Source organism: Mesorhizobium sp. Cs1299R1N1, from assembly GCF_037179655.1.
GTDB classification, from domain to species: domain Bacteria; phylum Pseudomonadota; class Alphaproteobacteria; order Rhizobiales; family Rhizobiaceae; genus Mesorhizobium; species Mesorhizobium salmacidum.
On the sequence record NZ_JAPYKR010000005.1, the window covers coordinates 109,345 to 220,143 of the forward strand.

Consider the following 110,799-nt stretch of genomic DNA (forward strand, 5'->3'; position numbering starts at 1 on the left):
CCCGGCAAACTTCTTGTCTAAGAGAGCTTGCCTTTCGTCTAGCCACGCCTTGATTTCCTCGACCGAAATGGCCGATGCGTTCAGCCGACCAGCCGCCTTGTGCGAAGAGGCGGTGATCTTGGGTATAGGTTTCACGGTGGGAAGTTCAAAAATGTTGCCCGCTTCCTGATCAGCGGCACGTTCCTCTCCATATTGCAGGACGAGTTGCCCCGACGGAATACCGGCCGTTTCAGCCGTGGCTAGGCGCAATTTGCTCATCGAACATGTCTCCTACGGCCAATGTCTCGAAATAGGCCAACGCGCCCTTTGTAGTCGACGCCACCTCGCGCTTTAAGGCATCACGCATTAGCGGGGTCGGAGCTGTTGCATACCGCTGATAATCGAATTGTAGCGTTATGAGTTCGTCGGTCTCGTCCTCCGCAGCGCGACTTATGTTATGAATGCAGCGATCCGCATACGCTGACGTTTCCAAAATATCGGCGGTCATTCTTGCGGTATACCCGGACAAGCCCTTCGGCCAAGGTCTTCCAAGGTATTCTATCAGACGTTTGATCCCCGGTGGTAAATCTTCGTCGTTCACTTGCGTTGTGGACACGACGCCTATTTGCGTGACGCTTCGCTTTTTCGGCCCGCTCGGCAACAAAAGTGCCATTTCGATTATGGATTCGGCTGCTTCCTCTAGCAGTTCTGTGAAGGGATGCGGATGAGATATGAATTCAGCAACAGGGAGAGCGCCACTTGTAGGACGCAGCCGCAATCTGTGCTGGAATTGCAGCGAGAGCTTGGTGGGTTCCACGCGGTAAATGAAGCCGTTTTCATGTTGGATATCAACACGGAACGTTTCTTGGTGGGTGACATTGAATTCGACTTTTCGCCCGTTGATCCATCGATCCAACATCGGAGTAAGCGCGTTGACAATCACGTCGCTTGGGGCGAAATGCGGTTCAAGAAAAAACCCTATCGTCGGAGTCGACGCAAGTTTGTCGCACCAGCTCACGATGTTCCCCCCCGTTGGTGAATGGTGGGCAATTAAGCACTTTCTCCAAGAATTTCCAACGCCTGTCCGTGGGGCACCGAATTTTGCCCCATATCGCTACCCCTGCTGATACCCCTGCCCCGCACTCTCGGACGGTTCGCTTCATTTATCGTTGAATTCGTTGCACTTGGGCGCTGGATTATTCGAAGCCAGCGCCTGTTTGAATGTTTGCTGCTCATGCGGCACGAGAGTTGGAGTCACTTTCGGTCGCAGGTGTTCAGGGTCAGTGTCATGACCTTAAGATGCTCGTCGATGCGTTTTAGAACTATTGCCGGGAGTATCTCCCGCTCCGGCAAATGCCACCAATGTTGGTTGACCAGTGCGACTGTCTCTGTCACCGCTTCTCGCACAGCTTGCTCGGACAGCCTGGAGCGGTTTGCGAATGCTTTCCACCGCGACGCGGTGAGTGCCTTGAACGACCGCTCCCGGCCCAGGGAGAGTGCCATAGCGTCGGTTGGAATGTACGGAACGGTCGATAGCACATCGTAAATCGGGGCAAGAGCCGGTCCATCGCCATCTCCGGGATAGATGAGCGACCAATTCTTCAAATGCATGTCGCCATTCCCGGTCAAAGCTGCCAAGGCCAACCGACGGACGAATTCGAGTGCTGCCTCAGGTGACACAGCCTCGTTCAAGGTAGCCGCGATGTGGTGAAAGGCAGCGCCCTCATATTTGCGGGAGGGTTGGACGCCGAACACCTGAGCGAAATCCTCGATATGGATTCTCTGGCCGCCAACGCCTCGATCAAAGCGCTTGACCAAAAGAACCGGCCCCACGGATTGGGCGTCGAGCTCCTCGGGAATGTTTTCCAGGGCGGACCTCTCGACCAACTCATGGTCAGGAACATTCATTCCTATGGCAGCCGCAAGAGCTAGATTGGCGTATTCATTCTCAGACACCCCCGGGAACGTCGCGGGCGGGAATTTTGCGATGTAAAGGCCCGGTTCGCCGTCAATCGGTAGCGTCAAGCCACCGCCTCCCTCCTTGATAACAGAGAGCTTCATCTGCACGCCAGCCAGCGAGAAGCGAGCTTTGGGCTTTTCGTTCGAGAGGGTGCCACCGCTAGGCAAGACTTGCACCGCCCCCGACATATCGGCACCAAGCACTGCCAAGAGATCGAAGTCGTTGTGTCGGCGTACGCTTTCTTGGTGATATCTTTCCATCGCCTCCCGCAGCTTGCCCTCCGGCAGAAGATTGGCAAAGAACGCAGGGAGGATGCCCGCGAGGGGCTTCGGGTCACGCCTGAGTTCACCACCAGCCGACCGAAATGAAAGGCTGAGAATTGGGGACCCGCCTCTTGCGCGATAGTCCTGTTCAAAGATCAGCGCATGGGCTGGGCTGCGGACAATGTTGCCAATCTTGCGCCCGCCTAGGAGTACGTCGAGCGAATGTATCCTCGTGCTGGTCATTGACGTATCCCGCGCCCCCTTTTAACGCCGCGAAGCAGCCCTTTTCTGCGCTGCCGAGATGGCTTCCCGTTTGGTGGTCGGGAAACCTGCCAACCCATAAGCTCTGATCATCGAGCCAAATCGCTCGGTGAACATCTGGTGTGTGGGAAGGTCTGGGTCTGCCTCGATCAGCGCAAGGGTGACGTAACCGAACGTAGCGTGTAACCGCCGGATGCCATCCAGGAGCTGATCATCGGAGTAGTTGCGCCTGCGCTTAGGCACACGACAGCGGCACTCATATCCGACTGTCGCATACGCACCCCGAAGACCACCAAAATGCTCGGCATACGTTCTGCAACAAGGCGTGTACTGACAGTAATCAATGATGGCCGACGACAGCTTCCCCTTTTCTCTTAAGAGCCGTTCAAGCCGATCGATCATGTCTTGTTTGGAGAAGGCGTAGCCGGCTCGGCGTGCCATCTGCTGTTGGGCTTTTGCGAACTGCCTTGTCCCGACTATTGGTTCCATTACTCGTGTTCTGATCCATAAGCTTGGAGGATTTCGCTTAACCGGCCCTTTCATTCGCTGTGTTTTTCTGTTGTAGACGTAGTACCCGACCATCAACTCGCTTGTGAGAACAGTTCTGACGCGTGCCAACGTCCAAGTCTCACCGTTCGTGGAAGGGATGTCCTTGTCGTTTAATTCTCGGGCGATGTTTGACATGCTTTGGTTTTGCCCAACGAACATGCGGAAAATTTGCCGGACGGTTTGGATTTCATCGATTGGGCCGGGCACGAAGACAACACGATCGGTGCTCAGGCCCTTTTGTTCGCCCCAACCCAGGATAAATCGGGGCTGTCCATCTTTGCTGACCAATAGTCGTCTTATGCCGTAGGGTATCTGGCCGCCTTGCTTGAACCCTAAGCGAGCTTGCTGTTTCTGGGCCCTGGAAACTTTCTCCGACAGTTCGCGGCTGTACTCGCCAGCCATCACCCGCTTGAGATTCTTGACGATAGCCGAAACCATGCTGCCGTCATTCTCGAACGGCTCGCCGCAATATTCCACGGCAACCCCGGCCTCTCGGCAAAGAAACTCATAGTGGGCTGATTGGTCTGTATCCTGAAACCGACCCCAGCGGCTTACGTCCAGAACCAAAATCGCCGAGTAGATGCGTTGGCCAGTCACCACATCGCTCAGCAACTGCTTGAGGCCATCCCTGCCTTTCAAACTCAAGCCACTTCTACCGGCGTCGGTATAGGTCTCGACAACGGCGAACCCCCGTATTTCGGCAAATTCTGCAATGGCAGCCGTTTGGCTTTCGAGAGAATAACGCTGATGACCAGTTGACATCCGAATGTATTGCGCGGCTGGAATGCGAAGCTCTGTCGTAACATTGGTCACTATAGTGCCTCCTCCCTGTAGCGTTTCGAGGGTGGATATTATATCGGCGGCCCGGTCGATCCAATGAAACTAGAGTGGATATGTTCCCTGCCTACCGATGGCCGGCTGATGCAGGCCTCTGATTGCCTTTCCAGGGGCGACTATTCCAGCTTTCGATAGCGGCGGCCCGATCAATGCATATCGGCCCCGACGCTCCGCATTCGTCGCAGATAATGACCACGCGCATCTCCCGCGTGACATGGGGCCTAACTTCTGTGCTGGTGCAGAACGGGCAAGCGTTGGGGGTCATCTTTCCTCCGGCTACGGAGCAGCGCAAATCAGCGGTGGCCATGTGTGAATCGGACCCCACCTTGTGCAGTATTTTAGAGAGCTTGGCGGGTGGTGGCGACAGGAAGGGCCACAATGATGCTGATGTTGGAAGCGTAACGGCAAGGCAACGGGTGAAATTCTGGGTCCGAATAAAACCCCTGCCCTTACCCCCACTCACGCTGGTGAATGTCGAGCCACCCTTGACTATTGAATTCGTTCTGAATTTAGCGCGGGTCGATTGGGCTAGCTTCTGTTCGGGTATTTGCTGCTCACCGCGCCGCGCTATTTGACTGATGGCATCGTTACCCACGTGCCATCAGGCTGGCATTCGTTCTTGGTGGATTTGTCTTGCTCCGCCGCGACAACACCAGTGCCGGATAGCTCTCCCCTCACAATGCATCCAGCTGCCGCTGAGGTGCTCTTTTCCCACGCGAAAGTTGCCGAGCATACCATCACCCCGTCTCCTGCCCGTACGGTAGCGCCTGGAGAGAAAGCCTTGCCGTTTAACCAGCAGCTTGGTTGAAACTGCTGCAATGGGGAGTCCTCTGCGAAAGCTGCACCCGAAAGACACAGGAAAAGTGCTATAGCCTCGCATATGCAGCTTATTTGTTTCACGTAGATTTCTCCAACACAGCCCAGTTTTCCCGGAACGGCTCTAGCGCACCGAGCCCCGCGCGGCGATCGCCATGCCGTTGTTGCTGGCAATATTGCGGATTGCGAAATGTTCGTGGGATCACAGCCGGCTATTTCGACTCGTCTAGCTGAATGGCTTGGGCTGAGGGTATTAGGCTAACCTTGGCGACCCCATCCCGATCGAAACCAACCACTCCATATGCAGGCCCGCAGTCCTTCAATTGATCAGCGGCGTCCACTGTGGCAGCCACCTGCTTCGGATCGGCTATCATCGCCGCCATTACCATTTCGCCTGGCTTCTTGGTGTAGGTTTTCCCGATAGGACCATCGTCGTGAAGCGCATCGGAAAGCAGTCTAACGTCCCATCGCTTCACTGCGCTGTTGCAATTCGCAACGAAGGGATTTTCATTGGGCGATGGGCTGTTGGCGCAATCATTTTTGGTCGAAACCAACTGCTTGCGGTTGAGCATCATTGAATCGCCGGTACATGGTTTGAACCGCACCATGTCCCCGGAACTGGCAACGACGAACCCTATTACACCACTTTCACCCTTGATCTCGTACGGACCAGCGCTTTTAACCAGCGACACCTGCCAATTGTCGTTTAGATCTTGCCCTCGTGCCACAGATCCCATGCTCGAAAAAAGAGCAATACTAAGTAGTGCAAATCGTCCCTTCATCATCGATGTCCTCCCTGATTTTGTCTGCGATATAGATAATGCGCCCCTCGTTGTTCACTACAAAGAGAGTGCCGCGATTGCATGGGTCAACATTACTACGACACAGAAGAAACAGTTGGTTGGGCAAGCCAATGATCTGGCGCAGTCGTCTTTCATGTCGACATGCATCGTAAAGCGCTACCGCGTCGGCATTGACCTTTGCATCACCGAGCATCGCAACGCTCTGTGATTTAAAACCTTTCCAAACGTCGTGAGCCATTTCCTTAGCCGCCCCACCAGCCGCACTTTTGATTGCAAAAAGCAAAATTACCACCGCGACCGCTGCAAGTGATTCCAATGCTGACGCAGTCGTTTTTCGTCCCTTGTGTTGGTCGTCGGAATGAAGCTCGAAAAGCAGAGCAGCCAAAACGAGAGCCACTATCACCAACAGCATCAATAAAATGTACCAGGCTTTCAATGGCACAAACGCATACACGAGCACCGTTGTGAAACTGACATCAATTTGAGTGGCGTCGATGCCAAACTCACCGAGGTATGATGTCAGATACGCCCAACCGCTGAAGTAAACCAAGGCGACCGGCAAGGCTGCAACAATCGCTTCACCTAGCGCGCCTCGCATTCCCCCCACTTCGAAATCTCCAGCCTAGAGCTGCCATTAATTGGACACTACACGAGACGCAGCATTGGACAACTCACGCTATTTGCAATGCGGTTTTTCTTATCACCGACCCGCATCTCGGCATCGTTCCCACTTTCTTTGCATCTCTTCAAGGGTGTCGCTTTCGCAGATGGCGAATTCGTCGCCGTAGAGAATGTCGTGGATATCGCGCCTTAGCTCCGGTCCCTCGCCTTGAAGCATAGCGGCGTACAAACCCGCAGGCTCATCGTTGAAGCTTCTCACGAATTTTCTCCACTGCTGCCGATAGTCGTCCAGGACCGAGCGCTGCGAAGTGTGAAGGCGGGCCAAAATGTCCCTACCGTATATGCGAGTTATTTCGACAGCGACCGAATTGAGACGCTTAAGCAGTGCGCGATGTTTCATCGGCCGCGATCCTTTCAAGCTCCGCGATCCTTGATCGGAGTTGCTCCAATTCGCCGATCTCGTTGAGTTTAGCGATCGTCGCGGTTATTGCGGCGCCTTCCTCTGGCGTCACCTCTCCACTAGCCAAACTGCTTGCGATCGTGGTCGCATCAATTGCGTCCAGCTCGATCGCCCTGCCTTTTGGCAATATGCGGTTGAGGACAAAAACGATCGCGTCCCAATCGCCTTTGTTTAGTTTTTCACGAAGCTGGTGAATTGCTGTGTCTGACATGCTTTTGATTGCTGCAATGGCCGCAGCGCTTACAATGTTGCGACTTCCTTTGGCGCGCCCGCCACCAGTGCCAGGAAGAAATTTCCCATCTGGTTGGCGATCCGGGAGGCGGACCACGCTAAAATTGGCGGTATCTGGCGCATGAGTGGTCATTATAGCCACCTCACCGAAATTCCTCTGGAATAGGCCCAAGCGGCGATTTCAGCGGTTAAATTTGAACGTGGGAACGAATGTCGCGCTTTCCAGTAGTTTCGTCGCTGGCGTGACGCGCCATTGAACGCTGACGCTATGGCTGCGGTGGTAATTCTAGGCGTGGTCGGCAAAAATATCGTGGGGGGCAGATTTAGGCGGTTGCTCATGCCGCTTTGCCGTCCATCACAAGGTCGTAAGCGGCGGCTGGCGTCATGTCCGTCATTACGGCGATTGTGCTGACTATCGATGAGATCGCCGTCCGCGTATCGTCGACGATTGTAGAGCGAGCCTCATGCGCCTCCAATGCTTTCTCTGCCGCTGCAAGTGCCGCCTCGCGATTTGGCCCGATCGCAATCGGGTCCGAAAGATCCGGCTTTCGCTGAAAATCCGATTGAAGCCCTGTCCGTTCGATGTGGCCGGTTATAGCGAGCTGATGCTGAACCATGTTCCACAAATTGTCGTCTCTCACATTGGATAGATCGCGACCACCACGCGACAGCGCGCTCAACTCGAAATGGTTCAGATTGGGAATACGCATCGCTTGCTCTGCAGTAGTCAACGAAGCAAACTTCTGCCGTTGTTCACTTTCGAGAGGCGCATTGGTCAGCGGTGCCGGTTCGTAAATTCTAGCGTTTGCGGTCGCGATTGCGCGAGCTTCGGCAGTCCCGGCAACGGCGAGGTTGCGAAGGTCCGGCGCAACCCGAACCGCGACCTCGCGAAGGTGATCGGCGCGTGCATTTGGCGTGAAGCGGTTGTTGGCCATGGTGACATGCTCGACGATACTTTCAAGCGCTGCGGCAAGGCGGCTCGCCTGGACAGCTACCGGGCTAGTCGAAGCCGTGAGCGAGGTCGGCAGCACGGCGGGTGCGATCTGTCCGCCCTCATGATTGATGGTCAGGACGAGCGCACGCGGGTTGCGATTCAATAGTGCCTGCATTGTGATTTCTCCAAGAGATTGTCTAGCTTGCGCAGACAATCCCCTTGCTTTTTCAAGGTGTCAATATGTATTTTTCACTTTTTACACATATATCTTGCCAACATCCCACAACTTTACTTAGATAACTCGCAACCAACTTGAAAATCTCGCCGGATTTAATTCGCAAATGCTTTGACTTCGATCGCACGATCATTGGGATCGCCATCGCAATCCCACACACCGTTGAGCAGCAAACACCACAACAGATGGTTGTTCGTTGATCATCGCAATGAATTCAACGCGTTATGCGACGACAAGCCATCCAATCGGACGCGCGGGTGTTCACAGGGGTAAATTGGCTGGAAAATTGGGCTGGCGCTATGACGCTATGAAAAATCTATGATCGAAACGCTTTCATAGCGTCTATTTTCCCTTGTTTTTCAAGTGGTTGTAGGTCTGCCGCTATGATAACTATGATCTTTCTATAAAGAGAGAGAGAATAAAGAGAGATAGAGAGGGGTATAAACAGGGAGTATATACGCGTCCTAGGAGCCGATCGGGAAAATCATAGTAGATCATAGCGGATACCCTACAAGTCCTTGAAAACGGTTGAAAAAATGGCGTTGCTATGATGCCGCTATGATGGTTTCATTCATAGCCTTGCGCCGGGCCATAATTTTCAACGTTTGATTTGGCGTCCAAATTCCACAAAACGCCGCGTTTATTAGGATCATCCTGAAAATAAGCCCGTCCAGCTTGGGCGATCCGCGAATATTTGAGAGCGGCAATTGCGGTGCCGAGCGTCTTGGCTGGCACCGGCTTGATGCCTCGCTGCCCTAGCAGCCTGCCAACGGCAGCGGTGCTGATCCAGCCGCCACGAAAGCCCGGCAAGCTATCCTCGACCGCTTCGGCTAAGAATTGCTCCAGCCAGCCCCGGCTTTCGATCAACGCTTCTGCGGTGCTGTTGGTGGCCGGCGCTCGCTTGGGGATCGCGCCGCGCTCGATTGGATAGTTGAGCAGATAATGCGCGACTATCCTCAATCCCATCTTGTGGCCGCCGTTCTGATGGTCGCCCAACCAATTGTACAAATTGTTGAAGTAAGTATCGTCCATCCCGCGCAAGCGAAGATCGTCAACCGTTTGGATTGGGCTGTAGAAGATTGCGAAGCGCCGCCCGTTTGCGGTGATAGGAATTGCGTCTTTGTAGTTGCTGAAAAACAGCCAATTGGATGGCGTATCGGCCATCTTTTGATTGACGCCCTTCCCTTCTATCTCAAGTTCTGTTTCGGTCACGAATGGCTTTAGCGTTTCAACCATATCGCGCCTTTCGTCGGTCTTGATTTCATCGACCAAGAAAAACAATTTGCCATCCATCCAGCCGTTAAATTTGCTGCCGCTGTCGTTTAGCTGCTTCGCCTTTGGCTGATAAAAATACTGCTTGTCGATTGCGTTCCTCATCACCTGTTTGAAGACGTTCTTTCCGACTCCTTCGGCGGATTGGATGACCGGAGCCCATGGGATTTTGAAGCCCGGAAAGCGGGCGTTGTGAGCCATGAATGCAAGTAAGATGTTGCGATCACTCTCAACCGGCAGCACCAATTCCAAGTGGCGCAAGAATGGCGATGGATCGCCCGCAAGGGTTTCGATTTTGGCTGGAACGTAGGTGTTGACGTATGATCGCCCTAATCCATCGTGGATGAACGCACCTGTGGGCAAATCGGGACGGAAGCAAGTGCCATCGACTTTCGGCACCGTCCAGACTGTCGAGCGCGTTGCAGCCTTCCACGGTTCATCTGTGACCTTGCCTTGCGTGTCGATGATAAACCGTTTGCCGCCGTATGAAGCGTTGAAGCTGCCGACATCGTACCTAATGCCGCGCGGTCCAATTATTCGGTTTTCAGGACCGATCAGCACGCAACTTTGAAACCATTGCTGTTGTTCCTGCGGTGTCAGCAACTCGCCAAATTGCGGTGCTGCATTTGGTGTCTGCGGTACGTTTGGCGATGGTTGCGGTTGTGCCGGCACATTGCCAACGCTACCTAGTGTCAACTGCGCATGAAGGCCGGGAACGCGCCTAACGATGGATTGCCAGCCCAATTCGGTGTTTCTGATCGATCCCCATTGCTTATGATCTTCGCTAACGTCGTCGCGTTCGTATTTCACGCACCACGCCGACCAAAGATCAAATAGCGCCTGCTCACTCGCCAACGTCCAGCCGGCTTGCTTGAAGGCTGCGGTGAACGCAATCCACTCGCCACGGTTCAATCTGTTCGGATCGGTCAAGTCCAGTGCACGTTGCAATTCTTCGAGCGACGGCGCGGCTAATTCAGGATCGCCAAGCTCATGGCGTTGGCCGTTACCGCCTTCGATGACGTTGACGGATGCCAGGGCTTGATCAAGCTGGTCTGCGGTTGTGACGTAGCCAGTGCCGGATAGCGCGAAGCACGTCACAAGATGCGGCTGCTCCGGGTTCTTACGATGGAACGTACCGGCGAGACGAAGCACCCGCGTCGGATCGCAAATTTTAGGATCGCCGTCGAATAGCTGCCTCAACTTCCGCTGTGTCGCTGTAAAGCGGTCGAGATCACGATGCGGCAGGATTTTCCAGTACACATGAAAGCGTCCCGGCGATGTTTGAACACCAAATGCCGGTTTGGGAAACCAACCGTTTGCTAATTCAAAGCTTGATTGGGCGCTCACGTTGTCTAGGTCAATCGCTTGGACGCGAACGGATTTGACGTTTGCAATTGTCAATCCCATCCCGTCCATGTCGGAAATGTTGATGAAAACGCCGTATCCTTGCTTGTTAAATGAGCATATTTCATTCCAAAGCTGTTGAAGCAGTCCACGCCTAACGATTGATGGTCTTCCCTTGTCCAATTCATGGATTATTCGAACATCAATGATGCATGTATCTGGATTGTCTCCCGTGAGTGCAGACACGTGCGCATATGCTTGCGCATAATCTAGCACAAGCGGCTTGCCTGCCGGCATTTCTACGGCTATAGAGGTAATCATATGCTTGATCCTTTAGCCCGGCTCGCTTGCACATTGCGCGCCGGGTTTTTCTTTGCCGATTTGGAGCATCAAATCTGTGATTTGGCGCTCATATGTCCGGAATTGTTGTTAAATCAGATGGTTAGCGGCGATTACGCGCCGATCAAGCGCCACGGGTAGCGCTTGGGGTTATCAACTGCCCGTCCGGCTCTGCATAAATTGCTCGATATCGGCGCGCCTCCAGTACCGGCGACCGTTGATCACAGAAGGCCGGGGGAAGTTGGTGACGGGCGGCGTATAGCGGCCAGATCGCCGGTCAAAGCTGCCGTGTAGCCAACGATGGAGCGACATCGCCGTGATACCGATTTCAGCGCAAACGGCAGGCGCGGGAATATAGACGTTCTTGTCAGACGACATGGTGGATGCCTCGAAATAGGGATTGCCGCGTAACCTGCGGGTTCGGGCAAGCATCCACTTGCGAGCACCGGTCCAACCGGCTTGCGGCATCCACCGCTTGCACCGCATGTCGTCGCGGCGACGGCCTGCAAATCAGGCATGAACTGATGTGAGCCTAACAGCTAAAAACAGTCAAGGCCGAAACATAACATTCCCGCACTATGTTATAGAATAGGCTCTCCTACGCCGACTTTTTAAAGATCGTTACATTGTCTGCGGTGATTGCTTGGACGCGCTTCGCCCATTGTTCCAAAGCATCGCGCTTTTCATCTTGATAATCGTAGCGGTTATAGATTGCGGCAACGCCGCTCACTTTGCCCGTCTTGTGATTTAGAATTGCTTCGGTCACTTCCTGCTTAATTCCAAGCTTTGCGAGTTCTGTTGCACATGTGCGGCGCAAATCATGCAGGTGCCAATCAGCCAATGCCGGTTCGCCACAGTGCTTATCGAGCGCATTCTTGCCATTGGAGAAGCCGCTGAAAGGCGTCTTGGCTGTTGTGGTGAACACATATTCAGATGGGTTGCCGTCCGCGTCTGCGATCCTTGGCAATCCTTCGATGATCGCTTTTGCCAGCGGTGCTAGCGGCACGACGTGCAGCCGCGAATTCTTGGTGCGTGATGCTTCAAGCGTGATTGCGTCCTGATCGTCTGAAAGTTCGTGCCACTTCAAGTTGGCGATCTCGTCGCGGCGTTGGCCGGTCAACAATAGCAGTTGCACCATCGGCCCAAATGGATAGCCGCATTTCTCTGCCGCCTTCCAAACGGTTTTGATTTCCTCATGGGATAGCACGCGGTCGCGGCTGGCCGCCTTAGCCGGCGCTTCCGCAAGTTCGATGATGTTGCGGCCAATGGCGCGTGCAACTGGTTTCCAGCGGAAGAATGCAGACAGAACCGCAAACGCGTTCCGACGTGCGCCGGGCGTGAGCTTCGCCAACAGCTTTTCAATGTCCCGGTAATCGAGCGTGCGAATGTCGGTGACGTGCTTCCAATGAGGCTTGATGTTGGTGGCTATGATGCGATCGTATTCGTCTGCGGTCGATGCCTTGACCGCCCTGCCCTTGAAGCCGGTTGCGCGGGCGGTTTTGATGAATTCATCAAACCACGCGTTGACGCTGGTGCGGTCAATCTTCTGTTGCCGGGGATCGTTGCCGCGCTTCGCGTCCGCAATTACCTTTTCGGCAGCAGCGCGAGCTTGGGTTACGCTAAGCGCTTGCGTTGAGGATACGATGTTGCCGGCGCGATCGTTGGAGCCGATTTCATCATAGCGTCCGATGGTCACTTTCGCGGCTTTGCCGTCGATCTTCGTTCGCACGGCCCATGACAAAGCACCACTTGGTTGCATCACCAGATAGAGCCCGGCTTGGGCGCTGTCTGGTATCTCTTGCCGTGTCGTTTCTGGCTTCAATGCGGTGATGAAGGCGGCGGCTTTTTTGAACTGGCCGGGGATCGGTCCAAGCATCGGTTTCGGCTCCGGGGTAACGTCAGGGGTAAACTGGGGTACGTTATTCCACGTTATGGAGCGATATGCAAACCGATGCTCTGCCGGCCAACAACGGCAATAAATTGTGGTAAATCAACATGTTGATTGATGGCCGCGTTATCAACTGTTACCCATTGGGGTGTGCTGGCACAAAATTTGTAAACCGAAGGTCGGCGGTTCGATTCCGTCCGGGGGCACCACCATTCGCTCTTCGAGCTCCGGGTGGCGGGCCACCCCAAGCCCTTAGACGCAGGTCCTCCGAAACCCCGGTGTAGAGCGATTACGAGCGCCGCCACTCTCTATGAGGCGCTCGCGATTTGGGCCGACACGTTCGTCCTGGTGAACGTATTCCTCACCCTCACAGATTTGTAGACATAAGCAGCCCAGATGCCGACCCCCACAAAAGACGCCAGGGGTGCCACCAGCGCATCGCCTGCGAGCACCTGGTTCACCGGAACGCCCAGAACTGACGAAGTCCAGATCGTATCCAGGACAAAAACGACAGGGATCGCAAGGCACTGAAGCAGAAACAATTGCGGGAACCGGCGGCTTCGCCGCAGCATCGAAACCAGCACAACCAGTTGAAGCGCCAGAAATGCGAGATTGAGGGCAACCTCCCCATACACCGCCAGCGGCCCATTTGGGAGAGTCATGAGTTGCCGGTAGCCGTCGGCCGAATTGGCGAAGTCGGCGAGCGTGCGCAGCGGTGACAATGTCTGACCGATCGCCAGCAGCATCAGCCAGCCACCGAAGCCCACAAGAGCCTCAGGATTCTGTGACGGCTTCGCGGCTGATCGAACAGCAAAGAAAACAGGCACGCCGATCAGCAGCAGCACGATCGCCCAATGCCAGATGGAAAACGTCCCCATTTATTCCCCCCTTTTTTTACCCTTTTAAGTTGTATCAGATTTCAAATTCAACTCAAGAGCTGAATTTTTCGTAGACAACGATACCGAAGCGACGATTTCTCCTGCCTGCTCCCTCACACCCCGATCGCCACCACCAATATCTGTTCTGTCCCGGAAGCGGCCGGCTGCCATCCGCGGGAACACTCCTGAGAAACGGCTAGCGGACTGCCCCTCCCTGGCACTTTCGGCTCGCGTGAAAAGCGAAGAACGCGGGCGGGAGCCTTCAGCCGTTCTGTCGGCAGGAACACAAACTCGATGTGCACCAGGCGATCGGCGCTCCCTCAACCCAGAAATCTGCCGGTCAATGCGGCGCAGCGCTCGTTTCCCAGGGCAAGGGAAACGGGATCCATTTCAGATCCGAAGCCTTTCCATCGGTGCTTTTATCGACGCCGCGGCTGCAACGATCGACCTTGTCCTGCCTCAAACCATCGGATGAGCGGCAAGCGCCGCCGGGCGTCGGCGAGACTCGGTTGGTGCGGATCGATGAGCCTATTTTGGCGGCCTACAGCGCTCTTTGCGGGCAAGGCATCCCGGCGGCATCACCGCAGCGTGAGGCCGTGGGGACCGGCCTGGCGCTCATTTGTTCCGACTGGCGCACCAGTTCGGCGAAGACAAGCGCGAAACTTCCCAACATGACAAAGACAATGATCAGGCGTGCTACCGGCAATATGTCGGCCTCGTCTGGCTGGCGCATGTCCCCTGGCATCAGGATCCGCGGGATCACGCGCACAAATCTAACGTGCCGCAGCGTCCTTTGCGTCCCGAAGGATAAGGTAGATGCTGCGGGCGCCCCACGCCACCCATGCCGGCTAACATGATCGGTCCGGCTTTACGAGACCTTAAGCCTGGCCTTAACCATCACATTCGGTCGCGCCACGACATCAACCGCGACCGCCCCGTGCGGCGGCACCGCCGCACCGTCGCTTCGTGAACCGGCAGAGGCTCTCTTTGCAGACCCGCCCGCCTCATGCTACCCCGGCGCTGGCGCGGCCGAAACCTGCCGGCGCCAATCGGTCGCGATCGGGAAGCCATGAGCACAGCCGCCAACAGCATCGCTTTCGTCTCGTCCGAGACAACAGACGCCAAGGCGGCGCTGGAGAGCCTGTCGGCGCGCTATGGCCAATGTTCGGTCGCCGAGGCGACTGTTGTGGTGGCGCTGGGTGGCGACGGCTTCCTGTTGCAGACCTTGCGCGACACGATGGGTACGGGAAAAAAAGTCTACGGCATGAACCGTGGCACAATAGGCTTCCTGATGAATGAATACCGGTCCGGAGGACTCACCGAGCGCATCGCGGCCGCGGTCGCCGAAACGATCCGCCCGCTGGAGATGCTGGCAACCACCTCGAATGGCGAACAAGTCACGGCGCTGGCGATCAACGAAGTTGCGCTGTGGCGTCAATCCTATCAGACGGCCAAGATCCGCATCAGCGTCGATGACCAGATACGGCTCGAGGAACTGAACTGCGACGGCGTCATGATCGCGACGCCGGCCGGATCGACCGCATATAATCTTTCCGCGCACGGCCCTATCCTTCCGCTCGACGCGCCCCTTCTGGCTCTCACGCCGGTCAGCCCGTTTCGTCCGCGACGCTGGCGCGGCGCATTGCTTTCCAACAAGGCGACCGTGCGCTTCGACATTCTGGAGTCGGAAAAGCGGCCGGTGAACGCAGCCGCCGACCACACGGAGGTCAAGGCGGTGACCTCGGTCACGGTACGGGAATCGCCGACTGCCACCGCGACTTTGCTATTCGATCCCAACCACTCCTGGAACGAACGCATCCTGGCCGAACAGTTCCGTTACTGAGCCGGCACAGAGACAAGCGGCCGGATTAAGCATCGCGATTAAGGTTACAACTTCACAATCGCGCCAATCCTGCCCGTTTCTGTTGACAAATCGTGGGCTTGCGCCTAATCGCAATACCAATCTTGCAGGCGCGTGGCGCTTGCCGCGACGAATGACGTTGCGCTTCCCCGAACCAGCCAAAGACAGCAACACTTGTCCTCAGACACGACGATCGCTCAAGAAGCGTTGACCTTTTCAGACCTCGGCCTATCGCCGAAGGTGCTTTCCGCAGTCACCGATGCCGGCTACACCCAGCCGACCCCGATCCAGGCTGGCGCGATCCCGCACGCCTTGCTCGGCAAGGACGTGCTGGGCATTGCCCAGACCGGCACCGGCAAGACCGCCTCCTTCGTGCTGCCGATGCTGACCCGGCTCGAAAAGGGCCGCGCCCGCGCCCGCATGCCGCGCACGCTGATCCTGGAGCCGACGCGTGAGCTTGCCGCGCAGGTCGAAGAAAACTTCGTCAAATACGGCAAGAACCACAAGCTCAACATCGCGCTGCTGATCGGCGGCGTGTCGTTCGACGAGCAGGACAAGAAGCTGGAGCGCGGCGCCGACGTGCTGATCGCTACGCCAGGCCGTCTGCTCGACCACCGCGAGCGCGGCAAGCTGCTCCTCAACGGTGTCGAGATCCTGGTCATCGACGAGGCCGACCGCATGCTCGACATGGGTTTCATTCCCGACATCGAGCGCATCTGCGAGATGATCCCGTTCACCCGGCAGACGCTGTTCTTCTCGGCGACCATGCCGCCAGAGATCACCAAGCTGACGGAAAAATTCCTGCATGCGCCGGTGCGCGTCGAGGTCTCCAAGGCCGCGTCGGCGGCCACCAACATCATCCAGCGGCTGGTCAAATCGGGTTCGAAGCCTTGGGACAAGCGCGAAACGCTGCGCAACCTGATCAAGGCCGAGGACGCGGAGCTGAAGAACGCGATCATCTTCTGCAATCGCAAGATCGAGGTTTCGGAGCTGTTCCGCTCGCTGCTGAAATATGATTTCGACGCCGGTGCGCTGCATGGCGACATGGACCAGCGCGCGCGCATGCAGATGCTGGCCAATTTCCGCGACGGCAAGCTGCGCTATCTCGTCGCCTCGGATGTCGCCGCGCGCGGCCTCGACATTCCCGATGTCAGCCATGTCTTCAACTACGACGTGCCGATCCATGCCGAGGACTATGTCCACCGCATCGGCCGCACAGGCCGCGCCGGGCGCTCGGGCAAGTCCTTCACCATCGCCACCAAGTCCGACACCAAATATATCGACGCCATCGAACGGCTGATCGGCACCAAGATCGAGTGGCATGACGGCGACCTGTCGACGGTGGTTGCCAGCGAAGGCGAGGACGATGCTCCGCGCCGCGGCAAAGGCGCGCCGCGCCGCGCCGGCCGCAAGGACGAGGACCGCAGCGACAGGGGCGGACGCAAGAAGGGCGGCGAGCGTCGCGGCGGACACAGCGAGGAAGATGCCGCGACCGCGGTTGCTCAACCGCAGCCCGATGTGGCCGAGACGGCCGATATTGTCGAACGGCGCACGCGCAAGGATGCAATCCGTTCGGAAAACACCGAACGCAAATCATCCGACCGCAATGAGCCGCGCGCACCCGAGCGTGGTGACACCAGGCCGCAGCGCAGTAACAACCGCCCTGCCCGCCACCATCAGGAAGACAACGACACCACCGTCGGCTTCGGCGACGACATGCCGGCCTTCATGCGCATCGTCGCCAAGGTCTGATTCCAGCCAGCAAGCCGGCTACCCGGCTTGCCTCCTTTTTTGCCCTGCCGCCAAGAGCAATTCGAGGAAAAGCCGCCTGGCGCTTTTCCGTCCGGAATTGCGTGGAAACGAAGCATTGGCGCGGTTCAGCAATTCTATTGGACGCTGGTCCGCTCCAGGTCACATCGGTCCGGGCATCATCTTGGTCGGTTTCTCCAGCATCGGAAACTCGGCCTTGTCGCATTTCACCTTCGGATTCGTCGGACTGAACATGCCGTTCGGATTGTCATCGAGCCAGGCGTGAAGATCGTAGTGGACGAACTCCTTCGGGATCAGGGGGTAGTGCCCCTCCATCGGGCCCATGAAGGTTTGACCAAACAGCTTTGGTGGCTCCTTGACGTCCGGGGTCAGCGGCACCAGCCACTCCACCCCAACCAAATGCAGGCCTTTTTTCGTTGGTTCGTAGATCAATACATTGGGATGCATCGGATCTAGTTTCTGGCCGACACTTGGAACGTTGACGAAATGGATGCCCATGGCGCCCTTCGGATAATCCATGGAGCCGGGTATCTTTTCTCCACTGTAATAGACGCAGCCGACTGTCGACAGGTAGAGATCGCGGACGGCGGCGGTGTAGTCCTGATATTTGGCGAGCGATTTCTTCAACGCGTCGATGTCGGCCTTGTTGGCGTCCTCGGCATGAGCCGTGGCGAGGCCTAACCATGCACTTACAATGCTTGTCAAAGCGAGGACGCCGCAGCGCCCAAGACTGGCTGTTCTTGTCATGCATTCCTCCCAGATTTCATGATCTGGCCGTGCAAGACCGAGGCGGCAAAGATGTTGATTGCGCGGCCGATTAAACCGCCCCATCCCCTCTGGAACAGCGTCGATGCTAATCCTTTCCACGGCTGCGGAAAAGCACTTATTAGATATTGCTAATTTTATTTGACCGCCGTCATGAAACCGGGCGCCAAAATACGCCTGGATAAAAAAACGGCCCCCGATGGGGGCCGTTTTTCGCATGAGACGCGATTCCGCTCAGGTGAGCGGCGACAGCTGGATCTCGACGCGTCGGTTCTGGGCCCGGCCCTCGGCCGTGGCATTGGAGGCGACGGGCCGCGTCTTGCCAAATCCGGTGACGGCGAAGCGGCGCTGATCGACGCCCTGGCCGGACAGATAATTCGCGACCGCCAGCGCACGGCGCTGCGACAGATCGAAATTGTGCTGGTCGCCACCGGTCGAATCGGTATGGCCGAAAACGTCGACCGTGGTCTGCTTGAACCTCTTCAGCACCAGCGCCACCGAATTCAGCACCTGGTAGAAGCCGGGCTTCACCGCGTCCTGGTCGGTGTTGAAGGTGATGTCGGACGGCATGTTGAGGATGATCTGGTCGCCGCTACGGGTGACACTGACGCCGGTGCCCTCGAGCTGCCGGCGCAATTCAGCCTCGTTCTGGTCCATGGTGGCGCCGATGGCGCCGCCTGCCAGCGCGCCGATGCCGGCGCCGATCAGCGCATTGCGGCGGTCATTGCCGCCGGCAAGCAGACCAAGGCTGGCGCCTGCCAGAGCGCCAAGACCCGCCCCCGCGGCCGTGTTGGAAATCTTCTGGTCGCCCGTATACGGATCGGTGGTGGTGCACGCGGTCACGAGCAGAGCCGTCGCCATAACGACGAGCACGGTCTTCTTCATAGGATGGTCCCTCTCCAAGTCACGCCTTACGATGGCGCCAAATCAGCCCTTGTCGCGACTTGTACCATGAAATGCGGCGAAAAACGGAACGGGAAAAGTGGCCGTCGCGGCTTTTCCCCCGGGTCCGTTGCGCATCGAAGCACCTTGGCGGGCTACCAGAGATTCTTGCCGTCAATGACCACCACTTCGACCCTGTCGAGGTCGAAGTCATCGAACAGCCGCGAGTTGACGCTGATCTTCGGATTGTCAAAATCCGGCTCGCCGGTCGACCAGTCCGGCGTTTCGGTGAAGGTGCCGCAGCCGCAGGTTGCGCAAAAACCATGCTTTACGGTCTTCGAGCCCCATTGGTAGAAGGAAACGTTCTTCAGCGGCGTGATGAGCTTGAACTGCGACGGGGTGTAATAGGCCCAGAGCGAGCCGCGTTTCGAGCAGAACGAACAGGTGCATTGTGTCACCGTCCGCGGCGCCTCCGACACCTCGAATATCGTCGCCTTGCAGTGGCAGCTTCCCTTGATGGCCATGAACATCACCTCTCCATTGTCCGTCGCCCAAGCGGCAAGGCACCATAAAGAAGCGATCCTGACAACCGTCCGTCAGCAGACGCGTCTGCCGAATGGCGTTGGCCGCCGGCGCAGCATCAAAAAGAGCGCGGCGGCACGAACAGGCATATTGTCTTGCCGGCATCGAGACCGGCCTGATGAGCGCACCAGTGAAACTCGCCGTCAGGGCTGTCCTTGATGCGCTTGTCCGTCATGGGAACCACCTCGCCGGTGCCGGCGATCACGTAGCCCTCGGGTTTCTCCAGCACCTCGCCGGTATGCGTGGCACGACAGTCATAGTTGGCGCAGCAGGCGAATGGATAGCTCCAACCCTGCGGCTTTGCCGCCGTGGGCTTGGCGTCATGAGCAAAGGCAGCTGGCGCGAACATCGCGATCACGCCGACGGCGAACAGGGAAAACATGAGTCGGCCGACCGGTTGAACGGCTCGGGCCGATCTGGGCGTGGCAGCGGACATAGGACGTTCCTTTCGAGCGTCAAGCATTTCGCCTGCCCGTTCCCGGAACGTTTCTTCCCAGTGGCCGGATCGTCAGTCGCAGATATGCCGCGTCCGGCCATAAATGCTTTTTGTCTCCCAGCGCTTGGATGCTGGGCTGATTCCTTGGTCGGCGCAAGAAGCCGCAGCGCCCGGATATGGGCGCACGCGCATGACATACTGCTACCGCTGACGAGATTCAGGCCAGGTTTGTTCCCGGCAGGCGGGGCATGCAAACAACGGGATTGATCCGGAGTGGTTCCAGCCGGCCGATCGTCAGATGCGCACAATCACATGCTCTTGATTGCCGATGACATTGCCGCAGATCGTCCGCGATGGAGAACCAGCCGCCCCGCAGCCCGGAAGATGTGGGCAGCCGGATGAACGGCAAACATGCGACGCGCCCGTTTTGGGGACAGGAAAAGACCCTCTTCCCGTACGAGAGCAATACGCCGAATCAGAAACCTTGCGATGGCCGGCGCGCTTGTTGCTGGCACCGGCGGGAGCGTGTGGTCAACCGCTCACCGCACGGCGATACGTCCGCTTTTGCGACGAGCTCGCGGTCCTCGCCCGCATGAGCAGCCTAATCCAGGTCGGCTACCACTTCGCCCGCGCCGCCCTCGATGCGTTGCGACAGCGAGGCTTCCATGAAGTCGTCGAGGTCGCCATCGAGCACGCTGGACGGGTTGGTGCTTTCGACGCCGGTGCGCAGATCCTTCACCAACTGATAGGGCTGCAGCACGTAGGAACGGATCTGGTGGCCCCAGCCGATATCGCTCTTCGACGCCTCGGTCGCGTTGGCGACCGCTTCGCGCTTCTTAAGCTCTTCCTCGTAGAGTCGCGAGCGCAGCATTTCCCAAGCCTTGGCCTTGTTCTTGTGCTGCGAGCGTTCGGCCTGGCAGGCGACCGCGATGCCGGTGGCGATATGGGTGATGCGCACGGCCGAATCGGTGGTGTTGACGTGCTGGCCGCCCGAGCCAGACGAACGATAGGTATCGATGCGCACGTCGGATTCGGAGACATCGATCTCTATCCTGTCGTCGACGACAGGATAGACCCACACGCTGGAGAAGGACGTATGACGGCGCGCATTGCTGTCATAGGGTGAGATGCGCACCAGGCGGTGGACGCCGGATTCGGTCTTCATCCAGCCATAGGCATTGTGACCCTTGATCAGCAAGGTGGCGGACTTGATGCCGGCCTCTTCGCCGTCATGCACTTCCAGCACCTCGACCTTGAAGCGGCGGCGCTCGGCCCAGCGCGTGTACATGCGCAACAGCATCGAGGCCCAGTCCTGGCTTTCGGTACCGCCGGCGCCGGCATGGATTTCGAGATAGGTGTCGTTGGCGTCGGCCTCGCCCGAGAGCAACGTCTCGACCTGGCGGGCCTTTGCCTCGCCCTGCATCGAGCGGATCGCGGCCTCGGCCTCGGCGATGACGCCTTCGTCGCCCTCTTCCTCGCCAAGCTCGATCAGGCCGATATTGTCTTCCAGCGCCTGGGTCAGGCCCTTGACCGCCGCGATGCCTTCCTCGAGGCCCTGGCGTTCGCGCATCAGCTTCTGCGCTTCCAGCGGTTCGTTCCAGAGGCTTGCGTCCTCGGCGCGCACGTTCAGGTATTCAAGCCGCTTTATGGCCTGATCCCAGTCAAAGATGCCTCCTCAGCAGGGTAATCGCCTGCCTGATCTCATCGACAATATTCTGCGTTTCCGCGCGCATGGCCTGATATTTTGTCCTGTTGCTGAATGACGCTTCGGTCGGCGCGATACATAGGGACGGTGCCGCCATGTGTAAAGCGAAATGGGCCAGCCTCAGGCTGGCCCATTCGGACGTTTGAATTCGTCAGTAAAGGCCGCCGCCGCCGTCCTGGATGGCCTGGTTGGCCTGCGGCGACAGTGCGCCGCCGGAAGCGTTGGAGCCATCGGCGCCCATGCCGATCACCCAGTAGCTGTCGGCGGGGCCGGTGCCAGGCTTGAAGGCCTCGATGATGGTGCCGGGATCGCCCGAGGAGGCGCGCATGCCGGTCTTGCGGTTGATGGCGATCAGATTCATGCCGTCGGGCACCTTGAAGTCGACATTGGGCGTGCCGTCCAGCGCCACGCGCATGAAATCCTTGAAGATCGGGGCGGCAAGGCCGCCGCCGGTGGCGCCATGGCCAAGGCCGCGCGGCGTGTCGTAGCCCATGTAGAGACCAACCACGAGGTTCGGCGTATAGCCGATGAACCAGGCGTCCTTCTCGTCGTTGGTGGTGCCGGTCTTGCCGGCGATGTGGCGGCCAAGCTCGCCGATGGTGGCGCCGGTGCCGCGCTGGACGACACCTTCCATCATCGAGGTGATCTGGTAGGCGGTCATCGGATCGAGCACCTGCTCGGAATTGTCGACCAGTTCCGGCTCCGGCTGGTTTTTCCATTCAGGCGCGTTGCAGCCTTCGCAGCCACGCTCATCCTGCTTGAACACCGTCTTGCCGTAGCGGTCCTGGATGCGGTCGATCAGCGTCGGTTTGATCGACTTGCCGCCATTGGCCATGATCGAATAGGCCGAAACCATGCGCATGACGGTCGTCTCGCCCGAACCCAGCGCCATCGGCAGGTATGGCGCCAGATGATCATAGACGCCGAAGCGCTCGGCATATTCGACGACCAGCTTCATGCCCATGTCATTGGCAAGCCGCACCGTCATAAGGTTGCGCGACTTCTCGATGCCGGAACGCAGCGTTGCCGGGCCGGCGACCGTGCCGTCATAGTTCTTCGGCGTCCAGGTGGTGTTGCCGCTCTGGATGGTGATCGGACCATCCATGATCACCGAGGCCGGGGTATAGCCATTGTCGAGCGCGGCCGAATAGACGATCGGCTTGAACGAAGAGCCTGGCTGGCGCATCGCCTGGGTGGCGCGGTTGAATTCCGACTGCGAATAAGAGAAACCGCCGACCATGGCCAGCACGCGGCCGGTGTGCGGATCCATCGCGATCAGGCCGCCTGCCACCTCGGGAACCTGGCGCAAGCTGTAGGCATTGTCGGAACCATCGTTCTTCTGGACGAAGATGACGTCGCCCGGCTTCAGCACGTCGGCCGGCGACCTGGCCTTGACTGTCTTGCCGTCGACCACATGGCGCATGGCAAAGCCCATGTCTTCCTTGCTGACGGTGCCTTCGACGCGTTCCTTCACGATATCGCCCGACGCCTGGCGTGCGGGCTGCAGGCCGATCGACAGCCCGGACGCCGAACTGTCGAGCACGACGGCCAGCGACCACTCGGGAACGTCTTCCAGTCCCTTGACGGCACCCAATGGCACACCCCAGTCGCCGGAGACGTCGATCGTCTTCACCGGCCCGCGATAGCCGCGCAAAGTATCGTATTTCATCAATCCATTCTGCATCGCCTTGCGGGCAATGAGCTGGACCTTCGGGTCAAGGGTGGTGCGAATCGACAGCCCGCCCTCATAGAGGGCGTTCTCGCCGTAGCGGGCGATGATCTGCCGACGAACCTCTTCCGTGAAATACTCGCCGGCGAAAAGGTAGGAGCCGGTGCGGCGCGGAGCAACGCCAAGCGGCTCGGCCTTCGCCTTCGCCCCCTCTTCGGGCGTCACGTAACCGTTTTCGACCATCTGGCCGATCACCCAGTTTCGCCGTTCAATTGCCCGGTCGGCGTGTTTGAAGGGATTGTAGTTGGCCGGACCTTTCGGGAGCGATGCCAGATAAGCGGCCTCGGCCACGGTCAGTTCGTTCACCGATTTATCGAAGTAGGTCAGTGCGGCACCGGCAACGCCATAGGCATTGAAGCCGAAGAAGATCTCATTGAGATAGAGCTCGAGGATACGATCCTTGGAATAGGCCTGCTCGATGCGGAACGAAAGGATGGCTTCCTTGACCTTGCGTTCCAGGGAGCGCTCGTTCGTCAGCAGGAAGTTCTTGGCAACCTGTTGGGTGATCGTCGAGCCGCCCTGCATGGGGCCACCCGAAACGTAAGTCATCACCGCTCTGCCCAACCCCGTTATGTCGACACCAGGGTGGCTGTAGAAGTTCTTGTCCTCCGCGGACAGGAAGGCCGCCTTGACGCGATCCGGGATGGCCTGGATCGGCAAATACAAGCGCCGTTCCCGTGCATACTCCGCCATCAGCGCGCCATCCGAGGCGTGGATACGGGTGGTCACCGGAGGCTCGTACTTGGCCAGCACTTCGTAGTCTGGCAGATCCTTTGCCACATGGCCGATGTAAAGGGCAACGCCCGCCGCGGCCAGGAGGGCCAGCGTCGTGCCGATGCCGAAGAAATAGCCAATGAGACGAATCATACCCGCTCCAGTCCTTGGTTCGGGAATTTCCTAAACGAAGCCGCCTTCCACGCAAGCTTTCGAGCCGGTCCCAACCCGCAATCGAAAACCCATGTCGCCATCATGTGGACAAAATACGGCAGGGCCGCGTTTCGCGGCCGCAAGCCGGAAATAAAAGCAGCGGGTGTTGTCATCTCGCAACGCCGCCTCTGGTTGCAGGCGCTGCCGGGCATTGTCAACCTCCGGTTCCAGCCCCGGCACGGGCGGAAGCGAACAACGCGACGGCGTTGGTGATGCTTTGCGCTGCCTTGCCGCGCCACTCGGTGTCGAGCAGTTGCGCCTCGTCCTTGGCGTTGGAGAGATAGCCGAGCTCGACCAGCACGGAGGGCACGTCCGGGGCCTTCAGGACCTTGAAGCCGGCCGAACGCTGCGGATTGTTGATAAGGCCGACGCTGGTCGAGAGCTGACCGACCAAGGTGTGGGCAAAACTCATGGAGAAATTGTGCGTCTCCCGGCGGATCAGGTCGATCAGGATGTCGGTCACTTCCTTGTTGTCGTCCTTGATGACCATGCCGGCGAACTGGTCCGACAGGTTTTCACGGTCGGCAAGCGCCTGTGCTTGAGGGTCGGAAGCCTTGTCGGAGACCGTATAGACAGTGGCGCCGCGGATGCCCTTGACGCTGATCGTGTCGGCATGGATCGAAATAAGCAGATCGGCCTCATGCTGGCGGGCAATGCGGACGCGGTCGTCCAGGCGCAGATATTCATCGGTATCACGGGTCATGAAGACATCGTATTTGCCGACGGCCGCGAGCTTGTCGCGCAGCTCGGTGGCAAAGGCGAGCGTGACGTTCTTCTCGATGGTGCCGTTCAGGCCTTCGGCGCCGCCGTCCACGCCGCCATGGCCGGGGTCGATGACGACGGTGAACCTGTGGCCGGGATTGGAGACAGGTCCCGTGCCGACCCGGCCGCCTTTATCGGTCGAAACCGTGGAGCCGGTGGTCAGCGCCTGATTGGCAAGGGCGGCGTCAAACTCACGTTCGGAGGCCGCCGACATGTCGATGGCAATGCGGTAGCCGGTTCCGTCCTCGTTCCTGAGCACATCGAGCTTGTCGACGGCGAACGGTCCCTTGCCTGTCAGGATCAGTCGCGAAACGCCCTCGCCGAGTTCGCCGAGCCGCACGCCCTTGACCAGGCCACGCGGCTTCAAATCCTTGGCATCGATGGCAAATCGGGTGTTCGCAAGATCGATGACAAGGCGGTTGGGTCCGCGCAGCAGGAACCATTTGATGTCAGGCTCGCGATCGAAATCCATGACGATGCGCATCTTGGTGGCATCGCCGGCCATTTTGTAGCCCTTCGCCACAAGCGGCGCGTCGGCGGCACTGGCAATCGTGGAAAAGGCGGACGAAAACACCACCAGCAACACGAGACAGAAGGCACGGAGAATCTGGCCGCCAACACGACATCCCTTGTCTGTGAAGTCCGCCAGTCCCATCTCTCTTCTAGTCGCTCCCGCTTTGGCGCCAGGCGCTGGCTCGTTTCGTCAAAGTGCCGGTTAGGCCGCGAACTCGATTAACGATTGGTATCCAGAGAAGGTTAACCAAGCCTTTTCACGCAAGGATCGGAACCAGGCTTACGCAACGGAACTGCTTTTTGCCGGCATCGGAAATCGGGGTTGCCTTCCAACCCGCCAAATCATAAAAGCGATGGTGGATCACTGCAATCCTGGAACCGCCCTCCTCCGCAGCTTCCTGCTACAGGGTCAGATGAAAGGCGGCTCCTTTCGCTTCACGCGAAAAGGCTTCAGGTGATTGCGACGAATTTCGCAGGTGTGCTCCCGTGGCGGGGGAATCGCCTGCGTGAGGAAAACGGCCGGGTTTGTTCCCGCGCCGGCTCTGTATGAGCAAACAAGCTGGTCCGGTTTCCGGGCTTTGGTTCAAAAGGTTCTGCTGGTGACGATGGCTTCAAGCGCAATCATGGAAAGGTCCGCATCAAACCGCGCCAATATGGCTGCGGGCGGCACCGCCATGACACGCAGGCAGCGTCCGGCGGACGTTCAATTATCCGGCACCCACTCTCATCCAGACACACAGCAGCGGGCTTTGCCCCGCCAGCTGCGGCTGACGGCTGCCGGGGGGAAACGAAATAATGCCCAACAAAATGCTGATAGACGCCTCCCACCCGGAGGAAACACGCGTAGTCGTCGTACGCGGTAACCGTATCGAAGAATTCGACTTTGAATCCCAGGACAAGAAGCAGCTCAAAGGAAACATTTACCTCGCCCGCGTAACGCGCGTCGAACCCTCCCTTCAGGCAGCCTTTGTCGAATATGGCGGCAACCGTCACGGTTTTCTCGCCTTCAGTGAAATACACCCCGATTACTACCAGATTCCGGTCGCCGACCGTCAGGCACTGCTGCGCGCGGAAGCGCAGGAGGCCGAGGACGAGGAGAACGAGGACGGCGAAGGCGACGATCGCCAGAGCCGGGATCGTGGACGGCGCGGTCGCCGGCGCGGCGGCAAGACCCGCGACCGTGGTGAAAACAGACGCGATGCCGGCACGGCCGATTCCGGCGAGGCAAACGAAGCCGCCGGCGAAACAGACGAAAACAACGACAATGGCCCGGATGCCGTAACCGAGGACATGTCCGACGTTTCAGGGACCGCGGAATACGTGTCAGATGCCTCGGAAGACGCCGGCGCATCCGAACATGACGGTGCACCCGAACATGACGGGGGTTCTTCCGAACAGGATGAAAGCGAGGCCAGCGAGGGCGGCCCCAAGTCGATCGCCGCCTCCGTCGAAGGCGATGTGATTTCCGAGCCCGTGCCGCAGGCGGAACAGGGCAGCGAAGCCACTTCCTCCGACAATGATCGTGGGATGCTCGAGGAGGTATCCTCTTCCCATCCAGACGATCATGAGATCGAATCGGTCGGCGCCGAGGACGCGCTCGAGGAAGTGCGCAATCGCCGCAAGCCGGTGCGCCGCCAGTACAAGATCCAGGAAGTGATCAAGCGCCGGCAGATCCTGCTGGTGCAGGTCGTCAAGGAGGAGCGTGGCAACAAGGGCGCGGCGCTCACCACCTACCTGTCGCTTGCCGGCCGCTATTCGGTGTTGATGCCGAACACAGCGCGCGGCGGCGGAATTTCGCGCAAGATCACCAGCGCGGTCGACCGCAAGCGCCTCAAGGAAGTCGTTGCCGATCTCGAAGTGCCGCAAGGCATGGGCGTCATCCTGCGCACCGCCGGCGAGAGCCGCACCAAGGCCGAGATCAAGCGCGACTATGAATATCTGATGCGGCTGTGGGAGAACGTGCGCAGTCTCACGCTCCAGTCCACGGCCCCTGCCCTCGTCTATGAGGAAGGCAGCCTGATCAAGCGCTCGGTGCGCGATCTCTACAACAAGGATATCGATGAGATCCTGGTTTCCGGCGAAGAGGGCTATCGCGAAGCCAAGGACTTCATGCGCATGCTAATGCCGAGCCACGCCAAGGTGGTTCAGCCGTTCCGCGACACGACGCCTATCTTCGTGCGCAACGGTATCGAGGCGCAGCTCGACCGCATGCTGCAGCCGCAAGTGACGCTGAAGAGCGGCGGCTACATCATCATCAACCAGACCGAAGCGCTGGTCGCCATCGACGTCAATTCGGGACGCTCCACCAAGGAGCACTCGATCGAGGACACCGCGCTCCACACCAATCTGGAAGCGGCCGAGGAAGTCGCCCGCCAGCTCCGGCTGCGCGATCTTGCCGGCCTGATCGTCATCGACTTCATCGATATGGAGGAGAACCGCAACAACCGCTCCGTCGAAAAGCGGCTGAAGGATCACCTCAAGAACGACCGCGCCCGCATCCAGGTCGGCCGCATCTCGCATTTCGGCTTGATGGAGATGTCGCGTCAGCGCATCCGCGCCAGCGTGCTGGAATCGACCATGAAGCCGTGCCCGCATTGCGGCGGCACCGGCCATGTGCGCTCCGATTCGTCGGTGGCGCTGATGGTGGTACGGGCGATCGAGGAGTTCCTGCTCAAGGATTCGCGCAGCCACATCACGGTGCGCACGCCGGCCGCGACCGCGCTCTACGTGCTTAACCACAAGCGCGGCACGCTGGTGGAACTGGAAAGCCGCTTCGGCCTGACCGTCACCATCGAGGCCGACGATGCGGTCGGTGCCCAGCACTACGCGATCTTCCGCGGCGCGCTGGCCGAAAAGCCGGAAGGCTTCGTCGAGGCGCGCAGCCTGCCGGCCTATGTCGAGCCGGAAGAGCCAGAGGACGAGATTGTCGTTGTCGAGGAAGATGACGAAGCACCGGTACAGGCCGAGCAACCACGGCACGCCCAGCCGTCGCAGCATCAGCAGCCAAGATCCGGCGAGGAAGGCGAAGGCCGCGACCGCAAGCGCCGCAAGCGTCGCAGGCGGCGCGGCGGCAAGGATCGCGAACGCGAGCATGGCGCCCCGACGGACGGCGCGTCCCTCTCCACGTCGGATGACGGCTTCACCGCGTCGGAAGGCGCGGCGGACCATGACGATGCCGAGGCAGACGACGAGGCTGCGGTCGCCGCAAGCGAGACCGTCGAAACGGCGGAGGCATCCGACGATGGCCAAGGCAAGAAGCGCCGGCGCGGCAAACGCGGCGGCAAGCGCAATCGTCGCGAAGACGGTGAAGGCGAGACCGAGGCGGCGGCAGGCGAAACGACTGAGTCTGCCGAAGCTGACGCTTCCCTGAGCGAGCCCGTGTCGATCGAGCCGGTGGCTGCCGCTGCCGTCGAAGAACTGGCGGCTCCAGTCAGCGACGAGGTGCCAAGCACCGAGAAGCCCAAGAAGCCACGCCGCGCAGCCAAGCCGAAGAAGGCAGCAGCCGAGGCCGTCGCCGAGGAGCCGACCGCGGAAGTGGCCGTCCAGGCACTCTCCGAAACGCCAGCCACGGCATCGGACGAGGCGGCGGTCGCCGGAGAGACACCGAAAGCCCGGCCATCACGCCGCAAGGCGGCAGCCGCCGATACGCCTGTCGTGCCGGTGGTTTCCTCGACCGTCGCCGATGAGCCGGAAGCCAAGACCGAAGAAAAGCCGAAGCGTGCCGGCTGGTGGCAGCGGAAAGGCTTTTTCTAAGCTTTTCAAATGTTTGAATTGATTTTCTAACAAAAGAATCTCGCGCCGATCGAAACGAACGGCGCGGGATTTTTCATATCCGGCAGAGTCGTGATCCTTATGGCGCGAAGATCGACCAGTTCATCATCCTGGCGAGCTTTTCCAGCGCGAGCGAACCCAGCTTGGAATTGCCGTTGGCGTTGAGGCCGGGCGACCAGACCGCGAGCGAAGCGACACCCGGCACAATACCCAATATGCCGCCGCCGACGCCGCTCTTGCCGGGAATACCGACGCGGAAGGCGAAATCGCCGGAGCCGTCATAGTGGCCGCAGGTCAGCATCATGGCGCCGATGCGCCGCGCCCGCTCCGCCGACACCACGGAATGACCGGTTGCCGGGTTCTTGCCGCCATTGGCGAGGAAGCGGCCGGCCATCGCCAGTTGCCGGCAGCTCATGGCGATGGCGCAATGGTGGAAATAGACACCCAGCGCCAGTTCCGGCGCATGATGGAGATTGCCGAAAGATTTCATGTAGTTGGCGAGTGCAAAGTTGCGGTAGCCGGTGGCGCGTTCCGACGCCGCGACCTCGCGGTCGATGATGATTGTCTCGTCGTCGCAGAGGAATTGGATGAAGCGCAGGATCTCGCCGATCGCCTCGCGCGGCTGGTGGCCTGCAAGCAGGATGTCGGAAATGACGATGGCGCCTGCATTGATGAACGGGTTGCGCGGAATGCCGTTCTCGTGCTCGAGCTGGACAATCGAGTTGAACGGGTTGCCGGAGGGCTCGCGCCCCACCCGCTTCCACAGCGCGTCGCCGACATTGCCGAGCGCCAGCGTCAGGGTGAACACCTTCGAGATGCTCTGGATCGAAAAAGCCTGGTCGGCATCGCCGGCCACCAGCGTGCGGCCGTCATTGGTGACGGCCGCGATGCCGAATTTCTTCGGATCGACCTTGCCCAGTTGGGGAATATAGGTCGCGACATCGCCGCGATCGGTGCGTTCAGCCATTTCCGCCGCGACTTCCGCCAACGCCTGTTCGAGCGGCATGGCGCTACCTCAACCAGCGTTCGATGCGCGCCATCGCCTCGACCATGTCGTCGTGGCTGCCGGCATAGGAAAACCGCATCGTGCGGTGCCCCGCCCGGGTGTCGAAGTCGCGGCCGGGCGTCGCCGCCACATGCGCCTCGGCCAGCATCTTGCGGGCAAAGGCCATGCTGTCATTGCTGTGCCGGGTGACATCGCAAAAGGCATAGAAGGCGCCATCCATGGGCGCCGCCAGGGGAAACCCCAGCTCCGGGAGACGCTTCATCAAGAGCTCGCGATTCCAGGCATAGCGCCGTTTTACCGCCTCCAATTCCTCGGTTGCGGCAAAGGCCTCGATCGCCGCGATCTGCGACAGCTCCGGCGGCGAGATGTAGAGGCTCTGGCCGATGCGCTCGACGGGGCGCACGAGTTCGTCCGGCAACACCATCCAGCCGATGCGCCAGCCAGTCATGCAGTAGTATTTCGAGAAAGAGTTGATCACCGTCACGCTGTTGCTAAAGGCGAGTGCGGTGGTGTCGGGGGCGCCATAGGCCAGCCGATGATAGATCTCATCGGAAATGACGGCGATGCCGAGCGACTCCGCCGTGGTGACCAGGGTCGCCAGTTCGTCCGCCGGTATGACGGCGCCGGTCGGATTGGCCGGACTTGCAAACAGCACGCCCTTCAGCGGCTTCTCGCGATGCGCGGCCTCCAGATGGCCGGCATGCAGATAAGCCGCGTCACCGAGCTCGATTTCGACCACGTCGATGCCGAGGGCTGCCATGATGTTGCGATAGGCGGGGTAGCCGGGAGCGGCGATGGCGACCCGATCGCCTGGATCGAACATCGCCAGGAAGGCGAGATTGAAGGCCGCCGACGATCCGGTGGTCACCGCTATCCGGCCGGGTTCGACATCGAGGCCATAATGATCCGCGTAGTGCCCGGCGATCGCCTTGCGCAGCGAGGCCAGACCCAAGGTGTCGGTATAGCCTATGCGTCCCTCCTCCAGCGCCTTGGCCGCGGCGGCGCGAACCCGTACAGGGGCTGGATCGGATGGCTGGCCAACCGCCATGGAAATTACCGTTATGCCCAGGGCCTTCAGCCGGTTCGCTTCGGCCAGTATATCCATGGCATGGAACGGCTCGACATTGCCGCGATGGGAGAGCGAAACGACCATTTTTACCCCTGTCCCGAGGATTGAGCGCGCCAGGTCCTGACGCATGCGCCGCACAAATGCCCGATTGATGTGAGGATCACAAGTTGAGGAAGTTTTGACAGTGCTCAGTTTGAATTTTTTTTCCATCGGAGGAGTTGCCGATGAATAATGGAGCAAGTCGCAAGCTGGTACGCGATCCTCAGGATCTGGCGCGGCTGTTGGTTTCTCGAGAGCAAGCTGGAGATGCCGAGGGAATGGCTGCTCTTTACGAACCCGATGCCGTCCTTGATGTCGGAGGCGGACAGCTAGCCTGCGGTAGAGAAGCTATCCGCAGCTTTTACGCCACGCTGGTAGCCGCAGGACGAAAGTTTGATCTCGGAGATCAGCGCCCCGCCATCGTCAATGGGGATTTGGCGCTCACTTCAACGCACCTTCCCAATGGCACGGTGACTGCGGAAATTGCACGCCGGCAAGGTGACGGGACTTGGCTTTGGGTGATCGATCAACCGTCCATAGTCCCTTGCCGATAGTCAGCCGCTGCCTACTTTTTCCGGTGCCGACTTTTCATTTTTCGCCCGCTCGTCTACCAGTGGACACATTATGTTGAGCCGACCCAGATCATGTTGAGCCGACCCAGATTGACGATTGCCAACGCGGCGCGTGTCTTCGCGACGATTTCGCTTGCCGTCGCAGTTGCCGTGGCCGGTTCGGTGGCCGCCTTCGCTCAGGGCGTGCCAGTCGTACGCGACGCCGAGATCGAAGCTCTGGTGCGCGATTATGCACGGCCGATCTTCAAGGCGGCCGGGCTCGCGAATGACGGCATCGACATCGTGCTGGTCAACGATTCCAGCTTCAACGCCTTCGTCACCGGGCGCCGGCTGTTCATCAACACCGGCGCGCTGATGACGGCTGAGACGCCGAACGAAATCATCGGCGTCATCGCGCACGAAGCAGGCCATATCGCCGGCGGCCACCAGCAGAAACTGCGCGAACAGCTCGAACGCGCCAAGACCATGGCCATCATCGCCACCTTGCTCGGTGCCGGCGCCATGGTTGCCGGTGCGACCACCAACAGCCGCGGCCTTGCCGGCGCCGGCATGGGAGTGGCGGCTGGCGGCGGCGAGATGGCGCAGCGCAGCATCCTCGCCTATCAGCGCACCGAGGAAATCACGGCCGACCGCTCGGCCATCACCTATCTCAACGCCACCGGCCAGTCCGGCATGGGCATGCTGAAGACCTTCCACCGCTTCCAGACAGCGCTGTCGCTGTCGGGCGCGCAGGTCGATCCCTACCGGATCAGCCATCCCATGCCGCAGGACCGCATCGCCAACCTCGAAGTGCTGGTCAAGCAGCCCAATGTCGACAAGCTCGACCCGCCGACGCTGCAGCAGCGCCACGACATGATGCGGGTGAAGATTGCCGTCTACATGGAAGGCCAGGCCGCCGCGGCGCGGCTGATGCAAAAGATGCGGGGCAGCATGGCGGCGCTCTATGGCGATGCCCAGTCGACCTATCTCTACGGCAATCTCGCCGAGGCGCTTACCAAGACCAACGCCCTGATCAAGGCGCAGCCCAAGAATGCCTACTTCCAGGAGCTGCGCGGCGATATATTGATGAAAGCGAACAAGCCCAAGGATGCGGCCGACGCCTACGCCAAGGCGGTCAGCCTCGATCCGGCACGGTCCGGCCTGCTGCCTGTCTCGCTTGGCCAGGCGCTGATGGCGGTCGGCACGCCCGACTCGCTCAAGAAAGCTGTCGTGCAGATCAACAATGGCCTGGGGCGCGACAAGGAAAATTCCACCGGCTATCGTTATCTGGCACAGGCTTACGGCGAGCTGGGAGACATACCGGGCGCCGAGCTTGCCACCGCCGAAGGCCATTTCTATTCCGGCGACTACAAGGATGCGAAGATCTTCGCCATGCGGGCGCAACAGCAGATGAAGCGCGGCGAGCCACGCTGGATACGCGCCCAGGACATCATAAACTACAAATCATCAGGCAAGAGCCAGTAATCTCATGAACCCTCCGGCCGCGTGCTGCGACAGACCGGAAAACAGGCAGAAGGAACGAGAACGATGAAAAAGGCACTGCTGCTGGGCACCACGGGGGTTGCGGTCGCCCTTGCCATGCTGGCTTTCGGTTTCGTGGCCGGCAGTCCGCAAATTGCGAAGGCCGGAACGGCTCAGCCTGTCCAGACGGCACAGCCTGTCCAGACGGCCGGGGCCGATACCAAAATCGACCGCACCGAGGTCGAGGCAATCATCCGCGACTATCTCCTGAAGAATCCGGAAGTGCTGCTCGAAGTGCAGGACGCACTCGAGGCCAAGCAGAAGGAGGAACAGCGGCTCGCGGCGCTCGGCGTCATCAAGAACGCCAAGGACCAGATCTTCAACTCCACCTTCGACGGCGTCGTCGGCAACCCGAACGGCAAGGCCACGATCGTGGAGTTCTACGACTACAATTGCGGCTTCTGCAAACGCGCCATCGAGGACATGCGGGCCCTGACCAAGTCCGATCCGGATCTGCGTTTCGTGCTCAAGGAATTCCCGATCCTCGGCCCGGATTCGCAGAAGGCCAGCGTCGTTTCGATGGCGTTCCACCTGATGATGCCGGAGAAGTACGGCGAGTTCCACAATGCGCTGCTCGGCGGCCAGGGGCGCGCAACCGAGGCAACAGCGATCAAGATCGCGCTTTCGCTCGGCGCCGACGAGGCGACGCTGCGCGAGAAGATGAAGGACGCGTCGATCCCCGAGGCCTTCTCCAAGACCTACGATCTTGCCAACAAGCTGCAGATCACCGGAACCCCTTCCTACGTCGTCGGCAACGAGGTCGTGTTCGGGGCGCTCGGGCAGGAAGTGCTCGCCGAAAAGATCAAGGCGGCGAAAGCCGCGCTTTGACCGGCGAGCGGTTTTCTTCACGGGCGCATTTCGGCCTGTTGTGGACAGTGAAAGAACGCACTTGCGCTCTTTCCGCGGGCGACTATGCCCGGTATAGAGGCCCAGCGCGCCGGCTTGACGCCGGCGCCGGAAAAGGTCGGCTTTCTTGAAAACGGTTTTCGTCCTGAACGGTCCCAATCTCAACGCGCTCGGCAAGCGCGAGCCGGGCATCTATGGCGGCAAAACGCTCGCGGCCATCGCGGACGACTGCAAGCAGGCAGGCAAATCGCTTGGGATCGAGGTCGATTTCCGCCAGTCGAACCATGAAGGGGATCTTGTCGACTGGATCCAGGAAGCCGGCGACAAGGCCGCCGGCATCGTCATCAACCCAGGCGCCTATAGCCATACCTCGATTGCCATCCACGACGCCATCCGCTCGATCGCGCCGCTGCCGGTCGCCGAAGTTCACCTTTCCAACATCCACGCGCGGGAACCGTTCCGCCACGTCTCCATGGTCGCGCCGGTCGCTGTCGGCATGATCTGTGGCTTTGGGCCGCTCGGCTACACGCTGGCGCTGCAAGCGCTGGCCGCACGCCTATGACCGGCCAACAAACAGAAGGCTCGAAAATGTCGATAAAGAAGACCGGTGTTGACCAGCAACTGATCCGCGATCTGGCGGGCATACTGAACGACACCAACCTGACCGAGATCGAGGTTGAACTCGGTGACCTGAAGGTTCGGGTGTCACGGCAGGCGCCCACCGTCCATGCGATCGCCGCACCACAACCGGCCTATGCGCCGGCAGCGGCCGCCCAATCTGCAACGGCGGCTGCCCCGGCGACTGTCGACGTGTCGAAGAACGCCGTCCCTTCGCCCATGGTCGGCACCGCCTACCTGGCGCCGTCGCCGGACGCAAAGCCGTTCATCGAGATCGGCCAGAAGGTCAAGGAAGGCCAGACGCTGCTGATCATCGAGGCGATGAAGACAATGAACCAGATCCCCTCGCCACGCGCCGGCACTGTCACGGCGATCCTGTTCGAGGACGCGGCGCCGGTCGAATACGGCATGCCGCTCGTCGTGATCGAATAGAGCGGACCTGATGTTCCAGAAGATCCTCATCGCCAATCGCGGCGAAATCGCGCTCCGGGTGCTGCGCGCCTGCAAGGAACTCGGCATACAGACCGTGGTGGTGCATTCAACCGCCGACGCTGACGCCATGCATGTCAGGCTCGCCGACGAAAGCGTGTGCATCGGTCCGCCGCCGTCGCGCGACAGCTATCTCAACATTCACCAGATCGTCGCGGCGTGCGAGATCACCGGCGCCGACGCCGTGCATCCGGGCTACGGCTTCCTGTCGGAGAACGCCAAGTTCGCCGACATCCTGGCGGCGCACAACATCACCTTCATCGGCCCGTCCGGCGACCATATCCGCATCATGGGCGACAAGATCGAGGCCAAGCGCACGGCAAAGCGCCTCGGCATTCCGGTGGTGCCCGGCTCCGATGGCGCGGTGACCGAAGAAAAGGAAGCCAGGCGCATCGCCGCCGAGATCGGCTATCCCGTCATCATCAAGGCGTCGGCCGGCGGCGGCGGACGCGGCATGAAGGTGGCGCATACCGAGGCAGACCTCGAAATCGCCCTGCAGACGGCGCGCTCGGAAGCGGGCGCGGCCTTCGGCGACGACGCGGTCTACATCGAGAAATATCTGGAGAAACCGCGCCACATCGAGGTGCAGGTGTTCGGCGACGGGTTTGGCGGCGGCGTGCATTTCGGCGAGCGCGACTGTTCGTTGCAACGGCGCCACCAGAAAGTCTGGGAGGAGGCCAATTCGCCGGCGCTCAACGCCGAGGAACGGTCGCGCATCGGCGGCATCTGCGCCAAGGCGATTGCCGATCTCGGCTATTCGGGCGCCGGCACCATCGAGTTCCTGTACGAGAATGGCGAGTTCTATTTCATCGAAATGAATACGCGCCTCCAGGTCGAGCATCCGGTGACGGAAGCGATCACCGGCATCGATCTGGTCCACGAACAGATCCGCGTCGCTTCCGGCGGCGGCCTTTCGGTCAAGCAGGAAGACATCAAGTTCAACGGCCACGCCATCGAATGCCGTATCAACGCCGAGGATCCTCGCACCTTCACCCCCTCGCCCGGCACGATCACCCATTTCCACACGCCCGGCGGCCTCGGCATCCGCGTCGATTCCGGTGTCTATTCCGGCTACAAGATCCCGCCCTACTATGACAGCCTGATCGGCAAGCTGATCGTGCATGGACGCAACCGCGTCGAATGCATGATGCGGCTGCGGCGGGCGCTCGATGAATTCGTCGTCGACGGGATCAAAACGACATTGCCGCTGTTTCGCGATCTCGTCGGTAATGCCGACATTGCCAATGGCGACTACGACATCCATTGGCTGGAAAAATATCTGGCCAAGGGCGAATAGCCCCAACTTAGCGCTATGATGACGCGATGACCCGACCGTACGCGCCAGGCTATCGCATTCCCACCGACCTTCTGCTCAAGGCATACGCCTCGGGCGTCTTTCCGATGGCCGAGAGTGCTGGTGATCCGGAGGTCTTCTGGGTGCGGCCGGAGACGCGCGGCATCATCCCGCTCGCAGATTTTCACACACCCAGAAGCCTGAAGAAGACCATCCGCAAGCACGCATTCGAAATTCGTTTCGACTTCGATTTCGAGGCGACGATCGACGGTTGTGCCGAGAAGCGCGAAGAGCGCCGCTCGACCTGGATCAATGCGCCGATCCGCGAGGCCTACGTGCAGTTGCACCGTATGGGGCACTGCCATTCGGTCGAGGCCTGGCGCGAGGGGCGTCTGGTTGGCGGGCTCTATGGAGTCTCGCTGGGGCGGGTGTTTTTCGGCGAAAGCATGTTTTCCAAGGAGACGGACGCGTCGAAGACCTGCCTGGTGCATCTCGTCGAGCGCCTGAAGGCTCGGGGCTTCGCACTGCTCGATACGCAGTTCACCACCGAACACCTCAAGCGCTTCGGCGCCGTCGACGTGCCGCGCGGCAAATACGAAAAGATGCTGGCCGACGCGCTGAAAGGTGAAGCGGTCTTTTTTCCGTAGTGATCACGGCCTACTTGGGCGAAGCCGCGAGCGGCGTCTGCGCATGGAACATCATCTTCCAGCCGTTGGCGCGATGGACGTAGCCGGTGCTGACCAGCGCTGCATAGGGCTCGCCATTTTCCCTCGTCGCGTGCGCTTCGTAAGTCAGCATGACGATATCGCTACCGGGTTCGATTATTCCCTTGAGCTCGATGTCGAGGTCGCGCCAGCGGTTGGGTCTGGTTGCGGTCTTGGCCAGATCGGCATTGTCCATCGCCTGTGCCATCTGCGGAAACGCCACAAGGCATTCGGTGTCGACATTCGCAGCATAATAGGCAGCGTCACCGGTCCAGAACCCTTTTTCGAGTTCCAGCAACTCGGCCTTGTTGGCCATGATCCGCTTGCTGTCCGACATTGGCGTGTCCTCCACGCGCGTGGTGATTGTCCAACGCGCGTCAGCCATGGCGGTTCCAAGAGATCAGTTGGTGTCCGTCGTCTCCGGTTCCGCGGCGTCGTCGGGCTGTGCCGCGTCCGGACTGACCGTGGGCTTTGGCTTGGCCGAGGCAGACTGGGTTGCGGCTGGCTTCGAAGCGTCGGTTTTAGCCCCGTCGGCCTTGGTCGCACCACTCTTGCCAGCGTCAGGCGCCGGCACATCCGACTTCTGCTTGCACGCCTTCAACCAGACGTCATAAACGGCATGTTCGACGGCATTGAGACCCGGGCTTTCGGCGAACATCCAGCCAGTGAAGATGCGGCGGATCTTGCGGTCGAGCGTGATCTCGTCCACCTCGACGAAGGAGTCGGTCTTCGGCTCTTCGTTCTCCGGCCGGGAATAGCAGACGCGTGGCGTAACCTGCAGGGCGCCGAACTGCACAGTCTCGTCGATATAGACATCGAAAGTAATGATGCGGCCGGTGATCTTGTCGATGCCAGCGAACTCGGCGACCGGGTTGGTGATGCGATCCGATCCCGCGGGCGCCGTCGGCGCCGGAGCGGCGGGTGCAGGTGCGGGTGAAGCCGAAAAGGCGACGGTGCTGACGGCGAGGCTGGCGGCTAGCGCCAGACCGCCTGTCGATATCAGGTTGAAAAAGCTCATGCAGGGGTACCGGTGGTTCGCGCCCAGGTGATTCCGTCGATCGCCAAGGCTAGTCGCCGTTTTCTGATCAGCAAGCAGCTAAACACCAATTGTGGCGATAAAGGACCGGCCTGCACCTTACCGTTACAACCCGCGCCGTTACGACCCCGGCGTCCATGCGTCGTAATCGCCGGTGACCTGCGGGCGATGTTGATTGGTCAGCAGCGAGCCCTTCGGACGATAGGCCGCTGGCGTGCCGGTCAGATTGGGTAAATGCGGCTTTTGCCAGTCGCGCGGCCGGTAGTCATCGCTGGGGGGAGCGACATCGACCCGATGGTGAATCCAGCCGTGCCAGCCGGGCGGGATGGCCGAGGCTTCCGAATAGTTGCGGTAGATGACCCAGCGACGCGTGCGGCCTTCCGAATCGATGCCGCCTTCGTAATAGACATTGCCGGCCTCGTCCTGGCCGACTTCCTTGCCGTGCCGCCAGGTGTGCAGGCGCGTTCCCAGCGTCTGGCTGTTCCACCAGGTGAAAAACTGCGTCAGGAAAGTCTTCATCTCAGAACCCTCGCGCTGGCGGCGCCCGTTTCCTGCTTATGGCGTCAGGCCTTCGGGAAGGCAAGGGTTTTGCCACGGGGAGCGCGCAAATGGCGCGCCAGGGCCCGACACAAGCCTGTGATCCCAAGGGATGGCCGGATGCGCGCTTGCCAAGCCTTGCCGCTCTTTCTAAAGCTCTGCGCGCCCATGCGGAAATCCTATCCGGCCGGGGGCAGAAGGAGGCGACGATTGGCCACGCAATTGCCGACCACCGATATCCGCATCGGCGCCGACCTGATTCGCCGCCGCAAGGGCGGCACGCCGATCGTCTGCCTCACCGCCTACACCTACCCGATCGCCCGCCTGCTCGATCCCTATGTCGACCTGCTCCTGGTCGGCGACAGCGTCGCCATGGTCCTGCATGGCCATAAGACGACGCTGGGCGCCTCGCTGGAGATGATGATCGCGCACGGCCAAGCCGTGATGCGGGGCTCGGCCAAGGCCTGCGTCGTCGTCGACATGCCGGCCGGCACTTATGAGGATTCAGCCGCGCAGGCCGTGGCCTCGGCGCGGCGCATCGTCGGCGAGAGCGGCTGCCAGGCAGTGAAACTCGAGGGAGGCGTCGACATGGCCGCTCAGATCGCGGCGATCGTGGCCGCCGATATCCCGGTCATGGGCCATATCGGCCTCCAGCCGCAATCGGTGGAAAAGGATGGCGGCTACAAGATCAAGGGTCGCACGGACGAGAATGTGGCCGCCCTGATCGCCGACGCGAGCGCGGTCGAGAAGGCCGGTGCGTTTTCCCTGGTCATCGAAGGAACGATAGAGACGGTCGCCGCGGACATTACCCGCCGCATCGCCATTCCAACGATTGGCATCGGCGCCAGCGGCGAGTGCGACGGCCAGATCCTGGTCATCGACGACATGGTCGGGCTAACAGTCGATCGCGTGCCTAAATTCGTCAAGCAATACGCCGACCTGCGCAGTGTGATCCAGCATGCCGCCGAGCGCTACGCATCGGAGGTGCGGGACCGCGATTTCCCCGGCCCCACCCACGTCTTCTCGAGAACAAATGGCGGGGATGAATCATGAGCCGGCCCGACGTGGTCGACAGCGTTGCCGCACTTCGCGCGCGAATTAGCGACTGGCGCCGCGATGGGCTGCGCATCGCCTTGGTGCCGACCATGGGCGCATTGCATGACGGGCATCTTTCGCTGATCAAGATCGCGCTCGAAAGAGCGGATCGCTGCGTGGTGTCGATCTTCGTCAATCCGACGCAGTTCGCGCCGAGCGAGGATCTCGACAAGTACCCGCGCCAGTTGGCGCGCGACCTCGACGTGCTGGCGACGGCCAAGGCAGATCTTGCCTTCACGCCTGATGTCAGCGAGATGTATCCCGCCGGTTTTGCCACGAGAATCTCGGTCGGCGGCCCGTCGGCCGGGCTCGAAACGGACTTTCGCCCCACCTTTTTCGACGGCGTCGCCACCGTGGTGGCCAAGCTTCTCCTGCAGGCTGCACCCGACGTCGCCATCTTTGGCGAAAAGGACTATCAGCAGCTTTGCGTCGTCAGGCAGCTTTGCCGCGACCTCGACCTGCCTGTCGAAGTCATCGGCGCACCGACCATACGCGATGCGCATGGCCTCGCCATGTCGTCGCGCAACGCCTATCTCGATGAAGCCGAACTCCGGATCGCGCGGCAGCTCAACCTTATCCTGCGCAAGGCGGCGGCGGCGCTGGCGGCGGGCGCCGGTCAAGAGGAAACGATCGCCAACGCAAGCCGCGCCCTAATCGCGGCCGGCTTCCAGAAGGTCGATTATGTCAAGGCCCGCGAAAGCCTGACACTTACGCCATGGCGGCACGACCGAGCGGGCCGCGTTCTCGCTGCCGCCTGGCTGGGAAAAACCAGGCTGATCGACAATGTGGAAGTTCCCACCGCCTGATCGGCGCGCGCTGAAAGCTCCGGCCTGAGCCGCTGCCTGGCAGGATCCGTCTACTTTGCCTTCTTGTATTTTTCGAGAAGTTTATCGAGGTCGTTGACGTCCAGAGGCGGATGTCCCGCCGCCGGATCGTCTGCCGGGTTGAATGTGACGACGATGTCGCGCCACAAATCATAGTGGGCGGCGTAGGATGCCAGCCCGGGGAACGGCGCGCAGCGCGCGATTGCCCGAATGGCGGCTTCGGCAACCTTATCCCGTGGTGGTGTCACAGGACCGACGATTTTTGGCGGGCCGGCGAGCGATCCGTCCTTGTTCAGGCTGATCTGAACGCGTGCAATGCTTGTGGTATTTGCAGGCATGTTCCAACAGGCTTGGATAGCCTTCATGAGATAGTCGCCGATATCGCGCTGGACCGCTGGTTCCGCCCCGCTCGAGCCACTGCTCGACACAAGTGACGCGGCAAGAATGCCGGCGAACATGAGGTTATTGCATAAGTGATCGGCCGTGCCCTGGCGGGACCCGCCCGCCGTCGTAAGGTCAAAGCCCACGCTCAGGCCGCTTCGTCGGCGGCTTCTTTTCGATCTGCCCGATGGCGTCGACCACGGCGTCGAAGGTCAGCATGGTTGACGCATGGCGCGCCTTGTAGTCGCGCACCGGCTCCAAATAGCCGAGGTCGGCGAAGCGTCCTTCGGGTGGCGCGCCGTTCTCCTTCAGCATCTTCAGCATGGTCTCGCGCACCGCGCGCAATTCCTCGGCACTGGCGCCGACGACATGTTGCGCCATGATCGAGGACGATGCCTGTCCGAGCGCGCAGGCTTTCACGTCGTGGGCGAAGTCGGTGACCACGCCGTCCTCCATCTTGAGGTCGACGGTAACGGTCGACCCGCACAGCTTGGAATGCGCCTTCGCGGTCGCGTCGGGATGATCGAGCCGGCCGATGCGGGCGATGTTTCCGGCAAAACCGAGAATTTTCGCGTTGTAGACGTCGTTGATCATTATTTTCCAATCCGTCGCCGCCAAGCAAACAGCGATTGCCGTTGTTGCGTCTTTCATTCGCCCGGCACGACCATATATAATGCTGGCAGTCCGGTATCGACAAGGCGGCGAGAGCCACTGTCCTTGCCGGGAAGTTCACGCCGCTTACGGGGCTGGAAACGGGGCGAGTTTCCGACACCGAAAGGTCGTGGTCCGTTCAACTCGTTCCTCCTGAGAGAGGGACTACGGGAGACGCCTTTTATGGATGCCGTCATCAAGAAACTCATGCCCCAGTCGGCCTATATGGAAAAGCCGGTCACCGACCGCCCGAGCGAGGCCGAAGTCGAGGCCGCCGTGCGCACATTGTTGCGCTGGACCGGCGACAACCCGGACCGCGAGGGTTTGATCGATACCCCCAAGCGGGTGGCCAAGGCGTTCCGTGAAATGTTCGGCGGCTACGATATGTGCCCAGCCGAGGAGCTTGGCCGTACTTTCGAGGAGATCGCCGGCTACGACGATCTCGTGATCGTCAAGGACATCCAGTTCCATTCGCATTGCGAGCACCACATGGTGCCGATCATCGGCAAGGCGCATGTCGGCTATCTGCCCGACGGCAAGGTCGTCGGCCTTTCCAAGATCGCGCGCGTCGTCGATATCTTCGCCCATCGCCTGCAGACGCAGGAAGCCTTGACCGCGCAGATTGCCGGGGTCATCCAGGACGTGCTCAACCCGCGCGGCGTTGCCGTCATGATCGAGGCCGAGCACATGTGCATGGCCATGCGCGGCATCCGCAAGCAGGGCTCAACCACGCTGACCTCCACCTTCACCGGCGTTTTCAAGGATACGCCCGAAGAGCAGGTTCGTTTTGTCACCATGGTGCGCGGCGGCAGGGCGTAAGCCCCTTGCCGACGTCACGGTCAACAGGAAAATGGACCGGCAATGTCGGCACTGGAATTTCCGAAAGCTCCCTCGGACAAGAAGATCCTGGAAGAAGGCACGGTGTTCTCGCCGCGCTTCGATGCCGCCGGTCTTGTCACCGTCGTCGTAACCGATGCCGCCGACGGCATGCTGCTGATGGTCGCGCATATGAATGCGCAGGCGCTGGCGCTGACGCTGGAGACACGCATTGCCCATTACTGGTCGCGCTCGCGCAACGCACTCTGGAAGAAGGGCGAAACCTCGGGCAATTTCCAGCATGTCGTCGAGATGCTCACGGATTGTGACCAGGACGCCATATGGTTGCGCGTCAAAGTGTTGGGCCACGACGCAACTTGTCACACTGGCCGGCGTTCATGCTTTTATCGGACGGTGGGGCTGATCGACGGCAAGGGGACGCTTGCCGGCGACGGCAGCAAGCCGCTGTTCGATGCGGAAAACACCTATCGAAAGCCATCAGCTTGAACCTTCTGCCTCACACCGATCACATAGATTCATCATTTCGATACGGCCCGTCCGTATAGTAGCCTGGGACAAGGGAGATCATGATGCTCGAATGGGCGTCATTGCCTAACAGACCAGATGTCAGGGAGGCCAACGGCCTGTCCTCGGCCGGCGGCGCATCGGCGACAAAATCTCCAAAGAAAACCGGCATTTCGCTCGCGCTCGGCGGCGGTTGCGCCAGAGGCTGGGCTCATATCGGCGTGCTGCGGGCGCTCGATGAAGCCGGCATCGAGGTTTCCATGATCGCCGGCACCTCTATTGGTGCCCTGGTCGGCGGCTGTTATCTCGCCGGCAAACTGAATGAGCTGGAAGAGTTCGCCCGGAGCCTCACAAGGCGGCGCATCTTCGGCCTGCTCGATCTCAACCTGCGCGGCAGCGGCCTCTTCGGCGGCATGAAGCTTGACGCGCGCCTGCGCGAGCACGTGGCTGGTATCCGCTTCGACGATCTGCCCAAGCCATTTGTCTGCGTCGCGTCGGAAATCCGCACCGGCCACGAGATCTGGCTGTCGAGCGGCTCGCTGATCACGGCCATGCGCGCGTCCTACGCGCTGCCGGGCGTGTTCGAGCCGGTCGATTGCAACGGCCGCGTGCTGGTCGACGGAGCGCTGGTCAATCCGGTGCCCGTTTCGGTCTGCCGCGCCTACGAGCAGCCGCTCGTCGTGGCGGTCAACCTCCACTACGACCTGTTCGGCCGCGCCGCCGTGATCAAACACAGTGCCGGCGAGCTGGTTATCGAAAAGGATGCGCCAAGGCCCGGCCAGGTCAACTCCCAGCACCAATCGCACCAGACGCGCCTGGGCATCACCGGCGTGATGGTGGAAGCCTTCAACATCATCCAGGACCGCATTTCACGGGCGAGGCTTGCCGGCGATCCACCCGACATGTCGCTGCAGCCCAAGCTCAGCCATATCGGCCTCACCGAGTTCCACCGGGCCGACGAGGCGATCCAGCTCGGCTATCAGGCCACGATGGCGCAGATCGGCGAACTGACGCGGCTGCAGACGGTTCTCGCCTAGATCACCTCATCAAGCTCTATTCGCTTCGGCATACACTGATTGCAAAATGCAATTGGTTATGGTGATCTGGGCCGACAGAAGCGGAGGTGCCGATGGCCCGGATTATCTATTCCATGCTGACGTCGTTGGACGGCTATATCGCCCGATCGGACGAGGACATCGGCTTGCCGGTGCCCGAAGCGGAGCTGCACCAGCATTTCAACGACATGATGAGACAGGCCTCCGCAGTGCTCGCGGGACGGCGCATGTACGAGACGATGCGCTTCTGGGACAGTCCTGAGCGCGAGACCGGCGCCGACGAGGTCGAGCGGGATTTTGCCCAGGCATGGCGCGAAACGCCGAAGATCGTGTTCTCGACCACGCTTCGGCAAGTCGGGTTCAATGCCCGCCTGGTGGATGACGATGCCGAGAACACGGTACGATCCCTCAAGGCGCAGGCCGATGGCCTCGTCATCCTCGGCGGTGCCGACCTTGCGGCCTCTCTGGCACGAGCCGGTCTCATCGACGAATACCGGCTCTATATGCATCCTGTGGTGCTGGGTGGCGGCAAGCCTTATTTCCAATCCGGCCTGTCGCTGGCGCTGAAACCGCTCGGTACGGAAAGTCTTACCCAGGGCGTGACGTTGCTGCGTTATGCGCCGGCCGGCTGAATTGCCCGGTTTCCGCCGCGCGCCTACGCCCGTGCGGCATCGACAATGCGAAATTGCACCGTACGGTTGCCGTTCCAGTGATTGCCCGACAGCGAGCCGGCGACATGCATCGTCTTGCCCCGGTTCTTGAACAGGAATTCGCCAAGCACCGTGTCGACGGCGCGAAAGGCGATCGCCTGGATACGGCCGCCGCTCTCCGACTGTAAATCGGCGCGAATATGGTTGGTGCCGACCGGCCTGATATCGACCAGCCGATGGCGCGGCAAAGCGAAAACCGGCGCGACATGCCCGGCGCCGAAGGGGCCCGCCTTCTCCAGGGCGTCGAGCAGACCTAGCGTCGCGCCTTCCGCGGCAAGCGCGCCGTCGATGGCCAGGGTTTCCTCATCCTGCAACCGGAAAACGTCGGCGGCCGCCCGCTCCTCGAAGAAGGCCCTGAGCTCGCCCAGCCTCGCGCGCTCGACGGTGATGCCAGCGGCCATACCATGGCCGCCGCCCTTGACGATGAGCCCGGCATTGGCGGCTTCGCGCACCAGCCGGCCAAGGTCGAAACCCGACACCGAACGGCCCGAGCCGGTGCCGGTGCCGTTGGCGTTGAAGGCGATGGCGAAGGCCGGCCGCCGAGCGTGATCCTTCAGTCGTGAGGCAAGCAGGCCGACGATGCCGGGGTGCCAGTTGTTGCTGGCGGTGACGACGATTGCCGGACCGCTGCCGCCCGCGAGCTCGGCATCGGCCTCGGCGCGCGCGGCGGCGAGCATCTCCTGCTCCATCAGCTGCCGTTCCTGGTTCAGCCGGTCGAGCGTCTCGGCGATGGTCTGCGCCTCGACCGGATCGTCCGTTGCAAGCAGCCGGCTGCCGAGCGCCGCATCGCCGATGCGCCCGCCCGCATTGATGCGCGGGCCGATCAGATAGGCGAGATGGAAGGTGCTGATCGGCTCGCCAATGCGTGACACCCGCGCAAGGGCAGCCATCCCTTCATTCTTCTGCTGCCGCGCCACTTGCAGGCCCTTGACGACGAAGGCGCGATTGACGCCCGTGAGCGGCACCACGTCGCAGACGGTGGCAAGTGCGACGAGATCGAGCAGCGAAAGCAGATCCGGCGGCGTGGCGTCGGTCATCGCGCGCAGCACCTTCGCGGTTTGCACCAGAGCGAGAAAGACCACGCCGGCGGCACAGAGATGACCCTGTCCGGAAAGGTCGTCGTCGCGGTTTGGATTGACGACGGCATGCGCCGCCGGCAGCGCGCCGCCAACCTGATGGTGGTCCAGCACCACCACATCGGCGCCCGCCTCCTTGGCGGCCTCGACGGAGGCGGCGCTGTTGGTGCCGCAATCGACAGTGATGATCAGCGTCGCGCCGCGCGAAACCAGTTCGCGCATGGCATCGGGATTGGGACCGTAGCCCTCGAAAATACGATCCGGGATATAGATTTCCGACGGCACCGAGAAATGCGTGAGAAACCGCTTCAGTAAGGCCGACGAGGCCGCGCCATCGACGTCGTAATCGCCGAAGATCGCTATTTTCTCCCGGGCAACGACGGCGGCGGCAATGCGGATGGCGGCCTTGTCCATGTCGGTCAGCGAGGCCGGATTCGGCAACAGGTCACGGATCGTCGGGTCGAGAAACCGCTCGGTCTCATCGACGGCAACGCCGCGTCCGGCAAGAACGCGCGCGACGATGTCGGGCACGCCATGACCCTGCGCGATGGCAAGCGCGATCATGTCCTGCCGTTCGGTCAGCCGGTGCTCCCAGGAGAGACCGGTCGCCGACTGCCTGACATCGAGGAAGAGGCGCCTGTCGCCCATCATGCGCTTTGCCAACTCATGGTTGGCGGCAAGATAATGCATGTCGCCCAAAAATGTGCAGCGGTTTTGGGATAACGACATGCAGGCGTCGCGGAAGAATTCAAGAAAAACTACGCTTTCCGCTTTTCAGCCTGGCGCCGGACCCACTCGTCGGCTGCATCTCCCATCGTCTTTTCCCGACCGTCCTTGAGCCATGCCATGAAGGATCGATCGAACCTGAACGTGTCGCCGCATTCGCGGGTAAGAAAGCGGCGCACGTTCTGGGTGTTGCGGTGGGATTTCGTGACAGGAGTGGCACGCGAAATCGGATCCGCGTGCCAGTCGAACACCTTCATCGTTAGTCCTTGCGCGGCCAGGTTCAGATGCAGCCAATGGCTAACAACTGCGGCCCGGCTTCGCAAGCAGGTCTAGAACTTATCCAGATCCTGGTGCCGGGCCTTGATCTCCCGCACGGTACGCGACGATGAGCGCAGCACGATCGTATGCGTGGTGATGTAGGTTCGGCCGAACTTGACGCCGGCCAGCATATTGCCGTCGGTGACGCCGGTGGCCGCGAACAGCACGTCGCCGCGCGCCATGTCCTCGGCCCGATAAACCCGCTTCGGATCGGCAATGCCCATCTTTGCCGCGCGGGCGACCTTCTCAGGCGTGTCGAGGATCAGCCGGCCTAGCATCTGGCCGCCGGTGCAGCGCAGGGCGGCCGCGGCCAGAACGCCTTCCGGTGCGCCTCCGGTGCCGAGATAGATGTCGATGCCGGTTTCTTCCGGGTCGGTGGTGTGGATGACGCCGGCGACGTCGCCGTCACCGATCAGCCGGATCGCGGCGCCGGTGGCACGCACGGCGTCGATCAGCTTGGCGTGGCGCGGCCGGTCGAGGATGCAGGCCGTGATATCGGACACAGCGACGCCCTTCGCCCGGGCGAGGCTGGCGATGTTCTCGGCCGGCGTGGCATCGATGTCGATGACGCCTTCGGCGTAACCCGGACCGACCGCGATCTTGTCCATGTAGACGTCGGGCGCGAACAGCAGGCTGCCCTTCTCGGCGATCGCGATCACCGCAAGCGCGTTCGGCAGGTTCTTGGCGCAGATTGTCGTGCCTTCGAGCGGATCGAGCGCGATATCGACCGCCGGGCCTTTGCCGGTCCCGACCTCCTCGCCGATATAGAGCATCGGCGCCTCGTCTCGCTCGCCCTCGCCGATCACCACCGTGCCCTTGATGGCGAGGCGGTTGAGTTCCTCGCGCATGGCGTCGACGGCGACCTGGTCGGCAGCCTTTTCGTCGCCGCGGCCGCGCAGCCGGGCGGCCGCGACTGCGGCCCGTTCGGTGACGCGCACCAGTTCCATGGTGAGTATCCGGTCAAGGCCGGCGACGATGTTCTGGGCCACATTCATTTCGGCAAATCCTCGTTTGATGCCGCCTCCCGCCGGAGGCGCGCCTGTTTTGTCAAACGAGCATGACAACGGCAAGACCTGCCGGCAGCTTTATCGAAAGGACAGCAATATCAATCGATTGAACCGCATTCCTGAAACAATGCCCACCGGTTCGAGACGACCCGGGCCAATACGAAACGGGAAATCCCCGTACCTCGCAGCCTAGAAAACCGCGAGGTATTTGAGCAGCGAAACAATGCCGATGATGATGACGATGATCTGCACGATCTGTCTCATCCTGGCGTCGAGCGGCAGTCGCTGGACGAGATACAGAACCAGGATAATGACCAGGAATGTAATGAGGATGCCGATCAGCATGGACGACGCCATGATACCCTCCCCGAGACGGCCGTGTTGAAAAACGTAGCGAGATGGTGCGGCCGGCCAAGCTGGCCGCCCTTGCGGCTAATGGTACCAGCGGCGCGGCGTGTCGTTCATCGACTGGCCGATCGCGAGGCCGGCCAGGAAGCCAAGTAAGCCGATCACGCCAACCACTGCGGTCGTCGTGCCCGGATTTTCGCGCGCGGCTTCTGAAACGGACTGAGCCTGGCTGCGCAACTGCTGCGCTGTCCGCGAGGCGCGGGAAGCGGCTGTATCGTAGAAATCCGATGCCTGTTCGCTGGCGTCATCGAGCATTTCCGCGCTGCGCGCCGAAATGCTCTTGTTGATCTTGGTGATTTCCTTGCGCAGGTCTGCGATCTGCTTTTCCAGCGCCTTCTGGATGTCCTCGATGTCAGGAGGGCCGGATTTGTTGGTATCAGCCATGAAGCGGTTCCCTTGGTTGCTGACCAAGAGAACGGTGCCGACGCCATTTCGTTCCGGGCGGCAGCGGGATCCTCGCAGAACGAAAATACGCCGCCAGTGGTTATGCCCGCGACGACGAGGCCGCGGCTACCCTGCTCGCTCGATGCGGATGACCTGCGGCTTGTCGGTCAGATGGCCGTCTTTGGTGATGCCGTCGACGGCCTTGCGCACGGCGGCCTCGGTGGTCTCGTGGGTGACGAGGATCACTGTCTTCTGCGCCGCCGCCTCGCCGCTGACCGCGTGCTGGACGATCGATTCCAGCGAAATATCATTGTCGGCCATGCGCTTGGCGATTGCTGCGAACACGCCGATGCGGTCATGCACGGTCAGCCGGATGAAGTAACCGCCGGCATGGCTGCGCATCTGCGCCTTCTTATACGGTTTCAGCTCCTTCGCCGGCAGGCCGAAGACAGGACCGTGCTGGAAGCCTGGCCGGCTCTTGGCGATGTCGGCGACGTCGCCGATGACCGCCGAGGCGGTGGCATTGCCGCCGGCGCCAGGGCCGGAGAGCAGCAATTCGCCCAAAATGTCGGTCTCGATCGCCACCGCATTGGTGACGCCATGCACCTGCGCGATGACGGAAGCCGTCGGCACCATGGTCGGATGCACACGCTGCTCGATGCCGCTTTCGGTGCGCTGGGCGACGCCGAGCAGCTTGATCCGGTAGCCAAGATCGGCTGCCGCACGGATGTCGGCCTGGGTGATGTTGGAAATGCCTTCCATGTAGATGTCGTTGGCGGCAATCCTGGTGCCGAAGGCAAGGCTGGTCAGGATCGACAGCTTGTGCGCGGTGTCATGGCCCTCGATGTCGAAGGTCGGATCGGCTTCGGCATAACCCAGCCGTTGTGCGTCCTTCAGCACGACGTCGAAGGAGACGCCCTCGGCCTCCATCCGGGTCAGGATATAGTTGCAGGTGCCGTTGAGAATGCCGAACACGCGGCTGACCGAGTTGCCGGCCATCGCTTCGCGCATCGTCTTGATGACGGGAATGCCGCCTGCCACCGCAGCCTCGTAGTTGAGCAGAACGCCCTTCTTCTCGGCGATTTCGGCAAGCGCCACGCCATGCTTGGCAAGCAGCGCCTTGTTGGCGGTGACGACATGACGGCCGGCTTCGAGCGCCGCCTTCACAGAGGCACGCGCCGGCCCCTCATCGCCGCCGATCAGCTCGACGAAAACGTCGATCTCGGCGGTCTGTGCCATCTTCACCGGATCGTCGAACCAGTTCGCGGAGCTCAGATCGGTGCCACGGTCGCGTTTCCGGTCGCGTGCCGAAACCGCCGACACGATGATATCGCGCCCGCATTGGCGGGTCAGCTCCACCGCCTTGTCGCGCAACACGCGCGCCACCGATGCACCGACCGTGCCAAGTCCGGCAATTCCAACACGCAGTGCTTCAGCCATGGAAGGCGGCGCCCCTCAAATCAGATCGAATTTGTATTTAACGGTGGGCGGAAAGCGGCACCACATTGTTGGGCTGCTTGGCGCTGGCAGACAGGAAGCGCTTGATGTTGCGCGCCGCCTGGCGGATCCGGTGCTCGTTCTCGACCAGCGCCACGCGCACGAAATCATCGCCATGCTCGCCGAAGCCGACACCGGGCGCCACCGCGACGTCGGCATGCTCGATGAGCAGCTTGGAGAATTCGAGGGATCCCAGATGCCGGAACGGCTCCGGGATCGGCGCCCAGGCGAACATCGAGGCCGCCGGTGCCGGAATGGTCCATCCGGCGCGGCCGAACGCATCGACCATCACGTCGCGGCGCTTGTGATAGATATCACGCACTTCGGCGATGTCGGCGCCGTCGCCATTGAGCGCGTGCGCGGCCGCCACCTGGATCGGCGTGAAGGCACCGTAGTCGAGATAGGATTTGACCCGGGTCAGCGCCGAGATCAGCCGTTCATTGCCGACGGCGAAGCCCATGCGCCAGCCGGGCATGGAAAAGGTTTTCGACATCGAGGTGAACTCGACGCAGACATCGATGGCGCCCGGCACCTGCAGTACCGAGGGTGGCGGATTGCCGTCGAAGTAGATTTCGGAATAGGCAAGGTCGGACAGGATGATGATGTCGTTCTTCTTGGCGAAGGCCACCACGTCCTTGTAGAAATCGAGCGAGGCGACCAGCGCCGTCGGGTTCGACGGATAGTTTAGGATCAGCGCCAGCGGCTTCGGGATCGAATGGCGGACGCCGCGCTCGAGCGCGGGAATGAAGCCATCATCGGGCTCGACCTGCAGCGAGCGGATGACGCCGCCCGACATGATGAAGCCGAAAGCGTGGATCGGATAGGTCGGGTTGGGGCACAGGATCACGTCGCCGGGCGCGGTGATCGCCTGCGCCATGTTGGCGAAACCTTCCTTCGAGCCAAGCGTGGCGACCACCTGGGTGTCGGGGTTGAGCTTCACGCCGAAGCGGCGGGCATAGTAGTTTGCCTGGGCGCGGCGCAGGCCGGGAATGCCGCGCGATGAGGAATAGCGGTGCGTCCGCGGATCGCGCACCACCTCGCACAATTTGTCGACGATGGCCTTGGGCGTCGGCAGGTCCGGATTGCCCATGCCGAGGTCGACGATATCGGCACCGCGCGAACGGGCGCTGGCCTTGAGCCGGTTGACCTGCTCGAACACGTAAGGCGGAAGCCGGCGGACCTTGTGAAATTCTTCCATGGCAGTTCCAGACAGCAAGGGAGCGTTGGGCGCGCGCTATATACTCATTTGCAGGTAGGGTCGAGGGCGGGGTCGCATTTGCCTTCGATCTGCTTCAGCGTCTGCGGGCCGTGTTTCTTGGCGAGATCGGTCAGCGCCGCCTGGTTGGTGACGGCCGCGCCGCCGCTCTTGGCGCCTTGCCCGTTCTCGTCGGCCTTCAGTTGGGCGAGCTTGGCGTTCTTCTCGGTCTCGGTGAATTGTTTCGCCGCCACTTGCGGCGGGATGTTCAGGTTCGGAAAGGTACCGGTGTCCTTCGGACCCGCGTCGGTGGCCATCGGCACCGGACCGCCGGTATTTGTGCTCGAGCATCCGGCAACGCCCAGGAGCATGATTGTCGCGCCGATGCGGCAAAAGTGGCCGGCACCGAAAAAAACAGTCTCGCCAAACTTAATCGTCATATTGTTTCCTTGGCAGCCGGGGTAGAGCGAGATTGGACCCTGTCGGATGTCCCATGTTAATATGTCAAGAAAACGCTTCCGGAGGAACCCCGCGAACCATGTCCAAAACACCCGATTCGGGCAAAGCGGAAGATGGCGGACCTTCGACGGTCGAGCAATATCTGGTGAAGGACCCGGAACGCTTCGCGCTGAACATGGCGCGGATGATCGAGCAGGCCGGCAAGGCGGCGTCCGCCTGGGCCGAACCGCGCGAAAAGGGTGAGGTGCGCGACCACGTCGCCGAGCCGGTCGTCGACATGGTCAAGACCTTCTCGAAGCTCAGCGAATACTGGCTGGCCGATCCGCAGCGTGCGCTCGAAGCGCAGACGCGGCTGTTCGCCGGCTACATGACGGTTTGGGCGAACGCCATCCAGCGCGTCAGCCCGAACGCCGAGGGTGCCGACGATGCCGTCAAGCCGGAGCGCGGCGACAAGCGCTTCCAGGATCCGGAATGGGGCCGCAACGCCTTCTTCGATTTCCTCAAGCAGGCGTATCTCGTCACCTCGCGCTGGGCGTCCGAACTGGTCGAGCACGCCGAAGGCCTGGACGAGCATACCCGCCACAAGGCGAGCTTCTACGTCAAGCAGGTGTCCAACGCCATCTCGCCGTCCAATTTCATCCTGACCAATCCGGAATTGTTTCGCGAAACCGTCGCCTCCAACGGCGAAAACCTGGTGCGCGGCATGAAGATGCTGGCCGAGGACATCGCCGCCGGCAAGGGCGACCTGAAATTGCGCCAGGCCGATTATTCGCCTTTCGAGATCGGCAAGAACATCGCCACGACGCCCGGCAAGGTGGTCGGCCGCAGCGACGTCGCCGAGATCATCCAGTATGATGCGGCGACCGAGACAGTGTTGAAACGCCCACTGCTGATCTGCCCGCCCTGGATCAACAAGTTCTACATCCTCGACCTCAACCCGCAGAAATCCTTCATCCGCTGGGCCATCGAGCAAGGCCACACCGTTTTCGTCATCTCCTGGATCAATCCGGACGAACGCCACGGCGCCAAGAACTGGGAAGCCTACATCCGGGAAGGCCTGCAATACGGCCTCGACACGATCGAGAAGGCGACCGGCGAGCGCGACGTCAACGCCATAGGTTACTGCGTCGGAGGCACGCTGCTGGCGGCGGCACTGGCGCTGATGGCTGGAGAAGGCGACGACCGCATCAAGTCGGCGACCTTCTTCACCACACAGGTCGACTTCACCCATGCCGGCGACCTGAAAGTGTTCGTCGACGAGGAACAGGTCGCGGCGGTGGAAAAGGCTATGAACGAAAAGGGCTACCTCGACGGCACCAAGATGGCCACCGCCTTCAACATGCTGCGCTCGGGCGACCTGATCTGGCCCTATGTCGTCAACAACTACATGCGCGGCAAGGATCCCCTGCCCTTCGACCTGCTCTACTGGAACGCTGATTCGACCCGCATGGCAGCGGCCAACCACTCGTTCTACCTGCGCAACTGCTATCTCGAGAACAACCTCTCTCGCGGCACGATGGAGCTTGCGGGCCACACGGTCTCGCTCGGCGATGTCACCATCCCGGTCTACAACCTCGCCTCGCGGGAAGATCACATCGCGCCGGCGCTGTCCGTCTTCCTCGGCTCGAAATATTTCGGCGGCCCGGTCGAGTACGTGATGGCGGGATCCGGGCATATCGCGGGCGTCGTCAATCCGCCCGCATCCAACAAATATCAGTACTGGACCGGCGGCCCGCCGAAAGGCGACTTCGACCAGTGGGTAGAAAGGGCAACCGACCATCCCGGGTCCTGGTGGCCGCACTGGCAAAGTTGGATAGAGGCCAAGGACAACACCCGCGTAGCTGCCCGCAAACCCGGCAAGCATATGAAAACCTTGGGCGATGCTCCCGGCACCTATGTCAAGGTACGTGTGTAACGGACTGTAATGTCTGGTGAGTTGACGCCCCCGCAAAAGCGGGCGAAATGGTGTCGTCAACCATTAAGCAGCCGCAATTCGGCAATCGCTGCAAAAATACTTACAGGCTTGCTGATTTGACACAGGTCTCGTTTCCGGATCGGAGACAAGGGGCACCCTAACGCAGACATACCAGTCAGCGCCAAGGATACACCGACCGGACATCGAGGGGGAATTTGACTTTGAAATCAGCAGGATGGAGCCTCGCAAAGGGAGAACGCCGCGTCATCGTGGCAGCGTTCTGCTCGATGCTTCTGGCCTCCTGCACATCGGCTGGCGATCCGACAATGTCGGTCGGAATGCCCGGCTACAATGCTTCCGCATCCGACATCCACGCCGCCTCCACGGGCAAGCCCCTCGCCGCCGATTCGTCGTCGGAGGTAGCGACGGAGCAGACGACCGTGATGAGCGAAAGCGACACGGCACTCCCCGAAAAGGTTGCCTACCTACCGATGGCCAAGCCTGGGGCCACTTTCCCGCTCACCATACCAGCCAGCGCGGAAACGATCGCGGCACAGACGCCGCAGTCCTTGCAACAGCCGGTACAGACGGCGCAGCAGACCGACGCGGTCGCCCAGAAGATCGCCGCCGCCGATGCTGCCGCGACGGCGCCGAAGCCGGCCGCGGCACCGGTGATGAACAATCCGGTTTATGTGACCGCTGGCGAGGCGCCGCAAGCCGAGGCGCCGAAGAAAAAAGGCTTCCTGGCCTCGATGTTTGGCGCCACCCCCGCTTCGGCAACACCCGCTCCGCTGGTCAACACACGATCGGGCGAACAGCCTGCCGCGCAGGCCAAGCCTGCCCCGGCGGCAGCAAAGCCGATCATCACACTGGCCTCGGCCGATTCCACGGCAAGGCCGATACAGTTGGCTTCGACCGGGGACGATGCCGGTCACATCACGGGTAGCGATGCCCTGCCTGGCGTGCGCCAGACAGCCCTGTTCGAGATCAAACGCAAATCCGGCCTCGACGACGAAAGCGACGTCGACCTCAATGAGGACGAAGGCTCTGGCGGCAGCTATCAGGTTGCGTCTGCGGCCGGCATGGCGCGCCTGGCGCCCAACGGACTGCTGAAGCAGAATGAGAGCGTGGACGTCGCTTGCCTGAAGCCATCGCTGGTGCGCGTGCTGAAGACGATCGAAGGCCACTACGGCCGCAAGATGATGGTGACCTCGGGCTATCGCGACCCGGCCCGCAACCGCCGCGCCAACGGCGCCAAGAATTCGTTGCACATGTATTGCGCCGCCGCCGACATCCAGGTGCCCGGCGTCTCCAAATGGGAGCTTGCGAGCTACATCAGGACCATGCCCGGCCGCGGCGGCGTCGGCACCTACTGCCACACCGAATCGGTCCATGTCGATGTCGGCCCCGAGCGCGACTGGAACTGGCGCTGCCGCCGGCGCAGCGGCGGTGACGACGGCTAGCAGCGATTTGACGGACCGGAACCTCAGCAGGCCAGAGTCGTTCCCTTGTCGTCACCCTTGGGCTAAGCGGGAGCGAAGCTCCGTCGCGAAGACCCGAAATCCATGCCGTGACCCTGGCAAAGATCGCAACGGGAGCAGAATTCTGCACCGCGGCAACGCGTTGAAGTCGCGGCATGGATTCTCGGGTCCGCGCCGCGTCGCTACGCTCCTTGCTCCGCCCGTGGATGGCGAAGCGACTAATGTCACCGCTGATCGCCAAGCCCTGCCGACCCCTCGCGAAATCGCTGATTTGGCAGGCTGGAAAAAAGTTGTCCAAGGCGGCACCTAACGGGTTGCCGGTTACGCGCAACGCCAGTATAAGCCGCTTCGTCTGAGCGCGCCCATCGTCTAGCGGTTAGGACACCGCCCTTTCACGGCGGTAACAGGGGTTCGATTCCCCTTGGGCGTACCAGATCTTCCGGACCTCCAGTCCCTCTTCCGATTCTACGCAGCGAACGCCTGGCCGATGCAATTTGGCAGGGGCGGCATCGCGTCGACAACATTGCGGGTTACGGCATCCTTTGCAGCCGATACCCCATGCCTTTCGCGCTAGTCTAGCGCTCGGCTCCTCTATCTTGTCGATCCGACGGGCCGGTGGTTAAATGGAATACGAAGGGAGCGCTCATATGGCAGTTCACCTTTCGGCGGATATACGCGCTCCCGCGACAACGCCACCAAGATATCTCTTTGGTCCGCTCGCGGACTTTCTGATGCTCGGCGGCAGCGCATTCCTGATCTTGCCGGCGCTGTACTTCGTGCCACTGAGATACGAAGGTCTCGTGGCGGCGACGATGCTTTTCCTGGCTTATCTGATAAACTATCCGCACTTCGCCCACTCATACCAACTCTTCTACCGCAATTTTGGGCGGAAGCTGCGCGGCGACGGTTACGACAGGAACCTCCAGATCCGCTACGTCGTCGCCGGCATCGTCGTTCCCCTACTCATGGGCGCATTTTTTGCCTACGGCTCGATAACGGCGAACGCCCGGCTGCTGGGCAACGCAACCAACGCAATGTTCTTTTTCGTGGGCTGGCACTACGTCAAGCAAGGCTACGGTATGTTGATGATGGATGCCGTCCTGAAGCGCAGGTTCTTCACCGATCCGGACAAGAAAATCCTGCTGATCAACAGCTATGCAGTTTGGCTGTTCGCATGGCTTCAGACGAACACGGCGGTCAGCCAGGGAAAATACCTGGGGCTGGAATATTATACGTTTGCCACCCCTGCATGGCTCAACGCGATTGCGCTGTCGGCCGCGGCCGCTTCCACGGCCGCCACTGCCGTGATGCTGATCAATCGTTGGAGCAGGAATGGCGGCAGCCTGCCGTATAACGGCGTCATGGCCTACATCGCGTCCCTATATCTCTGGATTCTGATCGTAAGGACAAATCCGCTCTGGCTGCTTGTGGTGCCGGCGCTCCACTCCTTGCAGTACCTGGCGGTGGTCTGGCGTTACCAGAGCAATGTCGAGCGTGACGGGCGCGATGCCGAGAAGGTTCCGCCATCCAGAATCCTGTCCATCCTTGGTCCGGCTTACAGGGTGCGGCTTCTGGAGTTCATCAGTGCTGGCCTTCTCCTCGGCGGTCTGGGTTTCTGGCTGGTGCCGACCGTGCTGACGGCCCTTATCCCCTATGACCGGGAAGTCCTGGGATCGTCGCTGTTCTTCTTCATCGTGTTGATTTTCATCAACGTGCACCATTACTTCCTCGACAATGTGATGTGGCGCCGCGGCAACCCCGAAGTGTCGAGATATCTGTTCCGTTAGAGCTTTTTTTGCGCTCAGCGGAAGCGCTTGGCGTAATGTGGAAATGGACCAGGGATGGATCCACTCCCGCCCGATCCACCAGTCCATCAGCTTCGGAATTTTGGAGGCCTCGCCTCGGAATCGAACCGAGGCTTCCGAGATTTGCAGTCTCTAGCGTAGCCGCTCCGCCACGAGGCCATACGTGCTGTGGTAACGGGCAGAAGTTTAAAGATCCTTGATGTCTTGGATAAAAAATTTCGGCTACGCCCCACTGTGAAAAAGAGCCCGTCACGCGGCAGAAAAGCGCCGACCCATGACTCCTTTGCCAGACTTGAATTGCATGCCCGTCAACGAGGGGAACTCATGCAGCCCGGCCGCAGGCTCGAGGCCAGCAGATTCGCTGTCTGGCAGACTACGTGGCTAACCGCCGACCAGCGGCACGGTAACGGTCGTCGCGTAATTGATCGGGTAGGCGTTGAAATATGGGAAATCTATGACGAACGCGTAGGCAGCGGTCAGGTGCGCCATGCGAAAGCCGCCGCTCGCCGGGTCGGTGGCGATCGTGACGTTCACATTCTTCAGACCCAGCGCAAGCAGTTTCTGCGTCGCGATCGCCTGGATGTCGGCCTGGGTCAGCGTGTTGTTAAGCTGCAGGGACCGTGCGGACGCCTCCAGCGTATAGCGAACGCTGGAGGCCGAATTCATCGACCAGCCGAAGGCAAAGATTCCGAATAGCAGCATAATAAGGAACGGTGCGATCAGCGCGAATTCGAGCGCGGCTCCGCCCGATCGATCGGCCCTGAAGCCTCCCGCATTACCGAACACGGATCAGCTCCTGCTGGCCGATCGCGCTGGGGGTGGAAAACACGCCGAAGGTAAAGGGCGGAGTCCACGTCGCCGATGCGTCGATCTGGACAAAGACCGACGGTGCCTTCGGCCCGCTGCACAAGGTCGAAGCGTCGACCACGGTCGTCCCGCATTTGTAGATCCGGCTCAGCGTGACCTGACCGTCGTCCGGCATCCTCTCCCAGTTCGCCAGTGCCGCGGCCCGTGTCGCGCTGTCGTCGGTGGAGCCCGCCAAGACCATGTTCGCCGCCGTCTTCACGCCGGCGCGCATAGACAGCGAACTCGTGACGTATGACCAGCCGTCGGCGATGCCGAGCAGTACCAGACACAGGATAGGCAGGACCATCGCGAACTCAACCGCGGCTGCACCCGCGTCTTCGCGAATGGCTGGGATCAATCGATGGGCCACGCGCTTCATTCGACAATCGCGACCGACGCCGCCGCGGGGATGTCCTTCATTCCCAGGCTCGAGCAGTCCTGGTTGATCGTGGAATTGCCGGACCACTGGATAGTGTCGGCCACAATCTGCGTGCAGCCATTGTTGCCTGAGAAGTTGCCCAGGTAGTTCACTTGCTGCTTGGGGAAATAGATGGCGCCGGTCAGCAAGGATGTTGCCGTACCGTTGAAGGTACTCTGCGCCGCCGTGCCTGTCCTGTCACCGTAGAACAGCATGCCGGAATAGGTGCCCGACTGCGGCGCGCTGAGCGTCACGGTCGCGTTCCCGTTCATGCTGACGGTGCTGCTGCCCGCCATGAAGATGGTGACGCCGCTGCCCGCGATGACCGCGCCCGCGTTGATTTTCAAATTGCCCTGGACAACATAGACGCCGGGAGAAAGCGTGACATTGCCGTTGAGGCTCATACCACTGCAATAGGTCCCGGGCTGGATCGTTTGGGTCGTCTTGCCTCCGTTGACATTCTGGCATGGGTTGGAGACAGCGGGCGCCGGCACGCTGGCGAACGGATCGGGCGCGGGCAAGGCCTGGGTAATCGGCGCCTTGCAGATCGTGGTCACCGGATTATTCAGCACGACCCCGCCCGCCGAGATCAGGCAGTCGGCCGTGAGACCCGCCGATCCCTGCACCTTGATCGCGTCGCTGGCGATCGAGTTCGTCATGATGACGCAGCCGTTGAGCGTCATGCTGGTGCTGCCGGAGAAGAGCACCGACTGCGGCGCCGACAGATTTCGCGCCTGGAGGCAGGCCTTGGAGGCGTCAGTGATGAGCGCCACCGCCCTCGCCCGCTCCGGCACCTTGCCCTGCGTGAAGATGGAGGTGAATATCCGGTCGAGATTCTGGCCGAGGACCACCTCGACCGCCTTTTTGGCAGTGTTCGGCCCTGACGTCGGCGGCGTATTGACGACGATGGTGCCGTTCCCGAGGCCGTTGTCCGTCGCCGACTGGGTCGCGGCCGCGACGATCGTCGGCGTGTCGGAACCCGCGATCTGCTCCAGCGCGCCGGCATAGGCCGCGGCATCCGCCGTGGCCTGCAATCTCAAGCTGTTGTAGTACCAATAGGAGGTTTCAACGCCAAAACCCGCCGCACCGACAACGATCGGCAGGGTAAGGGCAAAGATGGTGGCGACGTTCGCGGCTCTGCTGCGGCGCATGGCCGCCACGAGCCGAATCCGGGTGAAGCAGTTGAACAGCATGCTCAATTAGAAAGCACGCATGTATGAATGAACGGCTAAAAAGTCGATTCACTTTCTACGAGACAACCATTGGCTAGCAGCCATTGGCTCCAACAGCCGGCCTCGGTACGCGGACCTTCTCGGCACGCCATGGAGGGCAAATGACGCATTTCCGGCGTCGCCAAGCGTGCAGTTGCCTGCGGGCAGGATTTACTTCAGGCGGTAAGGATCGGGACCTCTTCCACGGTCGCACCAGCCGATAACTCTCTTTGAACGGCAAGAAAGAACCTGCGCACTTCGTCACCGGCTGCCGTTCTGTCCCTGCCCGTCCCGACAATGAGATCGAGCAACTCCGCCGCCTTTGTCTTCCAGAACGAGGTGGCGGTCTCGCCATGCAGATTGCCGAGCTTGGCGGCAACTTCCCTGACCAAGAACAGCTGACGATCGATCGGGAACGCACGGACTTTTTCTGAGGACATCTTCCGACCCATGAAACTGACGCAACGAATCAACCATTGCCGAACAATCAATGGCTAACCGCCAAGGTGGAAACGGAAGCTTAACAGCGCCGGCCAATGCATCGGCGCAAGCGAATCGTCATGCACACTCAAGCTGAACTGGTTCCCCCACTCGATGACGCCCTCAGGCCTGCAGCGCTCTCGCCTCGCCGCCGCGCTTGCGCGGCGCCATCATGTCGCCGGCCATCAGTCCGGCAACGCGGCAGAACGCCATGAACGCCCGGCAGGCGTCTTCGGTCTCGACCACATCGACCGTGGCACCGAAACAGGCATTGAAGGCTTTCTGATACACCGGTCCCTGCCGGCGCGCCGGCCAGTCCTGCAGAAAATCGAGCGCCTGCTCGACGCTGTAGATTTCCTCGACGGGCAAGCCGGGGCCTGGTGCGATGCGCACCGGCACCTCGAATTGCAATCTGTCCATCCGACATCTCCCGACCGGCATCGCCCAAGCAACGCCGCTCATCGTCAAAAGTTGCTTTGTGCAGTCTGCCACGGAAATGTGTCGTCACTGCGGAAAACTGCCTCCTTTGCTGCATCTGGCAAAGGAAGGCCTGCCGGCATCGAGCGGCCCGGCAGGCCTTTCCGGCGGCGCGACTACTGGTTGGCCGGGTCGGTCTCCGCGTCGAAGGCCGTGCGCCTGACCGGCGGGGCAAGCGAATATCCGGGCCGTTGGGGCCGCATCAGGCAGTTCGTCCTTGAACCTTTCGCCCTCAGGTGCCAAATCTGGTGACATCTCCGCGCCCGCGCTCCTGCGGCGCGCCACCTTCTATATGGGCAAAATGGTCACCTATCTCGACGCCGCCACGGCACCGCTCAGAAACACCGGCCAGATCCGCCTTTATGGCGAGGAAGGCTTTGCCGGCATGCGCAAGGCATGCGACCTCACCGCGCGCTGCCTGGACGAACTGGTGCCGATGGTCGGCCCCGGCGTCACCACCGAGACCATCGACCGTTTCGTCTTCGAGTTCGGCATGGACCACGGCGCACTGCCGGCCACGCTCAACTATCGCGGCTACACGAAATCGTCTTGCACCTCGATCAACCACGTCGTCTGCCACGGCATTCCCGACAACAAGCCGCTGAAGGATGGCGATATCGTCAACATCGATGTGACCTACATCCTCGACGGCTGGCACGGCGATTCCTCGCGCATGTATCCGGTCGGCACGATCAAGCGGGCAGCCGAACGCCTGCTCGAGGTCACCCACGAATGCCTGATGCGCGGCATCGCCGCCGTCAGGCCGGGCGCGCGCACCGGTGTCATCGGCGCCGCCATCCAGACCTACGCCGAAGCCGAGCGCTGCTCGGTGGTGCGCGATTTCTGCGGCCACGGCGTCGGTCAGCTGTTCCACGACGCCCCCAACATCCTGCACTACGGCAATGCCAATGAAGGCGTGGAAATGCGCCCCGGCATGATCTTCACCATCGAGCCGATGATCAACCTCGGCCGGCCGCATGTGAAGGTCCTGTCGGATGGCTGGACGGCGGTGACACGCGACCGCTCGCTGTCGGCGCAATACGAGCACACGATCGGCGTGACCGACACCGGCTGCGAGATTTTCACGCTGTCGCCCAAAAAGCTCGACCGCCCCGGCCTGCTGGCCTAGGAGGCTGTCGCGAGGTCTTGGATGGCGGCCTATTTCCAGTGTTTGCGTGGCCGCCAGTCTTCGCCCTCGTCCTGGTCTCGGAACCAGCGCATTATTTCCCGGCAACTGTGCGGACGGCCATCGCTGACCCTGCCATCGGTGCATGGATCGTAGCGTTCGCGCGGGTAATAGTCGTGCCTTTCCCGATAACGCTCCCGGCGATCCAGCATGCGCAGGATCTCCCGGCAATTATGCGGCCTCCCGTCGCTGTAACGGCCGTCCGTGCAAGGATCATCATATTGGATGAGATGAATCGGCAGGTTCTTATCAGGGCGGCTATTGGCATCGATCACCGAGGCAGCCATTGCGGGACTGAAGCTCAGGAGCAGGCCGGCGGACAGCAGGATACGAATGAGCCTGGGCATCTTGGTTGTCTCCGAATGGGGCGTCATCGATGACGACACCGAGAGCTTGCGCGACTCCCATTGCCGCAACATTGCGCGGAGGTCGGAGGCCACTCATTCCTTGCCGCCGAAAAGACCTCGACCGCCCCTGCCCGCCGTCCTAGTATTTCGTGGGGATCAGCGATCATTGCTCAGCTGCGGACTGGATATGGGCGGCACATGGCGACACAAGGCGACGACGACGAACGGAGCTTCTTCTCCGAGGTGCCGGTGCGGCCGGCGGCGAGAGCCAAGGCGGCAGTCGATGAAAAACCGCATTATCTCGGCCATCGCGATCGTCTGCGCGAGCGCTTTGCCTCGGCCGGTCCGGATGCCTTGCCCGACTATGAGCTTCTGGAACTCCTGCTCTTCCGCCTGATACCGCGCGCCGACACCAAGCCGGTCGCCAAGGCGCTGCTGGCCCGCTTCGGCACCCTAGCCGAAGTGCTCGGCGCGCCCGTCGGCTTGCTGCAAGAGGTCAAGGGCATAGGCCCGGCCGTAGCACTCGAGCTGAAGGTCGTCGCGGCGACCGCCCAGCGCATGGCGCGCGGCGAGGTCCATGGCCGCGAAGTCCTGGCCTCATGGCAGCAGCTTCTCGACTATTGCCGCTCGGCCATGGCGTTCGAGGCGCGCGAGCAGTTCCGCATCCTGTTCCTCGACAAGAAGAACGCGCTGATCGCCGACGAAGTGCAGCAGACCGGCACGGTCGACCACACGCCGGTCTATCCCAGGGAAGTGGTCAAGCGCGCGCTCGAACTGTCGGCCACCGCGATCATCCTGGTCCACAACCATCCCACTCGCCTCTTTTCGATCACGCACGATCACACACTAGCGCATTGATACATATATATTTTTCGACTTGTAGCAGAGTCGGATATCGTGGCATATTGGGGTCGGTTTTAGGGGGATCGAAGCCCGTTTTGAACCCAACCACAGACCCCTACTACCCGTCAGCCGATCCCACTCGAAAGCCTACGGGAGACCCCAGTGCCAAGCCTTACCGATGGAGAGATTCGCCGCGCTTTGAAGCAGGTCGAGGAGACCGGAAAGCAGCAGAACCTTGTCGATGGCGAGGGCCACGGAACAGGCCGCCTCGTTCTCGTGATAAAGCCAATGCCGACCCGCGTAACGGCGGACTGGATGGCCCAGCAATGGCGAGACCAAAAGCGTCTCAAGAAAAAGCTCGGCTCGTATCCGTCAATGGGCCTCAGCCAGGCCCGCGAGATTTTCAGGCGCGACTTCGCCGACATGATCCAGAAGGGACGCAGCATCAAGATTGCAGGCGACACGCGACCCGGCACGGTCGCCGATCTGTTCGAGGCCTACGTCGCTTCGCTCAAGGCAGATGGAAAACCGTCCTGGAAGGAGGCCGAAAAGGGGTTGAACAAGATCGCCGATTCGCTCGGTCGCAACCGCCCTGCCCGCGACATCGAGCCTGATGAGATCAGGGACATTATTCGCCCGATCTATCAGCGAGGCAAACGGTCCATGGCTGATCATGTTCGCAGCTATGTTCGATCGGCCTACAGCTGGGGGCTGAAATCTGAGCACGACTACCGCTCGACCTCTGTCCGTCGGTTTCGTCTCATCTACAATCCGGCTGCTGGTATTCCGACAGAACCAAAAAACGTTGGAACGCGTTGGTTGGACGAAGAGGAATTTGTCCGTCTCTATCGCTGGCTCGAATATCCCGATGCGCCGGTCCATCCCCCTTACACGCGTGCCGTAAGAATTCTTATGCTGACCGGCCAGCGCGTCGAGGAGATCGCTCGGCTACACGTCGATCAATGGGATGCCGCTGAGCGCATCATCGACTGGTCCAAGACCAAGAATGGAAAGCCTCACGCCATCCCCGTGCCCAAGATCGCGGCCGAGCTTATTGGGTCGATCAAGCCGAATGAATTTGGTTGGTTTTTCCCATCCGCCACCGATCCGTCCAAGCCTGTCAGTCATGGAACGCTTTATTCGTTCATGTGGCGCCAGCGTGATCGCGAGGTCATTCCCGTCGTGACAAACCGCGATCTCCGGCGAACCTGGAAGACGCTTGCCGGCAAGGCAGGTCTCTCCAAAGAGATCCGAGACCGATTGCAGAACCACACTCTGCAGGACGTCAGTTCCAAGAGCTACGATCGCTGGAATTACATGCCGGAAAAGCGTGCTGCCATGGCCCGGTGGGACAAGTTTGTCCGGGAGCTTCTGACGAAGAAGAAGCGTAAAGCCGCGCTTAAGGAAGCTGCATGAGCTAGCGATTACCTTTCCTCACCGCCATCACCGGCGGGGGCAAAGCTTCATTGTGGGAACCAGACTACGAATCTGGGGGTCAGGAGTTCGAATCTCTTCGGGCGCGCCGCGCCGGGTGATGATGAGAACTACGTCTACGCTATAGCCCTCCTTTAAGTCGGTTCAAATCCCGCTCTCTCCGCAGCCATTTTCGTCCCCCAATGATCAGCGATGTCAATGGCTTATAGCCACTTCGCCAAAGCGCGGTCCCCCAGTCTGGTCCTCCAAGTTATCCGAAACCCTCATTTGCCACCCCTTTCGTAACATCGCTGTAGGACGGCTACGGAGACGATCGCGCGCTGGCGCCGTCATCTTGAGCCTGCCGTGCAAGTTGATCTAGCGCGTCGTTAACTCGTGAGCGCAGTAGCCGGCGCGCGTCACGTAGGTCCATAGGCTTCGACGGCCGCTTCTGCTCATTTCTCCTGTCATGGTGCCGATAAAACCAGTTCGCTGTGCGACTGAAGCGATCCATTTCGGCTCTGCCTTTCCCCCTTGGGTTGAACCCAGCTTGTTCTAGACACTCCATCGCCTTGTAGAGGTCGAACCAGCCCGGCTCGCCGGCGCAGTAATTGAGCGCGTGTGTTAGGAAGTCGCTTGCCCTGGAAGCAGCGTAGCGGCGTTGGGCCGAAGTTGGGGCGGGGGTCGGCACGACGATGTTGCCGTCGTTGTCTCGAATGATGACCTGAAACTCAGCGGATCCGCGTCCTATGGAAAAATGCGCTGTTTCCGTGCGCAACATCATATGGCGGATCAGTCTGCCGTCGCGCATTTCGGATGCACCGGCAAGTTCAACCGAGGACCCCGCAAAGACAACCCCTCCAGCGACTCCATTCAAGGTTCGGACTATGCCGTCCCCAGCGTTCAGCGTGTCTTTGAGTGTCGTGAGACCGTCTAGCTCCTTCGATTTGAGGATGAGCAACTGGTCGCCCGACTCATGGGGTATCAGTTCGACGTAGGGGTCGAACGGCGGCTTGAACATCTTCAGCCATTCGCTCTGTTCTACTCGGTTGGCCTTCAGCACTAACCACATTGGACAGCGCCTTCCAATCTTTGCCCAGAATCTGCCGATCTCCGGTGGTATCGACATAGCACCACGTATTGTGGCTGTCCGGCCAATTGGATGGTAATCGCCTTGTCGGGCAGCGTCAGAACCTCAGATCCGAAATCACAATAGGCCTGCACTATGTCGGGAACGTCGTAGGCGCCCAGGAGACACATCGCGAAACCCACAGGTTGGAAAGTGGTTTGAGGTAGGAGCGGGAGACCGCTACATCGCGAGACTCACTATCGAAGAAGCACTCTTCTGCTATCGGCGACGATCAGCTTAGAGCGTAAACCTCGCCGAAATCGGTGCAATCAGCTTTGGCCCCTAGGCTGATCAAGCCAGGGCGGATCGGGCCTCTTGAACACCTCTCGGCCGGTTTGCTCGATTGCTTCACCGACGGCGAGCTCCAGCGCGTAGATGGTCCTTTCAAGCGGCAGCGTCGAGCGCGTGACCTTCTTGCCAGTTCCCGGATCGAGGTCGAGTGCATATTCATATCGAATGCCGACTAAGGCGTTGTTGAGCGCGCATAGTCGGATGTACTTTTCAACATTGGCGGGGATAACAAGGCCGTAATTGTTACAGCAGTCCAGCATGTCACCCCACCTATGCCCAAACCCTTGGATCTTCTCCAGTTCTTGACTGTTCAAACGCAGGAAGGCCCGGAGGAAATGCTCGATCGCCTGGTAGTAAAGAAAGCGCCGGGGATGGTTCGATGTTCGGGGCAGAACGAGGATGTTCTCAAGGGCGTCAGCGGTGGCCCGGTAGTTTTGAGCCATCAAATAAATGCCGTACGGCGTGACGCCGACGCCATAGACGACCTTTGGCTTTTTCTCTGTCTTGTTTTCATCCATGACCTATTCCTTGGGCCAGCGATCTGTGTCGATCGGCATAAGAAATTCGAAGTCGTTGAGGCCGTCTTCGCCATCAATCCGATAGACCGCTTCCTTTCCAACCAGGACAATGAGCGGCAGGAGATCCTCATGGTGGATGACCCACCAATAGCCTGCGCGGACAGCGGCTGGATCGACCGCGTAGTTTTCGTCAAGTAGTTCCCGCTCCGTCAGCTTTCCTTTCTGCGGCCAGGCGCTGGTATCGATATGCTGAAGTAGCTCGAATTCGCCGACATGGTAGGGCCAGTCATCGGTCATGCGTGACGCTCCCAAACCGTGCACTTCGATAATCTCCGGCTTGCGGTCCTCGTGTAAGGGGCTTGCCCACCAGTAGCCGTCGCTCGTCTGCATCGATCTCTCCATATGATCTATAAGGGCCGCGACACCTATAGGAGGTGGCGAGAGCCAGTTGACGTGTGGGAGTGTCATGGGGGCAGCCGTGCTGCTCGTTCTCTACGACGCAAGGGCTCCCCCATCGTCGGTTATCACGCGGCTTGTTCAAAGGCGCCAAGGGCCGCTTCTCTCAAGGCACGCCGTGGAAGGTATCTGAAGGGTTCAGGCAGTCAAGATGTGCGCGATTCTCTCGAAATTTTCAGCCGGCCCGCGATACGATCCGCGCTACCCATGGACAACGAATTGCAGATTCAGTTGTCGGCAAAGTCGATTGATGCACTCCCTTGGGGGCAAGCGTCTTTTCCCATCGGTGACGGCAAACCGCCGCACGCGGCAGCGCTGCCAACAATCCGCTGAGAGCCAGAACCCATGGACAATGATCGCCTAGCTCGCCTTCACCCCTTACCGCTGGCGTCGTGCTGGCACTGGTTTGGCCGTTCTTAGGAGATCCTGCACATAATCAGCTCTGCCGTTTCCGGCTGGTGGCTGCCGGCTGCCGGTGGACCGCTTTCGGTGCCGCCTTCTTCGCCATGGCCGGCGCGGTCTTCTTGGCGGGCGCAACCTTCGTCGCGGCAGTCATCATGACTGATCCGGATTGCGATGCCATCCGAATATGCGGGCTACTGCTCCGAGATGGCTTTTCTCGGTAGCTCGGATGAGGCTTTCAATTCTTTCCGATTGGCGCGACCCCTCGAACGGTCGAGCCATGACAAATAGATCTTCGGACCTTCCGACTGCAGCGTGACTCCATCGGTCGACGCCCGAAGTGTCAGTTTCCTCATCGTCGATACGAGCGATCAGTCCGTCAAAATAGAATCGGAAGGAACGCACTTGCTGTTCAGGAACTCCATCAACAGCTTCATAGGTTACATAATCCGCTGTGGGACTGGCGGTGTGCCAAGGGCCGCGCGTTGCCAGTTGAGTGAGTGTTATTGGAAACACCGTCTGAGGCTCTGGATCACCGTCTGCCACCATCCTCCGAAGAACTTCTAGGCGGATGTCGCTCAGGGTTATCGAGGTGAACCCTGGGAGCTTTGTGATCGCTGCTCGCCAGAAAAGGCTAAGAAAGAACAGCCGAAGAAGCTTGAAATGTGGCGTCTTCAATCTTCGAAAGCCCCATTCAGGGACGGGCCATTCAATCTCTGAACCGTCGAGCCTGTCAGTCTCTCCGAAGGATTCCCATAACAACTTAAGGCACCTGAGCTCGACGATGGCGCGGTCGTCGTAGCGCATCAGAATATCTTCACCAGCTCGTGTAACGATTCCGCTGTCGTGCCAAGCGTCGAAACGTTGGCTTGGCCGGCGCCCCTCGCCAGCCTCGACCCTCGGCTCGCCGGGGACAGGAGATCTCGTCAGAGCTTTCGGAAGCAGATGACTTCTCACCAGCTTGCCGGACTGACCGGTTAGTTTGCAAATGCCGTATCGGCCCGTTGCAGGTTTCAAGGAGGTCGCGGCCTCTACTGTTTGTCGAACAAGAATTTGAGCGCGGCTAGATCATCCTTGTAGCCGTTCTTGTATTCATAGAAGGGATGCGAAAGCGTGGAGCCGCGCGATGCCCAGCCTTTGATATCCCATCCAGCCTCGACCAGATCTGAGGTCGCGAATACGAATTCCAGGGTCTTGGTGAAGAATCCTGCTGTATCAAGGAAGTTGGCGGCGTAGTCGACCTTGCTCTCCGCCCCGTGAACGTAGTGATTTCGGCAGTTCACGGCTTCGTCCAAAACCCAATTCAGATCCGGGAATTTATCACCGATTTCCGCTATGATTGGTGCTGCACGCCAACGAACTTTATGTTTCAACGCACTTTTGCCTAGCCGTCCGAGGGCGCTGAGAATGCTGCCGCGCTCCGCGCTTTCTGGAAGGTCGAAAAACAACTGCCTGCTCTTGTCGCGGGCAGCCTTAAGATCGCCCGACAACTCGACATCTCTTGGGACCGCCGATGCCGGAAGGATGTCAAACATGTTGGCTGAGCCGACCAGTCGGTCGATATCAAAAACTTGTGTGCGCAACGAATTCGAATACCTCATGCGCGCATCCATCCATGATGATGACCGTTTGACCCAGTCAGCTAAAACGTTCGAATATTCTTGCGACCTTCGCACGGGATCGATCGGCAAATCTGCAGGATGAGGCGCTATCCCCGGGAAGCGCACAAATGGCTTCATTGTGCTGTACACTTCGAAGACCTTGGGCGCATCCGGCACGGACGAGACTAGCAGCCGCATTTCTTCCATTCGCTGCGGTCTTCCTGCGATCATTGAAAAGAACGGCTCAAGCTCTTGGGCAGATGCTAGAGCTTCGCTGAAGGTCTGTGCCGATTTGAATTCGATCTCAACCCAAATCGAATTGACAAACCCGCTTCCTCCAGAACCTCCCATGGATATAGACGGCCGATGCTCTGCTGAGATTTTGCCGAGGGCGGTTGGAACTTGAATGATAGTGTGCTTGCCGGTAAAGTACGCAATATCCGGGTGCTCTCCCTTCGCGATCTCACGGCCAATTTTTTTCGAGTCGGCAGCCAATATTTGATCGATAAACAGGTCAGGGTCTAGCGCGAGCCCGAAGGCGTCGAAATCGTAAAACAAGCTTTTCGCATCGGTCAGCTTGAATGATATTGAGGAAAATATCGACTCGCTCTCATGCACGTGTGTGTCGCCAAATATTATGTGATGTGGAAATAACTCAAGCCGATACTTTGATACTACGCCCTCGGAATTGACGCTGCGATCGGCCTTCATCAGAATGCAGTCGAGAAACGAAAGCTTGACGATATGGTCGATGACGCCATGTATTGTCGGGTGCGGCAATTCAAAGGTATCAACGTCGTGCAGCATCAGTTTGGTATCAGTCCCCTCTAGTATGAGCTCGCCATACACCTCTTTTTGCCTCGGTAAGTCGAACTTTCCGAGCCCTCTAAAGCCGTCGATCCATTTGTTGGCCAATTGGTTTCTCCCGGTCATACCCTCGCCGGCCTGATTCGCCAGCTGTTTTGGCTGGGACGGCGCGCCATTCCATCCAGTTGAAATTGCTTGCCTTTTAGGCTTCGCCAACGCAACCGCATAGGCGTGAATTCCAGAATTCAGCAGGTTTTTCAGCCGGTTTTGGAAGAACGGACAGTCCTTCGAACCATATCGCAGTCTGGCGAATGATGGCCCGCCTGTTGGTCAACAGACGACTCGATCAGATTCGCACGGATCGGGCTGGCGGTCGTCGCAGTCCCTAGGTACACGCATGAGGCACTGGTGTTGATGTTGCCGGCTTCCTGACGCAAAACGTAGCGAATGACAGTCCGAAAAAAGGCAAACCGTCTTCAACTGCCGCCGCTTGTTGCAGGCGAATGGCGTGGTGAGATCGTTGGCTCAGCCAACATCAATTTTGGCCAGTCCGTGCAGCCCGGACCACCACGCCAATCAGTCGAGTTCAGCTATGTCATACTGGCCGCGTCGCTCATCATGCCGAACGCAGCATTCAGATGGCCTGGCGTCGTCATGATGATGGCCCCAACTCCCATGAAGACAGAACATCCCGACGCGGGCGCACTTTTTGAGGCCGATCAGCTGGCGTCGCTAAGCCTCTCCCTTGAAGTCACCAGGGCGCAATTTTCCGACATGCTGCCACGTTTGGAGGCGAAACGTTTCATGGATTTTCACTTTGTGGTAGAGGCAAAGGAGTCAGACGGTAGATGGCCGGTGCGAAGCTGGGGCATGGGAACCGCCTCACTTTGAATATCTACGGAAGAATTCGCCGGTTTCCTACGAAGCCGCCGCAGCCGCCCATCAAGCGGTCTTGGGTCGTCAGGCATGGGATCGTCGATCGCCATGGTGTCCCTATTCGCATCGAGATCCACCAATTCCTGGGCGATGCGGGGGCGCGTTGATTCCACCAAAGTCTTTCGCATTGCATCACTCCCTCCTAGCGAATTGGTCGCGGTAGGCTCCACTCGCGACAACCTCCAAAGATCCGAATGATAGGGAGCTGCGGAGTGCTTGAAATGGCCTCGTGCGGTCAGCTCGGCCCTGGCTGCCCGCTGATCCGACCAATATCTTCCAGAACAGAACGGATTTGTGGCCAGGGAAACTCGGCATCGCCTTTCGACGGCTGTCCTTCCCTGAGTATGGCATCAAGCTTCGCTGCCACACCGGCAAGGGAGATAGCCGGCGTTTTCGACAATTCTTCAAGCAACGTCTCTGCCCGATCGGCTGCCTCACATTCAGCGCGCAACGTGGCGGAATACCCCATCGCCCGGTCGCAGGCATCCCAGCGCGCCTGATGAGCCGCCAAATCGGCCTCGGCCTTTGCGCTGACCGCCGGGTCGACAGAACCGACGCAGAGCACATCGCGAAGTGCCTCATGTGAAGGGGGCGTAGCGGTCCTATCAACTGACAATCGGGGCAACACTGTGGGAAAGCCGACTTCGTCTACCAGCTTCCGCTCCAGACGCTGCTGCTCACGGCTCAACCGATCGGTCTCTTCATGAGCAGCTTGCCATTCGCGCCAAACTTCAACGGCAGCGTCGGTTGTTGCGTCAAGTAGTCCCCTGCGGATGACGGAGGGCAAAGTCGTGCTATTGTCGGAATCAGCCATGATCCGAGCTCCAAACAGCTTGGGTTGTGGTCAGGCCGAGCGACGTGTTCGAGCACGTCGTTCGGCTGCGCAGCGAGAACCACAAATTACGTACATACCGTACATTACGGACATTACCATTGTCAAACACGCCCGATCCTGTTGATAACAAAACTGAGCGCTTCGAACTCCGGCTCTCGAGTGACTTGCTTGCTCGCGTTGACGAATGGCGCCGCAATCAGCCCGATCTTCCCACCAGATCGGAGGCGTTCCGCCGACTGGTGGAGGCTGGTCTAGGCTCTAGGTAACTGACGGCCCAACGCAGGGCTCAGCAAAGATCTGCTGTTCGGTCGATCTTTATCGACTTATATGTCGCAGCCACTCCGCATACCCATTCAAATGGTTTGGCGTGCGCCCTTCTGCCCGGCAGCTACGGGATCGTTTGCCGTTCGGGATGGCGAGACTGGAAAGCGGCCGACGCTTCCAACGCATCGCGGACCGCTCTGGCCGGCAGGACGGTTCTTGTTCAGGGTGCAGAAACGAAAACTTTGGTAGGAAACGCCCTCTCCATCACATCCAAGAAAGCGCGAACCTTCGCGCCGACAAGACGTCGCGAACTTTGGAGCGCCCAGATTTCGACAGGCGGACCGGCATCGGTTCCCCAACAAACAAGTCGGCCCGCCTCGATATCGCCTGCGACAAGAAGCTTCGGAAGCAATGCCGCGCCCGCGCCTGCCAGAACGGCATCGCGCACCATCAGCAGAGACGAGAATCGCAGGATTGGCTCGGGTTTGAAAAGGATTTCGTCGGCAAGATCGGATTTCATGTGCCAAACCACGTTCAGCGACGTTGCGCTCAGCAAGACCGCCTTTACGCCGCTCGGTCCACCGCCCGGCGCCGGCTGAGCGCGTGGCATGTCGGGTGAGGCAACGATCAGGCGCTCGTCATTGAGAAAACGGCGACCGATGAGCCGTTCATCCGGTGAAGGATCGATCCGGATAACCAGATCATAGCCATCCTCGACCGGATCGACCTTGCGATCCTCGGCAACAATCTCAAGTTTGACCTCCGGATAGGCGAGAGCGAAACGGGTGCCAATAGTGGGAAGCGCCACATGCGCGAAAACCACGGGAGCGCTCACCCGCAGCCTGCCTCTCGGGGTGGACGCACCCAAGACAATCGCCTCTCCTGCCTCCGTGATTTCCGACAGCAATCCATCGGTGCGCTCGTGAAGCGCTCGGCCTTCGTCCGTCAGTCGCAGACTTTGGGATCCACGCTCGATGAGCCTCACCCCAAGGCTATGTTCGAGTTCGCTCACATGGCGCGACAACGTCGCCTTGGATCGCCCGGAAACGCGACCGGCACGGCCGAAGCCGCCATGGGCGGCAACGAGGTTGAAGTCTGCGAGGGCCTCTAAATTCATTATGATGTTCCAATATTGAGACGAACTATCTCAATCATGCCATCTCCCGCTCAGTATTGGAACGTCTATCTTCCTCAGGGTCAGAACAGAAATCACAAGGAGCTTTCACAATGGCTATTTTGGTAACGGGCAGCACCGGGACGATCGGCTCCCGGGTCCTTTCTCACCTGCAGGGGCGGAACGTAGAGGTTCGCGCCCTGACGCGTTCCCCTGAGACGGCGCAACTACCCTCAGGCGTGACGGCGGTCCGCGGTGACCTCGCTGATCCGGATTCGGTCCGCGCGGCACTGCAAGGCGTCAGCACCCTGTTCCTGCTCGCGCCGAACGTCGCCGATGAATTGACCCAGGCCATGCTGACCCTGACGGTCGCACGCGAGGCCGGCATCAAGGGCATCGTCTATCTCTCGGTATTTGGCGGCGATGGCTATGCCGACGTGCCGCATTTTGCGGGCAAGTACACGGTCGAGCGCATGATCGAGGCCCTCGACCTACCCGCGACGATCCTGCGGCCCGCCTATTTCATTCAGAACGATCTTCGTCAAAAGGACGTCCTGCTGAATGCCGGCGTCTATGGCGCACCGATCGGCTCGAAGGGTATTTCGATGGTCGATATCCGCGACATCGGCGACGCCGCGGCGATCGAGCTGGTGCGCCGTGAGCAGGCTGCGACGCCGCTCGGCCGCGAGACCTACGCGTTGGTTGGTCCGGACAGCCTGACCGGCGAAGGTATATCCAATATCTGGAGCGAAGTGCTCGGCCGCGCGATCCGCCATGGCGGCGACGATCTCGTCGTCATGGAGCAGCGCACGAAGACCATGCTGCCGGCCTGGCATGCGCTCGACCTGCGCCTGATGTTCAGCCGCTATCAGACCGAAGGCGCGGTGGCGACCGCTGACGACATCGAGCGCTTGACCAAACTGCTCGGCCACGCGCCCCGCTCCTATGCCGCTTTTGCTAGGGATGCCGCGATCCAGTGGGCGAAAGGCTGAGCCCGCACCTTACCCCCCAACAAAGGCGACCTGCCATGATGACGATCCAATCCCTCTCGCCTCAAGACGCTCCCGCGGTAGCCGCGATGCGACAGGCCGCCTCGGCCCATAAGGGTGAGAAACTCGGGCCCGAAGCCCGGCCGATGTTCGACGCCATGTTTGCCGCAACACCCGCCGCGGGGGATGTCCGGGTCGAGGCCGCGACGGTCGGCGGCATTGCGGGCTTCTGGCTTCGACTGCCGGCCGCACGGCCGGGCGCGCGCATTCTCTATATTCACGGTGGCGGGTATGTGCTCGGCTCAGCCGAGGCGCTTACCCACTTCGCGGTCCAGATCGCCGCGCGCGTCGGCGCCGACACCTTCGTCCCCGATTACCGGCTTGCGCCCGAGCACCCGTTCCCGGCAGCGATCGACGATGCTGTCGCTGCCTATCGCGGTCTGGCTGCGGAGGGTGCCGAACGGATCGTGGTTGTGGGCGACTCTGCCGGCGGTGGTTTGACGCTGTCGCTGCTGTCGACCATCGCTGCCGACAAGACGAAGGGCATGGTGCAACCGGTCGGGGCGGCGGTAATGTCGCCATGGACCGACCTGACGCTCACCGGCGACAGCTTCGAGACGAGAGCGGAGGCAGACCCGATCTTCACGCGCGGCGTACTCCAGGCCTTCGCGGACATGTATCTTCAAGGCCAGGATGCGACGAACGCTAAGGCCTCACCGCTCTATGCGGAACTCAACAGCCTGCCACCGATCCGGATCGATGTCAGAGACGACGAATTGCTGCTCACGGACTCCATCCGCTACGCCGACCGGGCGCGAGCGGCAGGCGTAGAAGTCACGCTGTCGGTCTGGCACGGCATGCCGCATGTGTTCCAGTCTTCCCTCGGCAACTTCCTCGCGGCCGAGCAGTCGGTGGACGCCATCGGTGCCTTCCTCCGGCAGCAGCTAACCGATGTTTTCCCGTCCATAAGCACACCTTCGGAGGCTTGAAATGAAAATTCTGGTATTGGGCGCCACAGGCGCAACCGGCCGGCTGATTGTCGCCAAGGCCCTCGCAGAGGGACACGACGTCGTGGCCCTCGTTCGCTCCAAGGCAAAGGCCGGGGACCTCGCCGGCGCCGAACTCATCGAAGGCGACGCCCGCGATGCCGCAGCGCTAACGAGGGCCATCGCGGGTTGTGATGCCGTCGTCAGTTCATTGGGCACTGCCATCAGCCCGTTCCGCGAGGTGACCCTGCTCTCGACAGCGACGCGCGCGCTGGTCGGCGTCATGGACCGGCAGAACATCCGTCGGCTGGTCTGCATCACTGGCCTCGGCGCCGGCGACAGCCGCGGCCATGGCGGCTTCTTCTTCGACCGGCTGTTCCTGCCCTTGATGCTGCGGAAGGTCTATGAAGACAAGGATCGCCAGGAAGATGCCATCCGGGCCAGCACGCTCGACTGGACCATCGTTCGACCGATGGTCCTCAACGACAAGCCAGCGCGCGGTCGCATCAAGGCGTTGACCGACCTGTCTGGCGTACATGGCGGGACGATCTCGCGAGCGGATGTCGCGGATTTCGTCGTTCAACAACTCACGGCGGATACGTGGCTGCGCAAATCGCCACTGATCAGTTGGTGAAAGTCACCGCGATTGTCTTCATTGTCGCCGAACGACATACCGCCACTTTCGGAATCCCGTAACTTCCTGGAGAATTTCAATGACGCGAATACTGTTTGTCGGCCAGAAACCTGAAACCGTCGACTTCTCGGACCCGTCCTTGCCACCCGGCTTTAATGCCGAAAAGATCAACGCTGGGATCGCTTTGGGCGTGGCGAAGATTGAGGAACGCGGTTGGCGGGGCGATACCTGCATGATCACGCCCGATGCCGCCGGATTTGCTGACCTCAAAAGAGCGCTGGGCGATGCTGCGTATGATTGCGTTGTGATCGGAGGCGGCCTCAGGCTGCCGCCCAAGGGCCTACCGCTGTTCGAAAGCGTGGTGAACATCATCCACAAGGCAGCGCCGGACGCCGCCATAGCCTTCAACACGAGACCCGAGGACACCGCAGATGCCGCCGCCCGTCAGCTCCCCACGGGTTGACGGGCAGCGCATCGGCTAATCCTTGATCGTCTGTGAGCGGGGCAGATGGTGGCGGACCAAGGGCGTCTAAGCCGGCGAGTTATCACTGTGACGGACAGGCCGTGGAGCAAGCAGCGGTCGCAAGCTGCCTGAAGACGGAAGTGCTGCGTGCGTTCGGTGCCTCGCCGACTTTGTCACTCGCCTGGATTGAGCATGTGACGCAGCAGCTTCACGCTGCACGGGCGCTGATTGAGCTGCGTAACATCCGATCGGCCGAGGAACGCGTCTTGCAGCACCTCCGGCTCCGCGCAGACGCCGAAGGTAAGGTCGTCTTCAAGGGACGGCTGCTCGACGTTGCTGCCGAGCTTGGGCTCACACATGAAGCTTACTATCGCGCCCTCGCAGGTTTGGTGCGGTCCGGTGCAGTCGGCCGTGATCGCCGCCAGATGTGCCTGCGCCCATCCGTTCGTCCCTCAATGTGACGGGAATGCCGCCAATGAAAATCACATTCGTGATCGCCCTCGCTGCCTTGCTCAGCGCCGCTTCAGCCTCCGCCCAAGAGATGGACCATTCTAAACATACAGAACATCTTGGAGCTTCGGTGATGCCGTTCGACCTTGCCCGCAGCATCCACGTGTTCACGCCGCTGACGGATGGCGGCACGCAGGCCGTCACCTCGCGCGACGGCGATCCGGTGCAAGTGGAGCTGATCCGGGCTCATCTGCGTAAGGAAGCCGAAGCGTTCGGGCGCGGCGACTATGCCGATCCGTCTTCCATCCACGGCGCGGCGATGCCAGGCTTGGCCGAGTTGCAGGCGGGCGCCAGCCGCATGGGCATCGCGTTCAACCCCATTCCCGAAGGGGCCCTTGTGCGCTTTACGACCAGCGATCCGAAACTCGTGGCCGCACTACACCTGTGGTTCGAGGCGCAGGTACGCGATCACGGTGCGGATGCGATGATGCACGGTTCTTAGCAGTACCACTGCCGATCATTGGACCTTCTCGCGAAACTTTGTAACAGATCGTGCAATCCTGGATGATCAGGTGAAGGAGATGTTCAGCCGAAATGGAAGGATCGGCTTCCTCCGCAGCGCCGACCCGCTTCCGAGTAGGCTGTCGCCCATGACGCTTTGTCGGCTTTCGCTGCCAAAGCAGTCACCAGCGTTCCGATGTGGCGGGCGAGCCCGACGATGTTCGCTTTCAGGAAACCGCAGAGCTAGTAATTACCGGCCGCAACGAGGCGCAAAGCCGCCATCTTCATACCGCAGTGAACGTCTGCTTCAGGAGTGGATGCACTCCCTCAAAGAGGGCCGATGCCTCCACCACCCCTTCTAAGGGGGTGTTTCGGTGGCGATAGTTGCGGGATGTCTATTAAGTTATTGAAAATATGGTGGGCGATGACGGGCTCGAACCGCCGACATCTTCGGTGTAAACGAAGCGCTCTACCAACTGAGCTAATCGCCCGCTCCGGGCCGGACCTTTAAGCGGTCGGGACTTGCTTCGCAAGGCTAAATGAGTGTGGGATGCCCTGTTCGCAGGCCCGATTTGCGTACAAAATGCCGGCTGTCAAAAAACCTTCTTCTGTTTGGCGTTATGATGGTTTGGTGCGCTTGACACCCGGTAGCGAACCCCTTATCCAGCGCCCCAACGACGAACACGGCTGACACGTGCTCGTCAATGCGCGGGTGTAGCTCAGTTGGTTAGAGTGCCGGCCTGTCACGCCGGAGGTCGCGGGTTCGAGCCCCGTCACTCGCGCCATTTCCCTCAAGGATCATGATCCTTGGCTCCAGGGAAATGCCGACATGAATTGTCAAAGTTCTCTTCAGAAATAGTGTGCCGAAGGCCTTCTTCGGCCTGGCTCTCCTACGGTCCAAAATCACCCTTGCATGAGCGATACCGTGGAACCCACGACGCGGTTCCGGTAGCTGACAAACAACGGACGAAGCAGCCCTGCAGACCGCGAACGGGTTGGTCGTTGCGAATCTGCTTGCGCAATCGCCTACAAAGCGCTCGATTCATGCCGCAGGCAGCCAAATCGCAGTATGCTGCCGGAATGGCATGGAGGACGTAATGTCAATTGCACCGAACATTTCTACGCGCACGATATTCACGCTGATTTGCCTGGGCGGCGCGACGACGGCCGCCTCTATCCTTTTTCCCGCCGCCGCGTCGGCGGACCGGCTGCAGCGATGCGCGCGCGAGGGCGAGATCTGCCGCCTGCCCTATCCCGCCGAGGTCGTCTACGGCGCCAAGGGCCGCACGACCTCGCGTTACATCGAGCGCAACGCGATACCCTGTTCGAACCGCGTTTTCGGCGATCCTGCGCCCGGCAAGGAAAAGTTCTGCTTCATCGTGAAGCGCGACCGTGACGAGTCGAACGACGATTACGATGAGCCTCGCCGCGAGAAGTGGGCGGTCTGCGCCGAGGAAGGCGAATTCTGCGATTTCTATGGCCGCAAGGTGGTCAGGTATGGCGCCCACGGCCGGTTCACGCAGGACGTGTTCCGCAATGGCGTCCAATGCGACAATGATGCATTCGGCGATCCCGCTCCGGATCAGGGAAAGCGCTGCTACGTCAGGCAGTAGCTTCGAAACGCCCATCGAACATGAGATTTCGGAGGCCGGAACGGTCTGGCCTCCGGGCTACCCTGCGAGTTCCGGGCAATTGCCTCAGCCCTTGGCCAGCAGCGCCTCGACCTCCTGCAATGTCGGCATCGACGGTGCGGTGCCTGGACGTGTCACGGAAATGCCGGCAACGGCGCAGGCGAAGCGCACCGCCTCCAGCGGCTCCACGCCGCGCGAAAGTGCTGCGGCCAAGCCGCCATTGAAGGCGTCCCCCGCGCCGGTGGTCTCGACGACAGGGCCGGCACTGATGGCTGGAACATGCTCGGACCGATCCTGCGCGTGCAGCAGCGCGCCCTTGTCGCCGAGCGTGACGATGACCGTGCCGACGCCCTTTTCAAGCAGCTTGTCCGCGGCGGCGCGCGCGTCGTCGACCGAAGTGACTCCCATTCCGGTCAATTCCTCGGCTTCGGTCTCATTGGGTGTGAGATAGTCGCAGAGCGTGTAGATGCGGTCGGGAAGCTTTGCCGCCGGTGCCGGATTGAGAATGGTCGTCACCCCGGCCCCGCGCGCGGTCTCCAGCGCCCGTATCGCGGCATCGATCGGCTGTTCAAGCTGCGTCACGAAAACACCGGCACCACGGATCAGGTCGACATTGGCTTCGATATCCTCAGGCGTGATCAGCATGGCGGCGCCGGGACTGACGATGATGGCGTTGTTGCCGCTTCCCTCCTCGACGAAGATGTAAGCGGCACCGGTATAGCTGTCCGGCGTATCGATGGCGGCGCTCTTCACGCCGGCATCCTTCCAGGTCCGCCTGGCCATGTCGGCGAAGGCATCGACACCGAGGCGGGTCAGGAATGTGACGTCCGCCCCGAGCTTGCCGGCGGCCACCGCCTGGTTCGACCCCTTGCCGCCTGGCCCCAGCTTGAAGGAATTGCCGAGGATCGTTTCGCCCATGCGCGGCTGGCGCTGCGCCCTGTAAGCCGTATCGGCAACAAAGACACCGAGGATAACAACCGGCTTGCCCGAGGCCATGCCGCTACTCCGCATCCGGCGGCACGACGCCCTTGCGGAAGGCAAAGCAGCCGTAGAAGCGGCGTTCGCCAGTCTGGATGACGCAATAAGCCTGCTTGGCGCGCTCATAGAAGGCGTAACGCTCGACCGGCACCATCGGCCAGGACTTGCCCTCGGCGGCGTCGATCTCCTTCTGCACTTCCTTCTGCACGGCTGGGATCTCGTCCGGCTTACCGACGATCTCCATGCGGGCGGCCGAATCATCGACGAACGTGTCCAGCGGGTATAGCGACAGCACGGCCTTCACCACCTGGGCCGCCGAGGCATCGATGCGCAGCACTCGACCGAGCGCCGTCCGGCGCGCTACCGAATCGGAGGGAAAGTTGGTGTCGGCGATGATCAGGTCGTCGCCATGTCCCATCGCCCGCAATGCCTGGAGCACGTCGGCATTGAGCAACGGATCGATCCCTTTGAGCATGATGGTCCTCGTGAAGTGCGTTTGAGATCAGAGACGCTTGCCGGTCTCGGCGTCGAACAGATGGAGATGGTCGAGCCTTGGCCGAAGCTTCAGCGTGTCGCCCGGCTTGAAGTCATGGCGCTCGCGAAACAGCGCCACCATCTCGCCGTCGCCGAAACGCAGGAAGACCAGGGTTTCCGAGCCGGTCGGCTCGACCACCGAAATCTTGGCCGGCACGCCATCGGGGTGGATCTCAAGATGTTCGGGGCGCACGCCATAGACGACGGAGCGCCCCTCCTCGACGGCGTTGTTCGGAGCAACCGGGAACAGCGTTCCGGCAATGTCGACGCCGCCCTTGCGCCCGGTGCCCTTGAGCAGGTTCATCGAAGGCGAGCCGATGAAACCGGCGACGAAAAGGTTCGCCGGCCGGTCGAAAAGCTCCAGCGGCGCGCCGACCTGTTCGATGCGGCCGTCGCGCATGACGACGATCTTGTCAGCCATCGTCATGGCTTCGATCTGGTCGTGGGTGACATAGATGGTGGTGGTCTTCAGCCGCTGGTGCAGTTCCTTGATCTCGGTGCGCATCTGCACGCGCAGCTTGGCGTCGAGGTTCGAAAGCGGCTCGTCGAACAGGAATACCTGCGGATTGCGCACGATGGCGCGCCCCATGGCGACGCGCTGACGCTGGCCGCCGGAAAGCTGGCGCGGATAGCGCTTCAGATAGGGGCTGAGGTCGAGGATGTCCGCGGCGCGCTTGACCCGCTCGGCAACCACGGCCGGATCGGTCTTACGCAGCTTGAGGGCAAAAGCCATGTTCTGCTCGACCGTCTTGTGCGGATAAAGCGCATAGTTCTGGAACACCATGGCGATGTCGCGCTTTGCGGGCGGCAGGTGATTGACGACGCGGTCGCCGATGGCGATCGTGCCGCCGGAGACAGTCTCCAGCCCCGCCACCATCCTGAGCAGCGTGGACTTGCCGCAACCGGACGGGCCGACAAGCACGACGAACTGACCATCGGCAATGTCGACGCTGACTTCGTGCAGAACCTTGACGGTTCCAAACGCCTTGGCCACATTGCTGATCGCGACTTGAGCCATCGTTCCCCCATCGGCTCCACTGGCCGTAGGCGCAGAAGCTAACCAACGCGACCGGTCAGGGCAAGTCGGTCTCTTATAGACAAAAACCGTTCTCGTTGACACGGCGTTTGGTTGCGAGAATAGTGACGAGCGCCGATCCGAAACGCTGGTACTCTACCCGAAAAACGGAACGCGAAGCGACGCAGGTTGGGGTCCTACGTTTCGCTTCTGAACAAAGCCAGCGCCCGGCGCGATCGGCACTTCGATTCACGACTAATGTTCTGGGAGGAATAGTCCATGCGAGTAGGTCTTTACGACAAACTGGTCCGTGCCGGCGCTACAAGGCGCGACATATTGAAGGGCGCGGCCTCGATGGCCGCGATCGCGGCCGCATCCGGCGCCGGACTTGGCGCGCTGACGCGCCCGGCTGCCGCCGCAAGCGAACTGCGCTCGAAAATCCTGCAGATCCCCGGGGTTGGCAAAGGCCAGCCGACCGACGCCGACTTCCAGAAGGTCGGCGAGCTTTGCCTCGAGGCGACCAAGGCCAATGTCAAGGAAGGCGAGTTCGCCGGTGTCGAGCTCACCTTCATGGGTCTCAACAACCAGAATCTGCACAATGTGCTGTTTCGTGGTTTCCTGAAGCCATGGGAGACCTATACCGGCGCCAAGATCAGCTGGATCGACCTGGCGCAGGCCGATTACAACGCCCGTCTGCAGCAGTCGATCGCCACCGGCACCGTCGATTTCGACATCATCGAGATGGGCGCCCCGTTCGAGGGCGACGTCTGCGGCAAGGGCCTGACTTCGGAGATGCCCGACTGGGTCAAGAAGCAGATCGACTTCGACGATCTCGTCAACTACCTCAAGCCGCCCGTTGGCACCTGGGATGGCAAGCAGTACCGGGTCACCATCGACGGCGACGCGCACAACTTCAACTACCGCACCGACGTGTTTGCAGACGCCGACCTCGCCAAGCAGTGGAAGGACGGCGGGGCGACCAGCGAATGGGGCGTACCGAAGACCTGGCAAGAGGTTCAGGCCGTGACCAAGTTCCTGAAGGGCAAGAAGTTCAAGGGCCAGGATGTCTACGGCTATCTCGACGCGCCCAAGCCCTGGGGCGGTTTCGGCTTCTATTTCCTGGGCAGCCGTGCCAGCGCCTACGCCAAGCATCCCGATGACAAGGCCTGGCTGTTCGACGCCGACACGATGAAGCCACGCGTCAACAATCCGGCTTGGGTACGGGCCATCCAGGATGTCATCGACGCCCTGCCGTCGGAACCCGCCGACCAGATCAATGCCGACCCGAACACCACTGCCTTCCAGCAGTTCCTGGCCGGCACCGGCTCGATGATCCCCTGGTGGGGCGATGTCGGCTCGAACGTCAAGACCAATGATAGCTCGGTCATCGGCGATGTCACCGGCTTCTCGATCCTGCCGGGCTCCGACGATGTCTACAACTCCAAGACCGGCAAGTGGGAGAAGCTCGCCAGCGGCCCGAACTATGCGCCGAACTGCGCCTATCTCGGCTGGGGCGTCTATGTCATGGCCCGTGTCGATGCGGACGAGAAAAAGAAGAAGGCTGCATGGTCGGCGGCCGCCCATCTCGGCGGCAAGGACCTGTCGATCTGGACGGCGATGTATCCGTCGGGCTTCCAGCCCTACCGCAACTCCCATTTCGACATTCCCGAATGGGTGGCGGCCGGGTACGACGAGGCTTTCATCACCTCGTATCTCAAGTCGGAAGGCGACAGCTACAACCACCCCAACGCGGCGATCGAGCCGCGCATCCCCGGCATCTTCCAGTACTACAGCGCCGCCGAGGATATCCTGGCCAACACCTTTGCCGGCAAGATGAAGGCGCAGGAAGGCGCCGATGCCATCGCAGCCGCCTGGGAGAAGCTGACCGACCAGATCGGCCGTGACAAGCAGGTCAAGCTCTACAAGGCCTCGCTCGGCATGTAAGCTGCCCTTTGAACCGTGGTCCGGCGGCAACGCCGGACCACAGCCTTTCCTTCCAAACGGGCGAGATTTGTGGCTGACCAGACTTCGACCGCGACCGGGTGGCCGGCAGACGCCGCCTCCTATGATCTGATCCCGCCAGGCCGCAGGCGTTTGGGCTGGGCGCTGATGGCGCTTGCCACGCTCGGCCTGCTGGCAACGATCGTGCTGCAGATCCTCTACAAGACCGAGGTCGACACGATCGGCTTCGAGACATGGCGGCCCGTGGTCTACGCCTATGTGCTATGGGGTGTGGCGATCGGCATCGGCCAGGTTCTGACACGCGGCGAGGACGGCCAGCGCGCGCTCTTCCTGCTGCCGGCTCTTTTGTTCACCATCGCGATGGTGATCTTCCCGACGCTGTTCGGCTTCTACATCGCGCTCACCGACTGGAATCTCAGTTCGTTCAGCGGCCGCAGGTTCAACGGGCTCGACAATTTCTGGCAGATGCTCGCCGACCCGTACTACCGCAACGCCCTGGTCAACATGGTGCTCTATGTGCTGGCGGTGCTGGTCGAATATGTGATCGCGTTCGGCCTGGCGCTGCTGCTCAACGCGCAGATCCGCGCCCGAAAATTTTTCCGGGTGGTGTTCCTGATGCCGCTGATGCTGTCGCCGGTCGCCGTGTCCTGGATGATCGGCAAGTCGCTGATGGAATACCGCTTTGGACCAGCAGCCACGCTGGCGCGCCATCTCGGCTGGGAAGACCCGGCTTTCTTCTCGAACCCGATCACCGCCCGCATCTCGATCATGCTGCTGGACGCCTGGACCTTCATTCCGTTCATGATGATCATGCTGCTGGCGGGACTGCAGGCGATGTCGCGCGAGGTGCTGGAGGCGGCACGTGTCGATGGGGCCACGGCCTGGCAGACCTTCTGGCAGGTCACTTTCCCGCTGATGCTGCCGGTGTCGGTGACGGCGGTGATCCTGCGCATCATCTTCAAGCTGAAGCTTGCCGACATCATCATCACGGTTACCTCGGGCGGTCCGGGCGGCGCCACCGATTCGGTGTCGAGCTTCATCTACCGCGAATACCGCGACCGCTCGAATGTCGGCTACGGGACCATGCTGGCGATGGCCTATCTGGTCATTATCGTGGTGTTCGTGACCTGGCTGTTGAAGTTCGCCAGCCGTTTCGTGCGCAATGTGAATTAGGGCAAGATGAGCGTCCAGACCACAGACTACGTCGCCTCCGAAATCCGCTCGCCGGCGAGCTTCGTCGCCAGCCGCGTCTTCATCTATGGCGCGCTCGCCTGCTGGGGCTTCATCTGCCTGTTTCCGATCTACTGGACCATCACCACCTCGTTCAAAACGGCGGTGGATGTCACCCAGGGCCACCTGATCCCGTTTGTCGACTTCCAGCCGGATTGGAAAGGGTGGCGATCGCTTGGCCTGTCGCCGGACTCGATCTTCCAGACTTCGACCGTGCGCGACGAATTCCTCAAGCGTTTCATGAATTCGGTCATCACCTCGGTCGGGGCGTCGAGCCTGGCGATCATCATCGGCAGCCTCGCTGCCTATGGCCTGACCCGTTATCGCTACCATTTCGCCTGGTTCAAGAACGAGGATATCTCGTTCTTCTTCCTGTCGCAGTTGATCCTGCCGCCGGTGGTGCTGGCCCTACCCTTCCTGGTGCTCTACCGCGAAGTCGGGCTGCTCGATACGCGCATCGGGTTGATCCTGCTCTATACGCTGATGGTGCTGCCGATCGTCATCTGGATCATGCGTGACCAGTTCAATTCCATCCCCGTCGAGCTGGAGGAAGCAGCCCTCGTCGACGGCCTGTCGATCTGGGGCGCCTTTTTCCGCATCGTCATGCCGATCGCGCTGCCAGGCATGGTCGCAGCCTTCATCCTGGCAATGGTGCTGTGCTGGAACGAGTATTTCTTCGCCGCCCTTTTGACATCGACGGACGCCAAGACGATCCCGGTCATGGTCGCCAGCCAAACGGGCTCGCAAGGTATCAACTGGTGGTCGATGGCCGCTCTGGCCACCGCAGCGATCGCGCCGCTCGCGGTCATCGGCATCGCGCTGGAACGTTACCTGATCATGGGCATGACGGCTGGTGCGGTGAAGTAACCGGGCGCCTCTTCCTTCTCTCCGCTGTGGGAGAAGGAAAGGTCGGGCTAGACCTTCAGGATCGTGCGCAGATGATCCATGATCATGGCGACGCCCTGCTGTCCGAGTTCTGCCGAAGCATCCGCCGCGCTCGCCGTATACCAGCTTTTGTTGTCCGCGAAGTGCGCGGCATCCACTGCTTCCGGACATAGCGCCAGCATCAGCGACGTCTCGCCGATGCCGGCATGGTCGAACGGATACTTGCCGTTCATGGCGGCCGGCATCAGCGGATGCACCTGTACCCAGTTGAAGAAATTTTCGCCCGCGGCATGTCCGGCATAGTAGTCGGCCATCGTCTCGGCTCCCCACCAGCCTTCGCCGCGCTGCTTCTCGAGGAAGCGGAAGATCGCCTGTCTGCCGGCGGTCTTGAAAGCGAGATCGGTCGGCATGCCGGCGGCGAAATTCTCGGTCTGGTGATGAATGATGGCGTGGATGTTGCGAAAGCCGATGCGCAGCAGGCTGTAGAACAGCTCTTCGCCGAACGGCGCCAGTTGATTGCCGCCGACCTGAACGGAGCCGCTGCCTTCAGGCGGTGCGACAGCATAGCTCGCCGCACCGTAGTAGAAGGGCGGCAGGATGACGATGTCGCTCTCCTTTTCGAACAGCTCCAGCGTCTTGATGACGGCCAGCGTGTCCATACCGACCGCCATGTGCTCGCCATGGTATTCCAGCACGCCGAGCGGCAGCGCGACCGGCCAATTCTGCGCGATCGCCTTGCGGATCTGGTGCGGCAGCATCAGTTCATAGCGCATGGTCTATTCCATGTTGGTGTGACGGGCGCGCATGGCTTCTGGCGAGGCACCGTTCAACTCCCTGAGTTTCAGCACCATGATCTCGAACAGCAGGAACAACGCGCCCTCGAATACGGAGCCCATCGGCAGCACCGACGTCTTTTGCGGCTCCTGATCGTCGGCCATGGTCTGCCCCGGGATCAGCAGCGTCAAATCGGCTAGCCCTACAGCGCTGCCGCCCGCCTGGGCGGTCAGGAGCAGGACGGTTGCGCCGGCCTCGCGCGCAATGCGCATCAGGGTGAGTACAGTCGAGGTTTCGCCAGGCCCGGAACTGACAAGCAAGACATCGCCCTGCCCTACAGGCGGCGTGGTCATGTCGCCGACGACCGAAACCGGCAGGCCCAGATGATAGAGCCGCATGGCGAAGCCCTTCACCTGCAAGGCCTCGCGGCCGCAGCCATAGACGACGATCTGTCTGGCATCCGCCAGCATCCCGCAAGCGGCGTCGATCCGATCGCGGTCGACGCGCGCCAGCACCGCGCCAAGCTCGTCGAGCGCGGTCCTGAACATCTGCGAGCCGGAGTTGCTCATGGCCGCGCCACCGGCGTGCCAGTAGTCGAAGATGATTGGCAATTTCCGATCATGCTCTTCCCCGGAACAGCTTGATTTCGTTCATGCTAGCAACCGCGAAAATGCGTGTCCAACGCTCAGCGGTGCTTTTGCCGAGCCACGAGCATGATAGTGTCATGTCAGACAAATCAATCCGGGAAAATTTCAAGACATGAAGACACGGCATTTCGACCGCATCGGCAATGGCGGCATCGCCTTCACGGAGCTGGGCTTCGGCACGGCGCCGCTCGGCAATCTTTACCGCGCCGTCTCCGACGAGGACGCCAATGCGACGCTGGAGGCCGCCTGGGCGACCGGCTGCCGCTACTATGACACAGCACCTCTCTATGGGCTCGGCCTGTCGGAAACGCGCCTCAACCCGTTCCTGCGCTCCAGGAAGCGCGACGACTATGTGCTGTCGAGCAAGGTCGGCCGCATCATGCGCGCCTGCCCGCCGGAGGAGCGCACGGGCATCGGCAAGTTCTTCGACACGCCGTCGCGCAAGGAGGTCTACGACTACAGCTATGACGGCGTCATGCGCTCGTTCGAGGCCTCGCTGGAGCGGCTTGGCGTCGACCGCATCGACATCCTGTTCGTGCACGATGTCGACATCTTCACCCATGGCAGCAAGGAGGCGTCCGACCAGCGCATCGATGAGTTCATGCGCTCGGGCTATTATGGCCTGCTTGCCTTGCGCGACCAAGGCGTCATCAAGGCGTTCGGCGGCGGCATCAACGAGTGGCAGGTGGCCCAGACGCTGGCCGAGCGCGGCGATTTCGACCTGTTCCTGCTTGCCGGTCGCTACACGCTGCTGGAACAGGAGGCGCTGACATCGTTCCTGCCGCTTTGCCAGAAACGCGGCATCGGCATCGTTCTCGGCGGCCCCTACAATTCCGGCATCCTGGCGACCGGACCGAAGCCCGGCGCCTACTACAACTATTCCGAAGCGCCGCAGGATGTGCTCGACCGCGTGACGCGCATCGAGGCCGTCTGCAAACGCCATGATATCAGGCTGATCGAGGCCGCCCTGCAGTTCCCGCTGTCGCACCCGTCGGTGGTTTCGGTCATCCCCGGCGGCCAGAGGCCTGAAGAAGTCGAGAGCAACCGGTCGCTGCTGGACGCGAAACTCCCCGCAGCGCTCTGGGCCGATCTCAAGAAGGAAGGCCTGATGCGCGCCGACGCCCCGACTGTTTGAGGAGCTTCCGATCCGATCGACACGAGTCCAAAAATGAAAAGCCGGGCAAGCCCGGCTTTTCTGGTCTTTTGCAAATTAAATGCGCTTAGTTGACGGCGTCCTTGAGGCCCTTGCCGGCCGAGAACTTCGGCACGGTGCGCGCCGGGATCTGCACTTCGGCGCCGGTCTGGGGGTTGCGGCCGGTGGATGCAGCGCGCTTTGACACGGTGAAATTGCCAAAGCCGACAAGCCGGACATCGCCGCCCTTCTTCAGTTCGCCGGAGATGACAGAAAACACTGCATCGACCGCCGACTGCGCGTCACCCTTCGAAATGCTCGCGGCGTCGGCGACAGCGGACACCAGTTCGTTCTTGTTCATAAAAATTCCCTTCCATGAGAACACCGGAACTTACGACTCATCCGGCAGGAAACGGACTTTAGAAAGAAGCGTTGCCGCAACCAAGTCGAAAAGGCAGGAAAAAAGCGGAAAAAGCCCGGAATTCCGGGGTTTTTCACATGAAAAAGCCGGGCGCGAGGCCCGGCTTTCTGTTTGTGCGCTGCAACTTTAGAAAAAACTAATGCGCAAGCGACTTTCCGGCATCGTCGGCACTGTCGGTCGTGGCCGGCGGATTGACCGGCTCGACCCATTCGATCGGCTCCGGCATCCGCACCAGCGCGTGGCGCAACACCTCACCGACGCGTGAGACCGGAATGATTTCCATGCCGTTCTTCACGTTGTCCGGAATCTCCGCCAGATCCTTGGCGTTGTCTTCCGGGATCAGCACCTTCTTGATGCCGCCGCGCAGCGCGGCGAGCAGCTTCTCCTTGAGGCCGCCGATCGGCAAGATGCGGCCGCGAAGCGTTATCTCGCCAGTCATCGCCACATCGGCCCGAACCGGAATACCCGTCAGCACGGACACAATGGCCGTGGCCATGGCCGCGCCCGCGGACGGCCCGTCCTTCGGCGTCGCGCCTTCCGGCAAGTGCACGTGGATGTCGCGCTTGTCGAACAGCGGCGGCTCGATGCCGAAATCGATGGCGCGCGAGCGGACATAGGAGGCCGCCGCCGAAATCGATTCCTTCATCACGTCGCGCAGATTGCCGGTCACCGTCATGCGGCCCTTGCCGGGCATCATGACACCTTCGACCGTCAGCAGCTCGCCGCCGACCTCCGTCCAGGCAAGACCGGTGACGACACCGACCTGATCGTCAGCCTCGACCTGGCCGAAGCGGTAGCGCTGAACACCGAGATAGTCGGCGAGGTTCGCCGCCGTGATGCTCACCGTCTTCTTCTTCGTCTTCAGGATCTCGGTCACCGCCTTGCGCCCGAGCTTCATCAGCTCGCGCTCCAGGCTTCTGACGCCCGCTTCACGGGTGTAGGTCTGGATGATGGCGCGGATCGCGTCCTCACCGACGGAGAACTCCTTCGGCTGCAGCGCGTGATCGCGGATCACCTTCGGCATCAGGTGCCGCTTGGCAATCTCGATCTTCTCGTCCTCGGTGTAGCCGGCGATACGGATGATCTCCATGCGGTCCATCAGGGGCGCAGGGATGTTCAGCGTGTTGGCCGTCGTCACGAACATCACGCTCGACAGGTCGTATTCGACCTCGAGGTAATGATCCATGAACGTCGAGTTCTGTTCGGGATCGAGCACCTCGAGCAGGGCCGACGACGGATCGCCACGGAAGTCCTGGCCCATCTTGTCGATCTCGTCGAGCAGGAAGAGCGGGTTGGACTTCTTTGCCTTCTTCATCGACTGGATGACCTTGCCGGGCATCGAGCCGATATAGGTGCGCCGGTGACCACGGATCTCGGCTTCGTCACGCACGCCGCCGAGCGCCATGCGGATGAACTCGCGACCGGTTGCCTTGGCGATCGATTTGCCGAGCGAGGTCTTGCCGACACCGGGAGGGCCGACGAGGCACAGGATCGGCCCCTTCAGCTTCTTCTGGCGGCTTTGCACGGCAAGGTACTCGACGATGCGGTCCTTGACTTTGTCGAGGCCGAAGTGATCGGTGTCGAGCACGTTCTGCGCGTAGGCCAGGTCCTGCTTGACCTTGGAGTTCTTGCCCCACGGGATCGACAGCAGCCAATCGAGATAGTTGCGCACGACCGTCGATTCAGCCGACATCGGCGACATCGTCCTGAGCTTCTTCAATTCGGCTTCCGCCTTTTCGCGAGCCTCCTTGGAGAGCTTGGTTTTCTTGATGCGCGCCTCGATCTCGGCGGCCTCGTCGCGGCCGTCCTCGCCTTCGCCGAGCTCCTTCTGGATCGCCTTCATCTGCTCGTTGAGGTAGTATTCGCGCTGCGTCTTCTCCATCTGGCGCTTGACGCGCGAGCGGATGCGCTTCTCCACCTGCAGGACGGAGATTTCGGCTTCCATGAAGCCCATCGCCTTTTCCAGCCGCTCCTTGACGGAAAGCGTGGCCAGCATTTCCTGCTTTTCAGGGATCTTGATGGCGAGATGCGAGGCAACCGTGTCGGCGAGCTTGGAATAGTCGTCGATCTGGCTGGCGGCACCCACCACTTCGGGCGAGATCTTCTTGTTCAGCTTGACGTAGTTCTCGAAGTCGGTGACGACCGAGCGGGCAAGGGCCTCGACTTCGACCTCTTCCTCTTCCGGCTCGACCAGCGCCGCGGCCTTGGCCTCGTGGAAGTCGGGACGGTCGGTGAAGGAGACGATTTTCGCACGCGAGGCGCCCTCGACCAGAACCTTGACGGTGCCGTCGGGCAGCTTCAGCAATTGCAGCACATTGGCGAGCGTGCCGATGTCGAAGATCGCATCGGGCTCGGGATCGTCATCGGCGGCATTCATCTGGGTGGCAAGCAGGATCTGCTTTTCCTGACCCATCACCTCTTCCAGCGCCTTGATCGACTTTTCACGCCCGACGAAGAGCGGAACGATCATGTGCGGGAACACCACGATGTCGCGCAGCGGGAGGACTGCGAAGACGCCGTCGCTGGGAGCCTTGGATATTTTGGCCATTGTCCAACCTTTCATGTCGCGGCCACCATCAGGCCAACCGCGAATCTTATATTAACGACCGGGGATCGTTCCGCCTACCACCGTTTATGACGGGAGTTTTACAGCACAGAAATCGGGCACCTCGGCCTTCTCGTGTTAGGTGGAGGCAGGCGGGCCAAAGATCAAGAGTTAACATGGTCGGCAGTCCATTCCATCGCGAAGGTGTGCCGGTTCCTCACAGCAAAACGGCGCCGCATGGGCGCCGTTCCACAAAAATATAGGGCCAAGTGCCATATCAAGCGCTGACATTGCCCTTCTTTTCCTTCTGTTCGGAATAGATGTAGAGCGGCCGGGCGCTGCCGGTCACCACCTCTTCCGAAATCACCACCTCGCGCACGCCTTCGAGCGCGGGCAGTTCGAACATCGTGTCGAGCAGGATCGCTTCCATGATCGAACGCAGGCCGCGCGCGCCGGTCTTGCGCTCGATGGCGCGCTTGGCGATCGCCGAAAGCGCGTTCTCGTGGAAGGTCAGGTCGACATTTTCCATCTCGAACAGGCGCTGATATTGCTTGACCAGCGCGTTCTTCGGCTCGGTCAGGATCTGGATCAATGCCGGCTCGTCGAGATCTTCGAGCGTCGCCAGGACCGGCAGACGACCGACGAATTCCGGAATGAGGCCGAATTTCAACAGATCCTCGGGCTCGACCAGGCGGAAAACGTCACCAGTGCGGCGATCCTCCGGCGACGCGACGATGGCGCCAAAACCGATCGAGGTTTTCCTGCCGCGGTCCGAGATGATCTTGTCCAGCCCGGCGAAGGCGCCGCCGCAGATGAACAGGATGTTGGCGGTGTCGACCTGCAGGAATTCCTGCTGCGGGTGCTTGCGGCCGCCCTGCGGCGGCACGGAGGCGACCGTGCCTTCCATGATCTTCAACAGTGCCTGCTGCACGCCCTCGCCCGACACGTCGCGGGTGATCGACGGATTGTCGGACTTGCGCGAAATCTTGTCGATTTCGTCGATGTAGACGATGCCGCGCTGGGCGCGCTCGACATTGTAGTCGGCCGACTGCAACAGCTTCAGGATGATGTTCTCGACGTCCTCGCCGACGTAACCGGCCTCGGTCAGCGTCGTGGCGTCCGCCATGGTGAAGGGCACGTCGATGATACGGGCCAGCGTCTGCGCGAGCAGCGTCTTGCCGCAGCCGGTCGGGCCGATCAGCAGGATGTTGGACTTGGCCAGCTCGACGTCGTTGTTCTTGCCGGCATGCGCGAGGCGCTTGTAGTGGTTGTGGACCGCCACCGACAGCACGCGCTTGGCGTAGGGCTGGCCGATGACGTAGTCGTCGAGAACCTTGAGGATCTCCTGCGGGGTCGGCACGCCCTCGCGCGACTTCACCATCGAGGTCTTGTTCTCCTCGCGGATGATGTCCATGCACAGCTCGACGCACTCGTCGCAGATGAACACCGTTGGGCCGGCGATCAGCTTGCGCACCTCGTGCTGGCTTTTGCCGCAAAACGAGCAATAGAGCGTGTTCTTGGAATCACCGCTGTTGTTGCCGACCTTGCTCATTTTCATGTCCTTTCATGGCCGCCCGCCGATGGTCTGGCTGAAAGGGCGCATACTCTATTTATCGCGGGAATCCGCCGCCGCCAGTCTTCCGGCTCCCGCAACGTATTCCGTACGAAACACAAATCAGAAAACGTGGCAATGATTCGCAGCTTCCCCACGCAAAGCTAAGCCGTCGAAAATCAACATAGCCTTAACGTAGGCAATCCCGACCTCCGAGGGAACAGCCAATTGTGGCCGAAATGACGCAAGACGCGCCAAAAGCGCGTGATGGTGCCATCCAACTGCCAACTAGCCTTTATGCCAACGCTCCCTCGGCCGCCTCGCGCGACGAAATGACCTTGTCGATCAGGCCGAAATCCTTGGCCTCATCGGCGGTCATGAAATGGTCGCGGTCGAGCGTCTTCTCGATCTCGTCATAGCTCTTGCCGGTGTGCTTGACATAGACCTCGTTGAGACGACGCTTCAGTTTGATGATGTCCTGGGCATGACGCTCGATATCGGACGCCTGGCCCTGGAAGCCGCCGGACGGCTGGTGGACCATGATACGGGCGTTCGGCGTGGCGAAGCGCATGTCCTTGTGGCCCGCGGTCAGCAGCAGCGAGCCCATCGAGGCCGCCTGGCCGATGCACAGCGTCGACACGGCCGGCTTGATGAACTGCATGGTGTCGTAGATCGCCATGCCCGAGGTGACGACGCCACCCGGCGAATTGATATAGAGGTTGATTTCCTTCTTCGGGTTCTCGGCCTCGAGGAACAGGAGCTGCGCGCAGACCAGCGTCGCCATGCCGTCCTCGACCGGACCTGTGATGAAAATGATGCGCTCCTTGAGGAGGCGCGAGAAAATGTCGTAGGCCCGCTCGCCGCGATTGGTCTGTTCGACCACCATCGGAACGAGGTTCATGTAGGTTTCGACGGGATTCTTCATCAGTTATCTCTTGTCTCGCGGTGGGATTCCGGCGCCGGACAGGCTGGCAGCTCGGGCAGAATCGGTTCTGGATCGTCAAGATGTAAATAGGATGCCGGCTCATCCTTGTGCAAGGCCGACCCGTCCTAGCCATCTGGGTAAGTCGAATCAAGCTTCTGGGCAAGGATTAGCAGCAGCTGATGCCACGCCGACCCGAAATACCGAGCCGGCCCCACCAGGTAGCAGTTTCTTAACCTCGTCACTTAACGAAATGCGCCGAAACCGCTTTTCTCCGCAACGGCCTCCCCTACAATTCAACGTTGAACTTGTGGCTTTGTTTTTATGCATGTCGTTGCCCCAAAACCGAGGTTCACTTTTGGGCGCCATGCAATGGAGTTCAAACGGGGGAGTGCCGTGTCTGAGAAAACCGCATGCTTCACCATTGCCGGGCTGACCCTGCTCGGCTCGATTTCCCAAACGGCGGCAGGCGGCCGCGCAGTCGAATGCTACGAGCCCGTCCGCACACCGGCCGTTTACGACACTGTCTATGAAGACGTCATAGTCAGCCCTCCCGGCCAGCAGATCGTCGACTATGATCCGCCGATCTATGGCACGCGTGAGCGCGTGGTGATGACCGTTCCGGCACAGGTTCAATATGAAGTGGTCCCGGCAATCACCCGGACCATCTACCACACCGTCAGGATCGATGGCGGCGGTTATTCCTGGGAATGGCGCGTGATCCATGGCCGCCGGGTGCTGTGCAAGGTCTGGCACAAGGCGCGCTACCAACGCGTCGCCGAGACGGTGGTGATCCAGCCCGAGCGAACGCGGCGCGTCGTCGTTCCGGCGCAATATGACAGCATCGCCGAGGAGGTGCTGGTGCGGCCCGAGCAAAGGCGCGTCATCGATATTCCCGCCGCCTACCAGACCGTCCCGCGGCGCGTGCCGGTGCGTGAAGGGTCATCGGGGTGGCGCCGCGTGCATATACCGAGGCACTGCCAGGACTGAGCCTAGGCCACCTCGGCCCGCAGCCAAGCCTTGAGGCCCGCGACATCGCTGTCGTCAATGGCTTTGGCAACACGGCGCCCGACGGCGGCGCCAAATTTGTAGCCGTGGCCCGAGCAGGCGGAGACGACCAGGCACTTGCCTGTCTCATGCGCCAGGAATTTCTCGTCTGACGTGAAGGTGTAGGCGCAAGTGACCACTTCGGTTACCTTATACTCCTCGATGCGGGCGATCGGCGGCGAAAACAGGTTGCGGATCGCCTCGCCCTCGCCCGGCACCGGCTCGCGGTTCCAGTCGGCGTCGCTGGTCGGCACCTTGTGCAGGCCTGAGCCGAATTTCATGCCGGCGCCACGGGTGGGCGGGATCATGTAGCCGTCGGTCTCGCCGCCGACATCGAGAATGACGGGCGCCGCCTCCCAGGCCGCCTTGAGATCGGCGGGCGGTTCCACATAGGCGAGCGCGGTCCGAAAGGTCTTCAATTCGCCGCCGAGTTCGGGGAATAGCTTCAGCACCCAGGCGCCGGCGGCAACGACGATGCGGTCTGCCTGCATCGTCTCGCCGCTTTCCAGCACGATATGGCCGGCCTCGGCATCGATCTCCGTCACCTTGCTGTGCTCGTAGACGTTGGCTCCGTTGGCGCGCAGCCAGTTGGCGAGCCCCGCCGCTATTCCGCGGCAATGCAGCGCGCCGCCTTCCCTGGAGAAATAGGCGTAGCGGAACGAGCCGGCCTCAAGGAACGGCCAGCGCTCGACGGCAGCGTCCGGTTCCAGCAGTTCGAAAGGGAAATTCCCCTCTTCCAGGCCCTCGCGGTATTCCTCGGCCTCATCGCCGGGCTCGCGCGAAACGCAGACGAATCCGCGCGCATCGAGGTGGTTCTCGCCGAGATCGGCCCACATCTCGTCCCAGGCCTCATAGGCTTCGGTGATCAGCCGCCCATAGCCGGTTCCAGCGCGGTAGGCGCGGCGAATGATACGGTGATGGTCGCCCGATGCCGCCAGCGGATTGGGAATCGGCCCCTGCTCGACGATCGACACGGCGTGGCCCGCCTTGACCAGAGACCACGCCGTGGAGAGACCGGCGATACCCGCGCCGACAACGATCACATTCATCCGTCCAAACTTTCCGCAACCCTATGGCTGGCTCAATGCATCGGGCTGTCGGACGCAACATACGGTCTGGAACCGGGCTGGCAAGCCGCGCTATGGGTCTGGCATGACCAAATCGACGCTCCCGTATCTGGCCTTTGATCCAGCCACTCGCCGGCTCAGGCTCGACCCGCGCGAACCGGCTTTCTTCCTGAACCCGTACGAGGCCTACGGCTTCCTGCACGACGCATCGAATGCATTTTTCTGGGAAGAGTTCGGCTTCTGGTGTTTTGGCGGCTTTGGCGATGTCAACAGACTGCTGCGCGACCGCCGTTTCGGCCGCCAGAACCCGGCCGGCATCCCGGACAGCCGCGATATCGGCCAAGGCAGGACCCATCTCAAGGCGTTTGACGGCATCGAAGCCAACTCGATGCTGGAACTGGAGCCGCCGGTGCACACGCGGCTGAGGACATTGGTCAACCGTGCCTTCGTCTCGCGTCAGGTCGAACGGTTGCGGCCGCGTGTCGAGGCACTCGCCAACGAATTGATCGATCGTTTCGAACCTGGCAAGGCCGTTGACCTCCTGCCGGCCTTCGCCTCCCCGCTGCCGATTACCATCATCGCCGAAATGCTCGGCGTGCCGGTGGAGATAGGCCCGCAACTGCTCGACTGGTCGCATCGGATGGTCGCCATGTATATCCATGGCCGCATCCGCGAGACCGAGGACACGGCCAACCGTGCCGCGGGCGAATTCTCCGACTTCCTGCGCGGTTACGTCACCGAGCGGCGCAAGAAGCCGGGCGATGACTTGCTGTCGCTGCTGATCTCGGCCCAGGAAGACGGCCAGAAACTGTCCGAGGACGAACTGGTCTCCTCGGCCATCCTGTTGCTCAACGCCGGCCATGAAGCGACCGTGCACCAGACCGGCAATGCCGTCCATTCCATCCTGGCGCAAGGCGGCGACCCGCGCCGCTTCTTCACCTCAGCGGAAGCGACAGCAGCGACGGTCGAGGAATGCCTGCGCTTCGACGCGCCGCTGCACATGTTCATGCGCTATGCCTATGAGGAGATCGAAATCGCGCCCGGCATCGTCGTGCGGCCGGGCCAGACGATCGGACTTTTGCTTGGCATGGCCAATCATGACCCGCACGCCTTTCCCGAACCACAGGCCTTCCGGCAGGAGCGCACCGACCAGAAGAACGTGTCTTTCGGCGCCGGTATCCATTTCTGCATCGGCGCGCCGCTCGCCCGCCTCGAACTGCAGGTTTCGCTGAAGACTTTGTTCGAGCGGCACCCGCGACTGCATCTTGCCGAACAGCCCCGCTTCCGCGACACTTACCACTTCCATGGGCTGGAGGCGCTCTCCGTGCGCTTCTGACCATGGTGGGCTGGGGCTTGCGATGAGATTGTTTTCGAGAGGCGCGATCGCGCTCGCCGTGACGATCCTGCTCGGGTGCATGGCTGACGCCGTGGCCCAGAAGCCGGCGAATATCCGGCGGCAAGATGATCAAAGCTTGATCACATACTCCTTGCGAGTCGTTTCAAGCACTTCCCAGCTTCCCCTGAAGCCTGGCCTCAGCACGAAGCTGTCGCCGGCCTTGACGGTGCGCGCTTCCCCACCCTCTTCGGCGATCACCGAGACGCCTGAGAGAATGTGGCAGAATTCCCATTCGTCATAAACGATGCGCCATTTGCCGGGGGTCGATTCCCAGATGCCGGCATAGAGGCCGCCGTCGCGCTCCTCGACGTTCCAGGTGCGGAATTTCGGATCGCCCGAGATCAGGCGATCCGGCGCGGGCGCGCCGGATCCGGGCTCGACGCCTTTGGTGTCGACGGGAAGAAGCGCGGTCATGTCAGGTCAGACCTTGGCGAGTGCCTGTTCGAGGTCGGCGACAATGTCGGTGACATCCTCGATGCCGATGGACAGCCGCACAGTGTCCGGGCCAGCGCCGGCCTTGACCTTCTGCTCGTCGGAAAGCTGGCGGTGCGTGGTCGATGCCGGGTGGATGACCAGCGACTTGGTGTCGCCGACATTGGCCAGATGCGAGAAGAGCTCGAGTGCCTCGACGAACTTGATGCCGGCCTCGTAGCCGCCCTTGAGGCCGAAGGTGAAGACGGCGCCGGCGCCTTCAGGCGAGTATTTCTTCTGCAACGCATTGTTCTTGTCGCTGGGCAGGCCGGGATAATTCACCCAGGCGACCTTGGGGTGGTTGGACAGCCAGCCGGCGACCGTGATCGCGTTGTCGCAGTGCCGCTGCATGCGCAGCGGCAAGGTTTCGAGGCCGGTGAGGATAAGGAAGGCATTGAACGGCGAGATCGCCGGGCCGAGATCGCGCAGGCCGAGCACACGGGCGGCGATGGCGAAAGCGAAATTGCCAAAGGTTTCGTGCAGCACGATGCCGCCATATTCGGGGCGCGGTTCCGACAGCATCGGGTACTTGCCCGACTTCGACCAGTCGAAGGTGCCGCCATCGACAATGACGCCGCCGATCGAGTTGCCGTGGCCGCCCATGAACTTGGTCAGCGAATGGATGACGATATCGGCACCGTGCTCGACCGGACGGATGAGGTAGGGCGAGGCCAGCGTGTTGTCGACGATCAGCGGCAGGCCATGCTTGCGGGCGATGTCGCCGATCTTCTCGATATCGACGAAGGTGCCGCCCGGATTGGCCAGGCTCTCGATGAAGATCGCCTTGGTCCTGTCGTCGATCTGGTTCTCGAAGGTCGAGAGATCATTGGTGTCGGCCCAGCGTACCTCCCAGCCATAATTCTTGAAGGCATGGCCGAACTGGTTGATCGAACCACCGTAAAGCTTGTTGGCGGCGACGAAATTGTCGCCGGGCTGCATCAGATTGTGGAACACGATGACCTGCGCGGCATGGCCGGATGCAACCGCAAGCGCAGCGGTGCCGCCCTCGAGAGCCGCGACGCGCTCTTCGAGCACTGCCTGGGTGGGATTCATGATGCGGGTGTAGATATTGCCGAACGCCTTCAGCCCGAACAGCGAAGCGGCGTGGTCGGCGTCATCGAAGACGAAGGAGGTCGTCTGGTAGATTGGCGTGGCGCGCGCGCCGGTGGCCGGATCGGGCTTGGCGCCGGCGTGGACCGCGAGCGTGTTGAAACCGGGCGTACGGGTCACTGAAACCTCCCTCAAGAACTTTCTCAAATTCGCCGGGCATTCTTGGCGAAGCGCGGCCTGGAATGCAAAGAAGAAAATACCTTTCGGCGTGCGATCTGCAATGAACGCACGGGAAACTTAATGGCTTCCCGAAAAAATTTTGCGCACCGGCAGTTGACTGGAATCTTTTGCGAAAAAGCGATCCCGGATCACGTCACTTCTGGCGCACGCCAAAACTCTGGAAGCCCTGGCGCATAAGCGGCTTTTTCGACGACAGGACGCCGGAATTGACGCCGGTCCAGCCGATCTCGCCGGAGAGCTTGCCATATTCGATCTTGGGGCAGCGGTTCATCACCACCTTGATGCCGGCGGCTTCGGCGCGGGCGGCTGCCTCGTCATGGCGCACGCCAAGCTGCATCCAGATGACTTTCGGCAAAGGATCGAGCGCCAGCACCTCGTCGACGATACCGGGAACCGCAGCTGCATTGCGGAAGACATCGACCATGTCGATCGGCTCCGGGATGTCGGCCAGCCTGGCATAGGTCATCCGGCCGAGGATTTCCTTGCCGGCCTGGCCGGGATTGATCGGGAACACCGAAAACCCCTTGGCCAGCAGATATTTCAACACGAAATAGCTCGGCCTGACATCATTGGCCGACGCGCCGACCATGGCGACGGTCTTCACCGCATTGAGGATGCCGCCGATATAGGTGTTGTCGTAGCTATCGTGGTTCATGCCTCGTCCTCATACAACGCCTCAGCGAGAAAACCATCCGGGTCATTGCTGAAATCGCGCAACATGCGGAAGTGGTCGGTATCACGAAAATCAGAGGGCTCGAGCCCGAAGCGGCTGATGCGGAACAGTTGCGCGCCGGGACAGGCCATCAGCAGCGGCGAATGGGTCGCCATGATCACTTGCGCTGTGCCCGACTGGTCCATGCGCCGAAGCATCTTCAGCAATTCGATCTGGCGCGTCGGGGAAAGCGCGCTTTCGGGCTCGTCGAGAATATAGATGCCTTGCCTGCGGCAGCGCTCCTCGAAGAAGCGGATGAAGCCTTCGCCATGCGACCAGGACAGGAAATCCGGCGGCGGCGGCTTGAACGGATCCTCCAGCGCCGCCTGATCGAGATAGCGAGCCACGGAGTAAAAGGATTCAGCACGAAAGAACCAGCCGGCGGTGACTTTTGGCAACCAGTGGCCACGGAATGTGTTCGCCAGTGCGGCGCCACTCTTGTCGATGGCACTGGCATGGTCGACCGGTCGGTAGCCCTTGCCGCCGCCGGCCTCGTCATAGCCGGCCAGCGCGCCGATCGCCTCGAGCAGCGTGGATTTACCGGTGCCGTTCTCGCCGACGATGATGGTGATGGGCGTGGCGAATTCGAGCTCGAACTCGTGGCCGCGAAACAGCGGCAGGTTCCAAGGGTATTTCTCCCAGTCCGTCACGCGCTCCGGGTCGAGCAGAATGCGCTTGAGATACGGTGCCTTGAGCCGTGTCAGCTGCTTGCGATAAGCCATCAATCAGGCAGCGAAATCGTGCCGTCTTCCGCGATCGGGAAGGCCGGATTGTGCGCCACTTCCCAAACATGCCCGTCTGCATCGGCGAAGTACCCATACCAGCCGCCCCAGAAGGCACGGCCGGCCGGCTTGACGATACGCCCGCCGGCCTTCTCGGCCATGGCGAGCACCTCGTCGACTTCGGCGTCCGAGCGGGTGTTGTAGGCGAGATAGACGGCCGACGGCGCCTGGGCGAAGGTGATGCCCGAATCCTCCTCGGCGCTGGCGCGCGGGAACAGACCGAGGATGGCGCCGCCCATCTGGAAAAAGGCGACACCGTCGGTGATGCCCGCGTGGCGCTTAAGACCCATGGCCTCGTAGAAACGCACCGCAAGATCCAAATTGTCGGTGGCGATGGTGATGATGGAGATGCGCGGTTCCATGATCCTCGTCCTATTCGTCCGTCCATTCCGGCTTGCGCTTGCCGATGAAAGCACCAATGCCCTCTTCCGCGTCCCGCGCGAGCATGTTCTCGACCATGACGCGGCCGGTATAGTCATAGGCATCCGCCAAGCCCATCTCGGCCTGCGCATAAAAAGCTTCCTTGCCGGTCTTCACCACCAAGGAGGATTTGGAAGCAATGGTTTGCGCGTATTTGGTGACAATCTGATTCAGGTACTCGCGCGGCACGACGCGGTTGACGAGGCCGAATTCCTTCGCCGTTGCCGCGTCGATCGTCTCGCCGGTCAAGAGCATCTCCATCGCCTGTTTGCGCGAGACGTTGCGCGACAGCGCCACCATCGGCGTCGAACAGAACAGGCCGATATTGACGCCCGGCGTGCAGAAGGTCGCCTCATGCGAGGCGATCGCAAGGTCGCAGCTTGCGACCAGTTGCAAGCCGGCGGCTGTCGCCAGGCCGTCGACCTCGGCGATGACAGGCAGGGGATGGCGCACGATGGTCTGCATCAGGGTCGCGCAAGCGGCAAACGTCTCTTCGAAGAAGGCCTTGCCGCGATCGGCGTCGGCGCGCCGCGCGGTCATTTCCTTGAGGTCGTGGCCGGCGCAGAACACCTTGCCGACCGCCGACAGCACGATGACGCGAACGGCTTTGTCGGCCTTGGCGCGGTCGAGTTCCGCCGTCAGCGCCGCCATCACAGCCAGCGACAGGGCGTTGGCGGGCGGATTGGCGAGCGTCAGGCGCAGCACGCCCTTATCCAGCCTCGTCGTGACCGGGCCCTCGTCGGCGGCAGCAGGCTTGATGGCAAGGATTTCGGCCATGGCTAAGGTCTCCGCGATTCCGGTCGTGCTGGCAGAGTATCTAATATCGGATCGGCTTTCGTCCAACACCCATTGCTTGCGCCAGGATCGCTTGCGCCGAGGATGAAGGTGTTGCCAGAAATGCCGCGCTGCGTTCATACAGGCTTGGCGCAAAACGAGAGGCCGACATGCCCGCCCAGAACAATCTCAAGCCCGTGCTGACCGCAGCGCAAGTCAATGTGCTGATGGAGACCGTCTATCCGCAACTCAACGAACAGTTCAAATATTACGAGGCAATCGACGTGTTCCCAGGCGGCTGCATTGTGCGGCTCAACGCTGGCGAGCGGCACCTGCGTCCTGGCGGAACTGTATCCGGTCCATCGCTGTTCACGCTGGCCGACATTGGCGGATATGTCTGTGTGCTTTCCCACGCCGGGCCGGACGCGCTTTCTGTTACCGTCAACCTCGACATCAACTTCGTACGCAAGGCCGAGGCCGGTCCGATCGATGGTCATTGCCGCATCCTGAAGCTGGGAAAGAGCCTGATGGTGTTCGACATCGACATCGTCGCCGGCCCGGATGGACACACAATCGCGCATGCCACGGGTACCTATTCGATCCCGCCGCAGCGCGCCACTGATGTGGTAAAATAATACCTTTAGACCAACCTATTGTTTCTACAGCATTTTCTGTACAATAGGACTTTCCCGCTGCCTTGACGCGGTCACTCCGCTCGCCTATAAGCCCTCACGAAGCAGCGGCCCGCAAAGGCCGCCGTTTTGTTATTGGCTGGGGACAAACGTCTTTCGCCAATCCAAGCAACAAGAAACGCCTTCCCTCCTGAAGGTCAAAACCGAGAGCAGAAAACATGACAACCTTTTCGCAGAAGCCTGCGGATGTGGTGAAGAAGTGGATCCTGATCGACGCCGAGGGTCTCGTCGTCGGCCGTCTTGCCACTGTCATCGCCAATCATCTTCGCGGCAAGCACAAGCCGACCTTCACCCCGCATGTCGACGACGGCGACAATGTCATCGTCATCAATGCCGACAAGGTGGTGTTCACCGGCAAGAAGTTCACCGACAAGGTCTATTACTGGCACACCGGCCACCCCGGCGGCATCAAGGAGCGCACCGCGCGCCAGCTGCTCGAGGGCCGTTTCCCCGAGCGTGTCGTCGAGAAGGCCGTTGAGCGCATGGTTCCGCGTGGTCCGCTCGGCCGTCGCCAGATGAAGAACCTGCGCGTTTATGCAGGCGCGGAGCATCCGCATGTCGCCCAGCAGCCAGAAGTTCTCGACGTGGCCAAGCTGAATTCCAAGAACAAGAAGGTCGCATAAGATGGCTGAGCTTTCCTCGCTCGCAGAACTGGGCGCCGCCACCGGCAACACGAACACGCAGGCCGCGGCTCCCGTCCACGTCCAGAAGCTCGACAAGTCGGGCCGCGCCTATGCCACCGGCAAGCGCAAGAACGCCATCGCGCGCGTCTGGGTGAAGCCGGGTTCCGGCAAGATCGTCGTCAATGACAAGGAATTCGCGACCTATTTCGCGCGTCCGGTCCTGCAGATGATCCTCAACCAGCCGATCATCGCCTCCAACCGTTCGGGCCAGTACGACATCGTCGCCACCGTCGTCGGCGGCGGCTTGTCCGGCCAGGCCGGTGCCGTGCGTCACGGCATCTCCAAGGCGCTGACCTACTACGAGCCGGCGCTGCGCGCCGTGCTCAAGAAGGGCGGCTTCCTGACCCGCGACAGCCGCGTCGTCGAGCGCAAGAAGTACGGCAAGGCCAAGGCCCGTCGCTCCTTCCAGTTCTCGAAGCGCTAGGCGTTCCGAACTCCGATATCGAAAAAGGCCGCCTCCGGGCGGCCTTTTTTTGCTTTCGGGGCTACAGATTCGAGTGATCGACAAATTGCGGGACAGCGCCCCTCCGACCTGCCGGGCAACTCTCACGGGAGAGGGAGAGCGGCAGCTTCATCCGCCACTCCTAATTGATGCTGGCTGTATGCGCCGGTTCTGTCGGCAGCTTGTCCTCGGCATAAGACACGCGATAACCATTCGCCGCCAGCCAGCCGACCGCGGCCTTCGGCTCGTCAGTCTGGATGATGGTGGCGCCGCGATCGGCCCAGAAGCCCCAGGCTTCGCGCGGCAGGCTGGCCTGGACCGCCAGTTCATCACCACGGCCGCCAGCGAGGAAGCCGCCCGGTTTGTTGACGATGGCGTAGGTGTCGGCCCAGATATGCCAGTCGCCCCTCACCGCCTCGGCGCGCATGCGGGTGCTGAACAGCGATCCGCCGGTTTCGGTCAACGTCTCGGCGCCCGCCCGCCAGTTGATCAGCTCGATCGCGCGCGGTGCGAAAGCATGGTCGACCGTCGAGGCGAAGCCGGCATCATGCACCGCGTCATCGGCGATGATCGGCATGAACTGGAAGCCATCGCCTGCCGCGGCCATGGCGGCCCTCACCGTGGTGATCCTGTCTTGGTTCCACAGGTTTTCCTTGACGATGACTTGCTCGGCCATACCGAGATCCCGAGCCACCGCGATCATGCCCGGGAGGTCGCCGACTTCGAGCTTGTTGTCGAGATTGATGAGGATCCTGTCCCTTGTCGCCATCAGCATCTCGCGCAACGTCGAGACGGTCTCGTTGGTAACGGCATGGGTGCCCTCGATCACCAGCCGGCATCTCTTCAGTTCGGCCAGCGTGTAGTTGAGGACCTCTCCCTTGCAGGTGGTCGTGCGGTCCAGCCAGCTGTCATGCATGACGATGAACTCGCCGTCCTTCGAGCGCCGGATATCGACCTCGACGATTTCGGCGCCGATCGCGATCGAGCCTTCCACGGCGGCAAGCGAGTTTTCCGCATAGAGCGTCTTGCCGGCCTGCATGCTGCCGGCGCGATGGGCAGCCACCATGACATGGTCGCGCCACTGGTTGGCATGTTCGAAGCGGTCGAGGATCTGCCTGGCGCGAGTTTCGCCGGCGAAGGCCTGACCGGAGGCGGCCGCCAGCGCGGTGGAAAGCAGAAGGCTCAGCCAGATCGTCCGCATCGAGAATCGCTCCTTGCCGGATCGAGCCGGGGATAGGCGACATCGGTGACATCCAGGTGAACGAAGCCGGCTAAAGCGCGTCAGATGCGCTTCGACAGCCGGCGGAACCAAGCCATTGCAGGCATTTCGACCAGGCGCGATGTGACCCACGACAGGGCGATGGTGGCGGCGAGCATGACGACGATCGCCACAGTCCCTGTCCATCCGGCCAAAGCCGGTCGCGGGCTCGCCACGCAGTACTATGTCGCCAATCAAGCCGAGGCCGAGTTTGCGCTCGACGAGCCCGGCGACATTGATCAGGCGCGCCTGAACGAAGATGTGGACCATGTAGATCGAATAGGACAGCGCGCCGAGCGTCGACATGAACGACGTCCTGAGCAACGCGCTGATCCAGCCGCCTTCATGGGCGAAGAGAAACAGCGCCAGGGCGAACACCAGGGGCGCGGCAATGCCGGCGTCGTTGTCGCCCGCCAGCGAGACAAAGAGAACGATGACGGCCACCATGACGATTTCGGCAAGAGTCCAGCTCATCCGCGGGCCGTTTGCGAGCAAAACCTGTCGCGCCCCTGCAATGGAATCATGCTGAAACCAGGCCAGCAGGGCGCCGAGCGAGAAGCCGTAGAGGCAGCGGATGAAGCCGAAATCATAGGACACATCCATATGATGCGTGGAGAAGCCGAGCAGGAACAGCGGCGCGGTGACGGCGGCGGCGACAAACCATATCCAGGCGCGCGCGCCGGCGACGAAGACCACGCCGGCAAACAGGAGACAGGCAAAAAACCCGGCCGAAATGCTCCAGCTTGGCGCGTTCCACGTCAACCGATCCTCAAAGCCGACACCTTGCAGCAAAAGGAGATTGGCAGCCAAGCTCCCGAGATCGAAGCCGCAGGTGAAGGGAGCTGCCCCCGTGCCATGCAATTGCGGCAGCACCTGCCGCAACAGCTCGAAGGCGGCAAAGGCGGCAAGCATTACCAGATGCGGTAGATGCGGCCGAAACGGACCAGCGCAAAGCGGGTAACCTCTCCCGGCCGGCCCAGCCGATTGGCATAGCTCGAGGCGATGACAAAGCCGGAAAGGACAAAGAAGAAATCGACGAAAAGATAGGACGAACCGATAAAGCTGCTCTGCGAGATCGCCGAGGAGGTCGGGAAATGAAACAGCGTCACCAGCAACGCGCAGATGCCGCGCCACGAATCGAGAACCTGGAAGCGATCGCCGGCGATCGTGCCGGCGTGGGTCGACACCACGGCATCCGACGGATTAAGAAACGCGGTCTGCGTCATGATGATACAAATCCTGTCTTGCCGTGGCATCCGGGCGGCACGGTTTCGTCTCCCCAAGCTGTGACTGGCATCTTCCATGCCGGTTTTGTAGTTGTTGCACCCCGATGAAAACGAGGACCAGTAATGGCGACCAAGAACATCGACCATGCCTTCACCACCCGCTCCAAAACGGGTGGCGCCCTTGAGCCGACCTATTCCGGCGCGCTGTCTTTCATGCGGCGTAAATACACCAAGGACGTGAGGGGCGCGGATGCGGTGGTGTGGGGCATTCCCTTCGACGCCGCCGTCACCAACCGGCCGGGTGCCCGGTTCGGGCCGCAGGCGATCCGCCGCGCCTCGGCGATCCTCGACAACGACCCGCAATACCCGTTTTCACGCGATCTGTTCGAGCACCTCGCCGTGGTCGATTATGGCGACTGCCTGCTCGACTCGGGAAACCATCAGAAGACGCCCGGCACGATCGAGCGCGAGGCGGCCAAGATCCTGAAATCCGGCGCCTTCCTGCTGACGCTCGGCGGCGACCATTTCGTCACCTGGCCGCTGCTCAAGGCGCACGCCGCCATCCACGGGCCGCTCGCCTTGGTACAGTTCGACGCCCACCAGGACACATGGCCCGATGACGGCAAGCGCATCGATCATGGGTCCTTCGTCGGCCGCGCGGTCAAGGAAGGCATCATCGATCCCGACCGCTCGATCCAGATCGGCATCCGCACCCATGCGCCCGACACGTTCGGCATCAAGATCCTGCATGGTCATGAAATCGAGGAAATGCGCGCCTCCGACATCGCCTACGCCATCGTTGATCGCACCGGGGGCAGGAAGACCTATCTGACCTTCGACATCGACTGCCTCGATCCGGCCTATGCGCCGGGAACCGGCACGCCGGTTTCTGGGGGGCCGTCGTCAGCGAAGATCCTTTCGACTCTGCGTCAGCTCAACCAGGTCGATATTGTCGGTGCCGATGTCGTGGAGGTTGCGCCGGCCTATGATCACGCCGATATAACGGCGATCGCCGGTTCGATGGTGGCCATGCAGTATCTCGGCCTGCTGGCAGAGCGAAAGGCCCGGCTCGATGAACTGAACAGCGGCGACCACAATGGCGCCGCGGTCAATCATGGCAACGGCATATAGTCCTCAGGGAATTTGATCAGCAATGAAACCGAAAATCTTCATCGACGGCGAGCACGGCACCACCGGCCTCCAGATCCGGGCGCTGCTTGCCGAGCGCGGCGATCTGGAGATCATTTCCATTCCGGTCGAGCGCCGCAAGGAAACGGCCGCGCGCGCCGAATTCCTCAACGCCGCCGATATCGCGATCCTGTGCTTGCCCGACGATGCGGCCAAGGAAAGCGTCTCGCTGATCGCCAACGACACAACCAAGGTCATCGATGCATCGACGGCGCATCGCGTGGCCGAAGGCTGGGAATATGGCTTCGCCGAATTGGACAAGGAGCAGGCGAAGAAGATCGCCACGGCCAAGCGCGTCGCCAATCCCGGCTGCTGGCCGCAGGGGCCGATCGCGACGCTCAGGCCACTGGTCGCCGCAGGCCTGCTGCCGGCCAATTTCCCGATCTCGGTCAACGGCATTACGGGTTATTCGGGTGGCGGGCGCCCGATGATCGAGGACTACGTCGCCAAGGGCGAGGACGCCTCGGAGTTCCTGCCCTATGGCCTGACCCTGCAGCACAAGCACGTGCCGGAATTGAAGGCCTATGCGAAGCTGTCGCACGATCCGATCATGCAGCCGGCGGTGGGCAATTTCGCGCAAGGCATGATCACGGTTGTGCCGTTGCAACTCGGTGGCCTCGACCTCGTACCGACAGGTGCCGAACTTCACGCCGCCATTGCGGACCATTTCGCCGCGATCAAGGGCGGTGTGGTCGAGGTGGCTCCCTATGCGCATCTGGAGCGCGTGCCTGACATCGATCCGGAGGTCTACAACGGCACCAACCGCATGAAGGTCTATGTCTTTGCCAACGACAGCAGAGCTCAGGCGCTGCTGCTGGCGGTCTACGACAATCTCGGCAAGGGTGCTTCCGGTGCTGCCGTCCAGAACATGGACCTGATGCTCGGTCTGTGATGAACGCGCCGGCCTTTCCACCGCGCTGGAAAGTCAGCGAACCCGAACTCATTGCCGAGACCTTTTCGAGCCGCATCTGGAAGGTGCGGCTCGAGGACGGCTCACCAGCCATTGTGAAGGCGCTGAAGCCGTTCGACGACGTTGCCGACGAGTTGCGCGGCGAGCATTTCCTTGCCTGGCGGCGCGGCGAAGGCGCGGTCCGGCTTCTCGGCCGCGACGGGCATTCCATGCTGCTCGAATATGGCGGGGACACACTTCTGTCACAGGTTCTCGACGAACAAGGCGACAATGCAGCGACCGCCATCGCGGCGGATGTGATGGCGAAATTGTTTTCGCCATCTGATCACCCCTACCCGTCCGAGCTTCAGCCGCTCAGGGAGCGGTTCGCCAGCCTCTTCAAGAAAGCCGCAACCGATCGTGACACCGGCGATGACAGCCTCTATGTCGAGGCTGGCGCCATCGCGGATCGACTGCTGGCCAATCCGCATGACATCAGGCCGCTGCATGGCGACCTGCATCACGAAAACATCCTGCGGGGACCGCGCGGGTGGCTGGTGATCGATCCGAAGGGCGTGCTCGGTGATCCCGGCTTTGATGCCGCCAATATGTTCTACAACCCGCTCGACCGCGACGCACTTTGCCTCGCCCCGGAGCGGATCGCGCATATGGCCGAAGTGTTCGCACGGACGCTGCGGCAATCGCCGGCAGCGATACTGGACCATGCCATCGCCTATGGTTGTCTGTCCGCGTCCTGGCATCATGAGGACGGCAATGCGGTCGAGGAGAACCGCGAACTGTCGATCGCCGCGGCGATCCGGGCAGTGCGGGCGCGTTTCTGACCCGGGGAAGAGCCCAAGCGAGCGCTTGTTGACCATGATCGGTTACGGACCTGCCCTGGCTCCCTCACCAAGGATTTGTCATGCTCAGGGCGACGCAGTCGAGTGAATTCTGGATGTGATTGGCCGCACTCAGCGTCCGACGGCAACCTCGTTGGGCAAGGGATAAGCGCCCTTGGTGCCGCGCCAGTGCGCGGCGGCAAAGCCCAGCACGACAAGCGCAAAGGCCTGATGGGTCAGGGCCATATGCAGGGGCAACTGCATCAACAGCGTACCGATACCGATCGAAGCCTGGACCAGCACCAGAACAAACAACAGTGTCGCGCGTCGCGCATGCGTTGAGCCGGGCAGCCGCCGATGCGTGACGATCATGTACCAGAGCGCGACGGCGAAGACCGTATAGGCACCCAGCCGGTGAATGAACTGCACGGTTTTCGGGTTCTCGAAGAAGTTGCGCCACGCCGGCTCGAGGATGAGCAGATCGCCTGGAATGATCCTGCCGTCCATCAGCGGCCAGGTGTTGTAGCTCATGCCGGCGTCGAGACCGGCGACCAGGCCGCCGAGATAAATCTGGATCAGCGCCAGAAGCACGATGAAGCCGGCCAGACGCTGCGTCGAGCGATCGGCCGCGGGCTCGGAATGCGGCGCCAGTCCTCGCGCAACGACCATGGTCGCGGTGAAGATCAGTGCCGCCAGCGTGAGATGCGTCGCCAGCCTGTACTGGCTCACCGACACCCGGTCGACAAGGCCGGAGGCCACCATCCACCAGCCGATGGCTCCCTGCAGCCCGCCGAGAAACAGAATGCCGACCAGTTTCGGCCCAAGGCCGCGCTCGATACGGCGCGCCGCCCAGAAGACCAGCAGCGGCAGGGCGAAGACCAGGCCGACGCTGCGCGCCAGCAGGCGATGTGCCCATTCCCACCAGAAGATCGACTTGAACGCTTCGACGCTCATGCCCTTGTTGAGCTCGGTGTATTGCGGGATCTGCTGATAGCGCTGGAATTCCTCCTGCCACTCGGCGTCGTTGAGCGGCGGGATGACGCCATGGATCGGCTGCCATTCGGTGATCGACAGGCCGGATTCAGTCAACCGCGTGGCGCCGCCAACCAGCACCAGCGCGAACAGCACCAGGAGCACGACGTACAGCCAGCCGCGTACGAGTGCCCGGTTATAGAGGTCGCGGTCGCGGGCCTGATAGGGCGCGGCGGCAGTGATGGCGGCCATGGATATATCCCGGCAGGTTGAATGTCGCGGATTGGTGAACCATCGCACTCCTGCTGGCAAGACCGCACAGCGCGGCACGCCGTCGCGCCCGGTGTCGCGGGTTGCGCGTGCCTCGCGTTCGGCCTAAGCGATAGCCATCAACGAGGCCAAGCCATGCCCATTCGACTGAAAAAACTGATCGGAATGTTCCTGCTGTTGGCGCTGGTCATCATCTACGCACTGGTCGCCTCGATCTTCGCGGTCGCCCGCCTGTCGGAATCGGGCGCGCTGGTGCAATTCCTGTTCTTCCTGCTCAGCGGCCTGCTCTGGGTGCTGCCGGCGATGGGCATCATCAAGTGGCTGATGCTGGAGCCACGGGCCAAGCGCTGAAGCGCCTTGGGATCAAAACTCAATTCCTCCGACGCAGTCGAGTGCGCTCGGGCACAGTCCGTCAGGACGGGTCGAATTCTCTGTCCAGTACCCCCATAACAATGTCGTCCTGCCACGCCCCATTGACGAGTGCGGCTTCGCGCTCGCGTCCCTCCTCCACAAATCCACACTTGCGATAGCAGGCGATAGCACGGGAATTGCTCGACAACACCCGCAGGGCCACGCGGTGCAGACCACGGCCGAAGGCATAGCCGAGGACGAGCTTAATGGCCTCGGCACCATATCCCTTGCCAAGATATGCCAAGTTGTCGATGCCGATGGCCAAGGTTGCCCTCTTGTCCTGCCGGTCTATGTTGTGGAGGCGGACGTGACCGACAAAGCTACCCGCATCGATCACCCAGGCACAATTCTGTTGCTCAATGAAGCGAATGGCCGCTTCGGCGTCGCCCCGGGTAAAGGTTGCGTTTGGGTCGAATGTCCCCCCGTAGGCTTCAACAATCTCGCGATGCCGTCCAAGCGCGAGCCGCGTCTCCACATCTTGGGGTATTGGTCTACGAAGAATGAGACGAGCGCTTCGGAGCTCGGGAAGATCGGCTGTCATTGCAAAAAACTAAGATGCTCGCGCCCACTTGTCGAATGGCTCCCATTCGTAGCGGTCATCCTGCGATAGTCAGTTGATAGATCCCCGCAATTCCAGAAGGAAAACCGCAGCGCAATCTCCTGGAACTGCTTTTAGGTCGTGACAAGCATCTTGCCGGCATTGGCGAGCGGCG

The 110,799-nt window shown here is 60.9% G+C and carries 114 protein-coding genes and 5 tRNA genes (2 of these 119 cut by a window edge); 47 read left to right on the top strand and 72 right to left on the bottom strand.

Annotation, left to right across the window (positions count from 1 at the left end):
• The 13 genes from O7A70_RS12625 to O7A70_RS12680 form a co-directional block, all read right to left on the bottom strand.
• Positions 1-258: the 5' portion of a hypothetical protein gene (locus O7A70_RS12625; protein WP_337140631.1), read on the bottom strand. It extends 189 nt beyond the left edge of the window; 258 of the gene's 447 nt are visible here — the first part of the coding sequence; it begins with the start codon at positions 256-258; its stop codon lies off the left edge, out of view.
• Positions 230-997: a hypothetical protein gene (locus O7A70_RS12630; protein WP_337140632.1), complete on the bottom strand. Its 768-nt coding sequence runs from the start codon at positions 995-997 to the stop codon at positions 230-232. The genes O7A70_RS12625 and O7A70_RS12630 overlap by 29 nt, the downstream gene beginning before the upstream one ends.
• A 236-nt stretch (positions 998-1,233) precedes the next feature.
• Positions 1,234-2,445: a type II toxin-antitoxin system HipA family toxin gene (locus O7A70_RS12635; RefSeq protein ID WP_337140633.1), complete on the bottom strand. Its 1,212-nt coding sequence runs from the start codon at positions 2,443-2,445 to the stop codon at positions 1,234-1,236.
• A gap of 21 nt (positions 2,446-2,466) precedes the next feature.
• The gene (locus O7A70_RS12640; RefSeq protein WP_337140634.1) at positions 2,467-3,825 is read right to left on the bottom strand and encodes a recombinase family protein; all 1,359 of its coding nucleotides are present in this window, start codon (positions 3,823-3,825) and stop codon (positions 2,467-2,469) included.
• Between the two features lie 91 nt (positions 3,826-3,916).
• Positions 3,917-4,156 (bottom strand): Lar family restriction alleviation protein, encoded by a 240-nt coding sequence (locus O7A70_RS34190; RefSeq protein ID WP_442921181.1) that lies wholly within the window; start codon positions 4,154-4,156, stop codon positions 3,917-3,919.
• 721 nt (positions 4,157-4,877) lie between these two features.
• Positions 4,878-5,450 (bottom strand): hypothetical protein, encoded by a 573-nt coding sequence (locus tag O7A70_RS12645; protein ID WP_337140635.1) that lies wholly within the window; start codon positions 5,448-5,450, stop codon positions 4,878-4,880.
• Positions 5,422-6,066 (bottom strand): hypothetical protein, encoded by a 645-nt coding sequence (locus tag O7A70_RS12650; RefSeq protein ID WP_337140636.1) that lies wholly within the window; start codon positions 6,064-6,066, stop codon positions 5,422-5,424. Before O7A70_RS12650 ends, O7A70_RS12645 begins: the two co-directional genes overlap by 29 nt.
• A gap of 102 nt (positions 6,067-6,168) precedes the next feature.
• Entirely contained in the window at positions 6,169-6,489 is a 321-nt protein-coding gene (locus tag O7A70_RS12655) for a hypothetical protein (RefSeq protein WP_337140637.1), read from the bottom strand.
• Positions 6,467-6,913 (bottom strand): hypothetical protein, encoded by a 447-nt coding sequence (locus tag O7A70_RS12660; RefSeq protein ID WP_337140638.1) that lies wholly within the window; start codon positions 6,911-6,913, stop codon positions 6,467-6,469. The genes O7A70_RS12655 and O7A70_RS12660 overlap by 23 nt, the downstream gene beginning before the upstream one ends.
• Before the next feature lie 202 nt (positions 6,914-7,115).
• Positions 7,116-7,889 (bottom strand): hypothetical protein, encoded by a 774-nt coding sequence (locus O7A70_RS12665; RefSeq protein WP_337140639.1) that lies wholly within the window; start codon positions 7,887-7,889, stop codon positions 7,116-7,118.
• Positions 7,890-8,516: 627 nt separating this feature from the next.
• Entirely contained in the window at positions 8,517-10,886 is a 2,370-nt protein-coding gene (locus tag O7A70_RS12670; protein WP_337140640.1) for a DUF5906 domain-containing protein, read from the bottom strand.
• 171 nt (positions 10,887-11,057) lie between these two features.
• The gene (locus O7A70_RS12675) at positions 11,058-11,372 is read right to left on the bottom strand and encodes a helix-turn-helix transcriptional regulator (RefSeq protein WP_337140641.1); all 315 of its coding nucleotides are present in this window, start codon (positions 11,370-11,372) and stop codon (positions 11,058-11,060) included.
• 130 nt (positions 11,373-11,502) lie between these two features.
• Complete coding sequence (locus O7A70_RS12680; protein WP_337140642.1) at positions 11,503-12,780, bottom strand: tyrosine-type recombinase/integrase; 1,278 nt, start codon at positions 12,778-12,780, stop codon at positions 11,503-11,505.
• 162 nt (positions 12,781-12,942) lie between these two features.
• Here O7A70_RS12680 and O7A70_RS12685 point away from each other — a divergent pair.
• Positions 12,943-13,001 (top strand) — tRNA-OTHER (locus O7A70_RS12685).
• Between the two features lie 99 nt (positions 13,002-13,100).
• On the opposite strand, the gene O7A70_RS12690 is transcribed toward O7A70_RS12685, so the two are convergent.
• A complete protein-coding gene (locus O7A70_RS12690; RefSeq protein WP_337140643.1) occupies positions 13,101-13,670 on the bottom strand; it encodes a DUF2569 family protein in 570 nt (189 codons plus the stop codon).
• A gap of 1,069 nt (positions 13,671-14,739) precedes the next feature.
• On the opposite strand from O7A70_RS12690, the gene O7A70_RS12695 reads away from it, so the two are divergent.
• Both O7A70_RS12695 and O7A70_RS12700 read left to right on the top strand, forming a co-directional pair.
• Complete coding sequence (locus tag O7A70_RS12695) at positions 14,740-15,513, top strand: NAD kinase (RefSeq protein WP_337140644.1); 774 nt, start codon at positions 14,740-14,742, stop codon at positions 15,511-15,513.
• A gap of 192 nt (positions 15,514-15,705) precedes the next feature.
• Positions 15,706-17,283 carry a DEAD/DEAH box helicase gene (locus O7A70_RS12700; RefSeq protein WP_337140645.1) on the top strand — a complete coding sequence of 526 codons (1,578 nt, stop codon included), beginning with the start codon at positions 15,706-15,708 and terminating at the stop codon, positions 17,281-17,283.
• Between the two features lie 159 nt (positions 17,284-17,442).
• Here O7A70_RS12700 and O7A70_RS12705 read toward each other — a convergent pair whose 3' ends face one another.
• The 7 genes from O7A70_RS12705 to O7A70_RS12735 all read right to left on the bottom strand — a co-directional run bounded on the left by O7A70_RS12705 (position 17,443) and on the right by O7A70_RS12735 (position 25,744).
• Positions 17,443-18,048 (bottom strand): hypothetical protein, encoded by a 606-nt coding sequence (locus O7A70_RS12705; RefSeq protein WP_337107194.1) that lies wholly within the window; start codon positions 18,046-18,048, stop codon positions 17,443-17,445.
• A gap of 252 nt (positions 18,049-18,300) precedes the next feature.
• Complete coding sequence (locus O7A70_RS12710) at positions 18,301-18,951, bottom strand: OmpA family protein (protein ID WP_224643740.1); 651 nt, start codon at positions 18,949-18,951, stop codon at positions 18,301-18,303.
• Positions 18,952-19,103: 152 nt separating this feature from the next.
• On the bottom strand, positions 19,104-19,472 hold the full coding sequence (locus tag O7A70_RS12715) for a GFA family protein (protein WP_337140873.1): 369 nt from the start codon (positions 19,470-19,472) through the stop codon (positions 19,104-19,106).
• 116 nt (positions 19,473-19,588) lie between these two features.
• On the bottom strand, positions 19,589-19,966 hold the full coding sequence (locus tag O7A70_RS12720) for a hypothetical protein (protein ID WP_027146856.1): 378 nt from the start codon (positions 19,964-19,966) through the stop codon (positions 19,589-19,591).
• Positions 19,967-20,567: 601 nt separating this feature from the next.
• A protein-coding gene (gene prfB / locus O7A70_RS12725; protein ID WP_140508819.1) for a peptide chain release factor 2 occupies positions 20,568-21,699 on the bottom strand; the annotation gives its coding sequence in 2 pieces (ribosomal slippage) (positions 20,568-21,632 and positions 21,634-21,699; 1,131 coding nt in all).
• Between the two features lie 123 nt (positions 21,700-21,822).
• Positions 21,823-24,267 (bottom strand): penicillin-binding protein 1A, encoded by a 2,445-nt coding sequence (locus O7A70_RS12730; protein ID WP_337140646.1) that lies wholly within the window; start codon positions 24,265-24,267, stop codon positions 21,823-21,825.
• 214 nt (positions 24,268-24,481) lie between these two features.
• Positions 24,482-25,744, bottom strand: a complete 1,263-nt coding sequence (locus O7A70_RS12735; protein WP_337140647.1) for an N-acetylmuramoyl-L-alanine amidase — start codon at positions 25,742-25,744, stop codon at positions 24,482-24,484.
• Between the two features lie 653 nt (positions 25,745-26,397).
• Here O7A70_RS12735 and O7A70_RS12740 point away from each other — a divergent pair.
• Entirely contained in the window at positions 26,398-29,355 is a 2,958-nt protein-coding gene (locus tag O7A70_RS12740) for an Rne/Rng family ribonuclease (RefSeq protein WP_337140648.1), read from the top strand.
• 97 nt (positions 29,356-29,452) lie between these two features.
• On the opposite strand, the gene O7A70_RS12745 is transcribed toward O7A70_RS12740, so the two are convergent.
• Together O7A70_RS12745 and O7A70_RS12750 are read right to left on the bottom strand one after the other, a co-directional pair.
• The gene (locus O7A70_RS12745) at positions 29,453-30,379 is read right to left on the bottom strand and encodes a glutaminase (protein ID WP_140508812.1); all 927 of its coding nucleotides are present in this window, start codon (positions 30,377-30,379) and stop codon (positions 29,453-29,455) included.
• Between the two features lie 4 nt (positions 30,380-30,383).
• Positions 30,384-31,532, bottom strand: coding sequence for a pyridoxal phosphate-dependent aminotransferase (locus tag O7A70_RS12750; protein WP_337140649.1), 1,149 nt, complete (start codon positions 31,530-31,532; stop codon positions 30,384-30,386).
• Between the two features lie 140 nt (positions 31,533-31,672).
• Here O7A70_RS12750 and O7A70_RS12755 point away from each other — a divergent pair, with 140 nt between their 5' ends.
• The 7 genes from O7A70_RS12755 to aat all read left to right on the top strand — a co-directional run bounded on the left by O7A70_RS12755 (position 31,673) and on the right by aat (position 37,474).
• On the top strand, positions 31,673-32,041 hold the full coding sequence (locus O7A70_RS12755) for a YybH family protein (protein WP_337140650.1): 369 nt from the start codon (positions 31,673-31,675) through the stop codon (positions 32,039-32,041).
• A gap of 90 nt (positions 32,042-32,131) precedes the next feature.
• Positions 32,132-33,523: a M48 family metalloprotease gene (locus O7A70_RS12760; protein ID WP_337140651.1), complete on the top strand. Its 1,392-nt coding sequence runs from the start codon at positions 32,132-32,134 to the stop codon at positions 33,521-33,523.
• A gap of 63 nt (positions 33,524-33,586) precedes the next feature.
• Positions 33,587-34,408, top strand: coding sequence for a DsbA family protein (locus tag O7A70_RS12765; RefSeq protein ID WP_337140652.1), 822 nt, complete (start codon positions 33,587-33,589; stop codon positions 34,406-34,408).
• Positions 34,409-34,553: 145 nt separating this feature from the next.
• Positions 34,554-34,988, top strand: a complete 435-nt coding sequence (gene aroQ / locus O7A70_RS12770) for a type II 3-dehydroquinate dehydratase (RefSeq protein ID WP_337140653.1) — start codon at positions 34,554-34,556, stop codon at positions 34,986-34,988.
• A 26-nt stretch (positions 34,989-35,014) separates the two neighbouring features.
• Positions 35,015-35,476 carry an acetyl-CoA carboxylase biotin carboxyl carrier protein gene (gene accB, locus O7A70_RS12775; protein ID WP_337140654.1) on the top strand — a complete coding sequence of 154 codons (462 nt, stop codon included), beginning with the start codon at positions 35,015-35,017 and terminating at the stop codon, positions 35,474-35,476.
• 10 nt (positions 35,477-35,486) lie between these two features.
• Positions 35,487-36,830, top strand: coding sequence for an acetyl-CoA carboxylase biotin carboxylase subunit (gene accC, locus O7A70_RS12780; protein ID WP_015318039.1), 1,344 nt, complete (start codon positions 35,487-35,489; stop codon positions 36,828-36,830).
• A 26-nt stretch (positions 36,831-36,856) separates the two neighbouring features.
• Positions 36,857-37,474 (top strand): leucyl/phenylalanyl-tRNA--protein transferase, encoded by a 618-nt coding sequence (gene aat, locus O7A70_RS12785; protein WP_337140655.1) that lies wholly within the window; start codon positions 36,857-36,859, stop codon positions 37,472-37,474.
• A gap of 10 nt (positions 37,475-37,484) precedes the next feature.
• Here the strand turns inward: aat and O7A70_RS12790 are convergent, their stop codons facing one another.
• From O7A70_RS12790 to O7A70_RS12800, 3 genes are all read right to left on the bottom strand, one after another.
• Positions 37,485-37,868 carry a hypothetical protein gene (locus O7A70_RS12790; protein WP_337140874.1) on the bottom strand — a complete coding sequence of 128 codons (384 nt, stop codon included), beginning with the start codon at positions 37,866-37,868 and terminating at the stop codon, positions 37,485-37,487.
• A gap of 63 nt (positions 37,869-37,931) precedes the next feature.
• The gene (locus O7A70_RS12795; protein WP_337140656.1) at positions 37,932-38,549 is read right to left on the bottom strand and encodes a DUF2155 domain-containing protein; all 618 of its coding nucleotides are present in this window, start codon (positions 38,547-38,549) and stop codon (positions 37,932-37,934) included.
• 138 nt (positions 38,550-38,687) lie between these two features.
• Positions 38,688-39,086: an NADH:ubiquinone oxidoreductase subunit NDUFA12 gene (locus tag O7A70_RS12800; protein ID WP_140711475.1), complete on the bottom strand. Its 399-nt coding sequence runs from the start codon at positions 39,084-39,086 to the stop codon at positions 38,688-38,690.
• Between the two features lie 228 nt (positions 39,087-39,314).
• On the opposite strand from O7A70_RS12800, the gene panB reads away from it, so the two are divergent.
• Entirely contained in the window at positions 39,315-40,157 is an 843-nt protein-coding gene (gene panB / locus O7A70_RS12805) for a 3-methyl-2-oxobutanoate hydroxymethyltransferase (RefSeq protein WP_337140657.1), read from the top strand.
• On the top strand, positions 40,154-41,005 hold the full coding sequence (gene panC / locus O7A70_RS12810; protein ID WP_337140658.1) for a pantoate--beta-alanine ligase: 852 nt from the start codon (positions 40,154-40,156) through the stop codon (positions 41,003-41,005). Before panB ends, panC begins: the two co-directional genes overlap by 4 nt.
• A 50-nt stretch (positions 41,006-41,055) precedes the next feature.
• On the opposite strand, the gene O7A70_RS12815 is transcribed toward panC, so the two are convergent.
• Together O7A70_RS12815 and O7A70_RS12820 are read right to left on the bottom strand one after the other, a co-directional pair.
• Positions 41,056-41,481 carry a hypothetical protein gene (locus O7A70_RS12815; protein WP_337140659.1) on the bottom strand — a complete coding sequence of 142 codons (426 nt, stop codon included), beginning with the start codon at positions 41,479-41,481 and terminating at the stop codon, positions 41,056-41,058.
• A gap of 58 nt (positions 41,482-41,539) precedes the next feature.
• Complete coding sequence (locus O7A70_RS12820) at positions 41,540-41,998, bottom strand: iron-sulfur cluster assembly scaffold protein (protein WP_337140661.1); 459 nt, start codon at positions 41,996-41,998, stop codon at positions 41,540-41,542.
• A gap of 240 nt (positions 41,999-42,238) precedes the next feature.
• On the opposite strand from O7A70_RS12820, the gene folE reads away from it, so the two are divergent.
• The 4 genes from folE to O7A70_RS12840 all read left to right on the top strand — a co-directional run bounded on the left by folE (position 42,239) and on the right by O7A70_RS12840 (position 45,083).
• Positions 42,239-42,874, top strand: a complete 636-nt coding sequence (gene folE, locus O7A70_RS12825; RefSeq protein WP_337140662.1) for a GTP cyclohydrolase I FolE — start codon at positions 42,239-42,241, stop codon at positions 42,872-42,874.
• Positions 42,875-42,916: 42 nt separating this feature from the next.
• Entirely contained in the window at positions 42,917-43,378 is a 462-nt protein-coding gene (gene hisI, locus O7A70_RS12830) for a phosphoribosyl-AMP cyclohydrolase (protein ID WP_337140663.1), read from the top strand.
• Positions 43,379-43,461: 83 nt separating this feature from the next.
• Positions 43,462-44,433 (top strand): patatin family protein, encoded by a 972-nt coding sequence (locus tag O7A70_RS12835; RefSeq protein WP_027146837.1) that lies wholly within the window; start codon positions 43,462-43,464, stop codon positions 44,431-44,433.
• 92 nt (positions 44,434-44,525) lie between these two features.
• On the top strand, positions 44,526-45,083 hold the full coding sequence (locus tag O7A70_RS12840) for a dihydrofolate reductase family protein (protein ID WP_337140664.1): 558 nt from the start codon (positions 44,526-44,528) through the stop codon (positions 45,081-45,083).
• Positions 45,084-45,106: 23 nt separating this feature from the next.
• Here O7A70_RS12840 and recJ read toward each other — a convergent pair whose 3' ends face one another.
• From recJ to O7A70_RS12880, 8 genes are all read right to left on the bottom strand, one after another.
• Positions 45,107-46,888, bottom strand: a complete 1,782-nt coding sequence (gene recJ / locus O7A70_RS12845) for a single-stranded-DNA-specific exonuclease RecJ (RefSeq protein WP_337140875.1) — start codon at positions 46,886-46,888, stop codon at positions 45,107-45,109.
• Positions 46,889-46,995: 107 nt separating this feature from the next.
• Positions 46,996-47,220 (bottom strand): DUF6434 domain-containing protein, encoded by a 225-nt coding sequence (locus O7A70_RS12850; protein WP_337140665.1) that lies wholly within the window; start codon positions 47,218-47,220, stop codon positions 46,996-46,998.
• A 72-nt stretch (positions 47,221-47,292) separates the two neighbouring features.
• Positions 47,293-48,276, bottom strand: coding sequence for a class II fructose-bisphosphatase (glpX, locus tag O7A70_RS12855; RefSeq protein ID WP_337140666.1), 984 nt, complete (start codon positions 48,274-48,276; stop codon positions 47,293-47,295).
• Between the two features lie 201 nt (positions 48,277-48,477).
• Positions 48,478-48,645, bottom strand: a complete 168-nt coding sequence (locus O7A70_RS12860; RefSeq protein WP_084637105.1) for a Thivi_2564 family membrane protein — start codon at positions 48,643-48,645, stop codon at positions 48,478-48,480.
• Between the two features lie 75 nt (positions 48,646-48,720).
• Complete coding sequence (locus tag O7A70_RS12865; RefSeq protein WP_337140667.1) at positions 48,721-49,080, bottom strand: DUF883 family protein; 360 nt, start codon at positions 49,078-49,080, stop codon at positions 48,721-48,723.
• Positions 49,081-49,206: 126 nt separating this feature from the next.
• Complete coding sequence (locus O7A70_RS12870; RefSeq protein WP_337140668.1) at positions 49,207-50,520, bottom strand: homoserine dehydrogenase; 1,314 nt, start codon at positions 50,518-50,520, stop codon at positions 49,207-49,209.
• Positions 50,521-50,557: 37 nt separating this feature from the next.
• Positions 50,558-51,775 (bottom strand): LL-diaminopimelate aminotransferase, encoded by a 1,218-nt coding sequence (locus tag O7A70_RS12875; protein ID WP_015317568.1) that lies wholly within the window; start codon positions 51,773-51,775, stop codon positions 50,558-50,560.
• A 44-nt stretch (positions 51,776-51,819) separates the two neighbouring features.
• A complete protein-coding gene (locus O7A70_RS12880) occupies positions 51,820-52,212 on the bottom strand; it encodes a hypothetical protein (protein ID WP_140508781.1) in 393 nt (130 codons plus the stop codon).
• Positions 52,213-52,310: 98 nt separating this feature from the next.
• Here O7A70_RS12880 and phaC point away from each other — a divergent pair, with 98 nt between their 5' ends.
• From phaC to O7A70_RS12900, 4 genes are all read left to right on the top strand, one after another.
• Positions 52,311-54,146 carry a class I poly(R)-hydroxyalkanoic acid synthase gene (gene phaC, locus O7A70_RS12885; protein WP_337140670.1) on the top strand — a complete coding sequence of 612 codons (1,836 nt, stop codon included), beginning with the start codon at positions 52,311-52,313 and terminating at the stop codon, positions 54,144-54,146.
• A gap of 215 nt (positions 54,147-54,361) precedes the next feature.
• Positions 54,362-55,609 (top strand): YcbK family protein, encoded by a 1,248-nt coding sequence (locus O7A70_RS12890; protein ID WP_337140671.1) that lies wholly within the window; start codon positions 54,362-54,364, stop codon positions 55,607-55,609.
• 376 nt (positions 55,610-55,985) lie between these two features.
• Positions 55,986-56,060 (top strand) — tRNA-Glu (locus O7A70_RS12895).
• A gap of 214 nt (positions 56,061-56,274) precedes the next feature.
• The gene (locus O7A70_RS12900; protein ID WP_337140672.1) at positions 56,275-57,414 is read left to right on the top strand and encodes a hypothetical protein; all 1,140 of its coding nucleotides are present in this window, start codon (positions 56,275-56,277) and stop codon (positions 57,412-57,414) included.
• A 101-nt stretch (positions 57,415-57,515) separates the two neighbouring features.
• On the opposite strand, the gene O7A70_RS12905 is transcribed toward O7A70_RS12900, so the two are convergent.
• The 6 genes from O7A70_RS12905 to O7A70_RS12930 form a co-directional block, all read right to left on the bottom strand.
• Positions 57,516-57,591: transfer RNA gene (locus O7A70_RS12905), tRNA-Cys, on the bottom strand.
• A gap of 222 nt (positions 57,592-57,813) precedes the next feature.
• On the bottom strand, positions 57,814-58,218 hold the full coding sequence (locus O7A70_RS12910; RefSeq protein ID WP_337140673.1) for a TadE/TadG family type IV pilus assembly protein: 405 nt from the start codon (positions 58,216-58,218) through the stop codon (positions 57,814-57,816).
• Positions 58,208-58,657 (bottom strand): TadE/TadG family type IV pilus assembly protein, encoded by a 450-nt coding sequence (locus O7A70_RS12915; RefSeq protein ID WP_337140674.1) that lies wholly within the window; start codon positions 58,655-58,657, stop codon positions 58,208-58,210. Before O7A70_RS12915 ends, O7A70_RS12910 begins: the two co-directional genes overlap by 11 nt.
• A complete protein-coding gene (locus tag O7A70_RS12920; protein WP_337140876.1) occupies positions 58,654-59,889 on the bottom strand; it encodes a pilus assembly protein TadG-related protein in 1,236 nt (411 codons plus the stop codon). Before O7A70_RS12920 ends, O7A70_RS12915 begins: the two co-directional genes overlap by 4 nt.
• A 194-nt stretch (positions 59,890-60,083) precedes the next feature.
• Positions 60,084-60,347, bottom strand: a complete 264-nt coding sequence (locus tag O7A70_RS12925; RefSeq protein ID WP_027146822.1) for a DUF6074 family protein — start codon at positions 60,345-60,347, stop codon at positions 60,084-60,086.
• 163 nt (positions 60,348-60,510) lie between these two features.
• Positions 60,511-60,807: a DUF982 domain-containing protein gene (locus O7A70_RS12930; RefSeq protein ID WP_140508771.1), complete on the bottom strand. Its 297-nt coding sequence runs from the start codon at positions 60,805-60,807 to the stop codon at positions 60,511-60,513.
• Positions 60,808-61,165: 358 nt separating this feature from the next.
• Between O7A70_RS12930 and map the strand changes: the two genes are divergently transcribed.
• Positions 61,166-61,993, top strand: coding sequence for a type I methionyl aminopeptidase (gene map, locus O7A70_RS12935; RefSeq protein ID WP_337140877.1), 828 nt, complete (start codon positions 61,166-61,168; stop codon positions 61,991-61,993).
• A gap of 29 nt (positions 61,994-62,022) precedes the next feature.
• Here map and O7A70_RS12940 read toward each other — a convergent pair whose 3' ends face one another.
• Positions 62,023-62,397, bottom strand: a complete 375-nt coding sequence (locus O7A70_RS12940; protein ID WP_337140675.1) for a hypothetical protein — start codon at positions 62,395-62,397, stop codon at positions 62,023-62,025.
• 198 nt (positions 62,398-62,595) lie between these two features.
• On the opposite strand from O7A70_RS12940, the gene O7A70_RS12945 reads away from it, so the two are divergent.
• Both O7A70_RS12945 and O7A70_RS12950 read left to right on the top strand, forming a co-directional pair.
• A complete protein-coding gene (locus O7A70_RS12945) occupies positions 62,596-63,255 on the top strand; it encodes a JAB domain-containing protein (protein WP_337140676.1) in 660 nt (219 codons plus the stop codon).
• Positions 63,256-63,402: 147 nt separating this feature from the next.
• Positions 63,403-64,656: a tyrosine-type recombinase/integrase gene (locus O7A70_RS12950; protein WP_337140677.1), complete on the top strand. Its 1,254-nt coding sequence runs from the start codon at positions 63,403-63,405 to the stop codon at positions 64,654-64,656.
• A 319-nt stretch (positions 64,657-64,975) separates the two neighbouring features.
• Here the strand turns inward: O7A70_RS12950 and O7A70_RS12955 are convergent, their stop codons facing one another.
• The 5 genes from O7A70_RS12955 to O7A70_RS12975 form a co-directional block, all read right to left on the bottom strand.
• Positions 64,976-65,725: a hypothetical protein gene (locus O7A70_RS12955; protein ID WP_337140678.1), complete on the bottom strand. Its 750-nt coding sequence runs from the start codon at positions 65,723-65,725 to the stop codon at positions 64,976-64,978.
• Between the two features lie 326 nt (positions 65,726-66,051).
• Entirely contained in the window at positions 66,052-66,591 is a 540-nt protein-coding gene (locus tag O7A70_RS12960; RefSeq protein ID WP_337140679.1) for a hypothetical protein, read from the bottom strand.
• A 3-nt stretch (positions 66,592-66,594) separates the two neighbouring features.
• A complete protein-coding gene (locus tag O7A70_RS12965; RefSeq protein WP_337140680.1) occupies positions 66,595-66,981 on the bottom strand; it encodes a hypothetical protein in 387 nt (128 codons plus the stop codon).
• A 621-nt stretch (positions 66,982-67,602) separates the two neighbouring features.
• Complete coding sequence (locus O7A70_RS12970; protein ID WP_337140681.1) at positions 67,603-68,256, bottom strand: hypothetical protein; 654 nt, start codon at positions 68,254-68,256, stop codon at positions 67,603-67,605.
• Between the two features lie 224 nt (positions 68,257-68,480).
• A complete protein-coding gene (locus O7A70_RS12975; RefSeq protein WP_337140682.1) occupies positions 68,481-69,965 on the bottom strand; it encodes a HEPN domain-containing protein in 1,485 nt (494 codons plus the stop codon).
• A 339-nt stretch (positions 69,966-70,304) separates the two neighbouring features.
• On the opposite strand from O7A70_RS12975, the gene O7A70_RS12980 reads away from it, so the two are divergent.
• Positions 70,305-70,748, top strand: coding sequence for a hypothetical protein (locus O7A70_RS12980; protein ID WP_337140683.1), 444 nt, complete (start codon positions 70,305-70,307; stop codon positions 70,746-70,748).
• A gap of 280 nt (positions 70,749-71,028) precedes the next feature.
• On the opposite strand, the gene O7A70_RS12985 is transcribed toward O7A70_RS12980, so the two are convergent.
• Together O7A70_RS12985 and O7A70_RS12990 are read right to left on the bottom strand one after the other, a co-directional pair.
• Positions 71,029-71,607: a hypothetical protein gene (locus O7A70_RS12985; RefSeq protein WP_337140684.1), complete on the bottom strand. Its 579-nt coding sequence runs from the start codon at positions 71,605-71,607 to the stop codon at positions 71,029-71,031.
• A 505-nt stretch (positions 71,608-72,112) separates the two neighbouring features.
• Complete coding sequence (locus tag O7A70_RS12990) at positions 72,113-73,009, bottom strand: LysR family transcriptional regulator (RefSeq protein WP_337140685.1); 897 nt, start codon at positions 73,007-73,009, stop codon at positions 72,113-72,115.
• Between the two features lie 110 nt (positions 73,010-73,119).
• Here O7A70_RS12990 and O7A70_RS12995 point away from each other — a divergent pair, with 110 nt between their 5' ends.
• The 6 genes from O7A70_RS12995 to O7A70_RS13020 all read left to right on the top strand — a co-directional run bounded on the left by O7A70_RS12995 (position 73,120) and on the right by O7A70_RS13020 (position 77,030).
• Positions 73,120-73,998, top strand: coding sequence for an NmrA/HSCARG family protein (locus tag O7A70_RS12995; RefSeq protein ID WP_337140686.1), 879 nt, complete (start codon positions 73,120-73,122; stop codon positions 73,996-73,998).
• Positions 73,999-74,033: 35 nt separating this feature from the next.
• Complete coding sequence (locus O7A70_RS13000; protein ID WP_337140687.1) at positions 74,034-74,984, top strand: alpha/beta hydrolase; 951 nt, start codon at positions 74,034-74,036, stop codon at positions 74,982-74,984.
• A gap of 1 nt (position 74,985) precedes the next feature.
• Complete coding sequence (locus O7A70_RS13005; RefSeq protein ID WP_337140688.1) at positions 74,986-75,615, top strand: NAD(P)-dependent oxidoreductase; 630 nt, start codon at positions 74,986-74,988, stop codon at positions 75,613-75,615.
• A gap of 79 nt (positions 75,616-75,694) precedes the next feature.
• Positions 75,695-76,078 carry a hypothetical protein gene (locus O7A70_RS13010; RefSeq protein ID WP_337140689.1) on the top strand — a complete coding sequence of 128 codons (384 nt, stop codon included), beginning with the start codon at positions 75,695-75,697 and terminating at the stop codon, positions 76,076-76,078.
• Between the two features lie 101 nt (positions 76,079-76,179).
• Positions 76,180-76,539, top strand: a complete 360-nt coding sequence (locus tag O7A70_RS13015) for a hypothetical protein (protein WP_337140690.1) — start codon at positions 76,180-76,182, stop codon at positions 76,537-76,539.
• 14 nt (positions 76,540-76,553) lie between these two features.
• Complete coding sequence (locus O7A70_RS13020) at positions 76,554-77,030, top strand: hypothetical protein (protein ID WP_337140691.1); 477 nt, start codon at positions 76,554-76,556, stop codon at positions 77,028-77,030.
• Positions 77,031-77,444: 414 nt separating this feature from the next.
• Here O7A70_RS13020 and O7A70_RS13025 read toward each other — a convergent pair.
• Positions 77,445-77,520, bottom strand: a tRNA-Val gene (locus O7A70_RS13025).
• Positions 77,521-77,737: 217 nt separating this feature from the next.
• Between O7A70_RS13025 and O7A70_RS13030 the strand changes: the two genes are divergently transcribed.
• Positions 77,738-77,814: transfer RNA gene (locus O7A70_RS13030), tRNA-Asp, on the top strand.
• Positions 77,815-78,126: 312 nt separating this feature from the next.
• Positions 78,127-78,642 carry a hypothetical protein gene (locus O7A70_RS13035; protein ID WP_140506437.1) on the top strand — a complete coding sequence of 172 codons (516 nt, stop codon included), beginning with the start codon at positions 78,127-78,129 and terminating at the stop codon, positions 78,640-78,642.
• Between the two features lie 84 nt (positions 78,643-78,726).
• Here O7A70_RS13035 and rbsK read toward each other — a convergent pair whose 3' ends face one another.
• Genes rbsK through O7A70_RS13050 form a run of 3 tightly spaced genes read right to left on the bottom strand, consistent with a single transcriptional unit; the run spans position 78,727 to position 81,190 of the window.
• Positions 78,727-79,656, bottom strand: coding sequence for a ribokinase (rbsK, locus tag O7A70_RS13040; RefSeq protein WP_337140692.1), 930 nt, complete (start codon positions 79,654-79,656; stop codon positions 78,727-78,729).
• Between the two features lie 4 nt (positions 79,657-79,660).
• Complete coding sequence (locus O7A70_RS13045; protein WP_127278878.1) at positions 79,661-80,113, bottom strand: RbsD/FucU family protein; 453 nt, start codon at positions 80,111-80,113, stop codon at positions 79,661-79,663.
• Between the two features lie 27 nt (positions 80,114-80,140).
• Positions 80,141-81,190, bottom strand: a complete 1,050-nt coding sequence (locus O7A70_RS13050; RefSeq protein ID WP_140506441.1) for an ABC transporter ATP-binding protein — start codon at positions 81,188-81,190, stop codon at positions 80,141-80,143.
• Between the two features lie 276 nt (positions 81,191-81,466).
• Here O7A70_RS13050 and O7A70_RS13055 point away from each other — a divergent pair, with 276 nt between their 5' ends.
• From O7A70_RS13055 to O7A70_RS13065, 3 genes are all read left to right on the top strand, one after another.
• A complete protein-coding gene (locus O7A70_RS13055; RefSeq protein ID WP_140506443.1) occupies positions 81,467-83,131 on the top strand; it encodes an ABC transporter substrate-binding protein in 1,665 nt (554 codons plus the stop codon).
• 69 nt (positions 83,132-83,200) lie between these two features.
• Positions 83,201-84,322, top strand: coding sequence for a carbohydrate ABC transporter permease (locus O7A70_RS13060; protein ID WP_337107097.1), 1,122 nt, complete (start codon positions 83,201-83,203; stop codon positions 84,320-84,322).
• A 6-nt stretch (positions 84,323-84,328) separates the two neighbouring features.
• Positions 84,329-85,246, top strand: coding sequence for a carbohydrate ABC transporter permease (locus tag O7A70_RS13065; protein WP_027143632.1), 918 nt, complete (start codon positions 84,329-84,331; stop codon positions 85,244-85,246).
• A gap of 47 nt (positions 85,247-85,293) precedes the next feature.
• Here the strand turns inward: O7A70_RS13065 and O7A70_RS13070 are convergent, their stop codons facing one another.
• Positions 85,294-86,037: a creatininase family protein gene (locus tag O7A70_RS13070; protein WP_337140693.1), complete on the bottom strand. Its 744-nt coding sequence runs from the start codon at positions 86,035-86,037 to the stop codon at positions 85,294-85,296.
• Positions 86,038-86,040: 3 nt separating this feature from the next.
• A complete protein-coding gene (locus O7A70_RS13075; RefSeq protein WP_337140878.1) occupies positions 86,041-86,607 on the bottom strand; it encodes an SIS domain-containing protein in 567 nt (188 codons plus the stop codon).
• Between the two features lie 190 nt (positions 86,608-86,797).
• Here O7A70_RS13075 and O7A70_RS13080 point away from each other — a divergent pair, with 190 nt between their 5' ends.
• Entirely contained in the window at positions 86,798-87,820 is a 1,023-nt protein-coding gene (locus O7A70_RS13080; RefSeq protein WP_337140694.1) for an aldo/keto reductase, read from the top strand.
• Positions 87,821-87,905: 85 nt separating this feature from the next.
• On the opposite strand, the gene O7A70_RS13085 is transcribed toward O7A70_RS13080, so the two are convergent.
• The 4 genes from O7A70_RS13085 to clpP all read right to left on the bottom strand — a co-directional run bounded on the left by O7A70_RS13085 (position 87,906) and on the right by clpP (position 93,260).
• A complete protein-coding gene (locus O7A70_RS13085; RefSeq protein WP_027143628.1) occupies positions 87,906-88,178 on the bottom strand; it encodes an HU family DNA-binding protein in 273 nt (90 codons plus the stop codon).
• 196 nt (positions 88,179-88,374) lie between these two features.
• Positions 88,375-90,786 (bottom strand): endopeptidase La, encoded by a 2,412-nt coding sequence (gene lon, locus O7A70_RS13090; RefSeq protein ID WP_140506451.1) that lies wholly within the window; start codon positions 90,784-90,786, stop codon positions 88,375-88,377.
• Positions 90,787-91,060: 274 nt separating this feature from the next.
• Positions 91,061-92,335: an ATP-dependent Clp protease ATP-binding subunit ClpX gene (clpX, locus tag O7A70_RS13095; RefSeq protein WP_023759839.1), complete on the bottom strand. Its 1,275-nt coding sequence runs from the start codon at positions 92,333-92,335 to the stop codon at positions 91,061-91,063.
• Positions 92,336-92,630: 295 nt separating this feature from the next.
• Entirely contained in the window at positions 92,631-93,260 is a 630-nt protein-coding gene (gene clpP, locus O7A70_RS13100; protein WP_027028064.1) for an ATP-dependent Clp endopeptidase proteolytic subunit ClpP, read from the bottom strand.
• Between the two features lie 393 nt (positions 93,261-93,653).
• On the opposite strand from clpP, the gene O7A70_RS13105 reads away from it, so the two are divergent.
• The gene (locus O7A70_RS13105) at positions 93,654-94,247 is read left to right on the top strand and encodes a hypothetical protein (protein WP_337140695.1); all 594 of its coding nucleotides are present in this window, start codon (positions 93,654-93,656) and stop codon (positions 94,245-94,247) included.
• Between the two features lie 2 nt (positions 94,248-94,249).
• On the opposite strand, the gene O7A70_RS13110 is transcribed toward O7A70_RS13105, so the two are convergent.
• The gene (locus tag O7A70_RS13110; protein WP_337140696.1) at positions 94,250-95,353 is read right to left on the bottom strand and encodes an NAD(P)/FAD-dependent oxidoreductase; all 1,104 of its coding nucleotides are present in this window, start codon (positions 95,351-95,353) and stop codon (positions 94,250-94,252) included.
• A gap of 103 nt (positions 95,354-95,456) precedes the next feature.
• Here O7A70_RS13110 and O7A70_RS13115 point away from each other — a divergent pair, with 103 nt between their 5' ends.
• A complete protein-coding gene (locus tag O7A70_RS13115; protein WP_337140697.1) occupies positions 95,457-96,707 on the top strand; it encodes a cytochrome P450 in 1,251 nt (416 codons plus the stop codon).
• 129 nt (positions 96,708-96,836) lie between these two features.
• On the opposite strand, the gene O7A70_RS13120 is transcribed toward O7A70_RS13115, so the two are convergent.
• The 6 genes from O7A70_RS13120 to O7A70_RS13145 all read right to left on the bottom strand — a co-directional run bounded on the left by O7A70_RS13120 (position 96,837) and on the right by O7A70_RS13145 (position 101,219).
• Positions 96,837-97,181 carry a cupin domain-containing protein gene (locus O7A70_RS13120; RefSeq protein ID WP_337140698.1) on the bottom strand — a complete coding sequence of 115 codons (345 nt, stop codon included), beginning with the start codon at positions 97,179-97,181 and terminating at the stop codon, positions 96,837-96,839.
• Between the two features lie 6 nt (positions 97,182-97,187).
• On the bottom strand, positions 97,188-98,468 hold the full coding sequence (locus tag O7A70_RS13125) for an O-acetylhomoserine aminocarboxypropyltransferase (protein WP_337140700.1): 1,281 nt from the start codon (positions 98,466-98,468) through the stop codon (positions 97,188-97,190).
• A 193-nt stretch (positions 98,469-98,661) separates the two neighbouring features.
• Positions 98,662-99,183, bottom strand: coding sequence for a CoA-binding protein (locus O7A70_RS13130; protein WP_140506460.1), 522 nt, complete (start codon positions 99,181-99,183; stop codon positions 98,662-98,664).
• Positions 99,180-99,962: an AAA family ATPase gene (locus O7A70_RS13135; RefSeq protein ID WP_337140701.1), complete on the bottom strand. Its 783-nt coding sequence runs from the start codon at positions 99,960-99,962 to the stop codon at positions 99,180-99,182. Before O7A70_RS13135 ends, O7A70_RS13130 begins: the two co-directional genes overlap by 4 nt.
• The gene (locus O7A70_RS13140; protein WP_337140702.1) at positions 99,962-100,384 is read right to left on the bottom strand and encodes a VOC family protein; all 423 of its coding nucleotides are present in this window, start codon (positions 100,382-100,384) and stop codon (positions 99,962-99,964) included. Before O7A70_RS13140 ends, O7A70_RS13135 begins: the two co-directional genes overlap by 1 nt.
• 10 nt (positions 100,385-100,394) lie before the next feature.
• The gene (locus O7A70_RS13145; protein WP_337140703.1) at positions 100,395-101,219 is read right to left on the bottom strand and encodes an enoyl-CoA hydratase; all 825 of its coding nucleotides are present in this window, start codon (positions 101,217-101,219) and stop codon (positions 100,395-100,397) included.
• 167 nt (positions 101,220-101,386) lie between these two features.
• Between O7A70_RS13145 and O7A70_RS13150 the strand changes: the two genes are divergently transcribed.
• The 3 genes from O7A70_RS13150 (at position 101,387) to rpsI (ending at position 103,015) form a co-directional block, all read left to right on the top strand.
• A complete protein-coding gene (locus tag O7A70_RS13150) occupies positions 101,387-101,851 on the top strand; it encodes a PaaI family thioesterase (protein ID WP_027143617.1) in 465 nt (154 codons plus the stop codon).
• A 215-nt stretch (positions 101,852-102,066) separates the two neighbouring features.
• On the top strand, positions 102,067-102,531 hold the full coding sequence (gene rplM, locus O7A70_RS13155) for a 50S ribosomal protein L13 (RefSeq protein WP_010915638.1): 465 nt from the start codon (positions 102,067-102,069) through the stop codon (positions 102,529-102,531).
• 1 nt (position 102,532) lies between these two features.
• A complete protein-coding gene (rpsI, locus tag O7A70_RS13160) occupies positions 102,533-103,015 on the top strand; it encodes a 30S ribosomal protein S9 (protein ID WP_010915637.1) in 483 nt (160 codons plus the stop codon).
• A 160-nt stretch (positions 103,016-103,175) separates the two neighbouring features.
• Here rpsI and O7A70_RS13165 read toward each other — a convergent pair whose 3' ends face one another.
• Complete coding sequence (locus tag O7A70_RS13165) at positions 103,176-104,234, bottom strand: glycerophosphodiester phosphodiesterase family protein (protein WP_337140704.1); 1,059 nt, start codon at positions 104,232-104,234, stop codon at positions 103,176-103,178.
• A gap of 174 nt (positions 104,235-104,408) precedes the next feature.
• Between O7A70_RS13165 and O7A70_RS13170 the strand changes: the two genes are divergently transcribed.
• On the top strand, positions 104,409-105,218 hold the full coding sequence (locus O7A70_RS13170; RefSeq protein WP_337140705.1) for a hypothetical protein: 810 nt from the start codon (positions 104,409-104,411) through the stop codon (positions 105,216-105,218).
• Here O7A70_RS13170 and O7A70_RS13175 read toward each other — a convergent pair.
• Positions 105,203-105,517, bottom strand: coding sequence for an acyltransferase family protein (locus O7A70_RS13175; RefSeq protein WP_337140706.1), 315 nt, complete (start codon positions 105,515-105,517; stop codon positions 105,203-105,205). The genes O7A70_RS13170 and O7A70_RS13175 overlap by 16 nt on opposite strands.
• Before the next feature lie 123 nt (positions 105,518-105,640).
• On the opposite strand from O7A70_RS13175, the gene speB reads away from it, so the two are divergent.
• Genes speB through O7A70_RS13190 form a run of 3 tightly spaced genes read left to right on the top strand, consistent with a single transcriptional unit; the run spans position 105,641 to position 108,436 of the window.
• The gene (gene speB / locus O7A70_RS13180; RefSeq protein WP_027143614.1) at positions 105,641-106,648 is read left to right on the top strand and encodes an agmatinase; all 1,008 of its coding nucleotides are present in this window, start codon (positions 105,641-105,643) and stop codon (positions 106,646-106,648) included.
• A gap of 22 nt (positions 106,649-106,670) precedes the next feature.
• Positions 106,671-107,597, top strand: a complete 927-nt coding sequence (gene argC / locus O7A70_RS13185; protein ID WP_337140707.1) for an N-acetyl-gamma-glutamyl-phosphate reductase — start codon at positions 106,671-106,673, stop codon at positions 107,595-107,597.
• A complete protein-coding gene (locus O7A70_RS13190; protein ID WP_337140708.1) occupies positions 107,594-108,436 on the top strand; it encodes an aminoglycoside phosphotransferase family protein in 843 nt (280 codons plus the stop codon). Before argC ends, O7A70_RS13190 begins: the two co-directional genes overlap by 4 nt.
• A gap of 129 nt (positions 108,437-108,565) precedes the next feature.
• Here O7A70_RS13190 and O7A70_RS13195 read toward each other — a convergent pair whose 3' ends face one another.
• A complete protein-coding gene (locus O7A70_RS13195; protein ID WP_337140709.1) occupies positions 108,566-109,657 on the bottom strand; it encodes a COX15/CtaA family protein in 1,092 nt (363 codons plus the stop codon).
• A gap of 153 nt (positions 109,658-109,810) precedes the next feature.
• Here O7A70_RS13195 and O7A70_RS13200 point away from each other — a divergent pair, with 153 nt between their 5' ends.
• Positions 109,811-110,026, top strand: coding sequence for a DUF2842 domain-containing protein (locus tag O7A70_RS13200; RefSeq protein WP_027143610.1), 216 nt, complete (start codon positions 109,811-109,813; stop codon positions 110,024-110,026).
• A gap of 61 nt (positions 110,027-110,087) precedes the next feature.
• Here the strand turns inward: O7A70_RS13200 and O7A70_RS13205 are convergent, their stop codons facing one another.
• Both O7A70_RS13205 and O7A70_RS13210 read right to left on the bottom strand, forming a co-directional pair.
• Positions 110,088-110,627: a GNAT family N-acetyltransferase gene (locus tag O7A70_RS13205; RefSeq protein ID WP_337140710.1), complete on the bottom strand. Its 540-nt coding sequence runs from the start codon at positions 110,625-110,627 to the stop codon at positions 110,088-110,090.
• A 131-nt stretch (positions 110,628-110,758) separates the two neighbouring features.
• On the bottom strand, positions 110,759-110,799 hold the end of the coding sequence (locus O7A70_RS13210; RefSeq protein ID WP_337140711.1) for a hypothetical protein. Its footprint extends 91 nt past the window's final position; only the last 41 of its 132 coding nucleotides appear in the window; the start codon falls outside the window, past its right edge — the gene reads right to left on this strand; its stop codon occupies positions 110,759-110,761.

Bases quoted from the DNA above. Each gene is read 5' to 3' on its own strand.
- O7A70_RS12635 (WP_337140633.1), bottom strand. From the start codon at position 2,445: ATGACCAGCACGAGGATACATTCGCTCGACGTACTCCTAGGCGGGCGC.
- O7A70_RS34190 (WP_442921181.1), bottom strand. From the start codon at position 4,156: ATGGCCACCGCTGATTTGCGCTGCTCCGTAGCCGGAGGAAAGATGACC.
- O7A70_RS12645 (WP_337140635.1), bottom strand. From the start codon at position 5,450: ATGATGAAGGGACGATTTGCACTACTTAGTATTGCTCTTTTTTCGAGC.
- O7A70_RS12650 (WP_337140636.1), bottom strand. From the start codon at position 6,066: ATGCGAGGCGCGCTAGGTGAAGCGATTGTTGCAGCCTTGCCGGTCGCC.
- O7A70_RS12655 (WP_337140637.1), bottom strand. From the start codon at position 6,489: ATGAAACATCGCGCACTGCTTAAGCGTCTCAATTCGGTCGCTGTCGAA.
- O7A70_RS12660 (WP_337140638.1), bottom strand. From the start codon at position 6,913: ATGACCACTCATGCGCCAGATACCGCCAATTTTAGCGTGGTCCGCCTC.
- O7A70_RS12665 (WP_337140639.1), bottom strand. From the start codon at position 7,889: ATGCAGGCACTATTGAATCGCAACCCGCGTGCGCTCGTCCTGACCATC.
- O7A70_RS12670 (WP_337140640.1), bottom strand. From the start codon at position 10,886: ATGATTACCTCTATAGCCGTAGAAATGCCGGCAGGCAAGCCGCTTGTG.
- O7A70_RS12675 (WP_337140641.1), bottom strand. From the start codon at position 11,372: ATGCCGCAAGCCGGTTGGACCGGTGCTCGCAAGTGGATGCTTGCCCGA.
- O7A70_RS12680 (WP_337140642.1), bottom strand. From the start codon at position 12,780: ATGCTTGGACCGATCCCCGGCCAGTTCAAAAAAGCCGCCGCCTTCATC.
- O7A70_RS12690 (WP_337140643.1), bottom strand. From the start codon at position 13,670: ATGGGGACGTTTTCCATCTGGCATTGGGCGATCGTGCTGCTGCTGATC.
- O7A70_RS12695 (WP_337140644.1), top strand. From the start codon at position 14,740: ATGAGCACAGCCGCCAACAGCATCGCTTTCGTCTCGTCCGAGACAACA.
- O7A70_RS12705 (WP_337107194.1), bottom strand. From the start codon at position 18,048: ATGACAAGAACAGCCAGTCTTGGGCGCTGCGGCGTCCTCGCTTTGACA.
- O7A70_RS12710 (WP_224643740.1), bottom strand. From the start codon at position 18,951: ATGAAGAAGACCGTGCTCGTCGTTATGGCGACGGCTCTGCTCGTGACC.
- O7A70_RS12715 (WP_337140873.1), bottom strand. From the start codon at position 19,472: ATGGCCATCAAGGGAAGCTGCCACTGCAAGGCGACGATATTCGAGGTG.
- O7A70_RS12720 (WP_027146856.1), bottom strand. From the start codon at position 19,966: ATGTCCGCTGCCACGCCCAGATCGGCCCGAGCCGTTCAACCGGTCGGC.
- O7A70_RS12730 (WP_337140646.1), bottom strand. From the start codon at position 24,267: ATGATTCGTCTCATTGGCTATTTCTTCGGCATCGGCACGACGCTGGCC.
- O7A70_RS12735 (WP_337140647.1), bottom strand. From the start codon at position 25,744: ATGGGACTGGCGGACTTCACAGACAAGGGATGTCGTGTTGGCGGCCAG.
- O7A70_RS12740 (WP_337140648.1), top strand. From the start codon at position 26,398: ATGCCCAACAAAATGCTGATAGACGCCTCCCACCCGGAGGAAACACGC.
- O7A70_RS12745 (WP_140508812.1), bottom strand. From the start codon at position 30,379: ATGCCGCTCGAACAGGCGTTGGCGGAAGTCGCGGCGGAAATGGCTGAA.
- O7A70_RS12750 (WP_337140649.1), bottom strand. From the start codon at position 31,532: ATGGTCGTTTCGCTCTCCCATCGCGGCAATGTCGAGCCGTTCCATGCC.
- O7A70_RS12755 (WP_337140650.1), top strand. From the start codon at position 31,673: ATGAATAATGGAGCAAGTCGCAAGCTGGTACGCGATCCTCAGGATCTG.
- O7A70_RS12760 (WP_337140651.1), top strand. From the start codon at position 32,132: ATGTTGAGCCGACCCAGATTGACGATTGCCAACGCGGCGCGTGTCTTC.
- O7A70_RS12765 (WP_337140652.1), top strand. From the start codon at position 33,587: ATGAAAAAGGCACTGCTGCTGGGCACCACGGGGGTTGCGGTCGCCCTT.
- accB (WP_337140654.1), top strand. From the start codon at position 35,015: ATGTCGATAAAGAAGACCGGTGTTGACCAGCAACTGATCCGCGATCTG.
- accC (WP_015318039.1), top strand. From the start codon at position 35,487: ATGTTCCAGAAGATCCTCATCGCCAATCGCGGCGAAATCGCGCTCCGG.
- aat (WP_337140655.1), top strand. From the start codon at position 36,857: ATGACCCGACCGTACGCGCCAGGCTATCGCATTCCCACCGACCTTCTG.
- O7A70_RS12790 (WP_337140874.1), bottom strand. From the start codon at position 37,868: ATGTCGGACAGCAAGCGGATCATGGCCAACAAGGCCGAGTTGCTGGAA.
- O7A70_RS12795 (WP_337140656.1), bottom strand. From the start codon at position 38,549: ATGAGCTTTTTCAACCTGATATCGACAGGCGGTCTGGCGCTAGCCGCC.
- O7A70_RS12800 (WP_140711475.1), bottom strand. From the start codon at position 39,086: ATGAAGACTTTCCTGACGCAGTTTTTCACCTGGTGGAACAGCCAGACG.
- panC (WP_337140658.1), top strand. From the start codon at position 40,154: ATGAGCCGGCCCGACGTGGTCGACAGCGTTGCCGCACTTCGCGCGCGA.
- O7A70_RS12815 (WP_337140659.1), bottom strand. From the start codon at position 41,481: ATGTTCGCCGGCATTCTTGCCGCGTCACTTGTGTCGAGCAGTGGCTCG.
- O7A70_RS12820 (WP_337140661.1), bottom strand. From the start codon at position 41,998: ATGATCAACGACGTCTACAACGCGAAAATTCTCGGTTTTGCCGGAAAC.
- folE (WP_337140662.1), top strand. From the start codon at position 42,239: ATGGATGCCGTCATCAAGAAACTCATGCCCCAGTCGGCCTATATGGAA.
- hisI (WP_337140663.1), top strand. From the start codon at position 42,917: ATGTCGGCACTGGAATTTCCGAAAGCTCCCTCGGACAAGAAGATCCTG.
- O7A70_RS12835 (WP_027146837.1), top strand. From the start codon at position 43,462: ATGCTCGAATGGGCGTCATTGCCTAACAGACCAGATGTCAGGGAGGCC.
- O7A70_RS12840 (WP_337140664.1), top strand. From the start codon at position 44,526: ATGGCCCGGATTATCTATTCCATGCTGACGTCGTTGGACGGCTATATC.
- recJ (WP_337140875.1), bottom strand. From the start codon at position 46,888: ATGATGGGCGACAGGCGCCTCTTCCTCGATGTCAGGCAGTCGGCGACC.
- O7A70_RS12850 (WP_337140665.1), bottom strand. From the start codon at position 47,220: ATGAAGGTGTTCGACTGGCACGCGGATCCGATTTCGCGTGCCACTCCT.
- glpX (WP_337140666.1), bottom strand. From the start codon at position 48,276: ATGAATGTGGCCCAGAACATCGTCGCCGGCCTTGACCGGATACTCACC.
- O7A70_RS12860 (WP_084637105.1), bottom strand. From the start codon at position 48,645: ATGGCGTCGTCCATGCTGATCGGCATCCTCATTACATTCCTGGTCATT.
- O7A70_RS12865 (WP_337140667.1), bottom strand. From the start codon at position 49,080: ATGGCTGATACCAACAAATCCGGCCCTCCTGACATCGAGGACATCCAG.
- O7A70_RS12870 (WP_337140668.1), bottom strand. From the start codon at position 50,520: ATGGCTGAAGCACTGCGTGTTGGAATTGCCGGACTTGGCACGGTCGGT.
- O7A70_RS12875 (WP_015317568.1), bottom strand. From the start codon at position 51,775: ATGGAAGAATTTCACAAGGTCCGCCGGCTTCCGCCTTACGTGTTCGAG.
- O7A70_RS12880 (WP_140508781.1), bottom strand. From the start codon at position 52,212: ATGACGATTAAGTTTGGCGAGACTGTTTTTTTCGGTGCCGGCCACTTT.
- phaC (WP_337140670.1), top strand. From the start codon at position 52,311: ATGTCCAAAACACCCGATTCGGGCAAAGCGGAAGATGGCGGACCTTCG.
- O7A70_RS12900 (WP_337140672.1), top strand. From the start codon at position 56,275: ATGGCAGTTCACCTTTCGGCGGATATACGCGCTCCCGCGACAACGCCA.
- O7A70_RS12915 (WP_337140674.1), bottom strand. From the start codon at position 58,657: ATGAAGCGCGTGGCCCATCGATTGATCCCAGCCATTCGCGAAGACGCG.
- O7A70_RS12920 (WP_337140876.1), bottom strand. From the start codon at position 59,889: ATGCTGTTCAACTGCTTCACCCGGATTCGGCTCGTGGCGGCCATGCGC.
- O7A70_RS12925 (WP_027146822.1), bottom strand. From the start codon at position 60,347: ATGTCCTCAGAAAAAGTCCGTGCGTTCCCGATCGATCGTCAGCTGTTC.
- O7A70_RS12930 (WP_140508771.1), bottom strand. From the start codon at position 60,807: ATGGACAGATTGCAATTCGAGGTGCCGGTGCGCATCGCACCAGGCCCC.
- map (WP_337140877.1), top strand. From the start codon at position 61,166: ATGGTCACCTATCTCGACGCCGCCACGGCACCGCTCAGAAACACCGGC.
- O7A70_RS12940 (WP_337140675.1), bottom strand. From the start codon at position 62,397: ATGCCCAGGCTCATTCGTATCCTGCTGTCCGCCGGCCTGCTCCTGAGC.
- O7A70_RS12945 (WP_337140676.1), top strand. From the start codon at position 62,596: ATGGCGACACAAGGCGACGACGACGAACGGAGCTTCTTCTCCGAGGTG.
- O7A70_RS12955 (WP_337140678.1), bottom strand. From the start codon at position 65,725: ATGTGGTTAGTGCTGAAGGCCAACCGAGTAGAACAGAGCGAATGGCTG.
- O7A70_RS12960 (WP_337140679.1), bottom strand. From the start codon at position 66,591: ATGGATGAAAACAAGACAGAGAAAAAGCCAAAGGTCGTCTATGGCGTC.
- O7A70_RS12965 (WP_337140680.1), bottom strand. From the start codon at position 66,981: ATGCAGACGAGCGACGGCTACTGGTGGGCAAGCCCCTTACACGAGGAC.
- O7A70_RS12970 (WP_337140681.1), bottom strand. From the start codon at position 68,256: ATGCGCTACGACGACCGCGCCATCGTCGAGCTCAGGTGCCTTAAGTTG.
- O7A70_RS12980 (WP_337140683.1), top strand. From the start codon at position 70,305: ATGACAGTCCGAAAAAAGGCAAACCGTCTTCAACTGCCGCCGCTTGTT.
- O7A70_RS12985 (WP_337140684.1), bottom strand. From the start codon at position 71,607: ATGGCTGATTCCGACAATAGCACGACTTTGCCCTCCGTCATCCGCAGG.
- O7A70_RS12990 (WP_337140685.1), bottom strand. From the start codon at position 73,009: ATGAATTTAGAGGCCCTCGCAGACTTCAACCTCGTTGCCGCCCATGGC.
- O7A70_RS12995 (WP_337140686.1), top strand. From the start codon at position 73,120: ATGGCTATTTTGGTAACGGGCAGCACCGGGACGATCGGCTCCCGGGTC.
- O7A70_RS13000 (WP_337140687.1), top strand. From the start codon at position 74,034: ATGATGACGATCCAATCCCTCTCGCCTCAAGACGCTCCCGCGGTAGCC.
- O7A70_RS13005 (WP_337140688.1), top strand. From the start codon at position 74,986: ATGAAAATTCTGGTATTGGGCGCCACAGGCGCAACCGGCCGGCTGATT.
- O7A70_RS13010 (WP_337140689.1), top strand. From the start codon at position 75,695: ATGACGCGAATACTGTTTGTCGGCCAGAAACCTGAAACCGTCGACTTC.
- O7A70_RS13020 (WP_337140691.1), top strand. From the start codon at position 76,554: ATGAAAATCACATTCGTGATCGCCCTCGCTGCCTTGCTCAGCGCCGCT.
- O7A70_RS13035 (WP_140506437.1), top strand. From the start codon at position 78,127: ATGTCAATTGCACCGAACATTTCTACGCGCACGATATTCACGCTGATT.
- rbsK (WP_337140692.1), bottom strand. From the start codon at position 79,656: ATGGCCTCGGGCAAGCCGGTTGTTATCCTCGGTGTCTTTGTTGCCGAT.
- O7A70_RS13045 (WP_127278878.1), bottom strand. From the start codon at position 80,113: ATGCTCAAAGGGATCGATCCGTTGCTCAATGCCGACGTGCTCCAGGCA.
- O7A70_RS13050 (WP_140506441.1), bottom strand. From the start codon at position 81,190: ATGGCTCAAGTCGCGATCAGCAATGTGGCCAAGGCGTTTGGAACCGTC.
- O7A70_RS13055 (WP_140506443.1), top strand. From the start codon at position 81,467: ATGCGAGTAGGTCTTTACGACAAACTGGTCCGTGCCGGCGCTACAAGG.
- O7A70_RS13065 (WP_027143632.1), top strand. From the start codon at position 84,329: ATGAGCGTCCAGACCACAGACTACGTCGCCTCCGAAATCCGCTCGCCG.
- O7A70_RS13070 (WP_337140693.1), bottom strand. From the start codon at position 86,037: ATGCGCTATGAACTGATGCTGCCGCACCAGATCCGCAAGGCGATCGCG.
- O7A70_RS13075 (WP_337140878.1), bottom strand. From the start codon at position 86,607: ATGAGCAACTCCGGCTCGCAGATGTTCAGGACCGCGCTCGACGAGCTT.
- O7A70_RS13080 (WP_337140694.1), top strand. From the start codon at position 86,798: ATGAAGACACGGCATTTCGACCGCATCGGCAATGGCGGCATCGCCTTC.
- O7A70_RS13085 (WP_027143628.1), bottom strand. From the start codon at position 88,178: ATGAACAAGAACGAACTGGTGTCCGCTGTCGCCGACGCCGCGAGCATT.
- lon (WP_140506451.1), bottom strand. From the start codon at position 90,786: ATGGCCAAAATATCCAAGGCTCCCAGCGACGGCGTCTTCGCAGTCCTC.
- clpX (WP_023759839.1), bottom strand. From the start codon at position 92,335: ATGAGCAAGGTCGGCAACAACAGCGGTGATTCCAAGAACACGCTCTAT.
- clpP (WP_027028064.1), bottom strand. From the start codon at position 93,260: ATGAAGAATCCCGTCGAAACCTACATGAACCTCGTTCCGATGGTGGTC.
- O7A70_RS13110 (WP_337140696.1), bottom strand. From the start codon at position 95,353: ATGAATGTGATCGTTGTCGGCGCGGGTATCGCCGGTCTCTCCACGGCG.
- O7A70_RS13115 (WP_337140697.1), top strand. From the start codon at position 95,457: ATGACCAAATCGACGCTCCCGTATCTGGCCTTTGATCCAGCCACTCGC.
- O7A70_RS13120 (WP_337140698.1), bottom strand. From the start codon at position 97,181: ATGACCGCGCTTCTTCCCGTCGACACCAAAGGCGTCGAGCCCGGATCC.
- O7A70_RS13130 (WP_140506460.1), bottom strand. From the start codon at position 99,183: ATGAACCACGATAGCTACGACAACACCTATATCGGCGGCATCCTCAAT.
- O7A70_RS13135 (WP_337140701.1), bottom strand. From the start codon at position 99,962: ATGGCTTATCGCAAGCAGCTGACACGGCTCAAGGCACCGTATCTCAAG.
- O7A70_RS13140 (WP_337140702.1), bottom strand. From the start codon at position 100,384: ATGGAACCGCGCATCTCCATCATCACCATCGCCACCGACAATTTGGAT.
- O7A70_RS13145 (WP_337140703.1), bottom strand. From the start codon at position 101,219: ATGGCCGAAATCCTTGCCATCAAGCCTGCTGCCGCCGACGAGGGCCCG.
- O7A70_RS13150 (WP_027143617.1), top strand. From the start codon at position 101,387: ATGCCCGCCCAGAACAATCTCAAGCCCGTGCTGACCGCAGCGCAAGTC.
- rplM (WP_010915638.1), top strand. From the start codon at position 102,067: ATGACAACCTTTTCGCAGAAGCCTGCGGATGTGGTGAAGAAGTGGATC.
- rpsI (WP_010915637.1), top strand. From the start codon at position 102,533: ATGGCTGAGCTTTCCTCGCTCGCAGAACTGGGCGCCGCCACCGGCAAC.
- O7A70_RS13165 (WP_337140704.1), bottom strand. From the start codon at position 104,234: ATGCGGACGATCTGGCTGAGCCTTCTGCTTTCCACCGCGCTGGCGGCC.
- O7A70_RS13170 (WP_337140705.1), top strand. From the start codon at position 104,409: ATGACGACGATCGCCACAGTCCCTGTCCATCCGGCCAAAGCCGGTCGC.
- O7A70_RS13175 (WP_337140706.1), bottom strand. From the start codon at position 105,517: ATGACGCAGACCGCGTTTCTTAATCCGTCGGATGCCGTGGTGTCGACC.
- speB (WP_027143614.1), top strand. From the start codon at position 105,641: ATGGCGACCAAGAACATCGACCATGCCTTCACCACCCGCTCCAAAACG.
- argC (WP_337140707.1), top strand. From the start codon at position 106,671: ATGAAACCGAAAATCTTCATCGACGGCGAGCACGGCACCACCGGCCTC.
- O7A70_RS13195 (WP_337140709.1), bottom strand. From the start codon at position 109,657: ATGGCCGCCATCACTGCCGCCGCGCCCTATCAGGCCCGCGACCGCGAC.
- O7A70_RS13200 (WP_027143610.1), top strand. From the start codon at position 109,811: ATGCCCATTCGACTGAAAAAACTGATCGGAATGTTCCTGCTGTTGGCG.
- O7A70_RS13205 (WP_337140710.1), bottom strand. From the start codon at position 110,627: ATGACAGCCGATCTTCCCGAGCTCCGAAGCGCTCGTCTCATTCTTCGT.